Origin of the sequence: Paenibacillus aceris (assembly GCF_017874035.1) — a bacterium.
Taxonomy (GTDB): domain Bacteria; phylum Bacillota; class Bacilli; order Paenibacillales; family NBRC-103111; genus Paenibacillus_E; species Paenibacillus_E aceris.
The window spans coordinates 56,542-171,884 of the sequence record NZ_JAGGKV010000002.1; the positions used below are offsets into that span (position 1 = coordinate 56,542).

General features: G+C 46.1%; 116 protein-coding genes and 1 pseudogene (2 of these 117 only partly in view). 20 read left to right on the forward strand and 97 right to left on the reverse strand.

Features of this window, described 5'->3' with window-relative positions:
- Nucleotides 1-36: the 5' portion of an SDR family NAD(P)-dependent oxidoreductase gene (locus J2Z65_RS04415; RefSeq protein ID WP_167054244.1), read on the reverse strand. 735 nt of this gene lie to the left of the window's left edge; the window shows 36 of its 771 coding nt (coding positions 1-36); its start codon is at nt 34-36; its stop codon lies beyond the left edge, outside the window.
- Nucleotides 37-95: 59 nt separating this feature from the next.
- Between J2Z65_RS04415 and trhA the strand changes: the two genes are divergently transcribed.
- Nucleotides 96-728 carry a PAQR family membrane homeostasis protein TrhA gene (gene trhA, locus J2Z65_RS04420; protein ID WP_167054242.1) on the forward strand — a complete coding sequence of 211 codons (633 nt, stop codon included), beginning with the start codon at nt 96-98 and terminating at the stop codon, nt 726-728.
- Here the strand turns inward: trhA and J2Z65_RS04425 are convergent, their stop codons facing one another.
- Both J2Z65_RS04425 and J2Z65_RS04430 read right to left on the reverse strand, forming a co-directional pair.
- The gene (locus tag J2Z65_RS04425; RefSeq protein WP_167054240.1) at nt 729-1,382 is read right to left on the reverse strand and encodes a GDSL-type esterase/lipase family protein; all 654 of its coding nucleotides are present in this window, start codon (nt 1,380-1,382) and stop codon (nt 729-731) included. It abuts the gene before it with no gap.
- Between the two features lie 92 nt (nt 1,383-1,474).
- Entirely contained in the window at nt 1,475-1,759 is a 285-nt protein-coding gene (locus J2Z65_RS04430) for a hypothetical protein (protein WP_167054238.1), read from the reverse strand.
- A gap of 157 nt (nt 1,760-1,916) precedes the next feature.
- Here J2Z65_RS04430 and J2Z65_RS04435 point away from each other — a divergent pair, with 157 nt between their 5' ends.
- Entirely contained in the window at nt 1,917-3,083 is a 1,167-nt protein-coding gene (locus J2Z65_RS04435; protein WP_167054236.1) for a M20 family metallopeptidase, read from the forward strand.
- An 84-nt stretch (nt 3,084-3,167) separates the two neighbouring features.
- On the opposite strand, the gene J2Z65_RS04440 is transcribed toward J2Z65_RS04435, so the two are convergent.
- The 3 genes from J2Z65_RS04440 to ytxJ all read right to left on the reverse strand — a co-directional run bounded on the left by J2Z65_RS04440 (nt 3,168) and on the right by ytxJ (nt 5,956).
- Nucleotides 3,168-4,478, reverse strand: coding sequence for an MFS transporter (locus J2Z65_RS04440; RefSeq protein WP_167054234.1), 1,311 nt, complete (start codon nt 4,476-4,478; stop codon nt 3,168-3,170).
- A 71-nt stretch (nt 4,479-4,549) separates the two neighbouring features.
- Nucleotides 4,550-5,431 (reverse strand): DMT family transporter, encoded by an 882-nt coding sequence (locus J2Z65_RS04445; RefSeq protein ID WP_167054232.1) that lies wholly within the window; start codon nt 5,429-5,431, stop codon nt 4,550-4,552.
- Between the two features lie 183 nt (nt 5,432-5,614).
- Nucleotides 5,615-5,956, reverse strand: coding sequence for a bacillithiol system redox-active protein YtxJ (gene ytxJ, locus J2Z65_RS04450; protein WP_167054230.1), 342 nt, complete (start codon nt 5,954-5,956; stop codon nt 5,615-5,617).
- Nucleotides 5,957-6,094: 138 nt separating this feature from the next.
- On the opposite strand from ytxJ, the gene J2Z65_RS04455 reads away from it, so the two are divergent.
- Entirely contained in the window at nt 6,095-6,964 is an 870-nt protein-coding gene (locus tag J2Z65_RS04455; RefSeq protein ID WP_167054228.1) for a metallophosphoesterase, read from the forward strand.
- A 30-nt stretch (nt 6,965-6,994) separates the two neighbouring features.
- Here the strand turns inward: J2Z65_RS04455 and J2Z65_RS04460 are convergent, their stop codons facing one another.
- The 7 genes from J2Z65_RS04460 to J2Z65_RS04490 all read right to left on the reverse strand — a co-directional run bounded on the left by J2Z65_RS04460 (nt 6,995) and on the right by J2Z65_RS04490 (nt 18,655).
- On the reverse strand, nt 6,995-8,593 hold the full coding sequence (locus tag J2Z65_RS04460; RefSeq protein ID WP_167054226.1) for a PucR family transcriptional regulator: 1,599 nt from the start codon (nt 8,591-8,593) through the stop codon (nt 6,995-6,997).
- A 195-nt stretch (nt 8,594-8,788) separates the two neighbouring features.
- The gene (locus J2Z65_RS04465) at nt 8,789-9,205 is read right to left on the reverse strand and encodes a PaaI family thioesterase (RefSeq protein WP_167054224.1); all 417 of its coding nucleotides are present in this window, start codon (nt 9,203-9,205) and stop codon (nt 8,789-8,791) included.
- A 63-nt stretch (nt 9,206-9,268) separates the two neighbouring features.
- The gene (locus tag J2Z65_RS04470) at nt 9,269-10,939 is read right to left on the reverse strand and encodes a long-chain-fatty-acid--CoA ligase (protein WP_167054222.1); all 1,671 of its coding nucleotides are present in this window, start codon (nt 10,937-10,939) and stop codon (nt 9,269-9,271) included.
- A 36-nt stretch (nt 10,940-10,975) separates the two neighbouring features.
- Nucleotides 10,976-12,748, reverse strand: coding sequence for an acyl-CoA dehydrogenase family protein (locus J2Z65_RS04475; protein WP_167054220.1), 1,773 nt, complete (start codon nt 12,746-12,748; stop codon nt 10,976-10,978).
- Between the two features lie 198 nt (nt 12,749-12,946).
- Nucleotides 12,947-14,128, reverse strand: coding sequence for an acetyl-CoA C-acyltransferase (locus J2Z65_RS04480; RefSeq protein WP_167054218.1), 1,182 nt, complete (start codon nt 14,126-14,128; stop codon nt 12,947-12,949).
- Nucleotides 14,129-14,190: 62 nt separating this feature from the next.
- Nucleotides 14,191-16,584, reverse strand: coding sequence for a 3-hydroxyacyl-CoA dehydrogenase/enoyl-CoA hydratase family protein (locus J2Z65_RS04485; RefSeq protein ID WP_167054215.1), 2,394 nt, complete (start codon nt 16,582-16,584; stop codon nt 14,191-14,193).
- Nucleotides 16,585-16,621: 37 nt separating this feature from the next.
- Nucleotides 16,622-18,655, reverse strand: coding sequence for a (Fe-S)-binding protein (locus tag J2Z65_RS04490; RefSeq protein ID WP_167054213.1), 2,034 nt, complete (start codon nt 18,653-18,655; stop codon nt 16,622-16,624).
- 247 nt (nt 18,656-18,902) lie between these two features.
- On the opposite strand from J2Z65_RS04490, the gene J2Z65_RS04495 reads away from it, so the two are divergent.
- The 4 genes from J2Z65_RS04495 to J2Z65_RS04510 all read left to right on the forward strand — a co-directional run bounded on the left by J2Z65_RS04495 (nt 18,903) and on the right by J2Z65_RS04510 (nt 22,075).
- Nucleotides 18,903-19,490, forward strand: coding sequence for a fatty acid metabolism transcriptional regulator FadR (locus tag J2Z65_RS04495; RefSeq protein ID WP_167054211.1), 588 nt, complete (start codon nt 18,903-18,905; stop codon nt 19,488-19,490).
- Between the two features lie 39 nt (nt 19,491-19,529).
- On the forward strand, nt 19,530-20,294 hold the full coding sequence (locus J2Z65_RS04500) for an electron transfer flavoprotein subunit beta/FixA family protein (RefSeq protein WP_209855763.1): 765 nt from the start codon (nt 19,530-19,532) through the stop codon (nt 20,292-20,294).
- A gap of 19 nt (nt 20,295-20,313) precedes the next feature.
- Nucleotides 20,314-21,300 carry an electron transfer flavoprotein subunit alpha/FixB family protein gene (locus J2Z65_RS04505; protein WP_167054209.1) on the forward strand — a complete coding sequence of 329 codons (987 nt, stop codon included), beginning with the start codon at nt 20,314-20,316 and terminating at the stop codon, nt 21,298-21,300.
- 349 nt (nt 21,301-21,649) lie between these two features.
- Complete coding sequence (locus tag J2Z65_RS04510) at nt 21,650-22,075, forward strand: ester cyclase (RefSeq protein ID WP_167054206.1); 426 nt, start codon at nt 21,650-21,652, stop codon at nt 22,073-22,075.
- A gap of 112 nt (nt 22,076-22,187) precedes the next feature.
- On the opposite strand, the gene J2Z65_RS04515 is transcribed toward J2Z65_RS04510, so the two are convergent.
- The 9 genes from J2Z65_RS04515 to J2Z65_RS04555 form a co-directional block, all read right to left on the reverse strand.
- Nucleotides 22,188-23,141, reverse strand: coding sequence for an alpha/beta fold hydrolase (locus tag J2Z65_RS04515; RefSeq protein ID WP_167054204.1), 954 nt, complete (start codon nt 23,139-23,141; stop codon nt 22,188-22,190).
- 127 nt (nt 23,142-23,268) lie between these two features.
- Nucleotides 23,269-23,478, reverse strand: coding sequence for a YezD family protein (locus J2Z65_RS04520; protein ID WP_167054202.1), 210 nt, complete (start codon nt 23,476-23,478; stop codon nt 23,269-23,271).
- Nucleotides 23,479-23,499: 21 nt separating this feature from the next.
- Nucleotides 23,500-24,330, reverse strand: a complete 831-nt coding sequence (locus tag J2Z65_RS04525; RefSeq protein WP_167054199.1) for an alpha/beta hydrolase family protein — start codon at nt 24,328-24,330, stop codon at nt 23,500-23,502.
- A 183-nt stretch (nt 24,331-24,513) separates the two neighbouring features.
- The gene (locus tag J2Z65_RS04530) at nt 24,514-24,936 is read right to left on the reverse strand and encodes a DUF4395 domain-containing protein (protein ID WP_209855766.1); all 423 of its coding nucleotides are present in this window, start codon (nt 24,934-24,936) and stop codon (nt 24,514-24,516) included.
- 11 nt (nt 24,937-24,947) lie between these two features.
- Nucleotides 24,948-25,967, reverse strand: coding sequence for an ABC transporter substrate-binding protein (locus tag J2Z65_RS04535; RefSeq protein WP_167054197.1), 1,020 nt, complete (start codon nt 25,965-25,967; stop codon nt 24,948-24,950).
- A gap of 47 nt (nt 25,968-26,014) precedes the next feature.
- Nucleotides 26,015-26,353: a 4Fe-4S binding protein gene (locus J2Z65_RS04540; RefSeq protein WP_167054195.1), complete on the reverse strand. Its 339-nt coding sequence runs from the start codon at nt 26,351-26,353 to the stop codon at nt 26,015-26,017.
- The gene (locus J2Z65_RS04545; RefSeq protein WP_167054193.1) at nt 26,353-27,963 is read right to left on the reverse strand and encodes an FAD-dependent oxidoreductase; all 1,611 of its coding nucleotides are present in this window, start codon (nt 27,961-27,963) and stop codon (nt 26,353-26,355) included. The genes J2Z65_RS04540 and J2Z65_RS04545 overlap by 1 nt, the downstream gene beginning before the upstream one ends.
- A 43-nt stretch (nt 27,964-28,006) precedes the next feature.
- The gene (locus J2Z65_RS04550) at nt 28,007-28,774 is read right to left on the reverse strand and encodes an ATP-binding cassette domain-containing protein (RefSeq protein ID WP_167054191.1); all 768 of its coding nucleotides are present in this window, start codon (nt 28,772-28,774) and stop codon (nt 28,007-28,009) included.
- Nucleotides 28,775-28,790: 16 nt separating this feature from the next.
- The gene (locus J2Z65_RS04555; protein ID WP_167054189.1) at nt 28,791-29,582 is read right to left on the reverse strand and encodes an ABC transporter permease subunit; all 792 of its coding nucleotides are present in this window, start codon (nt 29,580-29,582) and stop codon (nt 28,791-28,793) included.
- Nucleotides 29,583-30,016: 434 nt separating this feature from the next.
- Here J2Z65_RS04555 and cysT point away from each other — a divergent pair, with 434 nt between their 5' ends.
- Genes cysT through J2Z65_RS04575 form a run of 4 tightly spaced genes read left to right on the forward strand, consistent with a single transcriptional unit; the run spans nt 30,017 to nt 33,867 of the window.
- On the forward strand, nt 30,017-30,823 hold the full coding sequence (gene cysT, locus J2Z65_RS04560) for a sulfate ABC transporter permease subunit CysT (protein ID WP_338111578.1): 807 nt from the start codon (nt 30,017-30,019) through the stop codon (nt 30,821-30,823).
- Complete coding sequence (locus J2Z65_RS04565) at nt 30,820-31,626, forward strand: sulfate ABC transporter permease subunit (protein ID WP_167054184.1); 807 nt, start codon at nt 30,820-30,822, stop codon at nt 31,624-31,626. The genes cysT and J2Z65_RS04565 overlap by 4 nt, the downstream gene beginning before the upstream one ends.
- A 13-nt stretch (nt 31,627-31,639) precedes the next feature.
- A complete protein-coding gene (locus J2Z65_RS04570; RefSeq protein WP_167054182.1) occupies nt 31,640-32,725 on the forward strand; it encodes an ABC transporter ATP-binding protein in 1,086 nt (361 codons plus the stop codon).
- Nucleotides 32,726-32,760: 35 nt separating this feature from the next.
- A complete protein-coding gene (locus J2Z65_RS04575; RefSeq protein WP_167054180.1) occupies nt 32,761-33,867 on the forward strand; it encodes a sulfate ABC transporter substrate-binding protein in 1,107 nt (368 codons plus the stop codon).
- A gap of 69 nt (nt 33,868-33,936) precedes the next feature.
- Here the strand turns inward: J2Z65_RS04575 and J2Z65_RS04580 are convergent, their stop codons facing one another.
- The 11 genes from J2Z65_RS04580 to J2Z65_RS04630 form a co-directional block, all read right to left on the reverse strand.
- Nucleotides 33,937-34,731, reverse strand: a complete 795-nt coding sequence (locus tag J2Z65_RS04580) for a TIGR00266 family protein (protein ID WP_167054178.1) — start codon at nt 34,729-34,731, stop codon at nt 33,937-33,939.
- Between the two features lie 407 nt (nt 34,732-35,138).
- The gene (locus J2Z65_RS04585; protein WP_167054176.1) at nt 35,139-35,621 is read right to left on the reverse strand and encodes an acyl-CoA thioesterase; all 483 of its coding nucleotides are present in this window, start codon (nt 35,619-35,621) and stop codon (nt 35,139-35,141) included.
- A gap of 46 nt (nt 35,622-35,667) precedes the next feature.
- The gene (purT, locus tag J2Z65_RS04590; protein WP_167054174.1) at nt 35,668-36,846 is read right to left on the reverse strand and encodes a formate-dependent phosphoribosylglycinamide formyltransferase; all 1,179 of its coding nucleotides are present in this window, start codon (nt 36,844-36,846) and stop codon (nt 35,668-35,670) included.
- Nucleotides 36,847-36,997: 151 nt separating this feature from the next.
- A complete protein-coding gene (locus J2Z65_RS04595; protein WP_167054173.1) occupies nt 36,998-38,911 on the reverse strand; it encodes a nitric oxide reductase activation protein NorD in 1,914 nt (637 codons plus the stop codon).
- A 4-nt stretch (nt 38,912-38,915) separates the two neighbouring features.
- Nucleotides 38,916-39,803 (reverse strand): ATP-binding protein, encoded by an 888-nt coding sequence (locus J2Z65_RS04600; protein WP_167054171.1) that lies wholly within the window; start codon nt 39,801-39,803, stop codon nt 38,916-38,918.
- Between the two features lie 73 nt (nt 39,804-39,876).
- Nucleotides 39,877-40,110 carry a hypothetical protein gene (locus tag J2Z65_RS04605; RefSeq protein ID WP_240159529.1) on the reverse strand — a complete coding sequence of 78 codons (234 nt, stop codon included), beginning with the start codon at nt 40,108-40,110 and terminating at the stop codon, nt 39,877-39,879.
- Between the two features lie 152 nt (nt 40,111-40,262).
- Nucleotides 40,263-40,970 carry a hypothetical protein gene (locus J2Z65_RS04610; RefSeq protein WP_167054169.1) on the reverse strand — a complete coding sequence of 236 codons (708 nt, stop codon included), beginning with the start codon at nt 40,968-40,970 and terminating at the stop codon, nt 40,263-40,265.
- A gap of 31 nt (nt 40,971-41,001) precedes the next feature.
- Nucleotides 41,002-41,157 (reverse strand): hypothetical protein, encoded by a 156-nt coding sequence (locus tag J2Z65_RS04615; protein WP_167054167.1) that lies wholly within the window; start codon nt 41,155-41,157, stop codon nt 41,002-41,004.
- A gap of 420 nt (nt 41,158-41,577) precedes the next feature.
- Complete coding sequence (locus J2Z65_RS04620) at nt 41,578-42,063, reverse strand: hypothetical protein (RefSeq protein ID WP_167054164.1); 486 nt, start codon at nt 42,061-42,063, stop codon at nt 41,578-41,580.
- Between the two features lie 30 nt (nt 42,064-42,093).
- Entirely contained in the window at nt 42,094-42,729 is a 636-nt protein-coding gene (locus J2Z65_RS04625) for a TRIC cation channel family protein (RefSeq protein ID WP_167054162.1), read from the reverse strand.
- A 16-nt stretch (nt 42,730-42,745) separates the two neighbouring features.
- Complete coding sequence (locus J2Z65_RS04630; protein ID WP_167054160.1) at nt 42,746-43,822, reverse strand: Gfo/Idh/MocA family protein; 1,077 nt, start codon at nt 43,820-43,822, stop codon at nt 42,746-42,748.
- A 289-nt stretch (nt 43,823-44,111) separates the two neighbouring features.
- Between J2Z65_RS04630 and J2Z65_RS04635 the strand changes: the two genes are divergently transcribed.
- Nucleotides 44,112-44,333, forward strand: coding sequence for a hypothetical protein (locus J2Z65_RS04635; RefSeq protein WP_167054158.1), 222 nt, complete (start codon nt 44,112-44,114; stop codon nt 44,331-44,333).
- Here J2Z65_RS04635 and kapB read toward each other — a convergent pair.
- Genes kapB through J2Z65_RS04650 form a run of 3 tightly spaced genes read right to left on the reverse strand, consistent with a single transcriptional unit; the run spans nt 44,330 to nt 45,576 of the window.
- Complete coding sequence (kapB, locus tag J2Z65_RS04640; RefSeq protein WP_240159528.1) at nt 44,330-44,719, reverse strand: kinase-associated lipoprotein KapB; 390 nt, start codon at nt 44,717-44,719, stop codon at nt 44,330-44,332. The two genes, J2Z65_RS04635 and kapB, sit on opposite strands and share 4 nt — an antisense overlap.
- Before the next feature lie 19 nt (nt 44,720-44,738).
- A complete protein-coding gene (locus J2Z65_RS04645) occupies nt 44,739-45,056 on the reverse strand; it encodes a thioredoxin family protein (protein WP_167054155.1) in 318 nt (105 codons plus the stop codon).
- Nucleotide 45,057: 1 nt separating this feature from the next.
- The gene (locus tag J2Z65_RS04650; protein WP_167054153.1) at nt 45,058-45,576 is read right to left on the reverse strand and encodes a hypothetical protein; all 519 of its coding nucleotides are present in this window, start codon (nt 45,574-45,576) and stop codon (nt 45,058-45,060) included.
- Between the two features lie 72 nt (nt 45,577-45,648).
- On the opposite strand from J2Z65_RS04650, the gene J2Z65_RS04655 reads away from it, so the two are divergent.
- Nucleotides 45,649-45,861: a hypothetical protein gene (locus J2Z65_RS04655; RefSeq protein WP_145655009.1), complete on the forward strand. Its 213-nt coding sequence runs from the start codon at nt 45,649-45,651 to the stop codon at nt 45,859-45,861.
- 57 nt (nt 45,862-45,918) lie between these two features.
- Here the strand turns inward: J2Z65_RS04655 and J2Z65_RS04660 are convergent, their stop codons facing one another.
- The 17 genes and pseudogenes from J2Z65_RS04660 to J2Z65_RS04735 form a co-directional block, all read right to left on the reverse strand.
- Nucleotides 45,919-47,532, reverse strand: a complete 1,614-nt coding sequence (locus J2Z65_RS04660; protein WP_167054151.1) for an ABC-F family ATP-binding cassette domain-containing protein — start codon at nt 47,530-47,532, stop codon at nt 45,919-45,921.
- Between the two features lie 37 nt (nt 47,533-47,569).
- Nucleotides 47,570-49,528, reverse strand: coding sequence for an ABC-F family ATP-binding cassette domain-containing protein (locus tag J2Z65_RS04665; protein WP_167054148.1), 1,959 nt, complete (start codon nt 49,526-49,528; stop codon nt 47,570-47,572).
- Nucleotides 49,525-50,574 (reverse strand): M42 family metallopeptidase, encoded by a 1,050-nt coding sequence (locus J2Z65_RS04670; protein WP_338111577.1) that lies wholly within the window; start codon nt 50,572-50,574, stop codon nt 49,525-49,527. The genes J2Z65_RS04665 and J2Z65_RS04670 overlap by 4 nt, the downstream gene beginning before the upstream one ends.
- Before the next feature lie 154 nt (nt 50,575-50,728).
- Nucleotides 50,729-51,019, reverse strand: coding sequence for a Dabb family protein (locus J2Z65_RS04675; RefSeq protein ID WP_167054146.1), 291 nt, complete (start codon nt 51,017-51,019; stop codon nt 50,729-50,731).
- Nucleotides 51,020-51,032: 13 nt separating this feature from the next.
- Entirely contained in the window at nt 51,033-52,595 is a 1,563-nt protein-coding gene (locus J2Z65_RS04680) for an ABC-F family ATP-binding cassette domain-containing protein (RefSeq protein WP_167054144.1), read from the reverse strand.
- A gap of 94 nt (nt 52,596-52,689) precedes the next feature.
- Nucleotides 52,690-54,114, reverse strand: coding sequence for a DUF6382 domain-containing protein (locus J2Z65_RS04685; RefSeq protein WP_167054142.1), 1,425 nt, complete (start codon nt 54,112-54,114; stop codon nt 52,690-52,692).
- A gap of 17 nt (nt 54,115-54,131) precedes the next feature.
- Nucleotides 54,132-54,623: an A24 family peptidase gene (locus tag J2Z65_RS04690; RefSeq protein WP_193580786.1), complete on the reverse strand. Its 492-nt coding sequence runs from the start codon at nt 54,621-54,623 to the stop codon at nt 54,132-54,134.
- Between the two features lie 45 nt (nt 54,624-54,668).
- On the reverse strand, nt 54,669-55,334 hold the full coding sequence (locus J2Z65_RS04695) for a TadE/TadG family type IV pilus assembly protein (protein WP_167054140.1): 666 nt from the start codon (nt 55,332-55,334) through the stop codon (nt 54,669-54,671).
- A 15-nt stretch (nt 55,335-55,349) separates the two neighbouring features.
- On the reverse strand, nt 55,350-57,629 hold the full coding sequence (locus J2Z65_RS04700; RefSeq protein WP_209855769.1) for a hypothetical protein: 2,280 nt from the start codon (nt 57,627-57,629) through the stop codon (nt 55,350-55,352).
- A gap of 14 nt (nt 57,630-57,643) precedes the next feature.
- Nucleotides 57,644-58,351, reverse strand: a complete 708-nt coding sequence (locus J2Z65_RS04705) for a hypothetical protein (protein ID WP_244999138.1) — start codon at nt 58,349-58,351, stop codon at nt 57,644-57,646.
- A gap of 141 nt (nt 58,352-58,492) precedes the next feature.
- Nucleotides 58,493-58,714, reverse strand: a pseudogene (locus J2Z65_RS36060) (TadE/TadG family type IV pilus assembly protein); the annotation flags it as partial.
- Nucleotides 58,638-58,865, reverse strand: a complete 228-nt coding sequence (locus J2Z65_RS04710) for a Flp1 family type IVb pilin (RefSeq protein WP_167054132.1) — start codon at nt 58,863-58,865, stop codon at nt 58,638-58,640. The gene J2Z65_RS04710 and the pseudogene J2Z65_RS36060, both read right to left, overlap by 77 nt.
- Before the next feature lie 19 nt (nt 58,866-58,884).
- Nucleotides 58,885-59,412, reverse strand: coding sequence for a type II secretion system F family protein (locus J2Z65_RS04715; RefSeq protein WP_167054130.1), 528 nt, complete (start codon nt 59,410-59,412; stop codon nt 58,885-58,887).
- Between the two features lie 340 nt (nt 59,413-59,752).
- Nucleotides 59,753-60,634: a type II secretion system F family protein gene (locus tag J2Z65_RS04720; RefSeq protein ID WP_167054128.1), complete on the reverse strand. Its 882-nt coding sequence runs from the start codon at nt 60,632-60,634 to the stop codon at nt 59,753-59,755.
- Entirely contained in the window at nt 60,631-61,893 is a 1,263-nt protein-coding gene (locus J2Z65_RS04725; RefSeq protein ID WP_167054126.1) for an ATPase, T2SS/T4P/T4SS family, read from the reverse strand. The genes J2Z65_RS04720 and J2Z65_RS04725 overlap by 4 nt, the downstream gene beginning before the upstream one ends.
- Nucleotides 61,890-63,005 (reverse strand): nucleotide-binding protein, encoded by a 1,116-nt coding sequence (locus J2Z65_RS04730; RefSeq protein ID WP_209855772.1) that lies wholly within the window; start codon nt 63,003-63,005, stop codon nt 61,890-61,892. The genes J2Z65_RS04725 and J2Z65_RS04730 overlap by 4 nt, the downstream gene beginning before the upstream one ends.
- Before the next feature lie 260 nt (nt 63,006-63,265).
- Nucleotides 63,266-63,778: an acyl-CoA thioesterase gene (locus J2Z65_RS04735; RefSeq protein WP_167054121.1), complete on the reverse strand. Its 513-nt coding sequence runs from the start codon at nt 63,776-63,778 to the stop codon at nt 63,266-63,268.
- Between the two features lie 145 nt (nt 63,779-63,923).
- Here J2Z65_RS04735 and J2Z65_RS04740 point away from each other — a divergent pair, with 145 nt between their 5' ends.
- Nucleotides 63,924-64,406, forward strand: coding sequence for a TspO/MBR family protein (locus J2Z65_RS04740; RefSeq protein WP_167054119.1), 483 nt, complete (start codon nt 63,924-63,926; stop codon nt 64,404-64,406).
- Here the strand turns inward: J2Z65_RS04740 and J2Z65_RS04745 are convergent.
- The 9 genes from J2Z65_RS04745 to J2Z65_RS04785 all read right to left on the reverse strand — a co-directional run bounded on the left by J2Z65_RS04745 (nt 64,390) and on the right by J2Z65_RS04785 (nt 74,084).
- Nucleotides 64,390-66,024: a serine/threonine protein kinase gene (locus tag J2Z65_RS04745; RefSeq protein ID WP_205300911.1), complete on the reverse strand. Its 1,635-nt coding sequence runs from the start codon at nt 66,022-66,024 to the stop codon at nt 64,390-64,392. The genes J2Z65_RS04740 and J2Z65_RS04745 overlap by 17 nt on opposite strands.
- 90 nt (nt 66,025-66,114) lie before the next feature.
- Nucleotides 66,115-67,152, reverse strand: a complete 1,038-nt coding sequence (locus J2Z65_RS04750; RefSeq protein WP_167054115.1) for an SAM-dependent methyltransferase — start codon at nt 67,150-67,152, stop codon at nt 66,115-66,117.
- Nucleotides 67,153-67,172: 20 nt separating this feature from the next.
- Entirely contained in the window at nt 67,173-67,940 is a 768-nt protein-coding gene (locus J2Z65_RS04755) for an ABC transporter ATP-binding protein (RefSeq protein ID WP_167054113.1), read from the reverse strand.
- 27 nt (nt 67,941-67,967) lie between these two features.
- A complete protein-coding gene (locus J2Z65_RS04760; protein WP_167054111.1) occupies nt 67,968-68,306 on the reverse strand; it encodes a cyclic-phosphate processing receiver domain-containing protein in 339 nt (112 codons plus the stop codon).
- A 44-nt stretch (nt 68,307-68,350) separates the two neighbouring features.
- Nucleotides 68,351-69,184 carry a deoxyribonuclease IV gene (locus J2Z65_RS04765; protein WP_167054109.1) on the reverse strand — a complete coding sequence of 278 codons (834 nt, stop codon included), beginning with the start codon at nt 69,182-69,184 and terminating at the stop codon, nt 68,351-68,353.
- A gap of 15 nt (nt 69,185-69,199) precedes the next feature.
- Nucleotides 69,200-70,009, reverse strand: a complete 810-nt coding sequence (gene mutM, locus J2Z65_RS04770; RefSeq protein ID WP_167054107.1) for a bifunctional DNA-formamidopyrimidine glycosylase/DNA-(apurinic or apyrimidinic site) lyase — start codon at nt 70,007-70,009, stop codon at nt 69,200-69,202.
- Nucleotides 70,010-70,081: 72 nt separating this feature from the next.
- Entirely contained in the window at nt 70,082-71,524 is a 1,443-nt protein-coding gene (locus tag J2Z65_RS04775) for a ribonuclease H-like domain-containing protein (RefSeq protein ID WP_167054106.1), read from the reverse strand.
- The gene (locus tag J2Z65_RS04780; RefSeq protein ID WP_167054104.1) at nt 71,521-73,809 is read right to left on the reverse strand and encodes a DEAD/DEAH box helicase; all 2,289 of its coding nucleotides are present in this window, start codon (nt 73,807-73,809) and stop codon (nt 71,521-71,523) included. Before J2Z65_RS04780 ends, J2Z65_RS04775 begins: the two co-directional genes overlap by 4 nt.
- 59 nt (nt 73,810-73,868) lie before the next feature.
- Nucleotides 73,869-74,084, reverse strand: a complete 216-nt coding sequence (locus tag J2Z65_RS04785) for a hypothetical protein (protein WP_167054102.1) — start codon at nt 74,082-74,084, stop codon at nt 73,869-73,871.
- A gap of 156 nt (nt 74,085-74,240) precedes the next feature.
- Here J2Z65_RS04785 and J2Z65_RS04790 point away from each other — a divergent pair, with 156 nt between their 5' ends.
- Nucleotides 74,241-74,843, forward strand: coding sequence for a nitroreductase family protein (locus J2Z65_RS04790; RefSeq protein ID WP_167054100.1), 603 nt, complete (start codon nt 74,241-74,243; stop codon nt 74,841-74,843).
- 45 nt (nt 74,844-74,888) lie between these two features.
- Here J2Z65_RS04790 and J2Z65_RS04795 read toward each other — a convergent pair whose 3' ends face one another.
- The 18 genes from J2Z65_RS04795 to J2Z65_RS04880 form a co-directional block, all read right to left on the reverse strand.
- Entirely contained in the window at nt 74,889-75,866 is a 978-nt protein-coding gene (locus J2Z65_RS04795; RefSeq protein WP_167054098.1) for a phosphatase PAP2 family protein, read from the reverse strand.
- Nucleotides 75,867-75,890: 24 nt separating this feature from the next.
- On the reverse strand, nt 75,891-76,595 hold the full coding sequence (locus J2Z65_RS04800) for a glycosyltransferase family 2 protein (protein WP_167054096.1): 705 nt from the start codon (nt 76,593-76,595) through the stop codon (nt 75,891-75,893).
- Between the two features lie 21 nt (nt 76,596-76,616).
- Nucleotides 76,617-77,525, reverse strand: a complete 909-nt coding sequence (locus J2Z65_RS04805) for an XrtA system polysaccharide deacetylase (RefSeq protein WP_167054094.1) — start codon at nt 77,523-77,525, stop codon at nt 76,617-76,619.
- A 12-nt stretch (nt 77,526-77,537) separates the two neighbouring features.
- Nucleotides 77,538-78,716, reverse strand: coding sequence for an ATP-binding protein (locus J2Z65_RS04810; protein WP_167054092.1), 1,179 nt, complete (start codon nt 78,714-78,716; stop codon nt 77,538-77,540).
- A 94-nt stretch (nt 78,717-78,810) separates the two neighbouring features.
- Complete coding sequence (locus tag J2Z65_RS04815; RefSeq protein WP_209855778.1) at nt 78,811-80,661, reverse strand: HD-GYP domain-containing protein; 1,851 nt, start codon at nt 80,659-80,661, stop codon at nt 78,811-78,813.
- A complete protein-coding gene (locus tag J2Z65_RS04820) occupies nt 80,661-81,014 on the reverse strand; it encodes a DUF2304 domain-containing protein (RefSeq protein WP_167054088.1) in 354 nt (117 codons plus the stop codon). The genes J2Z65_RS04815 and J2Z65_RS04820 overlap by 1 nt, the downstream gene beginning before the upstream one ends.
- 1 nt (nt 81,015) lies before the next feature.
- Entirely contained in the window at nt 81,016-82,599 is a 1,584-nt protein-coding gene (gene murJ, locus J2Z65_RS04825; protein WP_167054086.1) for a murein biosynthesis integral membrane protein MurJ, read from the reverse strand.
- A 52-nt stretch (nt 82,600-82,651) separates the two neighbouring features.
- On the reverse strand, nt 82,652-84,643 hold the full coding sequence (locus J2Z65_RS04830; protein WP_167054084.1) for a hypothetical protein: 1,992 nt from the start codon (nt 84,641-84,643) through the stop codon (nt 82,652-82,654).
- Nucleotides 84,644-84,668: 25 nt separating this feature from the next.
- On the reverse strand, nt 84,669-86,282 hold the full coding sequence (pelG, locus tag J2Z65_RS04835; protein ID WP_167054082.1) for an exopolysaccharide Pel transporter PelG: 1,614 nt from the start codon (nt 86,280-86,282) through the stop codon (nt 84,669-84,671).
- A 2-nt stretch (nt 86,283-86,284) separates the two neighbouring features.
- Nucleotides 86,285-87,214: a hypothetical protein gene (locus tag J2Z65_RS04840; protein WP_167054080.1), complete on the reverse strand. Its 930-nt coding sequence runs from the start codon at nt 87,212-87,214 to the stop codon at nt 86,285-86,287.
- Nucleotides 87,215-87,230: 16 nt separating this feature from the next.
- Nucleotides 87,231-87,536, reverse strand: coding sequence for a hypothetical protein (locus J2Z65_RS04845; RefSeq protein WP_167054079.1), 306 nt, complete (start codon nt 87,534-87,536; stop codon nt 87,231-87,233).
- A gap of 23 nt (nt 87,537-87,559) precedes the next feature.
- The gene (gene pelF, locus J2Z65_RS04850; RefSeq protein WP_209855780.1) at nt 87,560-89,374 is read right to left on the reverse strand and encodes a GT4 family glycosyltransferase PelF; all 1,815 of its coding nucleotides are present in this window, start codon (nt 89,372-89,374) and stop codon (nt 87,560-87,562) included.
- A gap of 72 nt (nt 89,375-89,446) precedes the next feature.
- Nucleotides 89,447-90,394 carry an NAD-dependent epimerase/dehydratase family protein gene (locus J2Z65_RS04855; protein WP_167054073.1) on the reverse strand — a complete coding sequence of 316 codons (948 nt, stop codon included), beginning with the start codon at nt 90,392-90,394 and terminating at the stop codon, nt 89,447-89,449.
- Nucleotides 90,395-90,636: 242 nt separating this feature from the next.
- Entirely contained in the window at nt 90,637-91,632 is a 996-nt protein-coding gene (locus J2Z65_RS04860) for a metal-dependent hydrolase (RefSeq protein WP_167054071.1), read from the reverse strand.
- A gap of 34 nt (nt 91,633-91,666) precedes the next feature.
- Nucleotides 91,667-92,614, reverse strand: a complete 948-nt coding sequence (locus J2Z65_RS04865; protein WP_167054069.1) for a lysophospholipid acyltransferase family protein — start codon at nt 92,612-92,614, stop codon at nt 91,667-91,669.
- A gap of 16 nt (nt 92,615-92,630) precedes the next feature.
- The gene (locus J2Z65_RS04870) at nt 92,631-93,401 is read right to left on the reverse strand and encodes a GNAT family N-acetyltransferase (protein WP_167054067.1); all 771 of its coding nucleotides are present in this window, start codon (nt 93,399-93,401) and stop codon (nt 92,631-92,633) included.
- A gap of 204 nt (nt 93,402-93,605) precedes the next feature.
- A complete protein-coding gene (locus J2Z65_RS04875) occupies nt 93,606-94,295 on the reverse strand; it encodes an LrgB family protein (protein ID WP_167054065.1) in 690 nt (229 codons plus the stop codon).
- On the reverse strand, nt 94,285-94,686 hold the full coding sequence (locus J2Z65_RS04880) for a CidA/LrgA family protein (RefSeq protein WP_240159527.1): 402 nt from the start codon (nt 94,684-94,686) through the stop codon (nt 94,285-94,287). Before J2Z65_RS04880 ends, J2Z65_RS04875 begins: the two co-directional genes overlap by 11 nt.
- A 226-nt stretch (nt 94,687-94,912) precedes the next feature.
- Between J2Z65_RS04880 and tlp the strand changes: the two genes are divergently transcribed.
- Nucleotides 94,913-95,128 (forward strand): small acid-soluble spore protein Tlp, encoded by a 216-nt coding sequence (gene tlp, locus J2Z65_RS04885; RefSeq protein WP_167054063.1) that lies wholly within the window; start codon nt 94,913-94,915, stop codon nt 95,126-95,128.
- Between the two features lie 44 nt (nt 95,129-95,172).
- Here tlp and rnz read toward each other — a convergent pair whose 3' ends face one another.
- On the reverse strand, nt 95,173-96,102 hold the full coding sequence (gene rnz, locus J2Z65_RS04890; RefSeq protein WP_167054061.1) for a ribonuclease Z: 930 nt from the start codon (nt 96,100-96,102) through the stop codon (nt 95,173-95,175).
- Nucleotides 96,103-96,210: 108 nt separating this feature from the next.
- Complete coding sequence (gene metH, locus J2Z65_RS04895; RefSeq protein ID WP_167054059.1) at nt 96,211-99,648, reverse strand: methionine synthase; 3,438 nt, start codon at nt 99,646-99,648, stop codon at nt 96,211-96,213.
- A gap of 217 nt (nt 99,649-99,865) precedes the next feature.
- On the opposite strand from metH, the gene J2Z65_RS04900 reads away from it, so the two are divergent.
- Nucleotides 99,866-100,405, forward strand: coding sequence for a 1,2-dihydroxy-3-keto-5-methylthiopentene dioxygenase (locus J2Z65_RS04900; RefSeq protein WP_167054057.1), 540 nt, complete (start codon nt 99,866-99,868; stop codon nt 100,403-100,405).
- A 76-nt stretch (nt 100,406-100,481) separates the two neighbouring features.
- On the opposite strand, the gene J2Z65_RS04905 is transcribed toward J2Z65_RS04900, so the two are convergent.
- The 3 genes from J2Z65_RS04905 to J2Z65_RS04915 all read right to left on the reverse strand — a co-directional run bounded on the left by J2Z65_RS04905 (nt 100,482) and on the right by J2Z65_RS04915 (nt 102,030).
- Nucleotides 100,482-101,273 carry an HAD family hydrolase gene (locus tag J2Z65_RS04905; protein WP_167054451.1) on the reverse strand — a complete coding sequence of 264 codons (792 nt, stop codon included), beginning with the start codon at nt 101,271-101,273 and terminating at the stop codon, nt 100,482-100,484.
- Between the two features lie 43 nt (nt 101,274-101,316).
- A complete protein-coding gene (locus tag J2Z65_RS04910; RefSeq protein WP_145655075.1) occupies nt 101,317-101,499 on the reverse strand; it encodes a DUF896 domain-containing protein in 183 nt (60 codons plus the stop codon).
- Between the two features lie 138 nt (nt 101,500-101,637).
- Nucleotides 101,638-102,030: a LysM peptidoglycan-binding domain-containing protein gene (locus J2Z65_RS04915; protein WP_167054055.1), complete on the reverse strand. Its 393-nt coding sequence runs from the start codon at nt 102,028-102,030 to the stop codon at nt 101,638-101,640.
- 147 nt (nt 102,031-102,177) lie between these two features.
- On the opposite strand from J2Z65_RS04915, the gene lexA reads away from it, so the two are divergent.
- Nucleotides 102,178-102,795 (forward strand): transcriptional repressor LexA, encoded by a 618-nt coding sequence (gene lexA / locus J2Z65_RS04920; protein ID WP_167054053.1) that lies wholly within the window; start codon nt 102,178-102,180, stop codon nt 102,793-102,795.
- An 84-nt stretch (nt 102,796-102,879) separates the two neighbouring features.
- On the opposite strand, the gene J2Z65_RS04925 is transcribed toward lexA, so the two are convergent.
- From J2Z65_RS04925 to J2Z65_RS04970, 10 genes are all read right to left on the reverse strand, one after another.
- On the reverse strand, nt 102,880-104,118 hold the full coding sequence (locus J2Z65_RS04925; RefSeq protein WP_167054051.1) for an aminopeptidase: 1,239 nt from the start codon (nt 104,116-104,118) through the stop codon (nt 102,880-102,882).
- A 102-nt stretch (nt 104,119-104,220) separates the two neighbouring features.
- Nucleotides 104,221-105,561, reverse strand: coding sequence for a type I glutamate--ammonia ligase (gene glnA, locus J2Z65_RS04930; protein WP_240159526.1), 1,341 nt, complete (start codon nt 105,559-105,561; stop codon nt 104,221-104,223).
- A 38-nt stretch (nt 105,562-105,599) separates the two neighbouring features.
- The gene (locus J2Z65_RS04935; protein ID WP_127451665.1) at nt 105,600-106,010 is read right to left on the reverse strand and encodes a MerR family transcriptional regulator; all 411 of its coding nucleotides are present in this window, start codon (nt 106,008-106,010) and stop codon (nt 105,600-105,602) included.
- A gap of 95 nt (nt 106,011-106,105) precedes the next feature.
- Nucleotides 106,106-107,326 carry a methionine gamma-lyase family protein gene (locus J2Z65_RS04940; protein ID WP_420850776.1) on the reverse strand — a complete coding sequence of 407 codons (1,221 nt, stop codon included), beginning with the start codon at nt 107,324-107,326 and terminating at the stop codon, nt 106,106-106,108.
- A gap of 32 nt (nt 107,327-107,358) precedes the next feature.
- A complete protein-coding gene (gene hflX, locus J2Z65_RS04945) occupies nt 107,359-108,684 on the reverse strand; it encodes a GTPase HflX (protein ID WP_167054045.1) in 1,326 nt (441 codons plus the stop codon).
- Nucleotides 108,685-108,881: 197 nt separating this feature from the next.
- Nucleotides 108,882-109,850, reverse strand: a complete 969-nt coding sequence (locus J2Z65_RS04950; RefSeq protein ID WP_167054044.1) for an AAA family ATPase — start codon at nt 109,848-109,850, stop codon at nt 108,882-108,884.
- A gap of 138 nt (nt 109,851-109,988) precedes the next feature.
- Nucleotides 109,989-110,300, reverse strand: a complete 312-nt coding sequence (locus J2Z65_RS04955; RefSeq protein ID WP_167054042.1) for an antibiotic biosynthesis monooxygenase family protein — start codon at nt 110,298-110,300, stop codon at nt 109,989-109,991.
- Nucleotides 110,301-110,327: 27 nt separating this feature from the next.
- Nucleotides 110,328-110,954, reverse strand: a complete 627-nt coding sequence (locus J2Z65_RS04960) for a histidine phosphatase family protein (protein ID WP_240159524.1) — start codon at nt 110,952-110,954, stop codon at nt 110,328-110,330.
- Nucleotides 110,955-110,986: 32 nt separating this feature from the next.
- Nucleotides 110,987-111,988 carry a lipoate--protein ligase gene (gene lplA, locus J2Z65_RS04965; RefSeq protein WP_167054038.1) on the reverse strand — a complete coding sequence of 334 codons (1,002 nt, stop codon included), beginning with the start codon at nt 111,986-111,988 and terminating at the stop codon, nt 110,987-110,989.
- A gap of 16 nt (nt 111,989-112,004) precedes the next feature.
- A complete protein-coding gene (locus tag J2Z65_RS04970; RefSeq protein WP_167054036.1) occupies nt 112,005-112,484 on the reverse strand; it encodes a GNAT family N-acetyltransferase in 480 nt (159 codons plus the stop codon).
- Between the two features lie 155 nt (nt 112,485-112,639).
- Between J2Z65_RS04970 and J2Z65_RS04975 the strand changes: the two genes are divergently transcribed.
- On the forward strand, nt 112,640-113,440 hold the full coding sequence (locus tag J2Z65_RS04975) for a GNAT family N-acetyltransferase (RefSeq protein ID WP_167054034.1): 801 nt from the start codon (nt 112,640-112,642) through the stop codon (nt 113,438-113,440).
- A gap of 36 nt (nt 113,441-113,476) precedes the next feature.
- A complete protein-coding gene (locus tag J2Z65_RS04980) occupies nt 113,477-114,346 on the forward strand; it encodes an SDR family oxidoreductase (protein ID WP_167054032.1) in 870 nt (289 codons plus the stop codon).
- 67 nt (nt 114,347-114,413) lie between these two features.
- Here J2Z65_RS04980 and J2Z65_RS04985 read toward each other — a convergent pair whose 3' ends face one another.
- Together J2Z65_RS04985 and J2Z65_RS04990 are read right to left on the reverse strand one after the other, a co-directional pair.
- Nucleotides 114,414-115,109, reverse strand: coding sequence for a YdcF family protein (locus J2Z65_RS04985; protein WP_240159523.1), 696 nt, complete (start codon nt 115,107-115,109; stop codon nt 114,414-114,416).
- Nucleotides 115,081-115,343, reverse strand: the final stretch of a protein-coding gene (locus tag J2Z65_RS04990) for an alpha/beta fold hydrolase (RefSeq protein WP_167054029.1). 430 nt of this gene lie beyond the right edge of the window; only the last 263 of its 693 coding nucleotides appear in the window; its start codon lies beyond the right edge, outside the window; it ends in the stop codon at nt 115,081-115,083. The genes J2Z65_RS04985 and J2Z65_RS04990 overlap by 29 nt, the downstream gene beginning before the upstream one ends.

Below are 115,343 nucleotides of genomic sequence, written 5' to 3' on the forward strand. Positions count from 1 at the left end.
AACTTTATTATGCAGTAGAAATGAAGGTAAAAACATTTTATCATCGTCCAATCTATAGGTAGGATTGTAATTTAACTATGAAAGAAGGGATCTCTATGGAATATTCGATTCAAGAAGAAAAGGCAAATGCCATCAGCCATGGGATTGGCGTCCTTTTAAGCATCGCAGCGCTTATCCTGCTTGTTGTTCAAGCTTGTCTGCATGGCGATGCGTGGCATATTGTAAGTTTTAGCGTGTTTGGGGCTGCGCTTGTCACCTTATATACTTGTTCCACTCTGCTGCACAGTGTCCGTCATCCCCGTTTGAAGGATGTTTTTGAGATTCTCGATCATTCCGCGATTTATCTCTTAATTGCAGGCACGTATACGCCCTATTTGCTTGTGACGCTGCGCGGGCCTTTGGGCTGGACATTTTTTGGCGTTATTTGGGGGCTTGCCCTAACCGGTATTGTACTCAAACTATTTTACGTGAAACGCTTTATTATCATTTCAACACTTTGTTATATCCTTATGGGCTGGCTCATTGTCATCGCCTTTAAGCCGCTTTACGCGAACCTGCCCTTTGGAGGTATCGTTTGGCTTGTGATAGGCGGACTGCTGTACACATTCGGTTCGATCTTCTATGTATGGAGGCGCATCCCTTATCACCATGCCATTTGGCATATTTTCGTGCTCGCTGGTAGCGCCTGTCATTTCATTTCCATCTTCGGATATGTCATCATGTCATAATTACAGAAGCAGCTGCTGCAGCTGCTCAAATGAGACGACACACTCGAGTTGACGCGTAAGTTCATCGTAACCATCTTCGTTGGGATGAATCGCGTCTTCCGAGAGGTATCGGGTATCCTGCCCAACAAAAGCATCATACACCTGCACAATATGAATATGCGGCTGCTCCAATTTACGTAAAAATATATTAAAACGCTGCACCCAGTAAGCTGATTCCGGCACCTGCGGTAAAGGATTATACAATCCGATAAGGGCAACTAAGTACGGGGTATCAATACCTTGCCGCAGCGTTTCTATTTGTATCATTATTTTTTTGTAATTTGTTTCGTAGGTTTGAAGTGCAGACTTTAAAAATGCAGGATCATTTTGATAAAAGAAAGGAATTGCCGCTTGAATTAAATCGTTACCGCCAGCCGTGATCGTAATGATATCCGCCTCTTGGATATCCTTCTGAATTTGCACATCGGACTCAAGCGTTTGGAGCAATTCGCTCGTCGTGGCGCCGTTCGTGCCAGCTTGAATTAATTGAACCGGAACGTTCAGCAAGTGCTCGACCTTCTGCCGAAAGCTGCACACGAATCCACGGCCGTCCGGAGCTCCAAAACCAACCGTTAGTGAATCGCCAAATGCCAAATATTTGATCGTCTTATTCATGCTATCCTCTCCCTAAAGCCTGACGTAGGATAGTATATGCGTCAGCGCCCAGTTTGGGAAGGGACACTCACACTAGTTGCGCGGCAAGTTTTTTATACGTTTACATGCTCCTGAACAAAATTTTCGATTTGAGCTTTTTCCGCATACGTAAATTGAAATTCACAATCGCATCCCTCGTCATGTAGCACAATTTGAACAATGTCCCCTTGCAAATTACATATCACAAGAATCGATGGATCGGTAAGTTCCTCCGGAAACGCCTCACCGGCCTCGAGATGCATCCTTAAGTAAATATCTCGCCATTGTCCGCGTACCTCAGATTCAATAAAGGATAATGTGAATTTGTGCTCCATGTGCTCGGCTCCATACTTCATCATCTAACAATTCCCCCATTCCTATATTTTCTCAGTATGCTGCTCGCTAACCAAGTGAACTTTCGTCCACTCATTGTAACTCAGCACGCCTTAAAGTGGTAGTTTGACCGCCTTTATACTACAATAAAAGAAGTATCATGATAAAGGAGCCTTTCCACTTATGAAATCCACTATTACACAAACCATTGACAACAACGCGGACAGATTCAAAGCGATTTCCAGCTTTATCGGAGCGAACCCGGAGCTGGGACATGAAGAGTTTCAAGCTTCCTCGCGCTTAACGGAGGAACTGGAATACCACGGCTTCCAAGTTGAGCGCGGCGCGTTAAATATTCCAACTGCTTTTATCGCGACATTCGATTCCGGCAAAGCAGGACCAGTCGTTGGCTTCCTAGCTGAATATGACGCTTTGCCTGAGCTAGGTCATGCCTGTGGACATCACTTGATTTGTATGATGAGCATCGGCGCAGCCATCGGGCTTAAATCTGTAATTGCAGAAACCGGCGGCAGCATACGCGTTTATGGGACTCCGGCCGAGGAAACCAAGGGTGCCAAAGTGCCTATGGCCGAAGCAGGACTCTTCCGCCACGTAGATATTGCCTTAATGGCGCATCCTTATTACACGTATGAAAAATCAGGTGAATCCCTGGCTATGGATGCCATCCAGTATGAGTTTTTCGGCCGTTCCGCTCATGCCGCCGCACAACCGTATGAAGGCATTAACGCGCTGGATGCAGTTCTCCAGCTGTTCAATTCCGTCAACGCGATGCGCCAACAAACCAAGTCGGACGCGCGTATTCATGGCATTATCAGCGAGGGCGGCAAAGCCCCGAATATTATCCCAGACTACGCCGTCGCTCAGTTTTACGTCCGTTCAGCAACTCGTAAGTACACGGATGAACTCGTCCAGAAAGTGCTCCACTGCGCGGAGGGCGCTGCTTTACAAACAGGCTGTACGCTCAAAACATCCTTCTACGAGTATTCGTACGACGAGCTTCGGACCAACGAAACCTTGTCTCAAGTTTTCACGGATCAGCTGGGCGAGATGGGCATTGACCCGCAAGACATTGAAATCGGCAAAGACCACGGCTCGCTTGATTTGGGCAACGTTTCGATTCAATGTCCAACGATTCATCCCTTCGTCAAAGTTGTTGGCGAGAAACACATGCTGCACACCAAGGAATTTCGGGATCTTGCACTTCAAGGACCTGCGCTGGACGCCATGATTTTCACAGCCAAAGCGCTTGCTTACACCGCTTATGAAGTAATAAGCAGCCCAGAGCTGCTGCAGAGAATCAAAGCGGAGTTTGCTGCCGCGAAGAAATAATATAGAACAAGGGGTTGTCACAAAAGGACTTGTAAGTCCTGAGGGACAGCCCCTTGATTTACACATTGAAAGCCATTTTCGAATTTATACCGTAACGCTTGCAGGCGAACCTGTAGCTTTCGAAGCTTTATGGCTCATCTCAGCTTTCACTTTGCGCTCCTCCAGCTGGGCGAGGATGGCGTAAAACATGACCATACCGACAATCCCGCTAAGACCGATAAGCGACGCCATCATCCAAGATGGAACCCAACCCCCAAGGATCACGCCAATACCGCCAAGCAGTGTAGCCCCTTTGTACACCATTCCATATAAAGCCATATACGAGCTTCTTGCATGATCAGGAGCAATGTTGCCCAGATACGCTTGCTTAATAGGCACATAGACAAGCTCGCCAACCGTCGCAATGAACATCGACAGAAGAAGCAACCATGGCTGGTTACTGTAAGCTAAATAGCTATAGCCTATAATATAACAAGCATAGCCGACAAACAGCGCTTTGCTATCTGAAAACCGCCGCATTAACATCCCCATAAAAACGGAAAGAACAACAACAAGAACTGTATTTTCGGTACGTATAAACCCTAACATTTTGAGCCCGTCTACTGTCCAAGATGACTCCATCCATGGGATGAACGGGGCAGCCACCATTTCTTTCTCCAGTCTGACGCCGACATAATTACCCAGATGAAATTCAACAGAAACAAGAAGCAAGGAGGCGAGCGTGAAAATCATAAACGTCTTGTCGCGCAGCACCATCTGGTAATTGGACCACATCGACATCTTCCCCTCACGATGCCCGCTTTCCTCGCAATCAGGCTGTGGCTGATAAACCTCATCAATAAAGAAATAAGTGATAACTAACGTGATCAAGCCAATGAACGATAAGCCAATAAACAGTTCAAACAAGTACGACTTGAATAGAAAAGCCCCCGCTATACCTGCAATTGCAAAAGATAAATTGTTCATCCAGTACATGATGGCATACATGAATTTACGAATATCGGGAGCAGTAACATCGAGCAGCATCGCATCATTCGCAGGACCGTGAATCCCCCAGAACATACTAACGAAAATCATAAGTACAAATGTCAACCAAGGCGACGAAAACCACGGCGAGTTGGACAAGGCCATGCCCATAAAACATATCATCCACCCTATTTCTGCCGTTAGCATCAGCTTCTTACGCCCTATCCGGTCTGCATAGTAGCCGCCAACAAAACCTGCGACAACGCCGGCCAGAATGCCAAGAATGACAACAAGCCCAGCGCTTGTATCGCCTAATTTTCCGGAAAAATAAATCGACATAAAAGGTAGAACCATATTGTTGGCAGTACCGGATAGAAAGGAAAGCCCGATTCTTAATTTGACATTACGGTGAAAATCACGAAATCTCACGTTATCCCTCCAAAGAGAAGCCCTGCTGCAAACCCCCATATTTTACCTTTGTTCAATTAAAGCGCAAAAAATTAATCTTTCTCGTTACTTCGCAAGAACAAGCCGACTCCCACTAACAAAAGACATCCTGCCATAAGCTGGATCGTAGTAATCTTTTCGCCTAATAAAAAATAAGCCAACAAAGACGCGCCCAGCGGCTCACCCAGGACAGTCATCGAAACGGACGATGCTTTCATATACTTGAGCAGCCAATTAAAGACATAGTGACCGAAAACGGTAGGGACGATGGCGAGAAGCAAGAAAACGCCCCATTCCTTAGCGGGATAGGCTGTGAATGAGGTGCCCGTGGCAACGTTGGTGACGGCAAGCACGAGTCCTGCGAACAGGAAGACGAAGAAGCTGTACACGAAAGCGGAGATTCGCTCTCTCAAGCTTTTGCCCCAAAGCATATGGAGCGCAACCGCAACCGTTCCGATGAGGGATAAAAAGTCCCCTTTCAACGCTGCGCCAGAGAATTGAAAATCTCCCCATCCGATACAAATGGCGCCTATAATCGCTACGCACATTGCGAGGAAAGCCTCACGGCTCGTCCGCTGTCCATAAAGCAGAAACGCCCCAAACAGGACAAAGATCGGTTCCAAAGTCAGAATCGCTGTCGAACTTGCAACCGTAGTAAAACGAAGAGAATCCATCCAAAATAAGAAATGCAGGCCAAGTGCGATACCCGACGCCGCAGTTCGCAGCCAGTCTCTTAGACGAATTCTAGTAATCTCGTTCCGATAATTCCATAGAAAAGGAAGCATTAGTGCATTCGTCATCAGCAGCCGGTACATGGCAGTGATTGAGGCTGGCGCATCAGACCATCTCACAAAAATAGCCGAGAACGAGATCGCGATAATGCCAATCAACAAATACACAGGAATCGGAACTTTGGTCTTATTCATTGCATTCATCTTGCAAAACTCCTTACTAAGTAGATACCTTGTTGTTGCCAAATAATTATATAGGAGGATGCCAGGAAAGCCAATCTTTTTTAGACATTGTTCAATTATTGCGAACATACTAAAAAGCCCTTCAGGTCCGCCTAAATTCGCATAGGCAGCCACCAAAGGGCTTTCGAATCATTCGTTGCGCTATTAGTCCAGAACAGCCGTAATATGCTTGGTTGTTACAGACCAGTGAGAGGTGTTCCAAATGGATTCTTTATTTTTAAAATAAAGAATTTGCGGCGATGCGTGTTTGATTGCTAGATCCTCCGCAATTTGGTTCGAAACCGGACGGGATTCGATCACTTTCACTAAGTAATAATCGACATCATTGTTCGGTTTTCCTGATAAATACTCTTCGTATTCTTCAAGCGCGCTAGCGCTTACCGGACATGTAGTGCTGTGCTTCAGAACGACAGTCGGTTTATCGGCGGAGCGATCGAGAACTTCCTGCCATTGTTCAACGGTTGTGAGCTCTTTCCATACTGACATCTAAACATCTCCCTTCCCATTACATTAAAATTATTATAAAGTAACGAATCAGCTTATGCAACTCGCACAATTCGCAAACCTGGCTTCCCTCTTGGTATAATCAATGTAACATCCGACAGAAAGGAATGGGAAGATATTATGCAACCACCACCCCCGATATCACGACGAAATTTTCTTAAAAAGGGCGCTGTGCTTGCTGGCTCTCTTTTGGCTGCCGGAGGTCTAGTTGGCAGTTATTCCAGCTACATAGAACCAAAATGGTACGATTTCACACGAATAACCCTTTCATTTGAACGACTCCCCAATAGTTTCCACGGTCTTAAACTAGTGCAGTTCAGCGACTTACATATCGGGCATCATTTTAATCTTCAGGATTTAGAGCATATCGTGACCCTGATTAATAAAGAAAAACCAGATATCCTGACCTTCACGGGCGATTTATTCGATGCCCAAATTACAGAAGACCCCGCGTTAACGAGTAAACTGCTAGCGAGCCTTGAAGCGCCTTTAGGCAAATGGGCCGTACTCGGAAACCATGATAAATGGGTTGATACGAACCAAACATTGCCGATCCTCCAAGAAGGCGGCTTTCAAACGCTGCTTAACGCCTTTAACAAGATCGCCTATAAAGGACAGTCCATTCAGATTGCAGGGGTTGAAGATAAGCTTACTGGCAAGCCCGATATCACGAAAACTCTCCATGGCGCCAATGCTCAAATGTTTACGCTACTTCTCTCTCATTGTCCGGATTTCGCTAATGAGGCGGCCGCTTTCCCCATTGATTTGCAATTATCAGGGCATTCACACGGGGGACAAGTCCGTTTGCCTGTTGTAGGCGCCCTCTTTACCCCGCTTCAAGGCAAAAATTACGTGATGGGGCTTTATGAAGTGCCCAACTCTAAACTGCTTGTATACACGAATCGCGGCATCGGCACAACATTCCTCCCCTTCCGTTTCCTATGCAGACCCGAAATTACAGTCATCACGCTTGAAAAAAGAAAACCCTGAGCGCTTGCGCAGCGCCACAGGGTTCACGCATTATTGTCTGACATGCAAAAACTGACGGAATAAGAAAACGGCTTTCAACTTCAACAAATCATTAACTTTTTTGAAATCCACTTGCAAAAGATCGCTGATCTTTTCTAAACGGTAAGTCACTGTATTTCTATGAATAAATAATTGCTTCGCCGCCTCGCTGACTTGACCGTCGTTGCGGATAAACACTTCTAAAGTTCGAATCATTTCTTGCGAGTATTCGGCATCCTTTTCCAAGAGCGGACGCAATACTTTGGCGCAATAATCTTCCATCATATTCACAGACATATGCTGGAAAAGATGCGCGAACTCTATCGTTTCGTAGTGGACCACACGATCAGGTAACTCTAGCTTGTGCGCCATTCGCTGTGTCTCCACACATTCCATGTAGGCTTCTCTCAAAGCTGTTGGCCTTACCTTCATTGCGCTGGTATAGAAGGCGATCTCCCCAGCCTCCTCTCTGCATGCGGAATCCCCTGCATATTTGATCAATAGCTGGGACAGCTCTTCTTCAGGGAAATGATCTGCTTGATTCGCAGAGTAAATAGAGAACATCATATCCTTGAGTATGAAGTGGTTTGCACGCAAAAGCGTAGATTTAGGATGAAGCTCCATATACTGTTTGAGACGCTTAATCATCCCTTGACGTTGTTCATCCGTTTGGCTTTCAGGCTTGCTTTTACTAATCACGCATTGGTAAGCGCCCGTAAAGAGTGTTAAGCTTCTGCCTTCCGCCTGCTCCAAGAGTTCCTCGAGCGACGTCCCCTTTTCCAGATACCTCAGCAGCGTGTTTTGCATCTCCCGTTCGGCCGAAGCCTCCACATGCGACCGGAAGGTATAGCTCATATGAAAGGTTAGGATGTCCGCAGCTTGTTGGAACAACCCTTCTTCGACATTGGCAAGAAGAACCGCATCGGGCATAATGAGCAAATGTCCCAGGAGTTCATCGTCCTGTTGGAAGAGTCCTACCCGGTATGCGCGATCCTTATTTGCATATACCCAGCCAGACTTTCTCTTGGGCCAATTCGGTGCCAATTGCTCTTGCGTCCAAGCACTAGTATTATATAAAATTTGCCCTCTGGCAGAAACCACAGCCATCGGATAACCAAGGATATTGCTTAGCAATTGGAACATAGAAGCCATATTGTCTTGTTTCAAACCGAACTGCATAAGCTTTGTCTGCTTTTCCAGTACGGATTGCAGCAGCTTCGTGTTGCGGCGGTATTCGGCATTGAATAAAGCGTTCATCTGATCGGAGAATGTAAATTGGAACGGCATCTCAATAATCGGAAAATGCAGCCGATCCGCTTCCTCTACAACAACCTGTGGAAGTTCCGTCCAAAAGCGTCCCAACTTGATACCTAACCCGGCAGCGCCACGATCATTTAATTTGCGCAATAAATTGACCGTCTCCTGCGGGCTATCCTTCATGGCGAAAGCGGTGGTGAAGAGCATCTCGCCGGATTTCGTCCAATCCGCAATATCTGGCGCGTCCATAACATTGACAGATTTAACGATGCGGGATTCCCCTTGCTTGCCAGCTACAAGCTTCGCTTCCGTTAATGGATAAATGGATAATGCTTCACGAATGGTAAGATGCATCGTGCTTCCCCCCTTATGCCTTTTTACAAAATTATAGGATGACATCACCAAACAGTCAATGGATTTATGTTAAGTTATATAACATCGGTTAAATAATTATGAACATTTTATGTCGAAATCGATATTTTGTGTTAGATTTTATAACACCACCATGAAAAAGAGACATGCTCGCACATGTCCCCCAACATATACAACCTATATAACGCGGAAAGTTCCAGTCCCCATCGTCCCTAAATTTCCATCACGGTCCATCACTCTTCCTTGTGCCGTAATCATTTTACGGGACTGATGAATAAGCTCAGCCGTAACGGTCAATCTCCCCTCATAGAGCGGAGCGACAAAATGAACGTTCAAATTCGTTGTCACAACCTTATCCTCCGGTCTCGCTGTCATAATAACAATGCCCATGGCATTGTCGAGCAAAGAGGAAAGAACACCGCCGTGAACAATCCCGATCGGGTTTAAATGATGGGACTTTGCCTCCAAGGCAATTGTAACTATCCCATCTTTCATCGCTACGAATTCACAGCCAAGAAATCCCCAAAACGTAGGCTCGGCTGCAGCCGCCAACTGCTGCAACCTCCTATTCACACGCTCGTGAGTATCATTCATAGGATCCCCCTCCACTCTCCTTGTAAAGGGCTAACCCTTATGAGAACGAACAAGAAGAGACAGTTAAGTTTTTTTCTCTTCTTCCAGTAATTGCCTGCGCAGCACTTTTCCAATCATTGTTTTCGGCAAAGATTGACGGAATTCCACTTTACGGGGCACTTTAAATGCAGCTAAACGCTCTCGGCACCAGAGCTCAAGCTCCTTTTCCGTTAACGTCATTCCCGGTTTCAGCACGACAAATGCTTTCACGGTCTCCCCCCGGTATTCATCAGGAACACCGGCAACGGTCGCCTCCAATATGGCAGGATGCTCAAAGAGCACCTCCTCGATTTCACGAGGATAAATATTGAAGCCACCGGCAATAATTAAATCCTTCTTACGGTCAACAATGGAAAAGAAACCTTCCTCATCCATGCGCCCCATATCCCCCGTATAGAGCCAACCTTCCCTTATGGTCATGGCGGTTTCATGTTCACGCTGCCAATACCCTTTCATCACCTGCGGACCTTTGATCAACAATTCACCAATTTCACCGATCGGCAATTCTTCGCCCGAATTCACGTCGACAACTTTGGCTGACGTATCCGGTAAAGGGATTCCGATCGATCCAATCTTCCGATAGCCCCAAATGGGGTTGGCATGAGTAACCGGGGAAGTTTCCGTTAACCCGTAGCCTTCAATTAATTTACCGCCAGTTAACTCTTCAAATCGCTCCTGAACTTCTAACGGCAATGGAGCTGAACCGCTTACACAAACATTAATGGAAGAAATATCAACTTCTTTTACACGTTTATGATTAATAATAGCAATATACATTGTCGGCGCGCCGGGGAAAATCGTAGGCTTCATCTTGTTAATCGTATCCAGAATCGTATCAATATCGAACTTCGGTATCAGGATTAACATCCCCGCCTGGAGCATGGCTTGATTCAGCAATACGGTCAAACCGAACACATGAAAACAAGGAATCGCCCCAAGGAATCGCTCGCCACCCTTTTCAATCCGATAGCACCAATTTGACGTCTGGTACGTGTTGGCGATCAGATTGGTATGAGTCAGCATGACCCCTTTCGAAATCCCTGTAGTCCCCCCAGTGTATTGCAGCAAAGCAATATCCGTATCTGCATCTACTTCTACGCAAACGGGTATCCTGGAGGTTTCCCGCAGCAATTTTTTAAATGCGTAAACACCCTCCCCATAGGCAACATCCAGCTTTGCTCCGTCTTTTTTCATTTTAATCGGATATAAGACATTTTTCGGAAAAGGCAAATAATCCTTGATCGACGTCACAATAATATGTCGAATCAGCGTCCTCGTTTTCGCCTTTTGCACACGGTCAAACAATAAATCCAACGTAACAATGACCTCTGCCCCAGAATCGGAGAGCTGGTGGACCAGCTCTCTCTCCATATAGAGCGGATTCGTCATGACGACGATCCCGCCAATCATGAGCGTACCGAAGTAGGCGATAATGGCGGATGGACAATTGGGCAGCATGATCGATACGCGATCCCCCTGGCACACACCTAGTTCCTTTAGAACATTTGCAAAACGATAAGACGCATCAAGTACCTCTCGGTAGCACAGCGTTTTACCCATGAAGTACAAAGCAGGTCGGTCCGGATACCGCTGTGCGGAATCTACCAACAATCGTGCAAGATTGTGCTTAGGGTACTCGTACGTCGGCGCCACTTCCTCCGGATAATGTCGCAGCCAAGGCTTTGTCTCACTCATACAAAACCATCCCCTTCAGGTTCTTCACACCGATGTCTATACGATGAATTTCTCACCCTGAATAACACGTGCGGCGATGTTACGCTTCAGCTGGGTCGTATTTACGGCGCTGCGTCTTGTCAGCTTTTTCAAAATCGATAATTGCGTCCGAAGAACATCTCCTTCTTCCATCGTACTGAGCGCTTCCTTCGCGTATGCCTCAATTTTGTCAAAAGCTTGATGTACGAATACCGTTGTCATTTGAATCGCATTTTTCGATTTGTCTTCCCCGGTTTTAGCGATCAGCTTTTGCGTACGAAGAAGTCCGCTTTCCCCTGCAAAAATCTGAATCATGATGTCGGCCAAATTGCTTAATACTTCCTGATTTTTTTCTAAAGCCATGCCGTACTTCTGCACAGCAAGCCCTCCGACCATAAGAAAAATCTTTTTCGCCATCGAAATGAGATGCGTCTCTTCCGCCAGCGTGCCTTCAAATGTTTGACCCGGGACGATCGACAACAGCTCGCCTTGCAGCGCTTGCGCCTTTTGCAGCAAAGGCAGTTCGCCCTTCATCGCTTTCTTGACTAACGTACCCGGGATGAGCAGCCGGTTGATTTCATTCGTCCCTTCGAAAATACGGTTGATCCGTGAATCACGATAAATACGCTCAACTTTATATTCTTGAATAAAGCCGTAGCCGCCATGAATTTGCAAGCCTTCATCCGCTACAAAATCCAAAACTTCCGATGCAAACACTTTGTTGATCGAGCATTCCAGCGCATACTCAGAAATCCCTTTCGCCGAATGTTTGCCGGCATCCAGACTTGTATGATCAATGTCTTTGAGAATGTCATCGAATAGGCCGGTTGTTCGATAAACCATGCTCTCTAACATGTATGTTTGGATATTCATTTCAGCCAGCTTCTTACCAATTAGCGGAAACTTCGAGATTGGCGTATTGAACTGTTGGCGGGTATTCGCATATTTGGATGCTAATTCAATCGTTTCCTTGGATGCGCCAAGACAGCCAGTAGCCAGCTTGTAACGACCGATGTTCAAAATATTAAATGCAATCAGGTGCCCTTTCCCAATTTCGCCAAGCAAATTCTCCACCGGTACCTTGACATCTTCGAAAAAGAGCGGACGCGTTGAGGAGCCTTTAATCCCCATCTTCTTCTCTTCCGGTCCTAACGTAAAGCCCGGGTCGCCTTTTTCCACAATAAACGCCGTGAAATCCGTTCCGTTGATTTTGGCGTAGACGATGAAAATATCGGCAAATCCGGCATTCGTAATATACAATTTGGAACCATTGAGCAGGTAATATTTCCCATTACTAGAGAGCCGCGCCGTCGTCTTTGCACCCAAAGCATCTGAACCTGATGTTGGCTCGGTCAAACAATAAGCCGCGATTTTTGCGCCTGTAGCGAGATCGGGCAAATACTTTTTCTTCTGCTCCGGTGTCCCGAAAAACACAATCGGCAGCGTGCCAATCCCGACATGCGCGCCAATCGAAAGAGCAAATGCAGACGCACGCGCCAGATTTTCACTAATGACCGTGGAACTCACCTTATCAAGCCCAAGACCGCCATAAATTTCCGGCACATCAGCACCAAGCAAACCAAGCTCCCCAGCGCTTCTCATCAGCTTAACCGTCAAATCATAATCGAGCTTCTCCAGATGCTCATCATTCGGCAGCACTTCGCCCGCTACGAATTCGCGCGTTGTCTCAGCAATCATGCGATGTTCCTCTGTAAAATCTTCCGGGGTCACGATATGGTTATAATCGATATCTGAAATGACAAAGCTGCCGCCTACGATTTTATCTGACATGGTTCATCTCTCCTCAGAATGAATTGGACAAGGGTTAATAAATGGATGCAGGAATGGATGGAATTACTCCCGTTATTTCAGCGGATATCCGCTGAAAATCTTATTTAAATGGAAAAACTCCCGCTAGATCAAATCGATCTGATCGTTTTAAGCGAATGGACAGCCAATAGCGGGAGGGTTTCCCGTTAGACGCTCATTTCAAGCGTACACTTGGAAGACGCCTGCAGCGCCCATCCCGCCCCCGATGCACATCGAGACTACGCCATAGCCGCCACCTCTGCGCTGCAGCTCATGGATTAAGGAAGTCGTCAGCTTCGCGCCGGTACAACCTAGCGGATGCCCTAGTGCAATCGCGCCGCCGTTCACATTCACCAACTCTTCATTCAAACCCAGCTCGCGAATAATATGCACGCACTGCGAAGCAAACGCTTCGTTGATTTCAAACAGATCCACCTGATCCTGAGTGATGCCCGCCATCTGCAAAGCCTTCGGAATCGCCTTCACCGGGCCGACACCCATGATCTCCGGCTCCACCCCGGAAAGCGCGAACGACTTGAACGTCGCCAGCGGCTTCAGCCCGAGCGCCTCCGCGCGCTCGCGGCTCATCAGCACGGCTGCCGCTGCGCCGTCCGACGTCTGTGACGCGTTGCCCGCCGTCACCGTACCGTTCAAGCTGAACGCAGGCTTCAGCTTGGCAAGCCCTTCCACGGATGTATCGGGGCGAACGCCCTCATCCGCTGCAAACACAAACGAACGCTCAAACGCTTTGCCGCGTTCGTCAATACCCTTCACGCTCGTAGCCACCGGCACGATCTCATCCACGAACTTGCCGGCGGCAATCGCCGCCGCCGCCCGCTTATGGCTCCGCGTTGCGAAGCCATCCTGCGCTTCGCGGGAGATGCCGAAGCGCTGCGCCACAGCTTCGGCAGTATGCCCCATGCCCATGTACACCTCGGGCATGGTCTCGACCAGCCCCGGATGCGGCGAGAGCTTGAAGCCCGTCATCGGGACGTGGCTCATGCTCTCTACGCCTCCGGCGATGATCACCTCCGCGTGGCCCAGCATTATGCGCTCCGCCGCATAAGCGATGGCCTGCAGCCCGGAGGAGCAGAAGCGATTGACCGTGATGGCCGGCACGGTCACCGGAAAGCCCGCATAGAGCGCCATCGTGCGGGCGAAGTTGAGCCCTTGCTCGCCCTCCGGCATCGCACAGCCGATGATGATGTCGTCGACATCACCTTTATCGAGGCCGGGAGCCCGCCGCACGGCTTCCTCCAACACCGCTTTGCCGAGATCCTCGGCTCTTGTTTGAGCGAAACTGCCTTTCTTTGCGCGACCGACGGCGGTACGCGTTATCGATACAATGACTGCTTCCTTCATCGTTTCTCACCTCAATCAGAGTAGTAAGGGCACTTCCACTTATTTGTGTTCGCAATCACCGCTTAGTTGCGCAGCGGTTTTCCTTTAGAAAGCATATACTGCATACGCTGCTGCGTTTTCAATTCTCCGCACAGACTCAGGAAAGCTTCCCGCTCCAGATCAAGCAAATATTGTTCAGTGACAAGCGTGCCAGCCGGCACCTTACCGCCAGCAAGCACATGCGCAAGCTTGTTAGCAATAAGGACATCGTGGTCGCTGATGTAGCCGCCCTGTTTCATCGAATACGCGCCCACCTGCATAACCGCTTTGCCGGTTTCGCCGACGACGCGGATTTTCTTTACCGCAGGAGGTGTGTACCCTGCCGCATCCATGCGAAGGACTGCTTGTTTCGCTTCATAAATCCGGTGATCAGGATTAATCACGACCGTATCTTGAGGACGCATGTATCCGAGCCTCTTCGTATCGTGACCGCTCGTCGATACCTTTGCCATGGCCACGGTTTCGAAGCTCGCGTTGATCCAAGGCTGTAGATCCACTTCAGGATCACGTACCAACGAGCTTGCCCTAAGCGCCAATTCCTTGCATCCGCCGCCGGCAGGAATTAAGCCAACACCAACCTCAACGAGTCCATAATACGTCTCCGAAGAGAAAATAATTTGATCCGCCGGCATACAAGCTTCAACGCCGCCGCCGAGCGTCATTTTATGAGGTGCGGCAACAACCGGTTTATCCAGGCTTTTGAGCTTCATCATAGAGTTCTGGAATAAGCGGATAATACCGTCAACTTCATCCCACTCGCCATCCTGCGCCTCCATGAGAAGCAGCATCAGGTTAGCGCCGACACAGAAGTTTTTGCCTTCATTGGCCACGACAAGTCCGCGGTAATTGCTGCGAACTTCATCCACAGACTGTTGAATCATGGTGAGAATATCTCCGCCTATGGCATTGTTCGGCGATTGAAACTCTAAGCACGCAACCCCGTCTCCGATATCGATCAAATTCGCGCCGCTGTTTGAACGAATCACTTTATTTTGCTGTTTTAAAGCAGCAAGTGAAATCATCTCCGGTCTTGCTTCAATTCCGCGATACTCATTCTTCAAATAATAAAAACTTTGCCCATCTTTATTCTTGTAGAAGCTATCATTCCCCGCAGCAATCCAAGCCTTAACCCACTCAGGTACCTCGCTGCCTTCCGCTTCCATTCGCTCCACAGAACGCTTAAGTCCTATCGCATCCCATGTCTCGAACGGGCCCAGATCCCAGTTAAAGCCCCATTTGAGCGCATTATCCATCTCTACGATGGAATCTGCGATTTCATCTAATTTTGCTGCGGAGTACAAAAGCACTGGCTTCAAAATGTTCCACGCCAGCTCAGAATAGCGATCTTTAGCTCCAAGCAATGCTTTGAGCTTTCCGCTCGTCCCTTTCGCCTGCTTCGCTGCCTCCAGAGAGGCCGAACTGATTTTTCGGCTTGCCGCATAGGCCATTGAGTTTAGATCCAAAGCTTGAATCTCTTTCCCAGCATCAGACTTAACTTTTTTATAAAAACCTTGGCCCATCTTCTCCCCGATCCAACCTTTTTCCACCATCGTTTTTAAAATCGCCGGCGTGTCGAAAACTTCCTTCTCACCAGGGTCATCCACAAGTCCAAACACGTTATTCGCCACATGCACAAAAGTATCCAGACCGACCAGATCCAATGTTCGGAACGTTGCGCTCTTCGGACGGCCCATAGCCGGACCTGTGACCGCGTCGACTTCCTCCACGGAATATCCGTTTGCCAGCATTTCGCGCAAAGTAACCAGAAGCCCATAGGTGCCGATCCGATTAGCAATAAAATTCGGCGTATCCTTTGCTTGCACGACCCCTTTCCCCAGCTTCTTCTCACAAAATTCGGTCATTAAAGATACAATCGCCGGGTCTGTGTGTTCACTTGGAATTACTTCCAAAAGCTTCATATAGCGAGGCGGATTAAAGAAATGAGTGCCTAAAAAATGCTTTTTGAATACATCGCTTGCCTGCTCGATCATCGCATGAATTGAAATGCCTGACGTGTTGGATGAAACGATTGTTCCGGGTTTCCAAACCTTTTCGATACGGCTAATTAACTGCTGCTTCGCCTGCAAATTTTCTACGATGACTTCAATAATCCAATCTACATTGCCAAGCTTCGCCAAATCATCTTCCAAGTTACCTGGCATAATTCGATCGATGAAGGCCTCACTGTAGAGGGGGGCTGGGTTTGTCTTTTTGAGCTTATCCATCGCGTTTACCGCTAACCGGTTCCTTACTTTCGGATGTTCCAACGTTAGTCCAGCGGATTCTTCTTGCGGAAGCAGTCCAGTCGGCACCATATCGAGCAATAACACGGGAATGCCTACATTTGCCAAATGGGCAGCAATACCGGAGCCCATCACACCGGAGCCGATAACGGCAGCAGTTCGAATCTTTGTCATATGGAAATATCCTCCTACATAAGATTTTCAGTCAGTCTTACGCTGTTCCAAATACAGACAAGGCTAGAATTTCAGCGATATCTCGCGCTTTAACCTGCTCCTCTACCTCCTTCAGCTTCGTACCATCCTCCACCATCGTTAAACAATAAGGGCAGGCTGAGGTGATCACCGTCGGCTTCACACTCAAAAGCTGCTCCGTGCGCGCTACATTAACGCGGGTGCCTGCGGTTTCTTCCATCCACATCATGCCGCCTCCGGCACCGCAGCACATGCTGTTCTCGCGGGAACGCGGTTGCTCCACCAATATGGCTCCTGGGATCGCGCGAAGAATGCTTCGCGGTTCCTCATACACCTCGTTGTAACGGCCCAAGTAGCATGAATCGTGATACGTGATGCGTTCTTGCACCTCATGTTTAGGATTCAGACGTCCTTCTTTCACCCAAGCATGGAGCAGCTCTGTGTGATGGAAAACAGCGGCTTCCAAGCCAAATTCCGGGTACTCATTTTTGAAAATATGGTATGTGTGCGGGCAGGTCGTTACGATTTTTCGAACCTTATACTTTTGAAAAGTCGCAATATTGTCGGCACACAGCTGCTGGAAAAGAAATTCATTTCCCATACGACGGGGGGTATCGCCGGAATTTTTCTCCTCATTACCCAAAATGGCAAAAGAGATACCAGCTTCATTCATCAGCTTCACAAATGCATGTGTAATTTTACGGCTGCGGTTATCATATGAGCCCATTGAGCCTAGGAAAAATAAAAATTCAAATTCGGGATTATCCTTCACCGTACGAACGTTCAGCTCATTATTCGGATCTACTTCTTTGACCCACTTCACACGGTCATTTCGACTGATTCCCCACGGATTTCCTTGTCGCTCAATGTTTTGCAGGGCACGCTGGCCATCATGCGGCATACTGCCTTGCGTCAGCACCAAATGTCTGCGCAGATCCACTATTTTGTCTACATGCTCATTGCCGACTGGACATTGATCCTCGCAGTTGCGGCAGGTTGTACACGCCCATAATTCCTCTTCCGTGATCACACCGCCGATAAGCTCCACCTCTAGCGGATTATGTTCACTGTGTGTGGCAAATGCGGCAGCAGGAACCCATGGGGATTTGGACGTGATGGCAGCGCCTTTCTCTGTCAAATGATCGCGAAGTTTCGTAATCAAGTGCATCGGTGAAAGCAGCTTGCCCGTCGTATTAGCTGGGCAAACATTCGTACAGCGCCCGCACTCCACACAAGAGTAGAAATCAAGCATCTGCTTTTGCGTAAAATCTTCTATTTTGCCGACTCCGAACGACTCCGCTTCTTCATCCTCTAAATTAAGCGATGCCAGCTTGCCGGTCGGCTCTGTCCGTCTGAGCAGTACATTGATAGGTGCCGTAATAATGTGAAAATGCTTCGATTGCGGAACATAGATCAGAAAAGACAGCAGGATCAGTAAATGCATCCACCAGCTCGCATAAAATCCTATGGTCGCCCCCGTATGCGAAAGACCGTTAAACATGGAAGCGAATATGGATGAGATGGGAGCAAAACCTGAGGCTTCGAGCCCTTCCCGCACCCGTTCAAAACCTCCACTGACCACGACGGACAGCATGAGGAAAAAGATGAAGAAAACAACAATGCTTGGCTTCCACCCGCGTTTTAAACGTTTGAGCTTCTCGATATATCGGCGGTAAGTCGCATACCCCATAGCCAGCAGAATCAGTGCTACCGTCACTTCCTGGATGAAGGTGAAATATTCGTAACCGGGAATCGGTAAACCGCGGCCGATTAATCCTTTTAGAATCAGATCAAGCGCCCCTAATTGTAAAATAAGGAAGCCATAGAAGATCACAATGTGCATAATGCCGCTTTTCCTATCCTTCAGGAGCTTCGTCTGGCCGAACACTTGAATGGCAAATTCCTTTAACCGCGCTTTCGTTTCCTGCTTCAAATTCACCGATTTTCCAAGCTGGATGTACAAATACCGGTGATAGACAACCCTTCCGAATAAGTACAACGCATAACCCGTAACCGCTAAAAATAATAAAAACTGAATGAGTGAACCGATCATAGAGGACCTCCTTGCATTGAAAAGATAGCGCTTACATCGATTGATCGTAAAAAAGCAAGTTCCATATTCCCCTATCTCCAGAGTTGAAAAATGCTTCGTTTCATGCTGTAAGCCGGCTAACTTTCTTACTTGCTTCTTAGGCTGAATAAGTCGTTGACAAGGCGTACTACGTATTTTATGATGAAATTATAAAAATGAATGAGTATTCATTCACCGATAACTGTATCTTAACACCGAGGTGATCTCCTTGACAAGTAGCAAAAAACCAGACAAGTATTACGCTATTCTCGAAGGCGCGCTAAAAGTATTTGCCGAGAACGGCTTTCACAAATCCCAAGTATCCCGGATTGCCAAGGAAGCCGGAGTGGCTGACGGAACCATCTATTTATATTTCAAAAAGAAGGAGGATATTTTGACAAGCTTGTTTCAAGAGAAATTAGGCGAGCTTGTTGAAAAGTTCAACACAGGCGTCACCGAACAGATGACAGCCAAAGAAGCCCTCTATAAGGTTTGTGAAATCCACTTCAGCGAGCTTGAGGGGAATGTCAATCTTGCTTTCCTTACCCAGATCGAGCTGCGACAAAGCGATTTGGAGCTGCGCAAAGAGATTGGCCTTGCCCTTAAGAGATATATTATCCTCATCGAAAATATATTAGAAAGAGGCAAACATGACGGGAGCTTCCACGCTGATTTTGATGTGAAACTCGTAAGGCTCCTCATCTTTGGAGGTATGGATGAAGTGGTGACCTCCTGGCTCATCTCCGGGCAAAAGTATTCCTTAACTGCTCAAGTCAGACCTACGATTAACTTTTTCATGAAAGGCATCGAGGCTTAAGGGTCTGTATTACATGTATATTCAGGAAGGAGCTTGGCTATGGACATTTTTGTATTATTGAAGCAAACGTTTGATACAGAGGAGAAGATCGTTCTGCAAGGGGGCAGCGTGCAAGAGGATGGCGTCAAATTCGTCATTAATCCTTACGACGAATATGCTGTCGAGCAAGCCATACAACTGCGGGATGAATTCGGGGGTAAAGTCACTTTGCTCTCCGTAGGTCCCGACCGGACAGCTGAAGCCCTCCGCACCGCACTCGCTATGGGAGCTGACGAAGCCATTCTCATCACCGATGAGCGTATACAAGGCGATGAATTCGAAGTTGCCGAAATCTTAGCGCACTACTTACGCGCTCAGTCCTTCGACCTTTTGCTAGGCGGAAATTTCTCTGTGGACAATGGTGCCGGGCAAGTTGCCATTCGCCTCGCCTCCCTTCTTGGTATACCGCATGCGGCATCCATAACGAAGCTCGAAATCTCTAGCGGCAAAGCGGTAGCCCACCGAGATGCTGAGGGGGATATTGAGGTCATTGAAGTTCCGCTACCTGCTCTCTTCACGGCACAGCAAGGCTTAAATGAGCCTCGTTACCCTTCATTGCCGGGCATTATGAAAGCAAAGAAAAAACCGTTCCAGCACTTAACGCTGGATGATATTGAGGGCATGAGCACCGTTTCTGCCAAGACGACTCGCATCGAACTGACGCTGCCGCCTGAACGTAAAGCCGGCCGTATTCTTAAAGGCGAAATTGCCCAGCAGGTGACTGAGCTTGTCCAAGCACTACGCAACGAATCCAAAGTGATTTAAGAAAGGGGAGGCTACCATCATGGCTAAAACATTTCTCGTTGTTGCCGAAGCTCGCGGAGGCAAGCTCCGTCAAGTATCTTTTGAAGCCTTGCGTGCTGCGCAGCTCTCCGCTGCGGAAGGTGATACGATACACGCCGTACTGATAGGCGGAAGTGGCTCGAAGGTACTTGCAGGCGAGCTCGCTGCGTATGGCGCAGAATCCATCTATGTCGTTGAAGATTCCGCACTTGAGAGCTATAGCTCGGAAGCCTATTCGAGCGCACTGCTTGAAGTGATTGCCGAGGCTTCGCCTAATGCGATCTACTTCGGCCACACGGCTGCCGGCAGGGATCTAGCGCCGCTGACAGCAGCAAAGCTTGGCGCCGGCCAGCTCTCGGATGTAACGGCGATCTCGCGCAGCGGTGATCGCGTGGAATTCACCCGGCCGCTTTATGCAGGCAAAGCGGTCGAGAAGAAAGCGTTTACCGACCCGGATGGCACGTGGGTCGTTACGATCAGACCGAACAACATCGCGCCGCAAGCGCCAGACGCTTCGCGTCAGGCTTCGGTCATCATCGATGTTGCTTACCCTGCCCCCTCCCTGCGCAGCATCATTCGGGAGGTGGTCAAAAAAACGTCCGGCGCCATCGACTTGGCGGAAGCCAAGATCGTCGTCTCCGGCGGACGTGGGGTGCGCAGCGCCGAAGGCTTCCAGCCGCTCGAAGAGCTGGCTGCCGTCTTAGGCGGCGCTGTGGGAGCATCCCGCGGAGCCTGCGACGCGGGCTACTGCGAATACGCGATGCAAATCGGCCAGACCGGCAAGGTCGTGACGCCGGAGATCTACATCGCGTGCGGCATTAGCGGCGCCATCCAGCACCTTGCGGGGATGAGCTCCTCGCGCGTCATCATCGCCATTAACAAGGATGCGGAGGCGCCGATCTTTAAAGTCGCCGACTATGGCATCGTCGGCGATCTGTTCGAGGTCGTGCCGCTGTTGACCGAGGAATTCCGGCAGCTGCTGAAGTAACTGTAAACATCTTCCTTAGGGAACTGTGATCCGTTATTTATACCGCAAACAGTCATTTCCTTGATCAGAGGGAACTATGATCCGCTAATTCGCCAATTTATGGAGGAACACAGCGTTTCAAGGGCTATCAAGACCCTGCAGTTCCCTTTGGATCCTTTTTATGTCTGTTTCGGCCTAAATAGCGCCCTCTAGTTCCCTTTTGCTTGTTGTATCTAATTCGGACGGGTCACCTCCTCCATACCACATAGTAGGAATCGCTTTACAATCGGATGAAGCCACTCTCACTTGTCATTCGTCCATTGTTCCAGTAAACTCATCGTATAGTTTAAGGAAGTTAGGAGTCATATCGATGTCAAAAACACCAACAGAGGTCGTCCAGGAGTTCTTCCATTACGTTCGTTCAGGTCTAAGGCCCGATGCCGCTCATGATTACATGGCCGAACAAGTGCTAGCTCATCAAATGACGGCAGAGAACGAAACAACTGTTTACCGTACACCTGCCAATTACGCTGATCATGTCAGAGAAATGATCGCCGCCTACGGTAATTTTACGTTGGAAGTTCAAGAGCTAATCGCTCAGAACGATCGCGTCTATGTGCGTTGGAAGCAATCCGGCACGCATATCGGTGAGGTGGATGGATTTGCCCCTACAGGCAAGACCATAATTGAGATTGCGAGTGCTGTTTATCGCGTCGAAAACGAACAAATCGTTGAATATTGGATTCAAATCGACCGTGAAGGCATCCGTTTGCAGCTTCAGCTGAACGTTAATTAGCACTGCTGCTTTTATACACTGGCATCAACTGAATAAGAGCCTCTAAAGGCTCTTATTTCATGTTTTCTCCTTATTGAGCTCAAACAGAAGTCTCCTTCATAGCCCCTTATCCTTAGAGATATCCTTCAACCTGCGTGTCCAGCCACGCCGCCAAATCATCCATTACTTCCTCACGGTTCACTTCGTTCAACATTTCATGCCGGCCTCCCGGATAAAGTTTGCTGCTGACGTTCCGGAGTCCATACGCCTCATACATCCGGATCAACCTGCGCACCCCTTTTCCGTGTCCGCCAACAGGATCTTCCTCTCCCGAAAAGATATATATCGGCAAATCGGCCGGTACACGCCGGACATGGTCAGGACGATGAATTTCCTTCAGTCCTCGGAAGAAATCCCTAAAAAAACCTGAGGTAAACACTACCCCGCAATAGGGATCATCCACGTATTTATCAACTTCCACCGGATCTGTGCTCAACCAGTCGAAAGACGTTCGATTAGGCGTGAATTTTTTATTATATGCACCAAAAGACAACGACGTCAGCAGTGAACTCCGATGATGGTCTCCCCGAATTGCCGCTTCGGCAGTTGCTAAAGCAATTCCAACATTTAGCGCAGCGCCCTCACTCCCATTGGATCCAGACAAAATGATACCTTGCACGTGTTCCGGAAATTGCATCAGGTAAGAACCCATGTAATGCTGTGTTAAGAAGGAACCCATACTATGTCCCATCACGAACAACGGCAAATGTTCCTGATACCGCTTTCGAATGTGCTGCGTAATCTGTCCCATGTTATCCACCATTTGCAGAAAGCTGTTCTTTCCAAATTTACCAACGGCATCCGGGGACCCTGCCGTTCGCCCATGCCCTAGATGATCGTTCGCATAGACGGCATAGCCTTTTTTCGTCAACACCTTAGCGAGCCTTTCATATCTTCCAGCTGTTTCAGCCATGCCGTGTGCAATCTGCACAATCCCTTTAATTGAAATTGCTTCCTCAGGAAGCCATTCATACACAAAGTGGTTGTTGTGTTGAAGATCCTGCCAAATAAAATGCTGCCGTCTCATAAGCGCCCCGCCCTCTCCCTCTCCGCTTCATTCATTTGCCTATATTCTCTTCAGTATACTGCGCTTTCGACATGAAAACAGCCCCTTTCCGTAGAAAGAAGGCTGATTATAAATATCCATATGATGGCTAGGCCTTGCTCGTTTGTTTAACTGATTTTACTGCTTGCAATGGGGACTGAGATTGTGCGGGACTGTCAAATCGTTTTCTCTCTGTTTTATCGATTTGAGCAATTTTCCCATCATGCACGACGATCTGTACCGATCCGTACTCCAACCCGTTTAACATTTGTTTAATTCGGTCCACCCAAATATCATCTAATTCCAATGGTTTCGCCATCACTTTTCCTCCGCTTCTTTATCAAATCGTCCAGTCGTTCCAATCGTTTTTCCGTTTCTGAATAAAGGATAGCCAATTACTTGTTTTCTCAAATAGTTCTTTGGTCGATCCGGATGTCGAATACGTATGATCCGCTTGAAAAACAAGATCAAGCTCGCATTGCCCTTCATTCCGCAGCCAAAACATTTTCTGATATAAAGGGGCATAGTCAACAGGGATAATCTCGTCGGCTGTTCCGTGAATGACGAGAACATCGCCATTAAATTTTCGCAGTTGTTCAAATGGCTGATGCTGTGCTAAAGAATCAAAGAAACGGCTCGTTAGTAAATAACCATGATGATCAATGGCTCCGCCAAACGAAAGTTTCTCATATTCACTCCTGCCAACTATCCGAACGATATCGTTATGCGGGTGAGCCACTGCTGACCAAAGTACAAGTGTTTTGACACGGGAATCTTTCGCTGCTGTCAATACGGCTGCTGCTCCTCCCAAACTATGTCCAACCAAGATCACACGGCTCAAATCTACGCAATCAATGGTTGTCGCATAATCAATGACTCTGCGCGTTTGTTCAATGAGAACATCCAGCCCGCCTGCACCATAATTTCCGGTACTTTCGCCGCAACCGCCATAATCAAATCGCAGTACCAAATATCCTTTGGAGCTAAACTCACGTGCTGCCTTCACAAACAGCCGATCCACGCCGATCCGGCTTCCGATGAAACCATGACAGATGATAATCAGCGGCCAACGCTGACAGTCGGCTTTCGCAGCTCCTGTTTGATTCGTCGGGTAATGCAGCGTTGCGGCCAATTCGATGTCGTCGCTTTGTATAGTGATAGCATGCTCCATGATGTTTACCCCCTTTCGTATAATTCCGATAAGATTAGTATGAATTAGGTATATACCAATATTAGCATCCACTTACGAGGGTGTCAATCCTGTTTTTAACATATTTTCGGTAAAAATAAGTTGATTCGAAAAGACCCTCACCAAAGTATCCCCAAGTGAGAGTCTTTCCATATTTGTCATTCATTAACCGCGCTTGAACCTCTGTCTATTTACAAACTGTTTGTACTGAAAGTAAATCGTGCATCCAACACAATAGCCAAGTAGTGCTGCGCCTGCTGCCAGAAGTAAAAATCCCGCAAACAGATACCCGGCGAAAGCCCAACCAATAGCAAAAGCAGCCAGAGAAAGGGATAAAAATAATACAGCCAAGGCGTTGTTAAACCTGGTCAGCTCTTGCGCTTGCGTTTCTACCGCTGTCTCCTTATGGGAAAAAATCTTAAATGCCACCACAAACACATTCCACTTCGCTCCACCTGCTAATCCAAGCACCTGAATGACCCAAAGTATAGCAACCAACCAAGGCCACTGAAACGCTAGCGCCAGTAGAACAAAAACAACAATGCCTGTTTGATTGGCCTTCACAAAGGAAATGGGGACTTCTCTCATCGTTGTCACTCCTAATCCGTTAACCAGTCCTTAATGGCATAATCTTTCTTAGCCAAACCTTGATCGACCAGAAACTTTTTCGTTTCTTCAATCAGTTTGAGTCCGTCAGGCAGAGCTGCCTCCACAGGCCATTGATCGATTTTGAAGGAAGCTTTCACGACATCCAGCGGATAGCCCGAGGCTTCTGCATAAAACTTGAAATATTCTTCGTTGTTTTCACGAATTTCTTTGACGGCTCTCGTGCGCAGATCATTCCACAGTTTTGGAAATTGCGGGTTTTTAGCCAAATAATCCTCCGTTACAACTGTCAAGCTAGAACCTTGCAGAAGTGGATGATTGGCGGCTTCATCGATCGCCACATATCCCTTTTTCAGCAGCAAAGGTCCGAAGCCAGTTGGGTATGCATATGCGGCAATGTCCCCACGGGAAAGCGCAGCTTCCGCATCTGCAGGCAAAAGATGGAGAATTTTCACATCCTTATCAAGCCCTTTCTCTTTCAAAAGGCTGGTTAAATAACGGCTCATATATGAGCCTTGTGAAGTGGCGACTTTTTTACCTTTGAGATCGTCCAACGATTTCGAACCGTCGGCTTTCGCAACCAGCCAGGCGTTCATATTGACCTGTGTGACGTTGATTAAACGCGTTTTCAAGCCTGCCGCTTTTCCATTGATGGCTGGTGTGTCGCCATATATGCCAACATCAAGCGTACCTGCCGAAATTGCCTCGTTGAGGTTTGGACCGTTCGGGAACGTGAAGTATTTGAACTCTTTCACACCGTATTTCTTTAGTTCACTTTCTAAGTACCCCTTCGATTGCGCCCATCCTTCTGGTCCTGTAATCGTTTTGTTGTTATTCGCCGAAATAAAACCGATACGCAATGTTTCAGGCAGCGAAATGTTTGCATTGGGTGCTGCGTTCGCCCGAGCCGGAGCCGCTGTTTTCTCTGAATTAGCTCCGCAAGCTGCCAGCAGTACAGTGAATAAGGATAGAATGATTACAAGGCTGGCTGCTTTCAAAGTTCTTTGTTTCATATGTCTTTGACCCCCTGAGTTGTAAAATGAATTGAAAAATGAACGAATTAATGCGATGCGTGCATCCGCTGGAAAATGATATAGGAACCGTCAGAGGAGGCTGTAGATACTCTGCCTTTCCCCCAGCCCACGTTCTGTTTGTAGCTGCCCATTAAGCCATCTTGAACTAACTCGCCCTCGTCAACCTTTGTCTTTTCTTCTGCTACCGGTGAAACGTACAGAGCGTCTGTCGGGCAATATAATTCGCACATAAAGCAGCTTTGGCAATCCGATTGTCTGGCGATAACCGGAATATCTCCCTGGACCGCCTCAAAAACATTCGTCGGACAAACGGAAACGCATTGGTTGCAGCTAATGCAGCGATCTTTGCTTAACAATTCTATCATTACACAACAGCCTCCTTAATCTCGGCAGTTTGGGCTCCATCCACCAGAGGCTTCGCCCATGCCCTATCCAAGCCGCCGCTCTTAATGCGGTACTTTTGTGCTTCATCGATACGCGGGAAATCTTCCCGGCGATGCATGCCCCGCGTTTCTTTGCGTTCAAGACCGCTGGTATACATCCATCTGGCCGTCGCTGTCATGGCTGCCGCTTCTCGAACACGTACGACATTGCCGTCACTAGCCTGAACGCCTTGATTCAATTCATCCCATAGTTGATCCAATCGCCCTAAAGAGCTCTGCAGACCTTCTCCTGTACGGAACCAGTTACGATCATACGGGAATACTTCATCCTGAACCGCTTTGATAATTTCATGCGTATCGGGAGCACCCGATTTCGTTGTTGCCTGTTTCGGAACGCCGCTCGCTTCAGATAGGCCTTTCGCTTTGCGATCCGAAGCGGCTACTCCTAATTTCCGTGCATATATGGCGGCTGCTTCGCCCGAGAAATACCCGGATGACATCGCCCAAGCCGCATTGTGGCTGCCGCCGCCGGTAAATCCGCCGCAGATCAATTCTCTTGTCGCGGCATCCCCCGCCGCATAAAGACCAGGCACTTCCGTCGCGCAAGTCTCATCGACAATATGAATGCCCCCGGTTCCTCGCACTGTCCCTTCGAACCTAAGCGTCACGGGAAACTTCTGCGTAAAAGGATCGATGCCCAATCGGTCAAAAGATAAAAAGAAGTTTGGCTGTGCTTGACGCATCGCTTTTTTGACAATGTCATCCGCCTTATCTATTCTTGCGTAAACAGGCTGTGTCAGCAGTGTCTTGGCGATGACAGACCGCCCTCGCTGCGAGCCGGCCCCTTCGATCACCGTGCCATCCTCATAGTAAAACGTTGCCCATGTATAGAACGCTGACTTCGTTACCGGAGAAAAAGCTGGTGCCAATGAGTAGGCGGTAGAGAACTCCATGCCGGATAGGCTTGCACCTGCCTCAGCGGCAAGCAAGTACCCGTCGCCGGTTAAAACATTCGTGCCAAGCGCCTTACTCAGGAACGCGCAGCCACCGGTTGCAATAACGACCGATGCGGCATCCACGCGCCATGTGTCTTTGGTTTGGTTGTTCACACCGGTTGCCCCAGCTACACCATGCTCATCTGCGAGCAGCTCCAGTGCGGGACTATGGTCGAGAATGCGGACACCCGCTTTCTGTACCTGCTTGCGCATTAAACGCATGTATTCGGGTCCTTGCAGACTTTTCCGATGTGAAGTACCTGTTTCATCAAGCGGAAACGGGTATCCCCAAGCCGCTATTTGGTTCGTATTGCTATACGTTTGGTCTAATACCTTTTTCATCCAGCCGCGATCCGCGAGATATCCGCCAAGCGCCTCTCTGCTCTTCATCGCCGCTTCACGTTCTTCGGCCGTTGGATTGACATACCACAAGCCTGTTCCCGATGGCGCCGTAGCACCGCTCGTACCGCAATACCCTTTATCTACAAGTACGACCTTTGCTCCTTGTTTAGCAGCCGTGATCGCCGCCCAAGCCCCGGATGGTCCGCCACCGATAATGAGTACATCTGCGTGTAATTGCAAATCAAATTGAGTCATCTTCAAGCCCTCCCTCGTCTCATCAATCTTAAACTTCACTTCATTAAATGGAAAAAGCCTCTGCAGCTGTTTTCACTGTCTCATAGTGTTGTTTCACGAGCAGCCGGTCCAAAATCATCTTCTCAAAATAAGCAAAACCGCTATCATGCTCCCTTGGTCTGGCCAGCGATATCTTCAAATCCAGCCCAATCTTTCCGTCTTCAATAAGGATGACTCTGTCCGCCAGCGCTACAGCTTCACTTACATCATGAGTGACGAGCAGCACGGTAAATTGCTTCTCCAGCCAAAGCCGTTCGATAAGCTGCTGCATCTCAATGCGAGTCAAAGCATCTAAAGCGCCAAGCGGCTCATCTAAAAGAAGAAGCTTCGGGTTACCGGCAAGCGCCCTAGCCAGTGCTACTCGTTGTCTCTGACCGCCGGACAGAACAGCCGGCCAGTCATCCTTCTTATGTTCAAGACCAACTTGCTGTAGCGCCTTAAAAGCAATCTCCTTGTCGCCGGATTTAACACCAATCCGAACATTGTCTATATTTTTTTTCCAAGGGAGCAGTCGATGTTCCTGAAACAGCACACGAGTATCCTTGTGAACGCCTTGAATGCCCTGTGCATCCAGCAATATGGCTCCGCTCGTCGCTTCATCCAAACCTGCAATGAGACGGAGAAGCGTGCTTTTGCCGCATCCGCTGCGGCCCACAATTGCGACAAATTCCCCTTGCTTAATGTTTAAATCGATGCCCGAAAGCACACGTGTCGTTCCGAAAGATTTGTTCACATTTCGAATGTGGAGCTGAATGCCTCCCGTTTTACTCATAAGAATCCTCCCCTTCTTAAGCTTTTTGAATATAGTTGTGATGCCATTTCAACCAGCGATTTTCAAAAAATTTGGCAATTAAATCCGATAGCTTCCCTAAGACTGCATATAAAATGACACATAACACAACCACATCCATCTGCATGAATTCTCTGGCATGCGTCGCCATATAGCCAATCCCGGAGTCCGCAGCAATCGTTTCAGCTACGATCAAGCTGAGCCACATGATCCCTAAGGAAAAGCGGATACCAAGCAGAATGTTCGCCAGTGCTCCCGGTAAAATTACTTTAGCAAATAACGAGAATCCCCTAAGTCCATAGACCTTGCCCATCTCAATCAAACCCGGATCAACGGACCGTATGCCATGGAACGTATTCAGATAGATCGGGAAAGCAACACCGAGTGAAACCAGAAATAATTTGGAGGTTTCGCCAATGCCAAACCACATAATGACGAGCGGGATCATCGCAAGATGCGGAATGGTTCGAACCATTTGCACCGAAGAATCAATATATCTTTCAGCGATTGGAAAAATCCCATTAAGTAAGCCGATGACAAATGCGATGCTGCCGCCAATGAGGAAGCCTAGAAACGCCCGCTTGGTACTCACCGCAACATATTCAAAAATGGATCCGTCTTTAATCACCCCATATAGAGCTTTCACGACTTCCCATGGCGTTGGTAAAATTCGCTGCGATAACCATCCGGTTAAGCCAAGCACTTGCCACAGCAGTAAAATGAGAATCGGAATGACCCATGGCTGCCAAACCTTAGAATGGGCAATTGGAACGGTGCGATTAGCTAGCATGTGATTCCCTCTTTCTTTGTATAAAGTGAAGAGGCGTTAGAAAACAAAAAGACTCCCAATCCCTGCTAAGCAAGGACGGGAGTCTCCAGTCATCTGGTCGACTCTTTTAAACTTTATAATTCATATTGTTTTACTCGGGTATTAATTGATACATATACTATCACTGGCCTTTAGCCGCGTCAATACTTTTTTTGCAAACAATAGCGTTTGAGTCCCCGTTCACTGTGGTGTTACAACCAATTCATACAGCTATTTTGTATTCTTTCATATAATGGCTGATCACGTATAGGGTACACGTTTGACAATTATAAATTAATTTGAATATTTCCATAAAAAACAGGAATAGATGTATTGACAAATTTGACCACACGCTGTTATAGTCAATTTAATATTCCGAGTAAATCACTATGATTAATAAAAATGGGTGGTGTAATGTGATTAATAAGGTGTTTAAAGCTACGGTTCGATCTGTGCTTATCGGCTATCTGATTGTGCTTCTGCTCATCCCGATTGGTTCCATCTATTTCAAAGGTTTTTCCTTGGGATGGGAGCCATTTTGGCAAGAAGTAACAGGACCTTTAGCCTGGAAGTCCATTTTACTTACAATCAAGCTCAGCATTGTATCGACGATAATTCAAGCCATTGTAGGGACCATTATCGCATATGTGCTAGTGAGATATACATTCCGAGGGAAGAGCATTTTGAACAGTATGGTCGATCTTCCTTTCTCACTCCCGACCTCTGTAGCAGGACTCATGTTTCTAACCCTGCTTGGACCTTCTAGTCCTCTAGGCGTATGGCTCGATCATGCTGGGATTAAACTGCTTTACAATCAAACGGCCATTGTAATCGGCTTGGTCTTCGTTACCTTTCCTTTTGTGATACGAACCGTTCAACCGCTCCTCGAGCAAATTGATCCCGCTGAAGAACAAGCCAGTTTTACACTGGGCGCGAGCCGATTGTATACGTTCTGCCGAATTGTTTTTCCAGCTGTTTTCCCGGGGATTCTTGCCGGCAGCATGCTTGCTTTCTCTCGATCCCTAGCCGAGTTTGGCGCTATCTCGTTAATCTCCGGCAATTTGCCGGGTAAAACGATGGTCGCTTCGGTCTATATATACGGTGAAACGCAAAACTATAATCCCGAAGGCGCAGCCGCTATTTCTCTTGTGCTCCTTACATTGTCACTCCTCATTTTATGGATCATCAATGTATTGACACGCGGAAAGGGGCGCCTCGCATGAGAAGAATATTAATTAGCATTTCGTTTCTCGTCATTTTTCTACTGATTATGCTGCCCTTCCTTGGCATAACCTTCGGTGCTTTTGAAGAAGGTCCGAAAGCCTTTCTCGATGCGCTTGTAAGACCCGAAGCTTTGCATGCCTTGAAAATATCTTTCATTATCGTGCTGATCGTCACTTTGCTGAATACAATCGTCGGTGTTTACCTTTCTTTAGAAATCGTAAGAGGCTCCTGGATCTCCCGTTGGTTGAAACCATTCATCAATGCACTGATCGATTTACCCTTTGCTGTATCGCCTGTCATAGTCGGTTTAATGGTTATTCTTATTTTCGGTCCAAATACAGCGCTCGGCGCTTTCATGGAAGATCATCATATGAAAATCGTTTACGCCATTCCCGGTATGGTTCTAGCTACAATGTTCATTACGTTTCCACTTATGGTTCGGGAAGTCGTTCCTTTGCTCGAAGAGATCGGCACACAATCCGAAGAAGCATCATCTACCCTTGGCGCTGGTCCATGGCGCACCTTTTTCCAGGTCACATGGCCGGGTATCCGCTGGGGCGTTGTATATGGACTCATTTTAACCGTTGCAAGATCGCTTGGTGAATTCGGCTCTATCCTAGTTGTCTCAGGAAATATCATCAACCAAACACAAACAGCAACAACACTCGTGTATCAAGATGCCGAGCAATTTCAGCTCGTTGCAGCGAACAGCGTCGCATTTGTACTCGGTCTCATATCCATTTCTATTTTATTAGCTCTTGAGTGGTTGAAAAGAAGAAGCGAAAAGTTGAAAAGCCATTAAGGAGGAACCCCTTATGCATATCGAAGTAAAGAATCTCAATAAACATTTCGGGTCATTTCATGCCATCAAGGATGTTAATTTCAGTATTACCAAAGGGCATCTCGTTGGTTTGATCGGTCCCAGCGGCGGCGGTAAAACGTCCATCCTGCGCATGTTATCCGGACTTGAGAGTCCGACGACCGGTGACATCTATTTCGATGGGAAACTGGCTACGCATCTCCCTGTACAAGATCGTGGCATCGGCTTCGTTTTTCAAAGCTATGCCCTCTTCAAACATATGACTGTTTTTGACAACGTGGCATACGGACTCAAAGTTTTGAAAAAGCCAAAGGACTTCATCCATGACCGAGTTACCTATCTATTGAACTTAATGGGGCTTGCCGGTAACGAGCGCAAATACCCCCACCAGCTTTCAGGGGGACAGCGCCAACGTGTTGCTTTCGCCAGAGCTTTAGCGCCAGAGCCGCAATTGCTGCTGCTTGATGAGCCTTTTGCCGCGATCGACGCCAAAATCCGCAAAGAGTTGCGCCTGTGGCTGCGAAATCTGATCGATGAATTTAAAGTGACAACCCTTTTCGTCACGCATGATCAAGATGAAGCCATTGAAGTGGCTGATGAAATCATCCTCGTGCAAGGGGGTAAAATCGAACAGCAAGGCAGTCCATGGGAGATTTATACGCAGCCTGCCTCTTCCTTCGTCGCTTCCTTTATCGGTGAATCTAATGTGATCTCCCAATACACACCGCTCATCGGCTTCCCTTACTTGGATGAAATTCAACAAGACGGCAAATGGCTGCAAGATGTGAATGTGCTGATCCGGCCAGAATCCATCGAAGTTCGCCCCCACGACGTTAGTCATCTAGCGACGGCTGGTGAAAAAGGAAAAGTTACTCATGTCCATTTCCGCGGGGATTCCTGGTATCTGGAAATTGATACGGGTGCACTTAAGCTTTTCGCTTATCAATCTGTGAAGGAAAAAATTTATCAACCCGGCGATGAGGTCAATATTCTGATCAATCATATCTCTGTTTTTACCAAAACCGAAAACATCGTCATTGAAAATCAGGCGAAACAAGACCCACTGCCTGTTTTTATATAAAAAATGAGTTTAAAGATGAAGGGGAGTTGTAAACCATGAAAAAATTCAAATCATTAGGCCTACTTACTACTGTATTATTCACAGCAAGTATCGCGCTTACCGCTTGCGGAACAGGCACAAAAACAGCAAGTTCGCCTGCTCCAACAGCCGCATCAACTGCTGCAGCTACGGCAGCTGCCAGCTCTGCTCCAAAAGCAGAAAAAGTAACCATCACCATTGGCGCCTATTCCATCCTCAAAGACTCTTTTGACGTTATTTTGCCTAAATTCAAAGAAGAGTGGAAAAAGAAAACCGGCCAAACCGTAGAATTCCAAGAATCCTATGTGGCTTCCGGTTCACAAGCTACTGCGATTATCCAAGGCTTTGAAGCGGATATCGCGCCTCTTTCCCTAGAAGGCGACATTCAAAAAATCGTGGAAAAAGGTTTAATCACGCACGACTGGAAAAATAACCCATACAAAGGCAATATTACATCTTCCATCGCAGCCATTGGCGTTCGTGAGGGCAATCCAAAAGGCATTAAAGACTGGAGCGACTTGACAAAACCGGGTGTTGAAGTCTTAATCCCGAATCCAAGCACCTCTGGCGGAGCTAAATGGGATATCAATGCGATCTATGGTGCAGGTCTGAAAACTTCCGAAGCTGCTGGCAAAAAAGATCCCGCTTTCGCGAAGGATTACCTCGCTAAAGTATACAAGAACATCAAAGTGCTTGATAAGAGCGGCGCTGACTCCCTAGCGACCTTCGATAAAGGCGTTGGCGATGCCATTGTCACTTACGAAAACGAACTCATTTCCCGCATTCAATCCGGTAAAAAATATGTGGAAGTCATTCCTCAATATACAACATCCATCGAAAACCCTGTTGCACTTATTGATAAAAACGTAGATAAACATGGCAACCGTGAAGCCGTTCAGGCATTCCTTGAATACCTATGGAGCCCTGACGCTCAAAAAGTATTCGCAGATAAGGGCTTCCGCTCCGTACTTCCCGAAATTGCGAAGCAATACGAGAAAAACTACACAACTCCTGCCGGCTTATTCAACATTGAATATCTTGGCGGCTGGGATAAGGTAAACAAAGAACTTTACGGCAAAGGCGCAATCTGGGAAACTATCCTCGCAGAAGGCGGAGCTAAGTAAGGCAATAGTAAAAAAGCCCGGAGCGAATATCAATTCGCTGCCGGGCTTTCCTATTGTGGACGAAGTCGTTTACCTGCCATCCCCATCCAATAAATTGCCTAAACCGCCTAAGATACTGCCCTCTTCCTTCCGACCTCCTGCTTTCGATGCCGAAGCGATACGGTCAGCGAGCCTGCTGAAAGGCAGCGATTGGATCCACACACGCCCTGGTCCGCGCAACGTTGCGAAAAATAAGCCTTCACCGCCAAAAAGCGCTGTTTTCACACCCTTTACCATTTCGATGTCATAATCCACATCTTGGGTCATACCTACAAGACACCCTGTATCTACACGAATGACTTCACCTGGACGAAGCACCCGCTCGCAAATAGAACCGCCTGCATGCACGAATGCCAAGCCATCTCCTTCAATTTTCTGCATAATAAAGCCTTCGCCGCCGAAGAAGCCGGCCCCTAGCTTACGCTGAAAAGCAATTCCTACGGAAACGCCTTTTGCTGCGCAAAGGAAGGAATCTTTTTGACAAATCAATTTGCCTCCGAGAGTAGACAAATCCATTGGAATGATTTTGCCTGGATAAGGGGCTGCAAACGTAACTTGCTCTTTCCCGCCACGACTTTGGTTTGTGAACACCGTCATGAACAAGCTCTCCCCAGTCAATAACCGTTTGCCGGCACCAAGCAGCTTGCCCATGAACCCTTTGTTATCACTGCTGCCATCCCCAAAAACCGTCTCCATCTGAATATTTTGATCCATCATCATCATACTCCCAGCTTCCGCAACGACGCTTTCACCGGGATCAAGCTCAATTTCCACATATTGCATTTCATTGCCCAAAATACGATAATCAATTTCATGTGCATTCATTATGATGTTACCTCCGATTGGCATGAGTAGTAAAAAAGGATCGATTTATTTCAATACGCTATTCAAGAGGGCTGGTTTCAGTGGTTTCTTATTTTCTTCGAGACATAGCTTGTTGAAATATATGTAAATACACCTATTGCCATGATAAACATAATTTCACTAGTCACATCAAACGAACTAGGTTTAACCCCAAACTTAACTTCCCGATTTCCAAAGCTCTCAATTGCAGCATACGAATTGCTAATATCCGGCGCGTATTTAAACGTCATATAGTAGCCCCAGAATACTTGAACAGCATAGTAAAAAATGACTAATGTAATCGCGAATAAAATAGGGAACTACAGTCCTTTGCTGCAGCTCTTATGGACAAAAAAAAGCAGACCCCAAAGGGATCTGCTCGATATGAACTACATATACAAACTCCGTTCCTCTTTTCGAAGCTTGCGCGCGGCAAATCGTGTCTCAGCCGTTTCGAAAAGTCGTTTCTCTTCCTCCGTCTCTGGGATAATGCCCGGCACTGCACAAGGCTGTCCGTTATCATCCAGAGCCACAAAGGTTAAATAGGAATTGGCTGTTCGTTTCTTTTCACCTGTCAACAGGTTTTCCGATTCGATTTTTACGAAGACTTCCATTGAACTTCGATGCGTCCAAGTGACAAATGCTTCCAACTGAATAGCTTCCCCAAGCTTAACTGGTGCATAGAAATCCAAGCTGTCGCTAGAAGCCGTTACTACCCCTCTGCGGGAATGACGCATGGATGCAATGGTCGCCACTTTGTCGATGTACTGCATGACGCGGCCGCCAAACACTGTATTGTGATAATTCGTGTCCGCTGGCAAAATAATTTCGGTCAACACGGTCCGGGAGAGTCTTGCTGGTTTAGCTTCCATGTAGTTTCCTCCTGATGATGACGATGGGCCATGCAAGAATTGCTGCTTATTCGTAGTTCAGTTGAAGCTTGCCTGCTGCTTGCTTCGCTAAGCTTCGAGCTTCCTCTACAGTTTCACCGCTGCTAAGCGCAACCGCCATACGACGGCCTACTTTTGTCTCCGGCTTACCAAATACGCGAACCTGCGTATTCGGAACCGATAACGCTTCTTCCAGCCCGCTGATCGAATACTCCACTTGCTCGCGGTCCGCTTTGAGCGTATAGCTGGCACCAGGCGTTAAGAGACGAATGCCCGTGATTGGCAATCCCAAAATCGCTCTCGCATGAAGGGCGAACTCACTCAAATCCTGTGTCGCCATCGTAACCATGCCAGTATCATGCGGGCGAGGCGAAACTTCACTAAAGTATACGCCATCTTTCGTCAAGAATAGCTCTACACCATAAATACCGTAGCCGCCGAGTGCGTCCGTAATCGTTTTGGCCATATGCTGCGCATCCAGAATTTGCTGCTCTGTCATCGCATGCGGCTGCCAGGATTCGATGTAATCGCCGTCCTTTTGAATATGACCGATTGGCTCACAATACGTTGTTCCCGAAACAGAGCGAACGGTCAACAACGTAATTTCAGACTCGAAATGAATGAATTCCTCAACAATGACGCGAGCGTTCTTAGCACGACCGCCTTCCATCGCAATGTTCCACGATTGTTCCACATTCTCAGGTGTACGGCATACGCTTTGACCTTTGCCGGAAGAGCTCATGATCGGCTTAATGACGCACGGGGTACCAATTTCAGCAACTGCAGCATGCAATTCTTCAAGACTATTGGCAAAAGCATACTTAGCTGTTCTCAGCTCCAGCGTCTCTGAAGCCAGGCGGCGAATGCCCTCTCGGTCCATCGTCAACCTGGAAGCTGTTGCCGTCGGAATGACGCGGTAGCCTTCCTGCTCAAGCTCTACAAGAACAGGCGTCGCAATTGCTTCAATCTCAGGTACGATCAGATCCGGACGCTCTTGCTCAATCAATGCCCGGAGCTGCTCCCCATCCAGCATATTGATCACATGGCTGCGATGCGCGACCTGCATAGCAGGTGCATGCGCGTAACGATCCACGGCAATAGTCTCTATGCCTAGACGCTGCGCTTCGATAACGACTTCTTTCCCAAGTTCTCCTGATCCCAAAAGCATAATTTTCTTGGATTTGTTCGATAATGGTGCTCCGTACATGAAATGATTTCCCCCTTAATGTTTTGCCCAACCTGCGCAGGCTTATAACTCATGGATATGTATGTTAGTAATGATAACAATCATGGCATAATCAGGGTACTTTGCCAGCATCCTTCGCAAATACCCTGATCTATTGTAAAGGATTTCGACATCAAAAGATAGATTTCAACAAAAGTTTGCGCAAGATCGGAACCAGTTGTTCGGTTAACTCCTCTACATGGGGCACGACAATACTGCTGCGTCCGTACATGTTGCGCATCGCGATCCGCTCTGTTTCATGAACGGTACCGCTTGCCAAGAAAATGGAGATAACTTCGATCCCCAGCCTGCGGGCGCGCAGAACTGCCTCGTAGGTATCAAGAATCCCTACGTCGTTATAATTAGCCGCGGATGGCTCGCCATCCGAGAATACGAGAAGGATACGTTGGCGCTCGGCACGCCGAAGCAAGCGCTCTGTCATGCTGCGTATCGCGAAGCCATCTCGGTTATCTTGCTGCGGCTCAAGCTGCATAAGCGCTGCGCCGCTTCCGGAAGCAAGCGAGGAGCCGAAGTCCACCGCAACCTGGAACAGGTTGGGCGCTTCGTCCTCGGTTACGCGATCCGCGTCTTCCCAGAAGCCCACGATTTCGTGGGGGATTCGCAAGGATTGGAGGGTCTCGTGAAACAGCACGAGACCTAGCTTGGTTTCGTCCATTTTGTCATACATGGACGCCGAGCAGTCGACGAGCAGCGCGAACGCCGCATCGAGCTGCGGAACCGGCGCGCGCTTCTTATAGAAGAGGCGCGGCTGCTCTTGTGTAACGGCTCGCGTCAGCCGCTTGTCGAGCCGCCCAAACAAGAGGTCGCCTCGCGGGGCGACCCGTCTCTGCTCCAGCGTGCGCCGTATCGCACGCTGCAAAGGCTTAGCGAGCGGCGCTGCGCGCTCGCTAAGGCGCCTGAAAGCGGCCTGCTGCGCAGCAGTCGGCCGCTCAGGCGCAAGCCACGTCGCCGTCGCATACGCGGCGACAGCGCCTTCCCCGTGCCCTGCGGCAGCAGGCACGGCAGCTTTTCCGCGCCGCTCGCCGGAGGCGGCGCCGGTGCGCTGGGCGCGCTGCGAGCGCCCCTGGACGATGGCGAGCGCCTGATCGGCGGCGTCGCCCTCGCGGGGCGCAGAGCCGAGCGCGGCTGTGCGTGAGCCGCGCTCCAACTCAAACCGCAGCAGCCCAGGGCTGCGGTCGCTGCTTTCACGGTGCCAGGTCGGCATGCGCTCCTGGCCAGGCAGTTGGCGCTCCCCCTCTTGCTCGGGGAGCACATCCAAGTTGACGAGCCGCTTGGCGCGCTTCAGCTCGCCCTTATACCCGGCCGGCAGCGGCTCCGCCACGCCGCTCCCTGGCTGCATCCAGAAATAAGCAGCCCTTACATCGCTATCCAGCCAATGAGCCAGTGCTTCTACCATTTCCTCGCAGCTGGCAGCCACTTCCGCTGTATGCTCGGCTTCCTCAATACGCTCCAAAACGGGATACAACGGCGCAAGGCGCGAAGCCAGCCCTATCCCCTCGGCTGCACTCCATTGTGCCCCCGTAAACCAACCATAAACCGATAACACAACGGCATCTGCGAGCTCGCCTTTGTTCAAATGCGTGCGCAGTTTATGTCCGTAATAAGCCCCGAAAATGCGATGCCGCTCTGCAAAAACACGGGCAGTCCCTGGTCTGCGCGATCGGCAAATACGTTCCAATCGCATATCTTCACACAGCGCAAATAGTGCGTTCGCCAGCTTTGGCATACGCGACCGCTGACAAAATGCCAGATATGACTTCACAGCGTCCGCCCCTGTATACCAAGCGCTCCCGATTCCACGCAAATACACATCGCTTTTCATTCCTGCTGCTTTATCATTCGGCGGATAGTCCCACCAAAACTGGCTAACTGTGATTCGCGCGGCGCTTTCTTCGTAATCTGCGTGAAACGCGGCTTCCACTTCCAGCTCTTTGCGTTTCGTGAACATCCGGGCTAAATCCACCAACTGCATTTGCAGCATGGCATCTATTTTATCATCCAGCATGCTGATCTTTCCTACAAACATCGGCTTAGAATAACGTTTCCGCCGTATTGATCACGGCAGCACGTTCCCTTTCATCCTCCAATTTATCGGCAATGGCTCGCGATACAGCTCTCATCGGCGGAATATATGCGGACAGATCGCAAGCATCCAGCAATGCTCGAATTGAACCTGCTTCATCCGGCAGCTGCCCCATTTCAATCAGCGTTAAAAGATCAGCTGACAGCTGCACATAGGTTCTCAATTGCTTGTCGTCACGCAAGATGGATTTGCTTTTCAAGAGCTGGTATAAGGCTTCCCCCTGCAAATAGGGAACATCCACGGTTACAAACCTGTTTTTCAACGCTTCATTTAGGGGCACTGTCCCCATATACCCTTCGTTGATGGCAGCTACAACTCTGAAATCGGGATGAGCGGTGATCACTTCCCCTGTAAAAGGGTTCGTAATCGATCTTCGATAATCCAATACTCCGTTGATCAGCGACAACGTCTCAGGTTTCGCCATATTAATTTCGTCTATGTATAGAAAATGTCCCTTGGTCATGGCTTTCATGATCGGTCCAGGGATGAAAACAATATGTGAACGCCCCTGCTCATCATGCGTTAACGTCTTAAACCCGAGCAATGCTTCCGCATCAAGATCGGTCGAACAGTTCACGGCATGCATGGGTTGATTAAAAAGCGCAGAGACATGTTCGGCAAGCTTGGTTTTCCCCGAGCCAGTAGGCCCTTTCAGCAGCACATTTTTACCTAAATAAAGCGCAATTATGCTATCAATGAGTATGTCTTCCCGCGGAGCTTCAAAAGCGGCTGATCCGACTAATTTAAGATCTTCCGAATTGGCGCTCCCCTGTCTGTTCACCTTATTATTCTCCATCTTTTCGCGGATTTCTTGCGGTATACCTTCTGGTAACATATGATCTGATGTTCCTCTCCTGATTTCTCTGTTCTCTAACTATTCATCAGGAAAGCTAAGGTTGTCAAGCCTATCAAGGCAGCCAAGGCTCCTCAATGACAGAGTAAGAGTAGAAAGCCATCGCTTCTCCACATTTCGGACAACTTGGCTTAGAAGGTGATTCGTTATAATGGAGTGCTAAAGCATAGGAGGATTCACCATTTATCGCTCGAATGATATCATCCGGATGGACATACTCACATTTACGCGAACTGCAGTACGCTCTGACCTTAAATTTATTGCTCATTTCTGTGATTGGACGTTCCATGACCAGCCAGCTCCAAGGCTATCCATGGCAGCATGTTGTTGACACATCGTCTTTCTCCTTCTTGATCTATTTGAGGCAAGCTCATATCCATATGACAAAACCCCCAGCAGGTAGCTGAGGGGAACTTTAAAACTTTGATGTACAGAGCTATCTTAAGGCAATGTGTTTCTTTGACCCGAAGAATAGCTCGGAAAAGCATACTGAATCATCGTGTTAAATTCATTGAGGTACGTATCCATGTGTTTATTTTTTTGCTGCTGACCATCGTAGTACATCATACGATTCACGAAATGCGGATTCGTGGAAATGAAGATATTTGCTTCCGGATAAATGCGTGTCAGCAAACTCCTAATCGCGTTGGCGCTTTCTGCGGGGAGCGGCTTGGCTGAAAGCCAGTCCATCTGGGCGCCAACCCCTGAACCAAATAAACCTGCTCCTTTTTCAGGGTCGTTTGTTTTACTTAGCATTTTGATGCCGTCATCACCAGTACCCATGGCTTGCATCCCCCCCATATCCACAGCGATATAAATGTTGTTATCTGTAATCGCTACAGCCGTACTCCCAAGGTGAGCCGCTTGAATGATCCCATCCGCTAAATCCCGGTTCATCGACATATGTGTATTTGTATGTGCTTTTATGTTATCACTCGTTGACGGCCGCATGGAAGGCAGCGGTGATTGGTTAACACTTTTAGCCCCAAGCGAAGCATTTTCATTGTTCCTGAGTCCGGTATCCCAAGTACCTGCATTCGGATTGGAAGAGCTGGCCCCCCCATGATTGTTCGGACTTGCCGCCGTGCAGCCGGCTGCTGTGCCCATGAGAACAACCGACATCACAATTTGAATCATTGTTTTTTTCATAAAAAAGCTCCCCCTTCTGTTGCGCTTTTTTTTATTTATTGTTGTTCTCTTTCGCCCCTTGTTCGTAAGCAATCAAAGTGACGTCGGAGCCCAATTCTTCCTTCATGCGGGATTCCAAGCGGCGCAAATCTTCCAGCAAATGCTCGTGCGCGCCTAGATTAGCGAATTGATAAGAATCTAAACTCATGATTTCATCCTCCCTTCTGAAAAATAGCTATTAGCGTTAATATGGACATTTATCCTCATTTTTACTAAATATAAAAAATGTTTGCTCTGCACTCGCTGTGTCTGTACCTTAGCTTTTGTTGAAAATACTCCGAAGGACTAATTTTTCAGTTACCTACTCAGCTCAATACAATGGACTAAAAGTTATGAAATGGGTAGAGCAAGTGGAACTACAGGGTCCTATTTCACCAAAACCAGCATAAGGCGCTTAATTGCGGGAACTGTAGTCCGTTATTTACTCCAAATGCATCCATATTGACATGAAAAACGAAAATAAAATCACTTGGCATCTTCCAATCCTCATTCCAACAGCGCTAATAACCGCCATAAATAACAAAAAAAGCCCGCCGCCAATTCATTGGCAAGCAGGCCTTTTCATCCTTTAGTCTTCTTTTTTTCGTGTTTCATCCAGTTCTTCGAGCAATTTACGAACCGCATCGGGGTCCGCAGATCCGTTTTCCTTAAATGCCCTCAACTTATTCAGTAAATCAGCGGCGATTGCCTCATCCTCTGATTGCTCCGCTTCATGGGAGGGATCAAACCAAATATAGAATCCTTCCGGGCCGTTCCGCAAAAAGGATTTACGCCAAAACTCCGGATACGCATAGCCTTGTTCACCGAAAATCATCCCGAGCACGTCATCGCTGTCAATCGGAAGTAAATAATGAAACGATTCAGGTACGCCGGTATTCGAAAAATCGCGATGCATATAGGCATAATGCAGATAGTGCTCGCCCGTCTCCGCATCCTTGGATACCTCGTATAGATCAAGTTCTGTTTGCAGTAATTCCTTTACCGGAATAATCCGCGAGGCGATCGTTTCAGCGGAAATCTTTTGCTGATTTGTGAATGATGCTTCCTGTTCCAATTGAATTCACCTCTTTCCGACCTCGTTATGCTACGAATCGAGTGTCCGTGTTGATTCCACCATCGAATTGCGTAAAGAACGTTTAGGCAGCTTCCATTTGTAAAAGACCGATAACATTCTCAAAATGACGATAAGAGCAAAAAGCACGGAGATTTGCCAGGCACCCTGTGACCAGCCAAGACCAATCAGCGCACCGGCCAGCATGCCCCATACGGCATAGATTTCATCCTTGAGCACCAGCGGTTTGCGACCGGCCAATACGTCTCGGACCATCCCGCCGCCGATCCCTGTTAAAACAGCAGCCACAATGACGGCACTGAGAGGATGCCCCATATTTGTTGCATAAAAAGCACCTTGAATGGAAAAGGCCGCCAAGCCGATGGCGTCAAAGAAAGCCTCCCAAGTCTTCCAAACCCGAATGTATTTGACCGGCATCAGGAACACCAAGGTCATAGCAAACAAAGCAATTTGAAAATAAAGTCCTTGCTCCCACAATAAGACAACGGGTTTGCCGATCAGCAAGTTACGAATGACACCACCGCCGAAAGCTGTTACAAGTCCAAGAACATAAACCCCTAGAATATCATATTCCTCTTCCATCGCAACAATCGCTCCAGACACTGCGAAAGCGATGGTCCCGATGATACTAAATAACTCCCAATTCACTTGCTGCAGCCCCTGTCTACTCGATGTCCCAGTTCAGTTTTACTTCATTGCCGGTTTGTGAAGATCGGTAAATCGCATCTAGAATTAAATTATTCGTATAGCCCGTCATGACTGAGGTTATCGGTTGTTGACCGCTTTCGATACAAGTTATGAAATGTCTCATCATACGAACGCGCGCCCCTTCATCCTGCTCAGGAATGGTCAGATCCACATCAGCTTCGCGGTCAAACATTTCCGCCAAAAGCTTCCCTTTCGTTCCCCGAATGGAAGCTCCACCTTCGGAACCAAGCAGCTGAACATAAGGCTGATTATCTGTTTCGATAAGTGCGGCCCAGCTTACATCGAGCGATAGGGTTGCGCCATTATCCAGCTTAATTAACGCTGTAGCTAAATCTTCTACATCATATTGACCATCCCAGTTCGGTGTCCCCCAGGAACCAATACCTTTTTTGCGAGGTCCAAATTCGGCATAAGTAGCCCCATAAACCGAAACCGGCTTCGGATTCCCCATCAAATAGAGGGATAAATCTAACATGTGCACCCCAAGGTCAATCAACGGTCCTCCGCCGGATTTCCCCATTTGTGTAAACCAGGTTCCCCAGCCAGGGATTCCTTTCCGTCTCATCCAGCCTGCTTTGGCGTGATAAATATGTCCCAATGCGCCTTTATCTACCTGCTGTTTGACAGCCTGTGAAAGGGTCTCCCAGCGCAACTGATGGGGAATCATCAGCACTTTGCCGGCCTTGCGCTCTGCTTCTACAATTTGTCTGGCAGATTCAAGATTCAGCGCCATCGGCTTTTCAAGCATTACATGCTTGCCTGCCTCTAACGCTTGGATGGCGATAGGCGCGTGCCACTCGTTGGATACAGCAATGACCACTGCATCAATGTTTGGGTCTGCAAGCAGCTTGTCCGTATTCTCATAAACCCGTTCGATGTTATGCTGCTTGGCTCTAGCCTCTGCAAGCGGTAAGTACACGTCTGTTACCGCGGTAATTTCTGCCTCAGGCACTTTCTTTAGCACTTCCATATGTACATTTCCGATATTCCCGGAACCGATAATACCGATACGGACTGGATTTCCTGCTGTCATTTTTATACCCCCGAAACGTGTTAGATTACAATCTTTATTATTATAAATGTGCTTATGTTTCGCCGCAACCGCCAATCTGTCCCTTTTCGAAAGGTTTGGGGACGATTTCCCGATTATTTTGAAAAGATTCTTTAAGGAACTAGCCCTCTATCGCTATTCTTTACATATAATAAGATGCTAAAACTTTTTTAATAGTTAGTCTCAAACATAATTAACATTTGAAATGTATCCTAAATGTGTAGACCAGCTGGTTAGTTTTCCGGGTGGAAAACGTGAAGGAGGGCTTAACATGCAAGCAATTACTATTAAATTCAAAAACAAATCCATCCCCGTGCTTAATTTCACACATCGCAGCTCACATATGGAACTGTTGTCCAGCAAACTTAAGGAGTTTGAACTTCATTTTGAATTTCGCCGAAAATTAAAAATGATCTCGATGATTGAGATCATTGGTGATGTCGCTATTTTCAAATACAACGACGGCACAAAATTGTACCTGGAAGTTTCTTAATTCGAATTCGGAAAATATTCCTTCTGTAGCTGAGTAAGCTCCTGCAGAGAGCGTCGGGCCCATGCTTCCATTTCCGACAGCTTTGAGATTTGCGCCAAAAGCGCTCTCTCCAGTGATTCTCGATACTCCGGAATGGCACCTGCATATGGACGTATGGTTGAAATTGGCATTAAAGCGATCTCCTGAAATGATAAAGCCCGTCTTTGATGAAAAAAAGCAACGCTTGGATCCATCGGATTATGCAAGTCCCCTTGTGTCGGATGCTCTTTCACGGCCAGAATGCGGACTGCTGCTTTCATCGTGTTCGACATCTCCACCACTTCACCAAAGTAAACCCCTGTTTTATACTCAGCAATAACACGATCTCCTATTTGAAAGCTGCTCATTGTCAACATCTCCTATTAGTTACTTGCTGCTCAGCGGCAGCAGTTTGCGATATAGCTCATCCACCGACTGCATGCGGTACATCAACTCTTTTTCTTTTCCTTGTTCGAAAATAACTATACACGGCACACTTGTAATTTGCCATTCACGGCTAATTTGCGGGAGAAAATTAATATTGCTTTTATAGAGCGGCAAATTGGGCTGCATGGTCAGGATAATATCCAACATACGCTCTGTCACTTTGCATGTACCACAGAAAGGTGTAAATAGAAATACAGCAAAGGACGCCTCCTGTTTGTTCACGCACTCTAACAATTGCTGCTGGGTAAGCTCCTTCATGCTAACCTCCTCTTTCATCTAACCAAGCCAAACTGTCAGCCGCATATCCGATGAGATGTGGAAAGTCATCCAAATGGCTCTCATCAATTTTCCGGCCAAAAGAAAGCGTAATTTGATTATGATAAGCAATCGGATGTATGCCGTATTTGTAGGAAAGAAGCTGAGAAATTAGCGGACGGTGCTCCCATATCAAGCTTAGCTGCTCTTCAATATGCTTGCACTCAACTTCCGGATTATTAACCTTCGTAAAAAGTTTAATCGTTAATGTACAGCCTGGCTTGGCGGTAGGATTCTCTAAAATTTCAGCAGCCAAATCGCTTAAATGAACATGCAGGTTAATTTCTGCTTTGCTTGGTTTATCAATTTTTCTTGCAAATTCAATCGCATACGTACGCGACATCGAGGACAGATCCACTAGATCTTCCCGGCGTGTGATTAAAATTTTCCCATCCAAATCCAGGTCATAGACGGCTCCCTCAAGAACCACCTTGATATTGTCATAGATTGTTGGGTCAAACATCGTGTACACCTTCTTTCATCTTTTGTTTGATTCGATTATACTAAAAGCATATCACGTAAAGAAGGTGTTTCGATGTCAGACAAGCCCCAAGATCAATTGGAAGAACAACAAGGTCCAAAAAAAGTAAGTCTAGCCGATGCGATTAAACAAAAGTTAGCTCAGAAGAAAGCGGATCAAGCCGCAGCACGCGCAAACCCTAAACAAGCCGGCAATACGAACCAAAGCGCAAAAAGTCAAATGACGAAAAAAGTGAATAATCAACGCCGTCGTACAGGCGGAAGCTAGAGCTATGTAGGTAAAAGCGCCCTGAGAGTCACACATCAGGGCGCTTTTCATGTTATCTTACGCGTAGTGAACTTCGCGTTGTTTTTTCACATCTTCACTTTCCAGGTATTCATCATACGTAAGCATTTTGTCGATGAGACCTTTCGGTGTGATTTCCATCACGCGATTTGCGATCGTTTGAATAAACTGATGGTCATGAGAAACGAATAGCATTGTACCATCGAAATCAACAAGACCGTTGTTGAGCGCTGTAATCGACTCCAGATCCAAATGGTTCGTTGGCTCATCCAGGATGAGAACGTTAGCACCACTTAGCATCATTTTGGAGAACATGCAGCGTACTTTCTCTCCTCCGGAGAGAACATTAGCCTTCTTCAAAGCTTCTTCGCCAGAGAACAACATACGCCCCAGGAAGCCGCGAAGGAAGGATTCATCCGGATCCTTGGAATACTGACGCAGCCAATCTACCAAGTTCAAATCGGAATTAAAGTAATCTTGGCTGTCTTTCGGGAAATAAGCTTGCGAAGTCGTTACACCCCATGAGAATGTACCTTCATCTGCTTCCATTTCACCCATCAGGATTTTGAATAGTGTCGTTTTGGCAATACCGTCCGGACCGACAAATGCAACTTTGTCCCCTTTGTTAAGCGTAAACGTCACATTATTCAATACTTTAACGCCATCAATCGTTTTGGAGATACTTTCAACAGCAAGCAGCTGTTTACCAGCTTCACGCTCACCTTTAAAGTGAATGAACGGATACTTACGGCTGGAAGGACGAATATCTTCAAGCGTAAGCTTTTCAAGTTGTTTTTTACGGGAAGTGGCTTGCTTGGATTTGGACGCGTTCGCGCTGAAACGTGCGATAAAGGCTTCCAACTCTTTGCGTTTTTCTTCCGTTTTCTTGTTAGCGTCTCTAGCAAGGCGAAGTGCAAGTTGGCTGGACTCGTACCAGAAATCATAGTTACCGACATACATTTGAATTTTACCAAAGTCAATATCCGCAATGTGTGTACACACTTGGTTCAGGAAGTGACGATCATGGGATACAACGATAACTGTGCCTTCGAAACGGGCAAGGAAGTTTTCCAGCCAACGAATCGACTCTAAATTCAAATGGTTGGTAGGCTCATCGAGCAGCAAAATATTCGGATTGCCGAACAAAGCTTGCGCCAAGAGCACACGGACTTTCTCGTTACCGTCAAGGTCCTTCATCTTCGTGTCATGCAGAGAAGTTGGAATACCAAGACCGATCAACAGCTCAGCCGCGTCGGATTCCGCTTGCCAGCCGTCTAAATCCTGGAACTCGCCTTCAAGTTCGGCAGCTCTCATGCCATCTTCTTCAGAGAAATCTGCTTTCGCGTACAAAGCATCCTTCTCTTCCATGATTTTGAACAAACGAGCATGACCCATAACGACGGTTTTCAAAACTTCTATTTCGTCAAACTCGTAATGGTTCTGTTTCAGAACAGCCATTCTTTCGCCCGGAGTGATAGACACTTCACCTGTGTTTGGCTCAATTTCGCCGGAAAGAATTTTTAGAAATGTGGATTTCCCTGCACCGTTCGCGCCGATAAGCCCGTAACAGTTCCCTGGTGTAAATTTAATATTGGCGTCTTCGAAAAGGGCTCTTTTGCCGTAACGAAGCGTCACGTTGTTAACATTAATCATGTGGAATACATACCTGCCTTTATTATAGTTTCTTCTATCATAACTTATTTCGCTCTATTTCTTCTACCAACTCGGATAAATAAGTCCATCTTTCCATCGCTGCTTCCAAATCGGCCGTAGTTTGCTGTTCCTGCTCATACAAATCACGAACACGGTCAAAGTCGCTGCCGGCTGCTTCGATTTGCTGTTTCAAGCTCGCCGACTTATCTTCTAAGCCAGCAATCGTGCTCTCAATTTCGTCCCATTCCTTCTGTTCTTTGAACGTTAGCTTTTTAGGACGGTTTGTGCCTGCTGAGCCGCTTGATGCTTGAGAATCGCCGGGAACTGCTTTGCTCGGGCTAGCGCTGCCGCTTGCTTGCCTCACGAATTCCTTTCGCGCTTGTTCCGCCTCTTCCTGCTGCTGCTTCTCCTCCAAATAATCAGAGTAATTGCCGATGTATGGTTCGATTCTTCCTTGACCGTCAAAAGCAAACAGATGGGAGACGGTTCGATCCAAAAAGTAACGATCATGGGAAACGGTAATGACAGCCCCAGGGAAATGATCCAGATAATCTTCCAGAATGGTCAACGTCTGGATGTCCAAATCGTTCGTTGGCTCATCAAGCAGCAGCACATTCGGCTCTCCCATAAGAGTGCGCAACAAGTACAGTCTGCGGCGCTCACCACCAGAGAGCTTCCCGATAGGCGACCACTGTAGTGTCGGGGAGAACATAAAACGCTCAAGCATCTGTGAAGCGGAAATTGTTTCTCCATCCGAAGTCCGAATTAATTCGGCGGCTTCCTTGATGTACTCGATAACGCGCATCTTTTCATCCATCTCGACGTTTTCTTGCGTGTAATAGGCCAGCTTCACGGTTTGGCCGTGCTCGATCGTCCCGCTGTCGGGCTGAATACGCCCGGCGAGCATGTTGAGCAGCGTGGACTTGCCGCTGCCGTTAGGACCGATGATGCCGAGGCGGTCCTTCGGCATCACAATGTAGCTGAAGCCGCTCAGCAGCGTCTTCCCGCCAGGGAACGCTTTGGTGACGGCTTCCAGCTCCATCACCTTTTTGCCAAGGCGGCTGCCAGCCAGCGCCATGTCAAGCTTCTCACCGGGACCGTCCACCTTGTGGTCCCGCAGTTCCTCGGCGCGCTGCACGCGCGCCTTCTGCTTCGTCGTGCGCGCCTTCGCGCCGCGACGAAGCCAAGCCAATTCGCGGCGCATCAGATTTTGCCGCTTATCTTCGCTGGCGGCTTCGGATTCCATCCGCTCCGCTTTTTTCTCGAGGAACGCCTCATAGTTGCCCTCGTAGCTGTAGATCTTGCCCCGGTCCAGTTCCAGCATGCGGTTCGTCACCCGCTCCAGGAAGTACCGGTCATGCGTAACGAGCAGCAGCGCGCCGCGCCATTTGCCGAGGAACTCCTCGAGCCAGATCGCGGTCTCGTTATCGATATGGTTCGTCGGCTCATCCAGGATGAGCAGATCGGCGGGTTGGATCAGAACGCGCGCCATGGCGACGCGTTTGCGCTGCCCGCCGGACAGCAGGCCGACGGGCTTGTCGAACTCGCTGATGCCTAGCTTCATCAGCACGGTTTTGGCCAAGGTGCTGGCTTCCCAGGCACCTTGCTCATCCATGCGCGACTGGGCTGTGAACAGCCGCGCTTGCTTTTTCTCGCTGGAGGGATCCAGCTCCAGCTCAGCCAGGGCCAGCTCATAGTCGCGCAGCGTCTTCATGAGCGGCGTGTCGCCGTGGAATACTTGCTCAAGAACGGTGGAGTTCGGATCGAACTCCGGGTTCTGCGGCAAGTATTCCACCCGGAAATGGTTCGCGTGCACGAGCTTGCCGCGATCCGCAGTTTCCAGCCCCGCTAACAGCTTCAGCAGCGTGGATTTGCCAGTACCGTTCACGCCAATGAGACCGATGCGCTGCTTTTCGTTCACCGTGAACGAGATGTCATCGAACAATATTTTGTCGCCAAAGGTTTTGGTAATATTGACTGCACTCAAAATATTCATGCTTCCACAGGCTCCATCACGTAGGCTGTCAGAAGTGCTGCGGTATTAACTACAGCATCCATATGCGTCCGCTCCATGCTGTGTGACGCATGAACGCCGGGCCCTACCAGCGCGGCGCGAATATCGCGTCCGCCCCTGAGCGCGGCAGAGGCGTCTGAGCCGTACCTTGGATATATATCAACGGCATAGCCAATTCCCAGCTTCTCGGCAAGCTCAATCATTTTGGAAGTCATGTGATAGTCATAAGGGCCTGATGAATCCTTAGCGCAAATAGAAACATCACGTTCGCTACCGCTCAAATCATCGCCCAGCGCGCCCATATCTACTGCAATAAAATCTGTAATATCTTCTGGAATAAAAGATGACCCGTGCCCAACCTCTTCATAATTGGAAAAAAACAGTTTTATCGTAAAGAGTGGTTTTAGACCCTCTTCTTTGATAAGTCTTAGCAGGCCGAATAACGAAGCCACACTCGCTTTATCATCCAAATGACGGGACTTCACGAAGCCGTTTTCCTTCACTTGGACACGCGGATCAAAAGAAATATAATCCCCTACCCGGATACCAAGATCCTGCACTTCTTTTTTGGACTTTACAAGCTCGTCGATGCGAACTTCCATGTTAGCTTCATCACGTTTAAACTCTCTGGCATCTTCATAGACATGCACAGATGGTCTCGAAGTCAGAATCGTTCCATCATAAACGCGTTCATCGCGCGTATGAATTTGAACGTACTCATTCTCGATAGCGCCCATCATGAAACCGCCTAAAGATGTGATTTTGAGGGTACCGTTATCTTTAATCGAACGAACCATAGCGCCAAGGGTATCCACATGCGCAGAAATCCCAATTACCCGGTCATTACGAATACCTGGAACAGTCACCACACCGCAGCCTTTATTCGTATATGTAAGCTCATAACCAAGCTTATTCACTTCTTGTTCAACCTTTTTCATAATGTGGTGCGTATAACCTGTCGGACTAGGCGTACGCAGCAGCATCTCAAGTACTTCGGTCATATAAGCTTTATTCAATTTCGACTTCACTTGGGATTCCTCCCTTTTCTATAAATTAATAGTTTTCCTATAAACGCACAAAAAACAGTGCAGCCTAGGAATTTTAGCTGCGCAAGCGGCAAAATCCGCTTTGCTAACCCCTTCTAAGGATACTACACTGTTCCCGTGTGTTTTTCAAACGCAATTAGCTTACAAAATCAACGCAAATAGAAGTACCGTCAAGAACTGTCTTCATATGCGCCTTCACTTCTTCATGAATAGGATGCGTGTCATATACCTTTAGATCTTCTAGAGAATCAAATTTAGTAATCAACGCAATATCATACGAACGTTCCAAATGAAGAATATCCGTACCAACTTCGATATGGCGAAGTACCGGGATTTTGCCTTCCATGTTCGTAAGAACCGCTTTTGTTACTTCTACGGCTTCAGGACTACGATCTTTGAGCTTAAAAAACACAACATGAGTTAACATTGGACATTTCCCCCTAATTGGTTACTTTTGCTTTGGCAGACCATTCTTCTACGTTCCAAACTCTTGTTACCCAACCTTCATAAAATTCCGGTTCGTGGCAAACAAGCAAAACAGTTCCTTTATACGCGATCAACGCTCTTTGCAGCTCTTCTTTGGCAACTACGTCCAAATGGTTCGTAGGCTCATCGAACAATAACCAGTTGCTTTCTCTCATCAGCAGCTTGCAAAGCCTAACTTTGGCTTGCTCTCCCCCGCTGAGCATGCTCATGGCGCGGGTGATGTGCTCATTCTTCAAGCCGCACCGTGCGAGAGCTCCTCGGACTTCGTTTTGAGTCATCGAAGAGAACTCATTCCATACATCATCAATCGGCGTCATATTTGGTGCTTTGACCTCTTGTTCAAAGTACGCAGGGCTTAAGTAATCGCCTTGATACGTTTTACCGCTGAAAGGATCAATTTTCCCAAGAATCGTCTTAAGCAGCGTAGATTTCCCTACTCCATTACAGCCGACAATGGCAATTTTCTCACCGCGTTCAATCGTCACATTCATCTTCGGCAATAACGGACGATCGTACCCGATTTCCAAATTTTCTGCCTCAAATACGATTCTACCACTTGTGCGAGATTCCTTGAATACGAACGTTGGCTTCATCGCAGTTTCCGGACGTTCGATTCGCTCAACTTTCTCAAGCTGCTTCTGACGGCTTTTGGCGCGTGTAGAAGTCGAGGCACGGGCTTTATTGCGCGCAATAAAGTCTTCCTGCTTTTTGATGTACTCCTGCTGCTTCTCATAGGCGTCAATATGCTGTGATTTGTTCATTTCCGCCATATCAAGAAATTTCTCATAATTCGCCGTATAACGAGTCAACTTCGTAAACTCCAAATGATAGATCACGTTAACGACTTCATTCATAAATTCCGTGTCATGGGAAATCAGCATAAACGCAAACGGGTAATCTTTGAGATACATTTTCAACCATTCGATATGTTCCACGTCCAAATAGTTCGTAGGCTCGTCCAAGAGCAGTACGGTTGGCTTCTCCAAGAGCAATTTAGCCAGAAGAACTTTCGTCCGTTGTCCACCGCTCAGAGATGTCACGTCACGGTCAAGACCAATTACGCTAAGGCCAAGCCCATTAGCCATCTCTTCGATTTTCACGTCCAGCATATAGAAACCGCCGATGTCCAAACGCTCTTGAATCTCGCCCATCTGCTCAAGGAGTACTTCCAATTCTTCCGGGGTGGCATCCGCCATCTTGTCGGTAATCGCCATCATCTCTTTCTCTTCTTCAAAAAGAGGAAGAAACGCGTCACGTAAAATATCGCGAATCGTTTTGCCTGGCGTTAGCACCGAGTGCTGATCCAAATACCCGTATTTAACTCTAGGCGTCCATTCTACTTTGCCTGTATCTTTCAAAAGTTTGCCGGTCAGTATATTCATTAATGTAGACTTACCTACACCATTTGCTCCAACAATGCCAACACGCTCGCCCGCCAGCAGTCGGAAAGATACATTTTTGAATAATGTACGATCTCCAAAGCTGTGGCTTAAATCCTCTATCGTCAAAAGACTCATTTAAAAATCTGAACTCCTGTCTGTTAAAAAATCGCACTTACTCGTGACTTCTTATTATACCACTGCTAGAGCTAGACAGGAAATAGTTAAATTTTCAATATCGAAATATCATCTCTTGCCGAAGTATCCTGATCTCGTCTCCATCTTTTAACAAATAAGGCTGATAGGTAACGAGCGGCTCTCCATTGAGACAGGTTCCGTTCGTGGAGCCCGCATCCTTCAGCTCATAACCTCCGTCACTTTTTGTGATTTCAGCATGTACTCTGGAAACTCCCGCTTCGTCCAAAACACAATCTACCTTTATATGCGTATCTCCTCTACCAATTGTAAAAGGGTCATTAAGAATTAGCACTGATTTTGAGGTACCTTGAACTTGCAGTTCAAGCCTAGGCCCTTGTGTTTTGTTCTTTAGATTCCCAAGAAAAACAGTGGCATTGTGCTCTTTATTTTGAATTAAAGTTGTATGCATATGTAAATTTTGATAATGGGACTGAATGTCTACAGATTTATCTTGAAGTTCAGGAATAACATCGCTTTTATTTTCACTTTGACTTTCCGCATGATAGGAGGTTGATACTTGCCGTTTGGCTTCGTCGTGTTGATATCGCGGTAACCCAAGAAATTTTGAAACAAACCATATGTCCACTAGCAAAATTGTCATTCCTAATGTTAAATGCAGCTTACTAGTAGAAGGGAAAGAAACATAATTCTGCCATAGAAACGCAGCTGCCAAAATACCACTAGCAAGTACAAGCGTCTGCGATTTTTGAGGAAGCGGTGTAAATGAGATCCTTTGACTAGTGTTTGCTGTATGGACTTCCACAATTGGATTATGTAATAACGAAGTCTCGTCTAACGGACTTTTTAAACTAGTCGATTGGTTCAACGTGTTTTGTTTCCATAGCGGTTTTGGCAAACCTTCCTGAACATTAGACTTCCCATCCATAAGTTCACGCAAATTCGCTTTTAGCTCTTGTAAACTTTGAATGAGCAGCATTGAATCTAAGTACGTTTCCAATTCTTTCTTTTCATCGTCTATAATGTTAACTGCAATCTGCCTGATTAATCCTTTTAGTGAAGTAATAACATCCTCTTCCTCGCAGCTTTCCATCATTGGTACATATGTTAAAAATACATCGGACCAATCAGCGCCGATAAAAATAAAATTATCTCTCAATACGAATCCTGTTTCATGCAGCATGTAATTTTTACTTTCCTCTAATGCGCAAACAATTGCATACATGAGTTTGGCAAAATGCAACTTTGAAAGTCCCTCAACCCTTATCACTTGGGCCAGCATCCGTTTAGCCGCTAAACGATAAAGCAATTTGATTCGAAAATCCACCTCTTGAATCTCCAGTGGCAGCAGTTTGGGGATCGTGTTAGCTTCAAGCATTTTAACTTGTAAAGTCGAAAGAGCTTCTGCTGTCAGCCCTTCCCCCTCGTCTTTAAATAAACTCATATAATGGCCATGGCGGTACACAAATTCATAGCGCAGCCCGAATACTTCTTCCGTCACGGAATTTTCACCTCTTCTCATATAAACGAGTAAAACCAAGTTAATGCAGCACCCGGTATTACCGCGTACATAAAAGGAAACTTAATATTCGTTTGATGCTTCATTCCCATTACGCTTTTCATATCCTGTAAGATCACAATGAAAAAAAGCCATTTAACTAACTTCTGTCCTGTAACCAACATTCGTTTATGCATGATTAGCAAAAGAAGTCCGATTATCCCTGCAATAAGTAAGGAATAAAGCATTAATTGAAACACAAAACTGACCCCCATCATCGCTCCAATCGCCGTAAAAAGCTTTACATCTCCTGCGCCAAGCGCGCCAATGACATAGAGCAAAAAAAACGCGATAAATGCACCGCCTGCTCCCGCAACCGCAAAAACAAGCCCGCTCCAGCCATCTATGAACAAATTGAACATCAGCCCTGTCAAAGCTCCGCAAATTGTTAAGTTGTTAGGGATTATGGCTTTGCGCACATCTGTTACAAAAGCAACAGAAATAAAGATCAAAAAAATATAATAAATCTAAAGTCCCCCCTCATATGAAAGTTGCTGTCAGGCACCAACCCAAGCACGTTCAAATGCCCGCTTTTTTAGAATGATCGTTTGACTAATAAACGGAAGCGGAAGCTTAAAAGAAACTTGCGCCTCGATACCCAAAAAATCATTCCCTCCATTTTCCACGCTCGGAAGTGTTACGGAAATCACCTTAAAGTTATTGCTCGAAATCGTTGAGCGATCGCAAAAAGCATAAACAATCGGAGTAAACGCAGCAAGCAGACGGGGCTCCACTTGCTGCTCATACAGATTTTTTTTCCCATCTGTCACCAGTTCCTCACCAAGCAAACGCTTCTCTCTTTCCCACTTGACAAGTTCCAGCATCGTTTCTGGTATATACGCAGCATACTCGTCTGATAGGTTTTCCGTGTTTGCCACCTGATCTCTGACTGATTGAACGCGGTTGATAGCCGAATTCATTATTTCTGCCGGACGACTTTGATCAAATTTCGATTTAGCTTCTTGCATGAGAAGTCTTACTGGGTACAGTTGGCCAGCGATGGATCTCGTTGCTTCTGCCACTCCGGCTTGCAGAGCCAGTTCTAGACATGCTATCTGAATGCAAATGACAAGACCAACAACAAAGGCAAAGAAAAATGGAAGAACCAGCGCGGCTTCCAACACAATGCCTCCTCTTTGCTCCTGATAAAACTTATACCGCATGCAGCCCCTCCCAATTCAATACGCGACGGCAGCCGATCTTGTAAATTGACATCGATTACCTGTCACCTTACAACCCAACAGCCCACTTCCATCCAACAACTTCATCATTTGCGGAATAAACCACAGCTTTACATCGCTATAGGCATTCCCTTGTATATAGGTCGCTGCTTGCATTAAATCTTTCCCGGTTTCCAGTTCTATTAGCGCCTGCATTCTGGCCATTAGTTTCGTGTTGTTGCTATGCATGAGCAGGAAAATCCGTAAATAATCTTTGTAAGTTAAGCTTAAAGCGGAGATCGTAATCTTCTCAGATAACTCTACCGCTTCACCTTTCACTAGTTTTGTCATGTCTTGAAAAGCAAGATGAGCCCCCTCCGCGGCAGCAGCCAAAAACACTAGCAGCGGTGAGCCAATATTAAGCAGCTCCTTTTTGGTATCTAGCAGCGCTTCGAGTGTACGAATTGCCATACGGAATGCAAACATTTCTGCGTAAGCAGACGAAATATTCGCTGCACACGACGAAAATCCATAGAGCAAATATTCTACTTCTTGATTTGCTAGTGCGTGAGTGCTCGGATCTATCCGTTCATTTGAAGACTTCGGATTTCCGGCTTGATCCTTTTCGAATCCAAGGGTACGGAAATTAAACTTGGTCAAAGCAAATTCATTTACATAGAGTTCATTTCGCATGGATTCCGCCGCGTTATTAAAAACCTCAAGCATATCCATTGCCTTCAAGCTTACTGGCTCTGACTTCTCAAGATCATAAGCAATTTCACTACCAATTGTTGTTTCCTGTGCGTTGGCTTCCCGGTATTTCTGGTAGTAACCTTTTGATGAAGCGGAATGTGCCCCAGACCCTTGAAGCCGGTCATAAAGCAAGTCATCACTGATCTTGCCATTCACGACTCCGCAACCACCGATCGATTGTTTCGCTTGATCCAAGATCGCTTGAATCTTATTTCTTTGCTGATTCTTATTTGTTGTTATGGAGCCGTTCTTTTCTATTCTTAATTTCTCTAACGTGCTCTGCTTCCCATAAAAAGAATTGGACTCTGACCAATAGGCGTCATTAGCTAGATTAGCTTTGCTAGTATTTTCTGCCGTGTACAACTGTACGGAGCCAACCACATCTTGAAAGGCTGCAAATAAAGCAGAAATACCGGCCACAGCTGTTTGATACCTGTAAAAGTAATCGTCCCCCATGACAGGAACATTTTGAAAAACCTCATCCAGACTGGTTGCTCCATTACCTGAGTTGCTGAGGGAAGTACCTTGTACTTTCGTGCGTATTTCTTCGTTTCGCTGCTTTGCGGTACGCAAGGCAGGCTCAATCAACTGCTGTAATCGACCAATTTCTTTAGCATTTGCCTGAGTTTCGAGCTTCGTTGCCGCGAGGAGCGCCACATATTTGATAATTAATTGCAGTAAAGTTTGGAGTTCATTTAACTTCTGGGACAGCGTTTGTACTTGCTCCCCCAAAGCTTGCCGGGATTCCATTATGGACCTTAAGCCAGCTAAATTACTGCCCGCTTGACTTATCGCAGCAATGGACATATCCAGCTCTCTTATAGAGGACTGCACCGATTTCATTTGACTTTCCACCTGTACGATTTCATTGCGTACTTCATCCACCGTATGAATGCCAATTTGAGCGGCTAAATTGTCTAATTCTGCTATCCGTGATTGATAGTAGGTGTGGTACAAACTAGTTTTGCCATGAAACTCTTCCGTCCTCTGCCACGCTTCATCGAGCGCGTTTTCTCTTTGATCTATAAGCTTCTCTAACGCTGCTGCTTCCTTGGAAAACTGGCTTCCAAGCTGGAAAGGCGCCTTCGTCCCTGTTTTCCGAAATTTGTCCGTAATCTCAAGGGTATATTCAATTGGCGCTTTGATTTTCATATCCTCCAGCACTTGGCGTTCAAAAATGACATGGCTGGCTAACGCATATACTGGCGTGACTCGCCCCCCTGGTGCTACAGGTTTTGTATCCACATAATGAAAAGCGCCGGACGATACTTGTCCTGAAAAATTATTTGCAAAGACAGTACGAAAAACTTCCTCCGATTTCTCTTGCGGAATTCCCAACCCATACAAGCCCATTGCCTGAAGATCTGTATCAAATGATGACATCACTGAACGTGCAGCGGCTTTAACCGCTGATTCTGTCTCCTTTTCCGCCAATTTCACTCTGGCAAAATCAATAAGCACCGCTTGGAACAAAAATATCGGAACGATAATCATAATCAGATAGACGGAAACAGCCCCTCTCTCTGAACGAACGAATGTCCTCAAATACTTCCCCCATTCTAATTGTGAATGACAACTACGATTCCCTTGCGCTCTAGCTCTTTGCGAAATGCGCCAGAGGGCATACTTTTATCGTTGGCATCCTTTTTGAAGAAATGCCAGACGACTCCTTTCACTTGTGTGCCTTGATTTAGAAGTTCGATATCCTTGGGCATTTGCTCCGCACGAAGCTGAGATTCCGTCATACTGTAAAAAGCTTGATGAGCGATGCCGCGCGCATCCAAAGCATCTACCGTCCTGTTTTTTCCCGACTCCGTTGTCAAAACGACTTCTGTACCGCTAACTAATGATCGCAAATATGAAGCGGCCTGGCGTTCCGATTTTATCGTTATGCTTGGTCCTGCCAGGTTATCTTGAGTAGGTTCTATCAGTGCTTCCCTTGCTTTTCGGGGTGATATCCGGCCCTTTATTGTTTTAAAATAAGTCCGCGTAATGTCCGTTAAACGAATAAGCTCTACTGGTTCTACTACATGTGAAACCGCTCTACCGCCAGTCTGAGTAGCACTAAACCACCTGCTCATTATCGGAGACAGATGAAAAGCTTTCTGCAGCCTCACCTCTACTTGCTGGTCTAGTAAATAATTTGAGAACTTAGCTGTACCCGTCACTCCTTGCGGCAGTAAAGACGAGATTCTAGCTAGCTTTCTCTCTACAAGCGCCCCAGCTTCCTTGGAAGGAATCTCAATTTCCGTTGCTTCACTTAACATCAACCTACCGAATAAATCTAACACGTTATTTTGTGTTAGACGGAAGTATAGGCCGTCCGTTTCCGCAGGAAGATAATTTCCTGTCACCAAATCTTTATGGCTATTGTCCCATGAAAAAGCTAGTCGCTCGGCCGCTGTTCTAGCGATCTGCTGAAGATATACTTTTTGATAGGCGTACAAACTTACGAAAAGAAGTGTAATTGTACAAAATAACAAGAGAGGAAATACAAGAGAAGCCTCAATCGTAAAGCTTCCCTGCTCTCCCTCTCTAAAGCGGGGTCTGCATCTATGGCGCACAGCTTGTCGTAGGACTTGGTGCGCAAGGTGCCACCGAACTGTTGTCTTTGAGATCAGAATTGGCATCCCCAATCAGTTTCTGGAACCAAGAAACGATCCACTTTCTGAAGATGATCGCAATCGCAACAAGCACAGCAACGATCAATAAAATCTCTAAAGTCCCGAGTCCATCTTCTTCTTTCCAAAATGACTTCAACCGTTCAAATAGGCTACTCATCTCTTCTAACCTCCGTTTATTATTTCATCATTAACATTGCCGGGGTCGCGACAATAACCATGACGACAACAAAAATAACAACCATGGGGAATACCAGCTTAGAGGATGCTTCTTCTCCAAGTGTTCGGGCAACAGATTTTCTGCGCTGCCATAGAACAAGCGAAAGAGAATGAAGTGCCGTTACGAAGTCACTTCCTCCTCTTTTATAGTTCAGCAGGATCGCTGAAGTAAACAAAGATACCTCATGGAGCGCACAGCGCTTGCCGAAGTCTTCCATCACTTTTGAAAATGAGACATTCATTTCAAGCTCATGTACCGCTTGCGCAAGTTCTTTGTACAGCGGCGATTGCGCTTTATGTGGACGAACCTCAACGCAGCGAATCCATGCGCGATTGACGGTTTCACCCGCATTAACAAGCAGCACAATTGTGCTCAATACTTCAGGTAATTCCGTAATCATGAGGAGCTGTTTCTTACGGATTTTCACATCCAAATCACGCACCATCAGCAAGGGAAGCAAGACAGCAACGAACAACCCAAAAACCAATACCGATCCATCCCCACCTGCAAGGACCGATAGGAGAGTCACAATAACGATACAGAGTGTACTTATGGAGATTAGTTCCGCATAAAAATATTTACACCCATAGGCGGATAAGCTTCTGCCATAAAGCTTAATTAGGTTATGGTGAATTTTGGATGTGAAATCAGGCAATTTTTCCATTAAATTAAGCTGATCAACAAGCAGATAACTGAATGGAAATAGGAATTGAAGACGAAAGGGAAAAGGATAGGCATGAATACAATCTGCATACCGACTGCGACCCCATAACAGTATGATGAGAATTGCTGTCAATTCGAAAATAAACATTATCGTGATCCACATGCTACACCTTTATATTCATGATTTTTTGAGTGAGCATATAGCAGCCGCCTAAAATCGATAAGCATCCGCTCATGATGAGAACGCCGCTTCCCGTATACATAGGCTGCATATACTCCGGTGATGAAAATGCAAGCACTGCGACAATTACGATTGGGGCAAACAGCAGCACCCTCGACTCAAACCTTTTTTGGGCAATCATCACGTTAATATCCTGTGTAATTTCAAGCTTTTCTCCGATCACAGCGGAAGTACGCTTCATTACCTCCACGAGATTCCCGCCTGTGCGTTTACAAGTTAAGAAGACATCTGTAAAGCTGATTACATCCTCTAAATGACTTCGATCCGCAAAGTTTTTCAAAGCCGCTTCAATAGGCTCGCCGTTCTCAACCTTCCGGCAAATGATACTAAATTCAATCACAATCAGGCAGGCAGGATCGGGATATAGAAGCTTTAGATCCTCTAGAGTCTCTTGAAATGCGGTTTCAATCGACTTTCCGACTGTCATGGAGGAAGATAGACAGCTAAGCGCTTGTTTGAATTGAACGTACAACTTATTTTTGCGAATCTGAATTAGCTGTTGTTTGCGTATGCGAGGAAATACCAATCCTACCGCCGAAATTACAGCAGCGAGAATGAAGCTTTTATAAAAAATGTAACCTACAATAAAAGCAGGCAAGGCGAGCATAAGAATGGCAGTTGCTTTTTGCTGGGCTGTCAGATGATAGTGTTGGTAATCAATTAATGCGTGGGTTGACCGAGGTGGTAGAACATTAGGAATTTTGACCTTCTTCAATTCTCTGTCTTTACTTTTTCTACGATCTAAGTACAACAACATAAACCAACTCAGCGAACCCGTTATGACGAGAAGTAATAGGATCTTCATCCAGCTTCACGCTCTTCCTCCTTATTTGAGAACCAAACGGGCAGCTTCATGCCAGCCATTCGTATTTTGTGCATATTGTGAAGTAGGTTGCCTGTATAAGTGAGCTCCCCAGTTACTTTAGCCCCTGACACGTCCCCTCTTTCCTGGAATACAAACAGCGGTTGCAGTTGAACCTCACCTTCCTTCATACCGATGACTTCATGAATTTCGGTCACTTTTCGGGTTCGATCGCGCACTCGGCTGATATGGATCATCACATCAAGCGCTGAAGCGATTTGTTTACGAATAACCTCTATCGGCAGAGGAGCACCGCTAAGCACCATTGTCTCCATTCTGCTAAGCATATCAAGCGAAGAATTGCCATGCCCCGTACTTAAGCTGCCGTCATGCCCAGTATTCATTGCAGCTAACATATCTAACGCCTCGGCTCCGCGCACTTCTCCGACTATGATCCGATTGGGACGCATCCGAAGCGAGGCTCGAATGAGGTCTCTAATGGTAATCTCCCCTCTCCCCTCGGTATTGGCATTCCTGGTTTCCATTCTGACCAGATTTGGAACGGTTTGTATCTGAAGCTCAGCTGAATCTTCAATTGTTATAATGCGTTCATGTGCAGGAATCCACGCACTAAGCGCATTTAGAAAGGTTGTTTTACCAGAACCTGTTCCACCTCCAATAAAGATGTTATACCCAGACGCTACCAACACCTGGAGCAATTCCGCAGCCTCCGCAGAAATGCTTCCCATTTGAATCAGATCATCCATAAGCAGCGGCTTTTCCGGAAATTTACGTATTGTTAAAGTAGGTCCGCTCAGAGAGGCTGGGGGAAGCACGATGTTTACCCTTGATCCATCCTGCAGACGCGCATCAACGATTGGGGTGGATTGATTTACAATCCTATTCACTTTTGAAACGATCATCTGAATAAGATCCTCTAGTTTTTCTGCGCTTTCCAAATGGAATGGGTATCGCTCAATCGCCCCCTGACGCTCGAAAAAAATATGCTCATGCCCATTAACCATAATTTCTGTTACAGAAGGATCATCGATCAACGGCTGCAAGAGATCCAATCCCCGAAATGAATCGAAAATACGTTTGACCGAGGCATGTATTTCGCTCGAAGTCCATTTCTCCTCACTTGCCGCATAAAAAACAGCTTCTTCAATGAGCTCCTTTAAACTGGCATCGCTGATCGTGCTTGAAAGATCAAGCTTCTCTTTAATTTGCTGCTTCAACGCCACAAATTGACTCTGCTTCACGAAGCAACAGCTCCTTCTGATCTAGAAGTAGAACGTCCTATACCTATATGAAGTGCTGTGACCATCTGATAGGTCTGTTCTGAAAACAAACTGGATTCCCACATCTGATCTGTAGTTCTTAAGATTTTCCACTCAGGGATATAAGGAAGCTTAAAGGAGATTTCATTGCCGAGACTAGAGAAATCATTCGTTTGCATACCTGTGTACTTATTCAAAACAAAATGGACATTTTGCATGAAGCCCATCTGCTGCACAAGCGCCTGTGTTTTATACACATCATTCAAATCATCCCGAACGAGCCAAATAATGTGGTTGCTGATTTCCAACCCTTTAACTATTCGTGGATGCACTGACGCTTCAAGATCTAAAATAATATAGTCATATTCATTCAAGCAAACGAGGGCGTTAACGAGAACACGAATCTGCTCTCCAGTAATTTCTTGCATTTCCCTGATCTGATCATGTGGAGTCAAATAGTCAAATCGCAGGCGTGGATCATGGGACTTCAACAATTGGAGCTTGGGGCCGAGTAAGTCAGGCGAGCTTTTCATATAGTAAATCAGCTGGGAAAATCGACCTGATTCGCCCTGAAGCCATAGCGACGCTGAACTAACCGATTCCAAACTTAAATAAAAAACGCGTTCACCACGAAAAGAAAGCTGCTTTGCAAGATGAATGGACGTCATCGTCTTACCGCTATTTCCGCTCGAGCTATATACAGAGAGGATACACGCTTTATTCATCCCGTGACTTATCATTTCATTCCGTTTTTCGTCATAAAAAGCTTGGAGTCTCGTGAACAAATGGTGCAGCGATTGAAACCTGTATAAGAACGGCACCTTAGTTTCTGCGTCGATGGAGTTCGCAATCGTTTCACTTAATATCATTTTGCTGAGCCTAGTGGCCCGGTTCATGAGAACCTGATAGTACACCTCCGACATTAGTAATACGCCTTCTGCTTCCTGATTCTCAAGTACTTCCAGGATCAACTCCAGCCTAGAAAACAACTTCACCTGTATTCGCTCTGCGAACTCAGAAGCACGAATGAAGGCGGCAAGTCGCTGCGCATATTCCTCGTCATTATCGAGTACATAAAGTTGAATTTTCTTCATTCAGACCTCCTAATCTCCATAAAAGATCATGAAAATTTGGCATACACCCCACTGCCGATTAATACAAGGCTAATCATCAACAGTACGATCGCTATGCGAATCGTCGTTTGAGCGCTCAATCATCATCCTCCTTTACCCGTTTGAAAAACAAAAAAGCACGCGCCGACTTCAGAGAAGTAATCTCTAAAATCAGCGGTGCTTCCGCTTGTTCAAACAATTTATCCAAATTGTACCACATTTTACCGAAAAATCAATCCTTTTTACTCCCAGGGATATTTCATTGTGAAAAATCCAGCCAGCTTTTTACTTTCAACTCTGCGAATTCGTCTCATTTCTGCCCGTTGTGGTGCCGACTCATGCAGCTTCGTCTCTTCTTCTGTTTCCGGAACTACCTGCGGTACTTCTACCGGCACTTTATTATCGTCTAAAGCAACAAATGTCAGAAAAGAAGTTGCAGCAATTTTTCTTTCTCCTGTTTTCAAATCTTCCGTAACGACTTTCACAAAAACCTCCATCGAGCTTTTCCCTGTCCAAGTCACGAATGACTCTAAACATACGGAATCTGATGTATGAATCGGATACAAAAAGTCAACAGAATCTGTCGATGCCGTTACTACGGATCTTCGGCAGTGTTTATGTGCTGCAATTGAAGCAATGTCATCGATATAGGACATCAGCTTTCCGCCAAAAAGCGTATTGTGATTATTCACGTCAGTTGGAAAAATACGCGATGTTTTGAAGCATCTGGATTCTCTGGCAAACCGTTGTTCCATGTCTAACTCCCCTTTGCATGCTATCTTATTTTATTAAGCAACATCATAGCATACTTCTCTTTACTTCGGTGAAATTTAGTTATAACTTAACAGAGGCGAGTAATATAGTAATACAAACTGGACAAACTCAAATGGAGGTGTCTTCATGTTAACGTTTATTTTTGCATTTCTTATTACGTACGCGCTTTTCTCAATTTCGGGGGTATTATTTCCAGCAGATCTCTCTTATTATGCAAGTCTGAAAAAGCCGAATTGGCAGCCTCCGGCTAAGCTATTTGGCATCGTATGGGGCATTATGTATGCGCTTATCTCAGCATCTGTAGCAATCGTCTACACGAAAACGGATGGATTTCAGGAAGCCGCCATAAGTTATGTCCTTATCCTGCTCATCAACTATATCGTTAATCAAACTTTTACGATTTTTGAATTTAAACTTAAAAACCTACAACTGGCTTTTGTTGATACCGCAGTGGTGGCAATCACTACATGCCTGCTAATCCAAGCGACAATACCATATTCCAAATTCGCTGCCTGGCTGTTAGTACCCTATTTGCTGTGGTCCTGCTTTGCTACGCTGCTCTCCTGGACAATCTTCCAGTTAAACAAGAAATCTAACTATGCTTCATAATTCTTGAAAAGAATGATGGTTTCTCCTTCATTTTTTTGCCGGAAGGCATGCTACTCCTTGGAAGGATTTCTTTTAAAAGCGGAGATAGTGCGTTGTTGATTTGCTCCAATACCTCAGGATGATCCTGAACGCACTCCCCCTTCCAAACGGCTCGCATAATTCCAGCCCGTGGCAGTTCAGGCAAGGCACATATTGGAGGAGTTGGGACCGACTCCATCCATTCCTTCTCGAACATTCCTGGAATGCAGCCGTTGGCGACATAATGCACTCGTTTTCCGCGCTGTTTATAGGAATTAAACCGATCAAAATGCGCACGTGAGCTGGGCCTATTGCATTTACCAGGTGAAGCATCGATAACAACAATAATTTCATCAGCACTATGACAAAGCTCCTCAACCGAAGGATGATCCCAATGCGTCGAAACATCCCAAAAGATGATCGGCTTTTTGATCATGTGCAGAAGTTTAAAGGAATCTGCTGGCTGCCAAGCACTATGATATCCGTCCGGATGAATGGGCACCCAGGTCGTTAAACCGTTATCCCAGGAAACTGAAGGGGTTAAGCTCCTCTCCTGTGCAGTTATTAGATGTGCGGCAAACTTGTACTCCTTCGGCGCTTTCATATCCCCATATAATAGCATGTACAAATCGGGCTCATTGGTTGGCTGTTCAACAAGAGCGTTCGGGATGTGCATCGCGTTCAAAATCCTGGCCAAAGAAATGGCCGTGAATGTCGATCCTACGCCAGCAAAAAGTCCTCCGATCACAATTAGCCTATCATTCGGCAACTGGGAGGCTTGATTGTGATTTATAATGACATTCATTGGTTCGGGATTGATGGAACGAAGTCTCATTTTCACTTCCATGGCGGATTGACAACGGTGCTGAGGATTCTCTTGCAGAAGTAATCGTACAGTCGAGGTTAGAGCTTCAGGCAGCTTAGGATTTATTTGCTCCAAAGGCTGCTGAGTGAGATAGGCAAACTGGCCACCGGACAATAAGTAATACAGCATAGCGCCCAAAGAATATAAGTCAGAACGAGCATCCGTTTGCAAGCCCATAAATTGCTCTGGAGCAGCAAATCCAATGGTTCCCATTTGCATCGTATCGCCCTGTTTACCATATTTAAATTGCCTGGCAACGCCAAAATCAATTAGCCGAACTTGCGACTGCTCGTTGAACATAATATTGGAGGGCTTAAGATCCCGGTAAATAATCGGGCAAGGGAGAAAAGTATGCAAATAATGAAGTAAATCACATAACTGGAAGGCGATTTCGATGATTTTCGTGAAAGGGAAGTCTCGTCCTGTGTTATCAAATAGATCTTGCAAGGTGGGGCCCTGAATGTAATCCATAACCAAGAAGCCTGTCCCTTCATCCGTTGTAAAATAGTCAACTAATTGCGGCAGCTGTGGATGATGAAGTTTTGCGAGCATCTCAGCTTCTTCCATGAAGGACATTGTCCCTTCTTCAACCGGCAAGATTTCTTTGACCGCCCATTTCTTCCCCTTCAGCTTCAGATCCTCCGCTAAATAAACATGACTCATTCCCCCTCGTCCTAGCAGGGATTCAATTTGGTACCTCCCGCCGATATAGGTTCCAATCCAATTCTTTTTCATACTAGCGATAAAAAAGCCCCCTTCATCAAGTTATTAATTACCTTGATTATAAGAGGGATTTTAATTGAAATCTACATTTTTTTCCACAAACTACATCTTCTGCAAATAAAGAGTTAACTCTTCTCGGTTGTGAAAAAGCTGTTTCGCTTTAAGCAAGAAAAGGGATGGTTCCAGAATACGTAATATGTCCCGAACCGTTTGAAACGGCTTTTTATGCATAAGTTTGACCGTAATGATCGCTGTACCGCCACTTTGCAGTGAGTAGAGCAAATCTGCGACCAAACGCCCCATTTGCCGGGGGTCCCAGCTCATGTCACAAACAAGTAAGTCAAACTCGTTATCACGCAGCTTCACATCGCTTGCATTTTTCTTATAAATCTTAAGACTAGAGTTGCCAAGCAGCCTTGGACTCATTGCCGCTGGGTCAATAGCTGTGACTTGTAAGCCGCGTTCTAACAACAAGGACGTCCAACCACCAGGTGCGGCTCCGATATCAAGCGCTGTTCTAGCAATGCTAAAATCAATTCCAAACCGCTGTTCCGCTTCCAAAAGTTTGAATTTGGCGCGTGAAATTTGGTCCTCTTCCTTCATGAAGCGAATGGCTCCGCCCGACCAATCGGACAAATTGTCCGCTGGCTTAGATAGCCCTACAAACAGCTTTTTGGCGTTGATGTAAATGGAAATAATTTGATCGGCATAACGAACTACCGGTTCAGCATGAATCTCCGAAACAAGAATCTCGTCTAACGCGGCCTTGACCGAAAAAGGAGCATAGGGTACATCTGCGCGTTCTTCTTTACGCACTTGGATGGCGATCTTTTCTCCAGAATGAAGGAGACCCGCTGCGTACGCATTGTTCAACCAACTTTTGAGATGTTCAAGATCTACTTCCGTTCCGGTGATTTCCCAGTCTTGTAAAACAGGTTGTATATGTCGCAGAAAAATAGGTTCCTGCTCTTTGATGGTTGTTATTGCATCTTCTGTGCCTTCGGGCACTTCGAATAAAAATACTTCTGTTGGCACAAGCAATGTGAACTTGGTCAGCGGAAATAACTTACGGATTTCATCTTGCGCATACTGCGCGAACCCGTGATTCGAAGTACCAATGTATGTCGTAATTTGTGTCATAGCCGCATCCTTTATCGTCTTTAATCCAAAACCTTAATCCACGGTCGATCCTGAAACCATTCCAATGCAATATCCACGTCGAAAGCTTTCCGGATATTTTCCGGCGTCAGCACCTCTTTCTTAGGTCCTGCAGCAATTAACTCACCCTGTTCAATAATGGCAACATGTGTAATTAACGGAATGATTTCTTCAATATGATGGGTCACATAAACGACTGTAATGTCCTGTTTGCTAAGCTCATTGACATCTCTTAAAAAACGTTCCCGTTCGTATAAATCTAAGCCTGCAGCCGGTTCATCCAACACAAGAAGTGACGGCTTCATCATTAACGACCTGGCCAGCATGACTTTTTTCCTTTCGCCTTGCGACAAACTGCCTAACGTTTGATGAGCCAAATGAGGGATGCGCACACGCTCCAGCATGACCATTGCGCGATCCAGAACATCTTGTGGAATCTCCTGATAAAAGCGAAGATAGGCATACTCACCTGTAGCCACAACTTCAATAACTGGGTCGCTTAGATTTAATTTTTCCATAAGTGACTGAGAAATATAACCAATCTTCTTTCGGACTTCCCTCACATCACACTGCCCATATCGGTTACCCAACACGTCTACGGTTCCCCGACTTGGAAATTCATAACCATTCATCATTTCGAGCAGAGTTGTTTTGCCAGATCCGTTACGACCTAACAATACCCAGTGTTCACCGGGATTAATATGTACATTCACATCATTTAAAATATGTCTTTCTCCTCGAATAAAATGAATATGTGATAAATGAATCATCTTATGCTACATTCCTTTCTTCTTACACTAAGTTCTCTGTGCAATTTGCAGCAGCAAATCGTCCGGTATCGGGTGTGGGTATATATGCACCCCTTCAGGCTTGGCTGTATACAGCATTTGATACATTGCCGTACAAGCCGTCTGGCTTGAAGTATGGATATAAATGCTCTTAGGGAATTTCCGCTTTTGAACCAGCCATATGACTACATCCATGCCTGTTTGCTTCGTCATCCAGCCCATATCATGATCTAACGATAAAATGTCAACGTCGCATTCTTCGAGCAGCAGTAGACACTCCTGTATATTTCTGGCAAGCGTAAAACCTTGGGGACAAGGGCGCAGATCATCTAAGTATACATGAATCATGACTGGATTTCCCTCCCTTCCTGTGCATGCAGTGCAGTGCGTCATTAAGCGTCACGGGATAAAGCTTTAACCAAAGCAATTTCCTCAGCATGGGTGCCGTCGGGCCCTTTTCCCGTTTCGAGAACGACAGGGATATGCTTCAAATAAGATGAGGACAACAGTTCCTCGAAATTATGTTGGCCAATATATCCCATTCCAATGTTCGCATGGCGATCTCTTCGCGAGCCATAAGGATGAAGCGAATCATTCAAATGAACGGCCTTCAAATGGGGAAAGTAATCAAGGTGACTCCCTTTGGCCTCAAGCTCTGACCAACCATGGTTTTGCCATAAACCGCTAGCAAACGCATGGCACGTATCTAAACAGAAACCAACTTTCTCTGGGTTCCGGCACAACTTACGCACCTGGACCATCTCTTCCAAAGTAAGCCCTAGCTGAGATCCTTCGCCGGCTTGATTCTCAAGCAGAATGAAAGACGCCCCCTCATAGCCATGAGTGGCGCTATTCAAACATTGTATTATATTTTTATAGCCTTGTAACGGGTCTTTTCCAACATATTTTCCAAAATGAACCACTAATCCGACGGATCCGCATGCGTTGGTTATTTCGAGTCCGTTCTTTAACAGCTTCACCATTAACTCTCGCTCAGCCTCGTCTGCCGCCGGATTCAGAGGATATGGAGCATGTCCGATCGATAGCATGTCGTGCTCCCGGCAAAATGCAGCACAGGCAGCGGCATCACGCAAATTTACCGTTTTTGTAGAAAGACTCCTTGGATTCATTGGAAAATATTGAAAAGCATTTGCGCCCATGGATAACGCTGTTTTTGCCGATCCAATATATCCTCCCCGCGTACTAACATGAGCGCCAACATACATGACCCCTCAGCCCTTTCACGATTGACAGTTCGCACAGTAAAAGCATTTGCGACTAGAAACTTCTGTCTTCACAAGCGGATGACCACAGCGTAAGCAGGGTTCACCTTCTCGGTCATATACGCGGCATTTCGCGTCAAACTGCCCTGTTAACCGATCTCCGACAAATAAAGGCTCATCGATATAACCGCCGTACTGAATAGCTTCGAGCAAAACTGAACGCATCGCCAAGAAAAGACGGTGCTGCTCCTCTTCAGTTAGCGTTGACAGCTTACGCAGAGGCAGAATCCCCGCAGAAAAACATATCTCATCCGAATAACAATTCCCAATACCTGATAAAAAAGATTGATCGACTAACGTTACTTTCAGATTGCCTTTCTTACCTTTGAGAACATTCTGAAACCGGGCAAATGTAAAGCCAGCATCTAAAGGCTCTGGTCCTAGCTTACTTAATAACGTTGCAACCTCAGGCAAGGCATACATATGCAAATAACCTAGGCGTAATCCAATGAAATATAAGTGTTTGTCACCATAATGAATGACCACTTGCGTCGTCCGGTCCGGCTTCTCCTCCTCCGTTCCGAAGAACATCCATCCACCCAGCATTAAATGCAGCAATAATACTTCGCCTGAACTCAAATGAAAAAGCAAATGCTTTGCACGGCGATCAATATGCACAATCCGATTGCCGGTCAATTTCTGAATAAACCGTTCAGGCTCCACGTTTAAAGATTTCGGACGGGTTACTTCCGCCCCTGTAATAGGCGCGTTTTGAATGAGTCTCGTTAGCTGCTGACGATATGTCTCCATCTCCGGTAGCTCAGGCATGACACTTGCTCCTTGCCGTTTTCTTCCTTGTATATCCAATTGGAAGGGAAAGTAAACGGAATTTAACGCGACTTAAATCAATCCCTCACTCACGTAAATTGGTTTCAACCTGTTTGTTTTGCCTTTTGTGGCTTTTGTTCTTGGCTTGCCGTTTCTAGAGGTGGATGCTTCGCGGACCGGTGAATTCTCGGTCTTTCTCAATTTATCTTTCAATCGGTGAATACGCTTCTCTAACGCTTCCTCGATTTCATTCTGCTTACGATCACCGCGATGCAGGGAGCGCCTACGCCAAAGCTTAGCCCAAGCCTCTTCAGCATAAAAGATGGCCTGATTCAAATTCCGCTCTCGATGCTCATAATACATTGCCAGCTCCAAATAAGGCTCCAATTGCAGCGCTAAACTTGCATTCTTGATGTGAATCCATCGTTTCCACAAATCTACGGCACGAAGATAATCACCTTTCTTCTTATAAAAGGCAGCTAATTGCAGAATGGCTGATTCATGCTGAGAGGTGTTCGAGGGTTTGGGTTCAAGCATGAGCCTGGAAAATAAATGTTCGAGGAACGTCTCCGCTAGCGCAAACCGTTCCATTTTGTCTAACCAGAGACCTGTTCGAAATAGCTCTTCTAATTCGAGTTCGGCACTCTGTGCGGGAATTCTCTCCGAAACAGCTTCGTCATCAAGTTCAGTGCTGGGCACGGTTGGAACAGGTACCATGTCTCCGCTTAACAGCTTGGAAAAATGAATCGCTAAAGCCGCTAATGTGACGATATCATGCTCATTATGCACGAAAACGCCCTGCAGGACAGCCGGATTCTTCTCCGCCAAGTACTGAAAATAAAGGGCCGGTGCCATGGAGCCAGGAACATCGTCCACGCGCTCAAAGCCAAGTCGGCTCTCTTCAACCTTGCTCAATCGGCAGGATGGCAGCGTATTTCGCCACAAGCTTCTGGAAGGATAGAGCAAATCAAGCTGAAGAAGCTTCGAATCATCCAATGTGAGACGGTTGAGAACGTAGCGATTTTTAAGAATCGGCCAATCAAAGGTTCGGCCGTTATAGGAAACAATATGCGTGAAGCGGTCAAGCAGCTCTTGCAAATATACAAGCATAGCTTGCTCCTCCGCCGGATTGCGAATCAAAAGCTGTTCCACCGTGAACAGCTCATCCGTGTAATAGCCGATGCCGACCATAAACGGCACGTTGCCAGCACCGACACCGAGCCCTGTCGTCTCGGTATCAAAGAACAGCAGCGCATCGTGCCGGACGACAGCGGCGCGGTCGTGAAAGCAGGACAGCTGCTGCGCACAATCGGCCAGCTCCCGCAGCCGATACTTGCCATGCACGCTGTCCGTGCCGTACTCGCGGCGCCGCATGACGAACGAGCCTGCCGGGCTCGTCTCAATATGCGCGCCGAGCTGCACCCACTCGTCGTCTGCCACAGGCAAAGTCGGCGGCGCGGTCTGCGCCGCTGCGGGCCCCCGCAGACGGCCGAGCCTTTCGCGGAGCCCGCTCATCGGGCACCGCCATCCAGCTGCGCCAGCAGCTCCAGGGCGAGCTTCTTGCCGAGCAAGCCGACCTCTTCGATCGGCCCGACGCAAGCAGGGCAGCCGCTGATGCAGCCGCAGCTTTGGATGAGGCTGCGCGCTTGATCCATGAGCTGACCGTGCACCTCATACAACCGGTCGCTCAACCCGACGCCTCCGGGGTACCGGTCATAGAAAAACACCGTCGGCAGCTTGTTATGCACCGCCTTAACCTGCGGGACAACTCGAATATCCATCGGATCGCACATTAAATACAGCGGGGCAAGATGCGAAAGGACATTCGCAATGCCGAGCAGCGCATGCTGCATGTCGTTGGCTGAACGGCCTGCCGACATGTCTTCGTCAAAGGTGAACCAGTACGAACTGGTATGCAGCTCTTCTTCCGGCAAACGGATGGGTCCCGAACCTATGTTCTCATGAGTCCTCAGTCGGATTTTCTTGAAAATTGTTGGCTGCGCATTGACCGTCACCTCTCCTAGCTGCCGCAGCAATCCGCCGCTCCGCCCTTCACGGTTCACATGCAGCACCTTCAGCTGCACCGCCAAGCTGGCATCGGTGAAATAGTCCACATCAACTTGACGGACAAACGCCTTCTTCTCTTCATAATCCAGTTTCTCCACCTGAAATTGGACACCCTCATGTATATATATCGCCTCTTCATGAATAAGGGTAGGCGCACTGAAACGATCGCATTCCCCGATCACTCGATTCGCATTGGTCATATCGATAATAATGAAGTTTTCTTGTGCTGCAGACCGCAATGAAATGTTGTGCGCCGGAAATGATTGCTCCATCCAGTACCAGCGGTCATTCACTTGATGCAGCACCTGCTCCTCGGTTAAATATTCCAGGACATCCGTGAGCGACTCGTCACCGAACTTTTCATTCGCTTCAAAAGGAAGCTCATATGCGGCGCATTTCACATGATCGACAAGTATGATCAAGTTATCAGGATGAATACGCGCCTGCTCTGGCGGGCGTTCGAAGAAATAACGCGGATTCTGGATCAAGTACTGATCCAGCGGATTGCTGCTCGCGACGAGAACCGTCAGCGAGGTCTCCTGCCGCCGTCCGGCACGCCCGGACTGCTGCCAAGTGCTGGCTATCGTGCCCGGATAGCCATTGAGCACGCACGCTTGCAGCTGGCCGATGTCGATGCCCAGCTCCAGCGCGTTCGTGCTCACAACGCCGCGGATTTCTCCGCTACGGAGGCCTTTCTCGATCTCCCGGCGCAGCTTCGGGAGATAACCGCCGCGGTAGCCGCGGATCGATTTGCTGCCCAGCTCGTGGGTCACGAGCTCCTGAAGGTAGGTCAGCAAAATCTCCACGCGTACGCGGCTTCTTGCAAACACAATCGTCTGGATTCCGCTTCGCAGCAGCGTGCCTGCCAGCTTGCGCGTCTCCAAGACGGAGCTTCTACGAATCCCCAGCTGCTGATTCACCACTGGCGGGTTATAAAAAACAAAGTGCTTCTCGCCTGCCGGCGCTCCGTTATTGTCTATCAGCGCTACGCTTTCTCCAATAAGCCGCTCCGCATGCTCCTTCGGATTATCGATCGTCGCCGACGCGCAAATAAATTGCGGCTTCGATCCATAAAACCGGCAAATGCGCTTCAGTCTGCGAATGACATTAGCCACATGACTGCCAAAAACACCGCGATAGGAATGCACCTCATCGATCACAATGTAATTCAAGTTTTCAAACAGCTTCACCCATTTGGTATGGTGGGGGAGGATCGCGGAATGCAGCATATCCGGATTCGTCACGACAATATGCCCGGCATTGCGGATCGCTTGTCTAACCGTTGGCGGCGTATCGCCGTCATAGGTATGCGTTTTGATATCTACCTCCATGAAATCTACCATTTCCTGCAGCTCGGCAACCTGATCCTGCGCGAGCGCCTTAGTTGGAAATAAATACAATGCACGTGAAGCATCATTCTCCAGAATTTTTTGCAAAACCGGAAGATTGTAACATAGCGTCTTACCTGATGCCGTCGGTGTCACCGTAACCACATGATGACCGGCCGTTGCCTGACGGAACGACTCCGCTTGATGCGTATATAGCTGCTTAATCTGCTTATGCTTCAGCGCAGCTCGAATACCCTCGTGCAATCCCGCTGGAAAATCAGCCAGCTTCGGATCGCGCGGGGGTATGGTGTGCCAATATGTAACTTGTGACATGATGTCCTGTTGCTTGCGCAGCCAGTCAATCATTTCATTCATAGAAGAAACCTTACCTGTTAAAGGATTCATACGTCGAATCTCCTTACCAATCTCATTTCTTCTATTTTACAGAATATACGTTCGTATGTCTACATGAGATCGGATGAATCATCATAATCATACCGAATCCCTTCGTGATCAGCAGTTGCGGTTGGAGCATTGGCTCTGAAGGCTTGTATCGCACTTTCTTGCATCTTGATCAAAACTTCCTGGTAATCTCTAGAACGGTGCTCTTCCATATCATGTTTCATCGCAGTTCTCAAAGCTCTTTCAATGATCACAACATCATGACTAGTAAAATTCACGGTTCCTCGCACCTCGTCTCGGTACTTTATTTCATAACCTTTAGCTTTTCCATTTTCGGGAAAACACATACAGGTCATGGATATTTTTCAAAACTCGTATTGGACAGCGAAATCAGGTAAAATTAGGTAGAGCACATACATAAGGAGGAATTCATAATGACAACATCTTTACCCGTCGAAGTCGAATCCACTCGCCAACCGGATCACGAAATCAATCCGCAATTCCTGACGCGTTGGTCCCCTCGCTCGTTTACGAATCAAGAGGTAACCGAAGACGTACTCCTTAGCCTGTTCGAAGCGGCTCGCTGGGCACCTTCCGGCAGCAATTTGCAGCCGTGGCGCTTTATTGTTGCTCGTACAGACGAGCAGCGAGCTAAATTTCATAGCTTTATCGCGCCAGCCAACCGGGAATGGTGTGAAAAAGCTCCAGTCCTTGCTCTCGCCATTTCCTATACAAAAGCGACTAACGGGAATAACTCTCCAAGTCATGCTTTCGATACAGGAGCTGCGTGGGGATACCTGGCGTTAGAAGCCAACAATCAAGGTTTAATCACACATGCTATGGGTGGCTTTGATCATAATCAAGCGCGTGAGACGCTTCAGATTCCGGAAGATTACCAAACACATGCTGTCATTGCAATTGGCTATCGTGGTCCAGTAGAAGAATTGCCGGAACGCTTTCAAGAGCGTGAAGCTCCTTCCACTCGGCGTCCGGTAAGCGAGTTTTTGTATGAAGGAACATTTGGTCAAACTCGTTAACCATAAAAGAACACTTCATTCCGTGGCTGGAATGAGGTGTTCTTTTTATGCCGGTCTCGATTTATTGGGATCGGAAAAATTCACTTTTTCTGTGAAAGGTAATGACGATTTAACAACGCGATCTCGTTGCTTAGCCCAAAATGCTAGTATTTTAGGACATATCCATGCAACTAACAGAGATAAAATAACACCTGCGATAACATCTACTCCATAATGTATACGCAAATAGACAGTCGCTAGGATAATCGAAAACATAATAGGGGCATAGAGCCACATCCATTTTCGGCTATATCTCCACACAAGGACAAGCATAACAACGGAAATTCCAGTATGTAAACTTGGGAATACGTCAGCTGCCGGCGTAAAAACTTTATTATCCATCATCATAGCCGTCAATCCCCCGAGCGGGGTTGAGTACGTATATGTAAAGATGGGTCCTATCCCTGGTACAATTATATACAGTAAATAACCTATATAGAAAGTCATTAATGCTATTGTCGTATATTCCAACAATGCTTTACGGCTACACCACCACATGAGAAAAATTGAACCATAAGTAAATATAAACCAAGATAAGTAGGTTGCACTAAACCATAGTGTTAGTGGAGTATTGTTGATCGGTTCAAGCCAAACAGCCGGTTGTTTACCGAAAAATAAAGTTGCATCCCAGTCCTGCAAAGCCGAGTCCAACAGCGGTAATCCGCGGGCTGAAATATAATGAACAACGGCTTCAAATGAAATGAGCATGACTAAGAAAGAAGCCATTACACGGGATAGAAGCTTTGCGTGACCTGCAAACCGTACATTTTTCACAAAAACGGCAGTCATTAGAAATATGATCATGAGCAAAGTGATACTTTTGGTTATGGGACCTGCTGTCGAAGCGATACGAAAGATTTCATCCATCAAGCTTTCAGTTTCCAAGCCCACTTCATAGATGACCGTTAGAGTTAACAACATGGCTAAACTAAGCAGTTCATGAAAATCCAGTTTTAAAACAATCTTTTGTAGCTGCTTCCACATCTCGAATGGACTCCTTTTCTGCACTCACGCATCTCTCATTACTCGAGTTAATCTAGCAACCATTATCGATAATGTCACTTTTAACATATAGTAGACACTTTTGTATGAATAAATGGATGAACTCCCTGACTCACGAGCTCGCATCACAACAGGTACCTCTTTAATTTTCATGCCCAAACGGTGCGCAATAACGATGGATTCCGGCTCCGGGTAATCGTTTGGATAATGCTTGGCAAAATAGGAAATTGCACGTTTACCGAAAGCTCTGAATCCAGAAGTTGGGTCCGTAATTTGCATACCGCTTATCATACGAATTAGATGCTGGATATACAAGATCCCTACCCTTCTCATTTTAGTAGATTGAAAGCCTTCGTAATTGATGAAACGAGATCCGATTACAATATCGTAGCCATCTTGGGTAATTGGAGTGACGACTTTTTCAATAAAATTCGGATCATGCTGACCGTCCCCATCAATTTGAATCGCGATATCATAATTGTGCTGCTCCGCATACTTATATCCGGTCTGGACCGCTCCGCCGATTCCTAGATTACAGGCAAGGTCAATGATTTTGATATTCTTCTGCGTTTTCGCCAAAAGTAAAGTTTGATCGATAGACCTGTCATTAATGACTAGAATATCAAAGTTACCGGCATTTTTAATGCTATTGATTGTTTTCACAATATTCTGTTCTTCATTAAAAGCAGGAACAATAATGAGAATCCTCATAACCAGTCAACCTCCTGTCTGCTATCCGCTAATCGTTCGGCCGCCTGCGCCTGCAGGTCTGTAAACAGCACTTTCATTTAAGCTCCATACGACATCAAACTCTTTTTGCGAATGAAATAAATAGTTTTCAACCGTCGTAAACCGAAACTCTCTCAATAACTTCTCTAACTTTCGTTCACAACTGCCTATTTGATAGTAATGTATAAAATGATCCCTGAAGGAGAGCTTCTCCAGTTTTGGCTGATGCGGATCAATTTCTCTAGGATGCAAATAGAAAATGACAGGCTGACCTGCTTTGTTTAAAACGCGAAACATTCGTCGAATCACCGCGTAAGGGAGAAAACGGAAGTAAAACCCTCCGGAAAAAGGAACATTCTTGGAACCTAACTGAACGGTTGAAGTTGGAAATTCTAACATGCTTCCCTCACGGAAGTTCATTTGAAATGGCATTCTGGGGGCATCAGGAATCCCGTAAAGAAATGTTTTCACTGGAAAAATGCTGGCATCATACTCAATACCATTGCGTTTGAGAACGGAGAATACCCATGGCGTCTCGTGCTTTACAGACCATGACGGAGCCCGAAATCCCTTTGGTCTTTGGCCAATTGCCTTTTCGATGGTTATTATCGATTTTTGCAAATCTTCCTCAAACTCCTGTTCGCTTTGATTATAAATCAATTGATGCCCGTAGCCGTGTGAGGCAATCTCGTGCCCTCTTTTATGAATAAGACGGACGAGTTCCGGATACTTCTCGGCGATCATGCCCAGTGTAAAGAATGTTGCTTTCGCTTGATATCGGTCAAATAAATCGAGCATTTTGTTTGTATTTCCGATTACCCGCTCCTCATAATCCTGACCGGGCTGAAATAAGTTATCTTCATAATTCGCGTGATACCATTCCTCTAGATCAATAGTTAATACATTTTCCAAAGCGATCACCTCTCAACGGCGAATTAAAAATTTCCAAGTTGTTCTAGGATTCAAAGAATATCGAATGGCGGACAAGAAAAATCCAGCCGTTGGCCATGGATCTCTCCTCGATATAATGTCGTCCGGCACTTGTAAGGTCCAATAAGGCGGATCCATTGCTTTGCGATTAGGATTAGTAAGATAATGCAGCGTATCCCCAGGTAATAGAGCGCGGCCTTGTTGTCCCAAAGTGTAATCGTGAACGGGCTCCGATGCGGTCTTGTTCATCCATTGAAAGGTAATCCATGGAAAATCCACCCCACTGCAAATCGCAAGATGCACTGAGCTCCAAAACCGCGGATTGATCTCCATGAATTGGGGCTTCCCGTTGCGCGGATCAATCATAAATTCCACATCAGCAACTCCGACCCATGAGAGCTTATCCATGAGTGCTAGTGAATACGAAATCAATTCAGGGTACTCCACACTTTCGCGAACCGTACTTGGACCTCGATCTGCAGGGAAATTTCTGATCTCTCGCTGCACAAAGGATGCTTGCATCTGATGGCTATCATCGTAATAAACGCATACATCGTATTTAGGGCCGAGCGGAATATACTCTTGAATCAGAGGGTTGGGATATTCCCTATGAACCGCTTGATATTGTTCTAAAAGTTCATTCTCATTGTGCACAAAACGGATGCCGCGAGAGCCGGAGCTTTTTCTTGGTTTAATCGCAAGCGGATAATGCATGGAGCCGGTGAGCCCTAGAAGTTGACTGCCGGTGATTTCCTCTGATGAAAAAAACGGTTCTACTGTTTCTGGGCATGGAACCCCGACTTCCTTAGCCAAACGCGCGGAAAGCCCTTTATCTACAGCGATTCGGTATCCCTCCGTTGGAGGCAGCGTAAGCTGACAAAGAGGCTCTAGGAGATGTCGATGTTCAATAACCGCTTCCATGGTGTCATCATCCATCACGAAGAGCATGTCCACACCTTCACGCTTTACAGTATTGACAACCCAATCAATAAATTGCTTCTTCTTCGTTGCGGGGTCGGGATAAACCATCGATTTATGGCTGAATTTTGAAAACCCGCTTGTATGCCAAGAATGTTTATCTGCAGTTATTACCCGTATTCCTCTAGCACCCAACGAGCGAGTAACCGCAAGCGCTTTGCTAGTAACGCCGTTAGTACATAGCACCGTACTCACCTTACCGCCTCCATCCCGTTCAAATTAAGGCCAGAATCCGATAACAAACGGCACAATTCGACATGATCGTTACAAAAAAAATGTTCCATAAGATCTACTTCACCGATGATCTCGTTACAAATTCCGTACGCACAAAGCAGGTTGCACACGATTTACCATGTGAACTGCATAGATTGCCTTCAACCTCCCAGCAATTAACCCGGCTTCCTTTGTTACTGTTGATATATACAGGGCAATGCTCACAAATACTTGAAGGTGTGCAGCACATCTCCCAGCAATTGCCGAGAGAACGCTCGGCGAAATTAGGATCTCTACGCTTTCTCTGGTACCAACGAACCAGTGCATCAACAACCTGTTTGTCCAATTGAGTCCCAGATGCGGAGATTAGCATTTGAATGGCTTTCTCAAAAGAAAGCGGGTCTCTTTGCTTTCGCCCGTTAATTTTGGCCAAGAACGTTTGTACGACTGCTAAAATACGCGCTCCAACCGGAATTTCGTCCCCTCTCAGACCAGCGGGATACCCAGCTCCATCCATTCGCTCATGATGGTACATAATAAAAGAAGCGAGTCTTTTATTCCCTGTGGTTACGCTCATGATGGAAGCACCAACTTCAGAATGCAGCTTCATCATCTCAAACTCAGCTTCCGTATATTTTCCTTCTTTTTGATAAAGATCAGATGATAATCCCAGGACACCTACATTACTTAGATAGGCAGCTAAAGCAATGTCCCGAATTTCATCCTCGGGAAGTCCCATTTCTTTGGCAATAATAATGGCGTAGCGGCTCATTTGATCTGAATATCCAACTGTGTACGGATTTAAGTTATCCATCATACGAGCCAATTTTTTGAGAATACGGATATAAACCTTCGACAAATGTTGAATTGGGGCCTGCGAATTTATAATATCCAATAGGTCATTAGCAATCATGGCAAATGGGTCTGTTTCTAGTACGGTATTTTTTTGAAACAGGTACACTAGCATCCCTCGATGACCGACTTGAGCTGCCGCAATCGTCTGGGTGCCCTGAGCGGCTAGCACAGATGGGATTTCATTGAACGCTGCTTCGCCTTCTCGAATAACTACGCTCTCTTTGCCTTCGATTTGTGAGCAAATAAATCTGAGAAATGCATCATTTTGTCCCAACTCCCTTTGGATTTCCGCCTCTACACCAATCGAAGTGGAAATTTGCCATGAGGCAGACAATTTTTCAAAGAAAAGAGCACCAAAAGCTCCTACTGATTTGAGACTAGCCATTAACATTAAATTCAAAGTGACTTTAGGATCAATAGCTGCATCGCTTATGTTTTGAAGTGCTTTACCAGATGCTACGACAACGTCAACTTGATTGCGCATACGTTCCGAAAGAATTAATTCCGGTAGGACATATTGGATTTGAGTCGCGAACTCGTCAAGCTTCATTTTCGTGTTTCGGCTGACTTTTTTGACCGGACCAATACGAACAGCCCCAATTCCTCCTAGCGGCATGAACAAAAGAGGAACCTCTCCCTCGTCGACCATTTCTGACTTACTTGGAATAGAAGTCATATTGATTGAAATTGGCGGCATGTAATCTTCCTTTTTGTAAGCAGCTAATCCACTATAAGAAGGCCTGACCTTCCCAAAATCAGTCTCGCTATGTCTAACACCTTTTAAGATATACTGCTTGTTCTTTGTATCGTATATATAGAACGCATAGACTGGAGCCTCAATTACTGTTCCTATCCGCTCCAGCAAATAGTTGATGTTTGACTCAATTCCTTTTGCGGCTCTGACATTTTCCAGGAGAAGATTAGCTCGATCCATCCTCTCCCTCACTAGGGTCATTCGACGGATCTGCCAAATACAAACTAGCAGTGTTACAAGAAACAAAAATCCAAGTGCAACTACTCCATACATGGCGTATTGTTCTATAAATTCATAGATGTCAGGCAAATTACTCATCACTGCCCCTCCTGTTCACCATCAACTTTTTGCAGAGCCACATGCTGAGCTAGTTGCTTTACTTTTTCATTTAATACCGAGATTTGAATCGATTGATGAAGCACAATTACCAACAGGATGAGCGCAGAAAATAAGAAAAGCAGCGCTGGCGGGTAATCCACTCCAATTTTTCTCGCGGTCCAGTTAAGCAGTGACGGAAAAGCGGAAATGATTAATATGCTGAGTGCTCCGGCTAACCAAAGTAATGTATTTCTCTCATTGATTTTTTTCTTAGCCAATAAATACATGACGATGCCGGCAAAACTTCCGCCAACAATCAAGTAAATAATTCTTAATACATTAATGCTGCCCATACTAACGCCCCTTCCAGCCGGAATTCCTGATCAGTTTAATTTTCCGCAAAGTGGCATAATAGATCACTAAGCAAGCTAAAGATCCCGATGCCAAGATAATGATGCCTATCCCTTTACCGTTGTTCCCGTCAAAATAATTCCATGACAGGAATAACAGAAATAGCAATAGGCTTGGGAGTGCATTTGCCATCAGCATTTTTCCAAATATCCTTATTGCTGACTGGATTGAAAGCTGCAGCTCTTTTGAAATAAGCATTGTGAGCAATACTGCGCTTACCGTTGCTCCAATAGCAGCGCCATAACCAAGACTAGCCGCACCCAACGTATCTTTAAGCAAATAATCTGCTGCAATGTTTACGCCCGAAGCGAAAATTGAAACTGCCAGCGGTAAAAGCATTTTCCCGGCAGCAAGAAAATACCGCACGCAAACAGCTGAAATCGATAAACCAATGATCGATAGCGAGTAGCCTTTTAAAATCTCCGCAGTAATGTACACAGAATGCTCATTAAATGCCCCGCGTTGAAATAAGATCGAAATAATCGGAACCCTTAAGAAAAAAAGAAATAACGTTGTGGGCAGAGTAACTAACAGGATGTCCTTAAACGCGTTTGCAATTGTCGACTTTAATTTGACGGTCTGGTTCAGGAATACATCCTGAGACATCGACGGGAGAACAACCGAGTAGATTGCAGCCACAAAAACCCATACAGGAAGCTGAGAAAGACGAAATGCATAGTTCAATCCGGCAACGATACCTGATCCCATACCTGCAGCTAAATTCCTTTCTACGAAATAGCCAATCTGGCTGCTGGCTAAAATCAATAGATAAGGTACGAAAATCTTCCACAACTGGCCTTGGGCTTGCCGGTCCCTTGAAATGTGCTCAATCGCAGCATGATCAATCATTCGACTATCACCCATTGCTCGCAATGGCTTCTTTCGCCATATGACAAACCAGATAAATGCTGTCATGGCAATGGCTCCGAGTAAAAGGCTCCAAGCTACTAGATAAACCATCTGAACTTGATCTAGATGCATGACCATAGAGTAAATTAACACCAAAATAATCAACAAGTGTGATAGTAAAGGCGCACCTGCAGGGACTGAAAATATACCCGTGGTTTGAAGAAGAGCGCTACCGACTGCGAATACCGGGAATATAACAATTGTCGATAGCAGAATTTGAATTAACGAAGCGGTGAGCCGTCCTAGAGTGGATGTACTAGAACCAGCCAGTAGGGCAGTTGCTTCATTGTTGTATAACCAGAGAACTAACCAAACCGCTAAAGCCAAGAGGCAAAAAAAGATTGTCGTAGTTCGTACTAGATTTACGAAATGAGCTTTACTTCCAGAAGCGAACGCTTTGGCGAAAACCGGGACACAAGAAACTCCAATTGCAGAAGCTATGAGATTGTTACCTATTGTATCTGGGAGGAAGTAAGCAAGCGTGAGACTATCCGCTGCGAGGGAAGTGCCAAAATTAGTCGCTGTCAAAACATCTTTAAGAAAGGCTAAGACCGCTACAGTGCCGTTCAAAATAGCAACGACACCAACCGTTCCGAATAAAAAGCCTTTGGCCTCCAATAGCCACCCCTCTGACTTTGACTTCATTAGCAACGTACTCCCCCCATCCTTACTAGCTCCAGATTTTATCTATGATATCTTTTCTTTCATCATCTCGATGTAAATGGTAAACGATAAAATTTTCGTTCTCGAAATAGATAGAGAATGAATTATCGTTTGCGTGAGCTTCCTTGTAGGCCTGTATCCATTCTTTCAATCGCGGATATTGCTCTTCATAATCATCGTAATTCTGTTTCTCGCTTGAAGTATCATTAGTATCTTGTTTATATATATTTTTTTCGTAATAAATGAAAATATCAGAAGCGACCAGATCGTGTTTGGTTTCTCCATAACGCGTAAGAGGCGCTTTCTGCGGATCATATACGCCGAGTAAATGCGGGTCATTTTTATCCAAATACATATGATTTCCTGAACCAAGCACTAGCGCGTACTCCTGAACCCTTGGTGAAATTATCAAATATTGCTTAAACTCACTTGAAATATTCAAGTACTGCTCGACTGCCTCATCGGCCTCCATTTTGTAAGGGATAATCGGTTTGACCGGTACGTAAACTAAGGAAACTATTACAGCCGCTATACTTAACACAAGCTCAATCTTATTTTTAAATTTCACTTTATACAAAACTATAAAAATCGTGTGCCAACTCATGCCGATGATGAAAGGGATGCAAAGCACCCAAACATCGTACGATCTTGCGGCAACTACTTCCAATCGCGTAACAGGTCCGCCATAATAATAAATAAGAAACGTTAATAAAGTGAACAGGCTGCTAAACAGATAGGGTAATTTTGATAAGCGCTCTCCTCTCATGAAAATCCCATGTAGTAAGACGATAGCTGCCGAATAAAGAGCCAATTTTTCCACCGTATCCAAATTCGGACTCAAAACCTCTGGCAACCTGTTTACCAAGTACGTACCTGTAGTCGAGTGAACTTCTATTTTGAATAGTTTTGACATTAGGTAAGGAATGATTGCCATCACCGCAGCACCTAAACCTGCTAATGAAACATATAAAGCTCTTGTGTACTGTTTGCGCCAATTTAAGATCAAGTAAAGAACGAGCATGATACCCATACCCAAGCCGAGCCATGCAAATCCAACCAAGTGAACGAATCCAACTGTCGATGTGCCGGCCAAAGCTGTCCAAAGCGCGTATTTTTTTCCAGTACGTAAATATACCGAGTAAAAATAGAGAGCAGGTAAAACAAAAACAAACGCGAACTCCTGTGAGTTCGTAGCTGCCTGACGAACGTATATGGAATAAGAAAAAAATGGACCGAGCAATCCGTATATGATGAAAGCAGCCATTCCTGAATAAGTGTTACCAGTAAATCTCGATACGACGAAATAAAAACCTACTTGTATGAGCACTATATTCAAAGGACCCATATATTTTAGTATATATATCGCATTAATATCGGCATATTTGAAAACCGAGTCCAAAATGATGTAAAATCCTGCCGGGTAAAATCCATCCGGAAACAATATACGGGCATCGATAAATTTCATAAACTTCAAAGTCACATTTCCATCTGACATACCCGGAGCTGGACTTGTAAAAGCGTCATAAAATCGGATATACCCAGAAATGCCAAGAACAACTAGAAAGAGCACAAGAGTCAATACTCGAAGAATTGAGATATTTTTAAACATTTTAATAAATATCTCTTTGCGTTGCCGCCCCCAATTCGCTCCGATTTGTCTAAGAGAAAATAATCCTTCGAAGTAATCATAAATTCTAGTACTCCATGTATTGGCTGCTTGTTCTTGTTCATCCTTAGACTTTTCAGTTAAAAACTTGTTTATAACGAGCAATATCATAATCGTAGTAATCGACAAAAATTCAAACAGTTTTGTCGCCACAAGCAGATACCCCATCACGATAAACAATTGTATCGCCCTTAGAAAATTACTCGTAAAATTCTCCAACTTATCTGTACTATGCGTCTTAAAGAGAAACTTAGGATATATGACAAAAAGCAATAGATAAGCGAAGAAAAAATGAATCAAATGAAAAATTTGATTCCAAGGTTGCGCATACATGCCAGCATCTCCTTACAAGCTACTTCTAGGAAGCAACATACAAATAATAATCTAGCTTCCTTAGAACGCGAACAACATTTAAGGTTGATATAATCAGAAATGCAATCGCACCAGCCATTAATCCGATGACGGCATATTCATACCCCCACCACCGGGTACAAAGAAAACCTATGACAATATTTAATACCATTGCAGGCCATATCGCTTGAATTGCCAACTTAGGCTGTGAAAGAGAGAACAGAATCACCGCGTTCATTAAAGCTATTGCGACGAATACGTAGGCGATCAATGCCCAGAAGAAAACTGATTTTGTGATGGGATCCTTGATAATAATTCGACCAACGTCAGAAGGAAAAAGAGTCGTTACATAATGGGTGACAAGGTATACTGCAATAGCACTTAGCGTTGAAATGATGCCAACCAAAATAATTCTTTTCCAATATTGCACGACGTACATTCGATTCATTTGCTCAGCTTCATGTCCCCAAAATGCTTTTTGACTCGTCTGGATGTCATTCATCAATTTGTTTAAAATAACTTCGCTCATTCCCATTGGAATAATTAGCACTAGTAACGCAAAATCTAAACCAAGTTCATAATAACCGCGGAATACAATAAAAAATGGCATGCCCGCCGGGTCATGTGTAGACCATGCCATAATTCGATCAACATATAAAAACGTGAAGTACATACCTCCGTAAATGAAATACGGTAAGGTAGAATATATCGTGACAGACATTTTGGGAAGTCTAGGAGCAATCCCTTTCTCCCCTTTTTGTTCGGCTTTTCGAAAGTAATAGATAATCAACCCGAGACTAGCAACGGAAACGATCAACAATGAAACCAACTGGGCTACAATAATTTTGCCTATCCCGAATATTGACGTAAACAGATACACAATTGCGATTCCCGCTACTAGTAAACCGGTGAATGTAAGTTCTTTTTTCAAAATGTACATTACAGTTACGGATAGCCAGATAGCATTCAAGAAAAAATAATACAATATCGCAATCGTTAGCAAATCAAATGGAAGTACTTGAATGACGAAATTGAACAAATACAAAAATACACAAATAATGATGCAGACAATGAATCCTAGCAAAATAAAGTAAAAAGTAACTCGCCGAGCCATTTGATAGTAGCCTTGAATCACATAAAAAAATCCACGTCGGGCAATCGCTTGTGTAAAACCACCCACGGTAATGAAACTAAGAATGGTTCCTATTCCGATACTAGTGGCTAATTCAACTGACAAATTTTCATATGACCAAAGCGAGAAACGCAATGTCAACATTGACAAGATGGAAAGTGCCATCGGTAAAGCAAAAATGACCCCGCGTAAAAAATTCCTTGTTAACTCAACGATTATTTCCGTTAATTTATATTTTTGAACCCTTGCGAAAGGGGTAAATAAAATTTTTTGTTGCATCCTCTGCCACATGATTTGAGACAGTTCAAAAACATCTTCTACTCCAAAACGCTCTGCAACACGCTCGTCATTCCAACCCATAGATTCCAAAAGAGCTGCAATTTCATAAGAGTCTTCGGGTTGTAGATGTTTATTTAGAACTGAATCAAGCAGCTCATTCAGCGCTTGCTCTTTGTCATCAACCGATTTTAAGGATAATGCTGTTTCCACAACTACTCACCTAATCCTGGTATCGTCATATTAACAATCAACTCGGCTAATTTGCCCTCACGTTGAGCGCGTCGAATGACATCTTCAGTTATTACAGCTTGCTTCGCTACGATTAGGCGCCCCTGTCGGTCAATTAGATTTTCACCGGCAAGCTTTCCTACAATATAGTTCTGCTTAATCATTCCGATTTCAGAGTTTTCAGGTTCATCAGCGATATTTTCCTCGAATGATGCTGCTTCTTCCGTTGCTTGTGAGCCTGCCGCAATTTCTTCTTTATAATTCGATTCATTTGGAACAAGAGTGGATTTCTCAGGTTGGGACTTCGGAAGCGGGCTTGTAGTAGAAAGAACTGCAGAAGATACTGAATCATCGTATTCAAGTAAGAACTCGTCCTCAAAATAGTGATCTGTTTCTCCCCAAAATCCGCTAGAAGTACGCTCTACCTCACGATCTTTTAGCGTAGGAGTATAGTTAATCGCGGAGATACGCTCTTCACTAGCGGAAGGCGCTTCTACTTCTACTTCTACTTTTTCTTCTACTTCTACTTCTTCTACTTCATCCTTATCTTCTTCAATTTCCCCTTCATCAACAATGACCTTGTCCACAGACTCTCTATTAGGCAAGGAAATCACTTTCAATGTCGGCTTTACAAAAGTAACTTCAGCTAATGGATTTAAATTAACATTTGAATCCGTTTCATCCGTTTTTTGAACGGCATGCTCTAACAAATCCTTTGTTCTGTTTTGCCGTTGACGATCTCGAAGGATTTTGAGCTGTGCGCTTAATTGCACGTTCTCCCGGCTAGCGTTATTCACTTGCTCCCTTAACTCTTGCAATTCTTTCTCTTGGAGAGCGTGTAGCTTCTTTAGAAAAAGATCAACGGATTTTTTTTGAAGACCCAGAGGCACGGTTTTCCGATATTCTTTTCCCATCCGCTTAACCTCCCCTTTAATTTGCTTTTTTTATTTCCTTTTCAAGCACGGGCTGTTCCCTCGGAAAAATTTGCTTCGATTGCTCCCGAAGCGTCTGGTGGAGCAGCCCTTCAAGCTCCTTTTCCAATTCTGCCTGTTCATCCAATTCTTGCTGTCTAAACGCAATCTCTTCAAACATGCTTTGATTTGATTGCTTTAGTTCCATGAGCTCTTCTTCCAGCTCCATTTTCAACTTTTCATACTGCGTTCTCATTTCAGCAACTTGCTTTTCTACTTCTTTGAGACTATATCCAAACAAAGATCTTCGATGACTTACCCTCATAGCTCCCCCTTCTTTCCGTTTGCTTAGGCAGGCTTAATCAACTCGATATATTGCATAAGCAGTTCATATTTTTCCAATTCGTTTATGGCCTGCTCATGTTCCCCAAGCTGTTTATAGGCAAATGCGATTTCAAGCAGCAAAACAGGTGTGGAAGTTGATTCTTCATGCTCTGCAATCGCGTTTCGGAATTGTTCAATAGCCTCTCTGTAAAATCCATTCAGAAGCAGAGCATAGCCTTTCTCCATAAACAGCTTCATTTTCACTCGATCATTAGATGCTTCCAGTTCAACAACAGGAATAGACTTGACTATTCCTGGCGTCTGATTGGTTACTGCAGCCTCTGCAACTGTCCTCGAGTCCACAATATCTTTAGCTCCAACTGCTAACTTGATATAACTTTTCAAATGTAATTCAAGCACTTTATCCAATGTAAAAAAGTTAAGAGCCCTCTCTTTGCCCTCTTTACCCATCGCTTCTCGCAACTCTGGATTTTGAAGAAGCCTTAATGTGCCTTCAGCAAGTCCCTCTACATCAAATGGCGTGACTAAAATCCCCGTGTTACTCAGTGCTTCCTTAATTCCACCTACATCTGTTGCCACAACCGGTTTGGCTGTCATCATTGCTTCTACGACAGAATAAGGAAATGCCTCAGAAATACTTGATAAAACAATAACATCACCGCTTTGATATGCTGCCGCCATGTTACTCGTATGTCCCGCAAATGTAAAAGTTTGCTGCAGACCGAGTTGATCTCGAAGCTTCAAACACTCTTCATAATACTCAGGTACAGAAACGGAGCCATATACGACGTATTTCACGTCAGGAATTTGTTTGCGAACAATATCAGCCGAACGAATCAGTGACAAAATATCCTTTATCGGATCGATCCTCGCCACAGTCACTACGGTCAAAGATCCATTTTTGACACTTGGAGCTTCCGTAAAAATACGCTGATCAACCCCGTTGTAAATCACTTCGATGTTCTCAGGTTTTACATCAAACTTACGTTCCCAACGTGTATTGTAATGACAAACCGGAGAGACCTGATCCGCATAAGCATAATTCATGCTAGTTACAGTATGAATCATACGTATTAGGAAAGTATTTAGAAAGGAAGAATAATCGCGTTTTGCAAGTGATAAATATTGTTCTCTTAAGTAGACGCCGTGTTCAGTCAATAAAAAAGGAGTGTTGTGTTCCAATTTTGCAATTACACAAGGAATGCCGCAAAAAGCAGCAGCAGACGCATGGCTAACATGCGCTTTTGGCACAGGTGTGTTTACGATATTAAAAAATCGATAAATCCATCCTATACTCTGAATTAAGCAATAAATATCCGGCTGTCCAAAACGATTTTTAGGATTATCTACCGTCTCCCGAATAATTTTTTTATAAGTATCCCAAGTCAGTTCATTTTTGAAGCTTTGTTTAAAATCATATTCCTGAAAATAACGATATAACGCCAGTAAAGTCTGTCCGAACTGTATTGGATTTTTTTCCAGGCTGACAATTTCTTGTATAAGATCCGTAAAGAGCGGGATGAACAATTCCTTAACTGTCTTTGCATTCGTCCGCTTTTTGGCCAAGTAAGCTTTGGAAAATGGGGTTTTTAAGTGTTCACTCGGCTCCTCGGTCCCCCATAAAGGCATTTTGACCAGTTCCGTTTCCCTAGGCAGCTTAAACTTTTGCGTCACAAAAGGATCCATTATAACACTATAGATGACATAGTCAACAGATTTTAATTTATTTATGAGAATATCACACCAAGTGCTAACGCCTCCCTGATGAAAGGGATATGTCCCTTCGGTAGAGAGCATGACGACAAGTTTTTCATCCATTACCTTCACCCAACTATATGATATTGATCTTTATTATTTCTTCATGTTTTTGTCGAAACCTGTTTAAAAAAATTAATAATTTATAGAATTAATAGAAGGTAATGGATAATTCATTTTATAATAACCACATACTTCCTCAAGTCCCTGTAAAAGGGTATACTTTGGCTGCCACCCGAGCATTTTAAAAGCAAGACGGTTGTTTAAACAACTGCGTTCAATATCCCCTGGCCTTGTCTTGTGGTAAGTAGGAACAATTAAATCATCAAATATGATATTCATTATTCGAGAGAGCTCGTTAATGCTGGTCTGACTATCCGTTCCAATGTTAACGATTGCAAGACTTCCTTTATTTAAAGCTAACAGGTTGGCTCTTACAATATCCTTCACATAGATAAAGTCTCTCGTTTGCTCCCCGTCCCCATAAATGACAGGAACATTCTTCCGGAGCCACTTATCTACAAAAATAGAAATAACTCCGCCCTCCCCTTTGGGGTCCTGTCTAATACCATATACATTTGCGTATCGTAAAATCGTATAATCCAACCCAAACAAGTGAGCATAAACATCTATATAGTGTTCTACGGTATGTTTAGAAATTCCGTATCCGGATAGCGGCCGAATCGGATGATCTTCACAAACCCCCAAAGCCATAGGCTTTCCGTACACAGCCGCAGAAGATGCATAAATAATTTTACGAACTCCATAATTTTTACATAACTCGAGTAAATGTATAGATCCAAGAATATTCACATCCGCGTCTAACAACGGATTGCTGATAGAGGAGCGTACATCAATCTGTGCAGCATGATGAATCACGACCTCAGGATGAAAAGCTTCAAAAACAGCGGTTAATTGCGCATCTGCAATATCCAACTTGTGAAACTCAGCATGGGGATGAACATATTCATAATGACCTGTGCACATATTATCAACAATGGCTACTCGATGCCCTAACTCAATACATGCATCTGCAATATGTGAGGCAATAAACCCTGCTCCACCGGTTATTAGAATATTCATGTTTTTTACCCCTTTAATAATAATTCATCGTTCAACATAGGACTTTATACCTAATAATACCATCCATTGCGTTTCTTAATCAAGCATTACTATGAAATTACATTTTATAATCCAACAAATATCGACAATAACATCCTACTTTGAACCTATATCGATCTTTTCACAAACAAAGCCCCTGTTTTGCTGCTTTAAGCAACAAAACAGGGGCTTTTTCTCTTCCTCACATAGGAGGCTTTGTAACCTTATACATACGGCGGGTCCCACGCCTTTTTATCCCAACCCAGCTTGTCGCTGACGACGTTCATTTCACGATCCAGCTGGACGTTTACACCGAAAGGCAGTTTACGTTGATGCCAGAAACGGACGTCGCGCCACTGCACTTCGTAGCCGTCCGTTTTCTCGGTCCAACACACATGGATACGCTGCGCGAAGTGTAAGAAGGCGCGAACGCCATCCGTGGCCATTGTAGCCTTCACAATGGGGTGGGACTGTTCCTGATTATAGTCAATTTTACTATACTCGACTTGGGTCACAACAGCGCCATCCCGAATTTCCCCCAAGTAAAACTGCGTTTCGCTCTCAATGACGAATTGCCAGCGGAACCAGCTAAGACTGGGAATGAGGTGACAGATCCCATCTTCCAATTTCAGCTCTCTTTTGACGAGCTTCATAAATCGTTTGCGTTGTTCGCTTCTGATGGCAATGTAGAGAAAGGTGGCCGCATAAATCAGCGCAAACATTTCACCGATATGAAGTCCCCCGCTGCCGTGCCATACGAATATCCAAATCAGCGCGCCCATCGTATGCAAAGCAAATAAGAAAGGCTCGTAGAGGCAGAGGGTATCGAGATGGTGCCATTTCGTGGAAAAAGGACGGAAGCATTGCACGCCATAAACGTTAAACAAATCCAAAAACACATGGAAAACAACGGCGATAAAAGTCCACACATACAAGCTGAACAAATGATCCCAGACGCCAAAGATGGCGGCAAGCGGCAAACTGAGCAGAATCGGCCAAACGAATAATGCCGGCAAAGAATGAGTAATTCCCCGATGAACACGCAAATAATTCGTATACCCTTTGACTCTTGCTAACGTATCAAAATCAGGGGCATGCGATCCGATGAGCGTCCCGGCTAGAATGGCGTGAGTCAAATTCGGATCTTGCGATACAACAGGCTCCAAGCATGCAAGTCCTGCTAAGGTGACGCCGAACAATAAGTGGCTTCCTGTGTCCATGTGTCAATCACCAGTCCTTTGTCTTATGTGTGTGTTATCCCGCTTCTGATGATGTTGTTTGATCGGCATTTGCCAACTGGGATTCCTCCCACCGTTCATGTACATTGAACCAATAGAACCATGAGTCCGGCTGCTCTCGAATGACCTTCTCCATAAATCCATTTAGCAGCAGATTCGACTCGGCTCTCGCAATACGTCCTGAATGCTCAACGTGAAGATCAACAGGTGAACCAAAAACAAGCCTATGGTTAAACCCGCGGACACGATGCCCGTAGAACGGTACGATAGGAATTCGAAGCTCCAGCGCCAGCATCGCCGCACCTTCCGGCGTGCGAGTCAATCTTCCGAAGAACCGGGACTTAGGAAACGAAGCACGCCAGAAATCTCCGAGCAAAAAGACGACCCCGCCTCCCTGCAAGTGCTTCTTTAATGTCCGATACAGCTCCAGAGGAGGTACGCTGTCATAATCCAGCCCCTTACAACCCATGGCAGCAAATTTCATATAAAGCGGTCTAAGCTCTGGGCTTCCCGCCGAGGCTACCGTCATACAATCAAATTTCCGAGTCAAATACCAATAGTAGTAAAAAAAGTTGCCAACGTGTGGCGAATACACGATAAACCCCTTCTCCTTCGAGCGGTTCTGAGCTTCTTCAAGATGCTCCTCACCTTGCACATCGAATTGATGTGCTTGCAGCTTTTTCAAACGATTGGTTAAGAACAGAATTTCAAAAAGCGTGTAGACGATATTTTTCACATAATTTCTTAATATGGTGTTCATTGCTCGTTTTGGCATGTCTACAAGCAAATCAGCGATATTATGTTCTACACGTCTCAGAAAGCGATTTCGCAAAGCGCCATAACCTGCAAAGGAAACGAAATCACAAACCGCCTTCAGCAGCCAAAGCGGAACAAATCCGAGAGTATGTTCGATACGAGCAAGCTTTTGCTCATTAGAAGTTAGTCGGGCGATCCAATCGTACAAAACAAATCCTCCCTGTCTAGGTTGTTAGGAAATGACGTTTATACCGCCTGGTGACCCGCTCTTTTTCTAAAACAATGAAAAAATCGATGGTCCCGAACAGCTCATCATACGCCGGATCTCCGCCAATTTCTGCCCCTAGCCATTGGTAACCTTTCATCAGTGGGGGAAGCTTGCGAAACACTTCCTTTTCATTGCAGTCCATATCTAATCGGCTAAGGCCGGGTATGCGGTGTGTAGCGAGTGGTTCAATGCCATAGCGGTCCGTTATCACCTGCTTCTGAAGAAGCATCGTATAGATGAGATTTAAATCCTCCAAATTGCTAAAATGCACGCTAGCGCAGCCGATGAGATGGGTATAATTCCGCTCAGTAATATAACCGGCAATTCCTTCCCATAGAAGCTGGATCGCTTTACCGCCGCGATATTCCGGTGCAATGCAGCTGCGCCCTAGTTCAAGCGTCTGTTTTTTATACTCGGCATAAGACGCTAGATTAAATTCGGTTTCTGAGTAAAAGCCAATGCCGCTCAGTGCGCGATCTCCAGGAAGCAAACGATAAGTACCCACGACCTGGTCAGTGTCCAAATCAGTCACAATGAGATGATCACAGTATGCATCATAGACGTCTTTTTCAATTCCATCCTCATTGAGCATTCGCATATTTTTCTCTTCTTGGGCGAACACTTGATACCTGAGTCTCATGGCTTGCTCAATCTCATTTGCGCTGCTTGCAAGCCTGACCGAAAGTTTGGCCGGCTGGGGCGCTGTATTCAGAAGTGGTCCATTCATACTCCTCACGCCTTTCCACTGGATTCTCACAATTTCATGGTAGCAGAGGTTTATTATGGGGCCGTTTTCGTGTTGTTAAGCTTTTGTAATATTTTGATAATGACAAAAAAACAGGCCATGTTCTATACGGCAAATGCCCGTTTTTCGCATTTAGGCACAAAAAAACAGAGTCCATTAATCATGAACTCTGTTCGTCTACGCCTCTTATTTTAGCCAAAAATAGATGGGTATAAATAAAATGGATGTCATAATGCCGCAAAGCGCCATAGATAATCCGGCAAAACCGCCCTGTTGCTCGGAATCTTTAACGACTTTAGCCGTCCCAATCCCATGCGCAGCCGTCCCTAAAGCAATCCCGATAGAGATATTGTCGTTAATCTTCAACCAGTTCAAAATCTGTGTGCCAAACATACTGCCAAACAGCCCTGTCATCGTCGTCAAAACCGCAGTTAGTTCAGGAATCGCACCCAATCGCGTGGCGATTTCAATCGAAATCGGCGAGCTAACCGATTTTGGCAGCATGCTAAGGATAATCGATTGACTTCCGCCTAAAAGTCCCACAATAGCTGCACTCGACGCTATGCCGGTAATAGAACCTGCTAGTACGCTTACCATGACCCTTTTCATATTGGATCGAATTAATGCTCTGTATTTATATAGCGGGACACCTAACGCGACAGTGGCAGGCCCAAGCAAAAGAGTCAGCACATCCGCCCCTCGTTTAAAATCCTCAAAAGGAATCCGGAAACTTACCAAAATAAGAATAATAAGTCCTGTACACACAAATAATGGATGCATGAACCGCCACCGCTGATAGATGACATTGGCAAATGCATAAATCAGAACACTAAGCGTTAAACCAAATATTGGATGCTGCAGCATGCTATCCGCCATATTTTTCCCCTTCCTTACCTAGCTTAGAGGAAATCCAACCTGTTACGATTAGAACGACCGCTGTCGCACCGACAATTCCACCGCAGATCGCTACCAAATTCGCTCCAATGATGGGAAGGAACAAGAGGATACCAACCGTATAAGGAATAAAAAATAGCATCATATGCCTTGTCAGCAGCGACGACGCTTCTTCCACCCATTCCAATTTAACGAGCTTAGCAAACAAAGCTGCTGTAAAAAGCATGAGCCCGATCACGTTGCCAGGTAGCGGCAGGTGCAGGCCCATTTGGATCACGTACCCTATGAAATTAAAACCTAGCAATATAGCAAAACCAAGCATGACTTCTCCTTTTCTGCTCAAAACAGCCTCATCCGGAGTCTTTATAAGCATTTCTTATTTCCTTTAACATAACATAAAAAATTGAAGACATAAACATAGAAAGCAGAATTTCTGCCCACGCTATCCCCATTGCTTCACCTCAGTTTTTACGCACCTTTTTGGATAGTGTATGAGAAAAAATAGCGAAAATGACTGTCTGGAAAGGAATAAAGTTCGTAACAATGTGGAATTGTAAAACAGGATCACCAAGATATTAAAAAGGAGGAGAAACACGACTATGGCAAAACCAGATAATCGGGAAAATAATCCGGCGCGTTTGCAAAATGCTATCGATCATACAATAGCCAACCTGCATGAAGCTGAAGATTATTTAGATGAACACGCAGATGAAATAACTTCTGAAGAAAAACAAAGCATTGAAGCCAAGAATCAACGCCGCAAACAGAGCATCAGCGGTTTCATCGAAGAGAAAAAAGACGAACAAAACAGTTAAACCTAAGAAGCCTCTTCCAATATTGGAAGAGGCTTCTTCTTATATCACCCTTTGCGCGGCACTTCAAAACTCCAGAAATCCTTCGCAATATGGCTATTGCTGTGGTGATGCTGCGCCTCTTGCAGGAGCTCAAGTACAGCGTCCCCTTGATACCGCGAGCTAATGTGCGTCATTATCAGCGCATTCGCGCCTGCTTCCTGCGCAATCCGCGCTGCATCCGTAGATGTCGCATGGTCAAAGGAATAGGCTAGCTCCTGCTTGTCCATAGCAAAAGTCGCCTCATGAACAAGCACATCGGCGCCGCGAGCCAAAAGCTGAGCTCCGCTGCAATAGCGGGTATCGCCTAGAATAACGACAATGCGTCCGGGAATCGGCGCACCCAGGAAATCGGCTCCATGAAGCGTACGTCCATCCTCCAGCACAACCGTTTGCCCTTGTTTTAGCTTCCCATAAATCGGTCCAGCGGGAATGCCAAGCGCCGACAGCTTATCATGCATCAGCTTTCCAGGCTGATCCTTCTCCACGATTCGATATCCGAAACACTCGATACGATGCTCCAGACGCGCCGTTTCGACCAAGAAAGTTTCGTCTTCGAAAATAAGTCCTTCTTCCTCGAGCTCCACAATCTTCAGCGTATAAGTCAAATGTGCGCCGCTAACCTCCAGAGCCGTTTCAACAAATCGTTTAAGTCCTGGTGGTCCAAACATGGTAAGCGGTGTATCGCCACCTAAATAAGAACGGCTTGTCAGCAAGCCTGGCAATCCATACAAATGATCCCCGTGTAAATGTGTGATGAACAACATCTCAGTGCGCCCGAGCTTCACAGGAGAGTTCAGTATTTGCTGCTGGGTACCTTCCCCGCAGTCAAATAACCAGTAAGTTCCCCGTTCATCCAGCAAGTTAAGCGCAATCGATGTCACATTGCGTTGTTTGGAAGGCATACCTGCCCCCGTGCCCAAAAAATAAAGTTCCACGTTCTATACTCCAATCTATCTGAAAATCGCTGGTGGTAGCACGGAAAGCGAGGACGCTGCCGAACATGGTTGTTCGTGCAAGCTCCCTCGCTTTATGCTTAGACTTTCTTAGCCTACGTTGAAATAGCGTGCTTCTTTGTGAGCGAACACAATGGCGGAAACCGATGCTTCAGGTTCCATCATGAACGACTCAGTCAGCTCTACGCCGATATCTTCGGGTTTCAGAAGGCTAAACAACTTCGCTTGATCCTCGAGATTAGGACACGCCGGATAGCCGAAGGAGAAGCGCTGTCCAGTGTATTTGGCTCCGAATCTCTCTTGCATCGTCATATCAACCCGATCCGCGATGCCCCAAACGTCCCGCATAATATGGTGGATGCGTTCCGCGAAACCTTCCGCCACTTCCAAAGCTGTCGCTTGAAGAGCATGAGATTTCAAGTAATCGCCCTTATCGCGCCATTCCCTAGCCAACTCATTAATATCATGCCCTGCAGTTACAAGCAAGAAGCCTACATAATCCATTTGTCCGCTCTCCACGGACTTCAGATAGTCAGCAAGGCACAAATACGGCTCTTTGTCTTGGCGCGGGAATGTGAAGGTCTCAAGAACTTTGCTGTGATCCTGCGGGTCATACACGATAACATCATTTCCGCTTGATTGCGCCGGGAAGAAGCGGTACATGCCATGCGCTTTAATGATTCCGTTATTTTGTGCTGCATAGAGAATGGAGTCAACCGTATCTTTCAGTTGAAGAGCTTTCGGATCCTTATCATTCAGCAATTGCTCAACTTTCCCTTTAAGTCCGAGATGATGACCTAACAGCATCTGCATGTTGACGTACGGCATGAGATGGCTAATCGGGTAATCCCTCATAATATGACGTTCCGTATCCTGAGGCACTTGAACAGGCAGATCTTTGGACACAGCAGACGAACTCACGCGAGTAAGCTGCGGCAGCTTCTCTTCCTTCTTCCCAGTATCCATGACATCGGACTCCAGACTCTCTCGGAGTTCTTGAATGAGACGTTTACGTTGATCTGGATCGCTTAATTTGTTGGCAATATCCAAACCGTCCATTGCGTCCTTCGCATACAGCACTACGCCTTCATACTCGGGTTGAATACGCGTTTTTGTGAACTTGCGTGTCAGCGCGGCGCCGCCCACAAGAATGGGCACATCCACACCTGCCGTACGTAAATCCTGCGCGGTTATAACCATTTGCTGAGCGGATTTAACCAGCAATCCGGATAATCCGATCGCGTCCGCTTTTTCTCTGCGGTAAGCTTCAATAATTTGCTCCGGCGGTACTTTGATCCCAAGGTTGACAATCTTATAGCCATTGTTCGAAAGAATAATTTCGACCAGGTTTTTTCCGATATCGTGCACGTCGCCTTTCACGGTAGCCAAAATGATTTTGCCTTTGACAGCAGTTTCCGACTTCTCCATAAAAGGTTCCAAATAACTTACAGAAGCCTTCATAACCTCGGCACTTTGCAGTACTTCCGCAACAATCAATTCATTGTTATTGAAAAGGCGGCCAACTTCCTCCATCCCTTTCATGAGCGGACCATTAATGACTTCTAGCGGCGAATAGGTTTGTAAGGCAATTTCCAAATCTGGAATCAGCCCTTCCTTCGTCCCTTCGACCACATAAGAGCCCAGTCTTTCTTCTAGAGACAGATTGGAGATCTTCTCTTTCTTCTCAACCTTCTTCTCACGGAAATGAGCGACGAAATTCGCCAGCGTCTCATCAGTCGTATTGTAAATCAGTTCCTCAGCCAGTTGACGCTCTTCCTCCGAAATAGAGGCATAACGCTCCAACTTCTCTGTATTCACAATCGCATAATCGAGACCCGCTTTCGTACAATGGTACAAATAAACCGAGTTCAGCACTTCACGACCGGCATCCGGTAAGCCGAAAGAAATATTACTTAAACCGAGAATGGTTTTAGCTCTTGGATACTTTTCTTTAATCAGCTTAATCCCTTCGATCGTTTCCACAGCGGAACCAATGTACTGAGGATCGCCTGATCCTACAGGGAACATATTCGGGTCAAAAATGATATCCTCAGGATTCATCCCGTACTTCTCCGTAAGCAGTTCGTATGCCCGAGTTGCCACTTCAATCTTCGCTTCACGGGTGACGGCCTGCCCGCGCTCATCAATAAGAATACAAACAACAGCAGCGCCATATCGATGAATAAGAGGCAAAATTCCGGCGAATTTCGTCTCGCCATCCTCCAGGTTGATGGAGTTAATAATCGCTTTACCTTGCGAGTACTTAAGACCAAGCTCAATAATGTGGTCGTACGTAGAGTCAATCATCAAGGGCACTTTCACCTTTTTGACGACCTGCTGCATAAATTCTTCTATCGCGTAAGCTTCATCGATGTCCGTATCCTGCAAATTGATATCGATGACATGCGCACCGTTCTTCACTTGATTACGTGCAATCTCTGAGCCCTCTTCAAATTTGCCTTCTTTAATCAGGCGTTTGAATTTACGCGATCCCGAAATATTCGTTCGTTCACCGACCATGATTGGACGGTTTTCAGGCTCGATAAATAAGGTTTCAATCCCAGAGACAGCAGGTAAATGGGAGCCATATTCCGTTCTAGGTTTAAACTGACTTAGCGTGTCAGCCATGGCACGAATGTGCTCTGGCGTCGTTCCGCAGCAGCCTCCGGCAATATTGAGCCAACCTTGCTCTGCAAATCCGGCCATTTTCTTGGCTAATGATTCAGGCGATTCATGGTAATGACCATTCTCGTCAGGCAAACCGGCATTCGGATAACAACTGATCGCTGTTTCCGCAATATCCGACAGCGTCCGAATATGATCCCTCATGAATTCAGGACCTGTCGCACAGTTCAGTCCCATAGAAATTGGCTTCAAATGTTCAAGTGAAATATAGAACGATTCGATATTTTGCCCTGCAAGGGTTGTTCCCATCGGTTCAATCGTTCCCGAAATCATAATAGGAAGCTCAAAGCCCAACGTCTCAAAGGCTCTGCGAATACCAATGCTTCCGGCTTTCACATTCAGCGTATCTTGGGAAGTTTCTAAAAGGATGGCATCTACCCCTGCTTCACTCAAGGCTAACGCTTGCTGGTAGTAGCTTTCCTCAAGCTGATCGAACGTAACCCCGCCAGTTACCGATAATGTTTTGGTCGTTGGACCCATGGCACCTACGACATATCGCGGCCACTCCGGTGTCGAATATTTGTTAGCTGCTTCGATAGCGAGCTTAGCTGCGGCAAGATTCAATTCCCGATGACGGTCCTGCAAATCATATTCGGCAAGTACGACGCTTGTTGTTCCGAACGTATTCGTTTCTATCATATCCGCGCCTGCGGCGAAATAAGCTTCATGAATCTTACGAATCACATCCGGGCGTGTTACGCATAGAATTTCATTACAGCCATCTAAATCATCGCCTCCGAAATCTTCAGCAGTTAAGTTCTCCTGCTGAATCATCGTGCCCATGGCGCCATCGAGGATCATGATCTTTTTCTTTAGCTGCTCTTGAATCGGTGGTTTAGACATGAAATGACTCCCTTTCAACTTATCCTAAAGCGATACAAAATTAAAAATCGACAAATTATGTTAAGATTTAGTGTAACAGAATAAGGCTTCTATGAAAAGAATATGAATTATCATTAATACCTATAGGCTTTATCGGATAATCTTATGTTCTTCCATCGACAGCGTTAACCATTTCCACTATAATACAAGTATATTTACTTAGAAAGAGGGATGCTGCATGGCTCAAATTAGAATTCGCAACACCAACGAAAGAATTGAAGGCGAAGATCAGGTCAAAGCCTTCTTAGATAGCCAAGAAGTCGTTTATGAACACTGGGATGCGAATAAGCTTCCTGAAGCGCTTCGCGAGAAATTCGTGCTCAATGATGAAGAGAAAGCACAGATTATTAGCACTTATGAATCGGAAATCCGTGATTTAGCAGCTAGACGCGGTTACGAAATTTGGGATGTCATCTCCCTCTCCGACGCAACTCCGAATATTGAAGAACTGCTTAAGAAATTTGAGCAAGTTCATACGCATACGGAAGATGAAATTCGCGCAATTGTTTCCGGCAAAGGCATTTTCATTATTAAATCCGAAGAACTCGGCTACTACGATGTTGAACTTGAGCCAGGCGATGTGATCTCGGTTCCTGAGAACACCAACCACTTCTTCACATTGATGGATAATCGCCAAATCGTCGCCGTTCGTCTTTTCATCGAGAAAGATGGATGGGTAGCTTACAACGTGGAAGACCCTTCTTTCTCCAAAGCTTAAGTAATCCTATTAAACAAAAGCCCAACAGCGCTGGACTACTTGTCCTAACAGCCGTTGGGCTTTTCATTATGCCGTATTAAGCATTTGCGATAATAGGTAAAATTTCTTGCAAGCGAGACACTTCGAAGGCAGGAACAATCTCGTCTCCGCTTTGCAGCCCATGATGATTAATCCAAATATTGCGCATCCCTACACGTCCGGAACCAAGAATATCCGTTGTCAATTTATCACCGATCATGATTCCTTCTTCCGCACGAATTCCCAAAAGTTCTAAAGCATGTTGGAAAATCGAAACATCCGGTTTACCTACACCAAATTCACCAGAAATGACGATATGGTCAAAATAAGACGTGATAGAAGGAACGCCAGCTAATTTTTCTTTTTGCAGATCCGGCGAGCCGTTCGTCAGAAGGAGAAGCTTATAGCTGCCTTTCAAGGTATCTAGAACACGGAACGTTTCTTCATATACGAAAGGACGCTTACGGCGTTCAGCAGGGAAAAGCTCACCAAGCTTGTACCCTAGCTCCGGATTTTCAATTCCAAGCGCGCGAAGTCCGCGAGTCCACGATTCTGTACGGTAGCCAGGCGCTAATTTCTCCAACTTGCGGAAATTCTCATTCTCACCTTGCGTAAAATTGGCCCAAAGTCCTTCAAACGGATTAATGCCAATCATTTTCGTAAACGGAAACGGTTCATAAGATTCGTATAAAGCACGAGCTTCCTTACGTACAGCGGCTTCCAATTCTTCCGGATTCACCGTCACTTGTCGTGCTGCTTCAGCACAAGTCGCCTCAAAAGCTTCTTGTACACTGCGGTCGTCCCAAAGCAGCGTATCGTCTAAATCAAAAAGTACAGCCTTCAACGTCATCATTCATTTCCCCTTTGAATGTTGTTTCTATGTGAATAAGCAACTACTCTTCGTCCGTAAACTTGATGGAATCAAGCTGAACTTTAAGATTGCCTCGGAAAGCCTCAATATATTTTTTTCTTAATTCATTGCGTTCATCGATTTCCGCATCCGTTAAACCAACGGTTTTAGCTTTGCGAGCAAGCTCATTAATACGCTCGATGTTCTTCTCCATACTGTCACTCATAATGATCCTCCAGTTCAAAAATTCAATATGAGTATTACTTTGCCATCCCTCTAGTAGATTGTCAAGAAAACGGCAAAAAGAGGCATAGGAACGTCTCCTAGCCTCACAATGTCTACGTTATTCGGTATGTATGTCGCATTAGGGAAGCAATAAAACCTGTCCTTCTTTTAAGGAACTGGTTGTTAAATGATTCTTCGTCCTAATTTTGTCCACATAAGAACGCGTGTTCTCTCCATTCTTCTTGTGAGCAGCTGCAATGTCCCACAGCGTGTCTCCCGCTTGAATTACGACTTGTTCGTGGACAGCCTTAGAGGCCGTGTGAGCAGACACATTGGTACTCGCTGGAGACGATGAAGCCGCATATGCTTGAACCATCGCACCGAAAAAAAACACGGTTCCTAATATTACAGCTATGATAAGAAATCGGAAAAACGCCTTCGTATAATGCGAATTGGATGTCATCCCTTTGGATGCAGCCGTTGATCTATGAAGTGATCTTGAATTGTTAGTGTGTGAGTAAGTCATGTACATGAATATCATCCCCCAAACATTTGTTCTGTTTTCAGAATAACACGAACACATGTTTGAGTCAACGGTTTTTCTCGAACTTATGTTTGTACGAACTCGGGTTCTATGTTATACTTTGGGTAATGATTCCCAGTATTGGAGTGATAACTATTGAGTAAGATTTCGCAGCGTCAACAAGCTATTTTGGAATACATTAAGAACGAAGTGAAAGATAAGGGTTACCCGCCTTCCGTACGCGAAATCGGCGAGGCAGTTGGACTAGCCTCCAGTTCAACCGTTCACGGGCATTTGGAGCGTCTTGAGAAGAAAGGGTTAATTCGTCGAGACCCTACAAAGCCTCGTGCTATCGAAATTTTAGGCTTGGACGGTGCTGAAACTCATTTCGCAGTCTCCGTTGCGCGCGTTCCGCTCGTAGGTAAAGTAACCGCTGGGGTACCGATTACGGCAACAGAGAACATTGAAGACTACTTCCCTCTTCCTGTCAGTATGGTCGGAGATAACAACGTGTTTATGCTCAGCGTTTTGGGTGACAGTATGATCGAAGCCGGTATTCATAACGGAGATTATGTCATCGTTAAACAGCAGCAAACGGCGAATAACGGAGACATTGTTGTCGCAATGACGGAAGATGATGAAGCTACGGTAAAACGGTTCTATAAAGAGAAGGATCATATCCGTCTGCAACCGGAAAACTCCGCTTTAAAGCCGCTTTTGTTGAAAAACGTAACCATTCTTGGTCGTGTCATTGGTTTGTTCCGGGATATGTAATAGGTAAAACGAAAGAACCGAGAGGACGATCCGTCCTTCGGTTCTTTTTAGTTTACCTATTAAGCTCAATTTTTTCAGCCGGCACTAAAAAGCCAGCGCCCAATTTCCTTTACGGAAAATAGGCTCCAACGTACCATCCTGCAGCACACCGTCAATCTCTAGATCAGCCGTCCCGATCATGAAATCCACATGAATTAAGCTCGTGTTTCCGCCTCGCGCTTTCAACTCTTCGTTGGACAACGAAGCGCCATCTTCAATATTTATCGGGTAGCAGCTGCCTAAAGCAAGATGGCAGGAGGCATTCTCATCAATACCCGTATTATAAAAAATTCGATTCATATTGGAGATCGGCGAATCATAAGGTACTAGCGCGACTTCACCTAAGTAACGTGCACCCTCATCCATTTCCAATAACCTTGCCAAATGCTCATATCCTACTTCAGCCTTATACTCCACCACTTTTCCATCCTCGAACCTGAATGAAAAATTATCAACTAACGCCCCATTCACATTCAGCGGCTTCGTACTGGCCACCGTGCCGTGAACGCCTGTCCGTTTCGGCATCGTAAAGACTTCCTCCGTCGGCATATTCGCAACAAAACGAATCCCACTTGCGTTCGCCTTATCCCCGCCGAGCCAAATATGGCCCTCAGGCAGCTCCACAAGCAAATCGGTGCCCTCCGCCCGATATTGAAGTGCTGCATATTGTTTCTCGTTCAACACTTTGCGTACGCGTTTCAACTGCTCGATATGTACTCTCCATGCGCTCACCGGGTCATTTTCGTACACGCGATTGAACCGGAAAATGACATCCCACATTGCATCTACCCGCTCATCTTCAGGAAGATCCGCGTACACCTTAGAAGCCCAAGCAACGGTCGGAGCCTTGATTAAGCACCAGCTGAATGTGCTCGTTCTAACATATTTCTGATACTTTGAACGTGCAGTTGCCATAGCTTTGGAAGCTCTCGATATGATACTTGCATCAATTCCAGCGTAAAGGTCCGGATCTGGGACTTTAATGTTCAGCAGCGCTCCACCATTCTCAACAAAACGTTCCAGCATATCCGTATGCCATTTTGGATAATAGTCTAGCGCGTCTTCATGAGCCGATTCCAATCGACTCCGTGTAATGACGTCATCCTGCCAATTGACTTGCACAAAGTTAGCCCCTGCCTCATAAGCTTTCTTTACAATGAGCCGGGTCAATTCCAGGCATTCCATCGGTGACTCGATCATAAGGTCTTGACCTTTGGTCAAATTTACCCCGATTTTCACTACCAATTCGGCATACTTTTCCAAGTTCGTTATAAAGTTATCCATGTCGCTTGTCTTCTCCTTCGCATGAAAAAGCCCATCAGTTCAGGAAACACCTGAATAACTGACGGGCTTTCGTATCTAGTTGTTTAAACGCTTCTGATCATCCTAGTACAGGGACAGATATTGATCTCTTTCCCATTGGTGAACTTGCGTGCGGTACATATCCCACTCGATTTCTTTAAGCTCATAGAAGTGAGCTAAAGCGTGTTCCCCAAGTGTATCACAGATCACATCGTCACGCAGCAATTCGTCCAAGGCATTTTTCAAATTCAGAGGCAAGCTTGGTATGCCTTGGCTTTCTCTTTCCTCATCCGTCATAACATAGATGTTGCGATCGGTTGGAGGTGGAAGCTGCATTTTGTTTTTAATGCCATCCAGACCTGCGGCAAGCATGACAGCAAGTGCCAGGTACGGGTTCGCAGCCGGATCAGGGTTACGGACTTCCACACGCGTGCTCAAACCGCGGGAAGCCGGGATACGAATCATCGGGCTGCGGTTGCTCGCGGACCATGCTACGTAACAAGGCGCTTCATAACCTGGAACAAGACGTTTATATGAGTTAACAGTAGGGTTCGTAATTGCCGCGAAGGATCTAGCATGGCGTAATACACCTGCCATATAATGTCTTGCAACATTACTTAAACCTAACTTATCAGACTCTTCGTAGAACGCGTTTACATCACCTTTGAATAAAGATTGGTGACAGTGCATACCGGAACCGTTCATACCAAACAATGGTTTAGGCATAAAGGAAGCATGCAAGCCATGCTGTCTCGCAACGGTTTTGACAACGAGTTTGAACGTTTGGATTTGATCAGCCGCTTTAATCGCATCTGCGTATTTAAAGTCGATTTCATGCTGACCCGGCGCCACTTCATGGTGGGAAGCTTCGATTTCAAAGCCCATTTCCTCAAGTGTTAGCACGATATCGCGACGGCAGTTTTCACCAAGGTCCATAGGTGCCAAATCAAAGTATCCGCCTTGGTCGTTAAGCTCCGTTGTCGGATTGCCTTTTTCATCGGTTTTGAACAGGAAAAACTCAGGTTCAGGACCTACGTTCATCGCCGTATAGCCCATTTCTTCCGCTTGCTTCAAAGCATTTTTCAAGATAGCACGCGGATCTCCGGGGAATGGTCGGCCATCTGGCAAATAGATATCGCAGATCAAGCGGGCTACTTTGCTTTCCGTTACCCATGGGAAGATGACCCATGTATCCAAATCAGGATACAGGTACATGTCTGACTCTTCGATACGGACATACCCTTCAATGGAAGAACCGTCAAACATCATTTTGTTGTCCAACGCTTTTTCAAGCTGGCTGAAAGGAATCTCCACGTTCTTGATGCTTCCCATCAAGTCAGTAAATTGCAAGCGAATGAACCGAACATTTTCTTCTTTTGCAATGCGTAAAATGTCATCTTTGGTATAGTTGTTGTTGTAAGTCAAGTCCATTCTCCTCTCATTTTACAAGCGCTTACGAAACGTTATTTATAGAACCGGGAAAGCTGTCCTTGAATAAGGGAAACCTGATCGGGACGCTTGCCTCCGCCTATCAACTGCTGCTTAAGCATTTTGTGCAGTTGGGAGTCGGTTAATTCTTTACGCTTAACTTCCGTATGCTCGTTCAAAATTGTAGCATCTTCCGAATCTTTATCGACTGGGATGAGCACCTGCTTAATCCCTGCGATGTTCACACCTTTTTCAATTAAATCTTTAATTTCAAGTAGTCGTTCAACATCATTAAAGGAGTAGAGTCGTTGATTACCGCCTGTTCTGGCTGGAATAATAAGCTCATGCTGCTCGTAATATCGAATTTGTCTCGCGGTTAAATCCGTCAGCTTCATGACGATCCCGATTGGGAATAACGCCATATTTCTACGTATTTCATCACTCATGCTAATCACTCCTGCAAAGTTAAGTACCTCTCCCTTATTGTACCTTTGTAACAAATACGTGTCAAGGTGTGTTAGGTTTGTTCACAGTCTTTTTTTCAAAGTAATCCCTTGTCTACCATATGTTGGATTGCCGTGAGCACCCCTAACTTACAGTGTGAGTAGGTGAGTCCGCCCTGCATGTATGCGATGTACGGCTCACGGATCGGAGCATCGGCTGACAGCTCCAGGCTGCCGCCTTGAATGAATGTGCCTGCCGCCATAATGACAGGATGCTCATAGCCCGGCATATCCCACGGTTCCGGCACAACGTGGGAATCCACGGCAGCAGCCTTCTGGATACCCTGCACGAACGTGATCAAATGCTCCGCCGACGTGAAGCGGATCGCTTGGATCAGATCCGTCCGCTCAGCGTCCCAACGCGGGTGGCTCTCAAAGCCCAGCTGTTCGAACACGGCTGCCGCAAACACAGAGCCCTTGACCGCTTGCCCAACCAGATGCGGGGCAAGGAACAGCCCTTGAAACATGGCGCGCGTCGCACCGAGCATAGCGCCAACCTCGCCCCCAATGCCGGGGGCGGTCAACCGGTAGGCGGCGAGCTCAACGAGCTCCTGCCGACCAGCGATATAACCGCCGGACGGGGCAATGCCGCCGCCCGGGTTTTTGATCAGCGAGCCGGCCATCAAATCGACGCCAACCTGCGTCGGCTCTTGCAGCTCGGTGAACTCCCCGTAGCAATTATCGACGAAAACGATAAGGTTTGGGTTCACTTCCTTGACGAACCGGACCATCTCGCCGATTTGCTCGACGGTAAACGACGGCCTCCATGAATAGCCGCGTGAGCGCTGAATGCCGATCACCTTCGTGTTCGGCTGAATGGCTGCAGCGATCGCAGACCAATCGGGCGCGCCTTCTTCCGTCAAGGCAACCTCGCTGTAGCCAATGCCGAAGTCCTGCAGCGAGCCTGTGCCGTCACCCGGTTTCCCAATCACCTTATGCAAGGTGTCATAGGGCTTCCCTGTGATGTAAAGAAGATGTTCACCAGGCCGCAGAACGCCAAACAACGCAATTCCAATCGTATGCGTCCCCGAAACGAAATGAGGACGTACAAGCGCAGCCTCCGCTCCCATTGCATCTGCATACACAAGATCGAGCACCTCTCTGCCGCGATCATTATAGCCATAGCCTGTCGAGGAGGCGAAATGATAATCACTAACTTTATGTTTTTGAAAAGCGCTAATCACTTTCCATTGATTGAGATCAATTGTTTTTTCAATTTGTCGAAAAGCGCTTTCGGCTTGACGCTCCGCGCTTTCCATTAATGTCATGACTTTATCCCCGAATTGCATAATTAATAAATCTCTCCCTCGCCGTCTTGAACCTCTTGCTGTGCCTGTTGGTCATAAGCGACCAATTGATAAGCCACTTTCACATAATCATCCTTGTTTACTCGGACTTTGAACAGCATATCCTCGCCGTCTACATCCGTCGCAAGCACATCCCCGATTCGGTACATCAATGAGATGATGTCTCCTTTGTCAGCTGGAATACGGAACTCTTTGCTTTCGCCCATGAGCTTCTCTTGAATGGCGATTCGCAACCGTTCCAAATCGTCTTGATCAAAAGCACTGATCTTCAGAAATTCTCCTTCCGTTGTCAGCATGTCTCGCTCTTCCAGCGAACAAGCATCGATTTTGTTGAAAATCGTAAGCTGATCCTTCTGGTGGGCTCCCAGCTCTTCCAATACTTCTCCAACGACACGCATTTGCTCGTTTCGCATATCCGTAGAGCTGTCCACAACATGCAGTATGAGATCTGCCTCATTAGCCTCTTCCAACGTAGCACGGAATGAAGCAACAAGATCATGGGGCAAATTTTGAATGAAACCAACGGTATCAGTGAGCACGATCTCCTTGCCGCTTGGCAATTCCATCGTCCGAGATGTCGGATCTAACGTTGCGAATAGTTGATTCTCAATATAGACGTCCGCTTGCGTCAATTGTTTCAATAATGTTGATTTCCCGGCATTCGTATAGCCAACCAAGGCAACCTGGAACACGCCGGTCTTTTTCCTGCGCTCGCGATGCAGAGTACGATGACGAACAACCTCTTCCAGCTGCGCTTTCAATTCGTCTATGCGCCCGCGGATATGCCGGCGGTCCGTCTCCAGCTTCGATTCCCCCGGGCCTCTGGTTCCGATACCGCCACCAAGCCTCGAAAGATTTTTCCCTTGCCCGGAAAGTCTTGGGAGCAAATAGCTGAGCTGCGCCAATTCAACTTGGATAATACCTTCACGCGTTTTGGCGCGCTGTGCGAAAATATCCAGAATTAACTGGGTGCGGTCAATGATCTTAACGTCGAGCGCAGCCTCTAAATTACGGACTTGAGCCCCCGACAGCTCTTGATCGAAAATCGCCGTATTTCCGCCAAGCTCTTCCAGCAATGCTTTTAACTCATCGACTTTGCCCTTGCCGATAAACCATTTGCTATCCTTCGTCTCTTTGTTCTGCGTCATGGTTTCCAATACCTGCACACCTGCAGTTTCAGCCAGCTTCACTAATTCCTGCAGCGAATATTCCGCTATCGCTTCGTTGCGTTTCTGCTTCTGTGTGACCAGGCTGACGAGCACAGCGCGATCATCGATCTCTTTTTCAACCATATGTGAAGTTGTTTTCATAAATTATAGTCTCCTTTGACTCGCCGTCTCACGTTTGAAATCCTTTCAAATCAACGGATTCCTTCATCATTGTGTAGGAAATGCTTGGGAAAGTCAATTTGCCGCGAAGGAAAATTCAATTATAACAGAGATCGCAAAAAAACCGAAAGGCCTGTAGCCTTCCGGTAGCTTTCCACAAATATGAAGCTAATAAACTTTCATTTCAATTTCATATCTTCAGGCCTTATCGACATTAACTCCGATTTGGAAGGAGCATTCACATATTGGCTTAGCAATCTCACCGCTTGATGCCTCATCGCTTTTTCCAAAATATTGCGAACATATCTCGCATTGCTAAAGGCCCGCCAAGTGGCAGCCTTCTCCTCTGTCAGATGCTGCTTTAGTTTTGTTATCGTTTGCGGCAGGAGTACATATTCACGTTCTTTCGCCATAAGTTCCGTAATCTGGATCAGTTGATCGATCGGATAATCTTCAAAATCAATTTGAATCGGAAACCGCGATGGAAGCCCGGGATTTGTTGCAAGGAATTGCTCCATCTCGTCGCTGTAACCGGCAAGAATCAGGATGAAGTCATTCTTCTTATCTTCCATCCCTTTAACAAGCGCATCGATCGACTCCTTGCCGAAGTCCTTATCCCCTCCACGCGCTAAGCTGTAGGCTTCATCGATAAACAGAATGCCGCCCATCGCTTTCTTCATTAAGTCCCTAGTCTTTAAAGCCGTATGTCCAATGTATTCACCTACGAGGTCCGCGCGTTCCACTTCGATAAAATGCCCCTTGCTCAGCACACCCATCGCGTGAAACATGCGCCCCATCAGCCGGGCTACCGTCGTTTTCCCAGTACCGGGGCTCCCTTTGAAAATCATATGGTACACATGCGCATTGCTGATTAAACCGGCTTCAGCGCGGAATTGCGAAATTTGAAGAAGCGCGTAAATTTCATGGACTAATTCTTTGACATTATCAAGGCCTATCAATTGATTTAACTCTTTGAAAATATCCGATAGGGGACCCTCAAGCGGTGTCCTTTTCCCGGTTTGCTGCGCTTCTGCATCGGCCTGCGGCGAAGCATGAATCTGGTCGCCGGCGCCGTCACCTGCGCGCCGATGCTCTGGCTGCCGCAAGACGATATTGATCTGTCTGGATGGCAAGCTCCGACCACTCATGAGGATCACCTCGTTTACAAGTTGGTTTCGATGGATGGTATCTATCCATCCTACGCTCGTTCCTTGCATTTTAGACCGATCACAGCAGCTCGTGCTGACAGAAAAAAAGCCTCCGGAACGAGCCGGAAGCTTCTCTGTTTATTTTGCACTTTCACCATAGGCTTGCGTAATACTGTAATGCTCTACCACCGGAAAAGGATCGTAGAAGTGGTGCAGCAGTTTGCGCCATTCCTGATACTCTGCCGAGCCTCGGAATCCTATCGTGTGGTCCTCTAGTGTCTCCCAATGCACAAGGAGCAAATATTTGTTGCCATCTTCTATACACGTTTGCAGCTCGTGCGAAATGTACCCTTTCATTGATGAAATAATGGTTGAGGCTTGACGAAAAGCAGCTTCGAACTCTGCATTTTTGCCTGCGATAACAGGGAGAATGGCAACTTCTAAGATCATGGGTAATTCCTCCATATGATTCGTATGTTAGAAACCGAATGCTTCATCTTCAAAATGAGACGTGTCAGCATGAAGCCGGATATGCGGCTCTTTATTTACCATTTCCACTACACTTAGACAGGTTGGATGAAAATATGGCGGGTTCCAAAGCTCAGCAAGTGCTCTCTTCTCAAAATAAGCCATAATCACTTTCAATGTGACCGTGTGTGAAACGAGAGCAATTGTTTGTCCCTCATGCACAGCAAGCATTCGTTCTAGAGCTGGAAGGACGCGGGCCTGGAGATCCGGATAAGACTCCCCTTGCACAGGTCGATACTGCTCAGGATTTCGCCAGAAGGCGTGAAAGCTATCCGGCTCTAATGCCTCGATTTCATCCGATATGCGCCCTTCCCAGGCGCCTAAATTCATCTCACGCCAGTCATCAGAAGCTTGAATGGCGATATCGCGATCTCCTTTGATGATGGTAGCCGTTTGTAAAGTCCTTCCACTACTGCTTGCATATAGAGCCTCGAATGGAACTTCCTTCAAAGCATAAGACAACCATAAAGCTTGCTGTTCGCCTAATGATGACAGCGGAGAATCCATATGCCCCTGCATGCGGCGCTCCACGTTCCAAACTGTTTCACCGTGACGGATTAGATAAAGCTTTGTCATAGCCAAATTCCCCTCCCCATGGAATCCATCGTTTAAGTTAACATCAATAACGCAACAAAGGAATCAAGATCCAACGCGCCAAAGTAGCGACGCAGTTCAACTCCCTCTAACCGTTCGCGAACAACGGTTTCTTCATACCGGGAGCCGCGAAGCATATCTTCCAGCTCAGCTACATCGCTGGCTCCGAAGAAGTCTCCATAAATTTTCAACTCCTGTATATGGCCCTCTTCAATCGATAAACGAACATCCAATTTCCCAACGCCCTCGAAACGCTTAAAGTTTTGCACGGTACTCTTCGGCGACTTACCGTAGTTCCAATCCCAATTCCCATAACGGTCATCGGAAATCTGACGGATATGTCGCCAATCCTCCGCTGTGAGCTTGTACGCAGGAACGTCGGAAGCTTCCATACCAAATATGGAGGAGAGCAGCTTTAAGCGGAAGTCTTCTATAGTTAGTGGTTCGTTCAGAAATTCAACAATATTAGCCACTCTGCTGCGAATGGATTTGATACCTTTGGACTGGATTTTGTCTGGGCTCACCTTGAGGGCTGAGACGACATTTTCAATCTCTGAGTTAAATAAAAGGGTGCCATGGCTGAACATTCGGCCTTTCGTTGCAAATTGCGCATTGCCTGATATTTTTCGATCGCCGACTTGAATATCATTGCGCCCAGTTAAGGACGCTTCCACTCCTAGCTTGCGGAGGGCTTCTACGACGGGCTCCGTAAACTTTTGAAAGTTGTGAAACGAATTCCCGTCATCTTTGGTAATGAAGCTGAAATTCAGATTGCCTAAATCGTGATAGACCGCTCCGCCGCCGGAAAGTCTGCGTACGACATGCAGGTTTTGCTCTTTCACATATTCCGGGTTGATTTCTTCCAACGTGTTTTGATTTTTGCCAATAATAATGGACGGTTCATTTATGTAAAAAAGCAAATAACTTTCCTGCTCAGGAAGATGCCTCAACGCGTACTCCTCAATCGCCAAATTTATCCGTGGATCCGTGATTCCTTCGTTATCAATAAATAGCATGATCTTGCTCCTTCAGTTAATAAGTTAAATCGTTCGTCATCGTTCTATTAAGCGTTGTCATCCCCAATGATTGGTAAAATGCGATGGCCCGTTCGTTAAACTCCCATACGTTAAGCTCTAGCGATGCAGCCGACCGTTGCCGTGCCCAATCCACAGAGGCCATATAGAGGGCCCTTCCAATGCCTTGGCGCTGAGCGTCAGGCGACACAGCCAGTTCGTTCAAATAGGCGTAAATGCGCGGAATCAGCGCTTCATATGCGGGGCTTTTCTTCAACTCCAGCATCGCCACGCCAACCACTTGCCCGCCTTTCTCAGCGACCAGAATCACCTTATTCTGCTGATCGGAAAAGCTGCGATACCAGCCCATGGCAACGACTCGGTCCAGCCTTGCAAAACGTTCGGGTAAAGCGGCTGCATGCTCCTCTTGACCGAAACGGATGATAGCATTCACAGCTTCATAGTCTTCGGACCGTGCGCGACGTATGATGAGATCCAAATCTATTCCCTCCCGTTATCCGCTTGCAGTTTCATTCCATTGTTTTATAGCTTACATCAAAGAACAAGTTTTTTCCACTTTTATGATTGAATTTTTATGCATAAATTTGTATATTTATAATATATTATTTAGAACCGAAAGGAGCTTATTCGTCAATGAACGACTCTCTACTCTTTTACAACGCCATCGATACCATTGCTTCCAATACTTGGCCAGCCGAGACTACAGCGTATATCGATAACTGGCAGCTGCGGGCTACCCGAGGCATTACAAAGCGTGCAAATAGCGTACTTGCGATCGGTGAATTTCCCCATTCCGCTAACTGGCTGCCGCTTATCGAACAGTTCTATGCCGACAAAGGCTTACCCGCCATTTTTCATATTAGCGATGCATCCCCTTCAGGCCTGGATGGGCTGCTGCATGCACAAGGATATGCCATCGACCTCCCTTGTCTCATGATGTTTGCTAGCGCTCAGGAAGCGGCGGCGGCAGCGCAGCAAAAGCTGATGTCGCGAGACGTTGCTGCTCTCAGCGTGGAATGGGTCACCGAGGCAGATGAAGAATGGCTGGACGCCTTTCTCATGCTTGAAAAGTATAAGGAGAATTCCAAATCCGATTACAAAGGAATTTGCAATCGAATTTCGGAGACGAAAGGATTTGTAAAAATAAAAAAGGCTGATCGCATCATCGCCGTTGGAACGGCTGTTGTTCAAGACGAGTGGGCAGGCTTTCTGAATGTCGTTGTTAGCGAAGAGCACCGTGGTCAAGGGGTGGCTTATTTTCTTATGCATGCCCTAACTGCCTGGAGTATAAAACATGGCGCTGCTCAGCAGTATTTGCAGGTCGTCTCCACCAATACAGCCGCCGTTTCGTTATACGAAAAGCTTGGCTATCAAACCAAATATGGCTATCACTACCGGATTAAGTATGATTTGCGGCCACTTGCATCATCCTAACAAAGAATTTGTTTGGGATGAAAGGAGCCTTATTACATGGCAACAGCTACACAACCAAAACCAGTATTTCCACCTCAGCATCAAAATGCGCAACCTGGCATTGAGTCGCAGATGAACCCAAGGCCTGAGTTCGACAACACTGCCTACAAAGCAGCCGGTAAGCTGAAGGATAAAGTCGCACTAATTACCGGGGGCGATAGCGGCATTGGCCGTGCGATTGCAGTCGCCTATGCCAAAGAAGGCGCAGATGTCGTAATCGTCTATCTGAACGAGCATGGAGACGCGGAAGAAACACAGCGGCACGTTGAGAAGGCAGGACGTAAATGTCTGCATGTCGCAGGTGATATTGGCGACGAGAGTTTTTGCACAAAGATCATTGAACAGGTTGTTCAACAATTCGGGAAGCTCGATATTCTCGTGAACAATGCCGCCGAGCAGCATCCTCAGCCGAGCATAGAGAATATTACATCTGAGCAGCTGGAACGGACATTTCGCACCAATATCTTTTCGTTCTTTTATTTGACCAAAGCCGCACTCCCCCATCTGAAATCCGGAAGCGCCATTATTAACACAGCCTCCATCACGGCTTATCACGGGCATGAACAGCTGGTCGACTATTCCGCTACAAAAGGAGCGATCGTCTCATTCACACGCTCCCTTTCGCTGCAATTGAACGCCAAAGGCATTCGCGTGAACGCCGTCGCTCCAGGTCCGATCTGGACGCCGCTTATTCCTTCGACCTTCACGGAGCAGGAGGTGGCTACCTTCGGCTCAACGACGCCTATGAAGCGCGCAGGGCAGCCCAGTGAGCTCGCGGCCAGCTACGTCTTCTTAGCCAGCGAGGACTCGTCCTATATGGCTGGGCAGGTGCTGCATGTCAATGGCGGCACGATCGTGAACGGTTAGAAGGTAAACAAAAAAGCATGCTCCCTACATGGCGGTTGTCCACATAGGGCGCATGCTTTTCTTCTGTTTAGACGCCTGCCTTAAGGAGCAGCTTCGTCCATATCCACTTCGTATAAGCAAGCGTTTCTCTCGCTTCATGGTACGGCATGAAAAGCACTTCGGATTTGGTCGAAGAAATAAGCGGATCTTTCAATCCTATCGTTTCGGCAATATCTAAGGATCGCGAGCCGTGATAAGAGTGGGTCACGATGATCGAGCTTACAAGACCTTGCTCGTCCATTATTTGTTTAGAGAATAACAAATTCTCATATGTGCTTGTCGCCCGCGGCTCGATGAGAATACTTTTGGCGGGCAATCCCTTTTTCACTAAATAATTGCGCATGCCTTCCGCTTCGGTCAGCTTGGAACCGTTATGATCCAGGCCGCCGCTAACAATCAGCTGTTTAAATTTGCCCTGTTTATACAAATCAAGAGCCAAATCAAGCCGCTCCTGCAATCCCGGACTTGGAATATCTTGGCGTAAGGAAGCACCCAGCACAATGCCTACATCCACCTGCTTAGGCAGCGTTTGATCCGGTGCTACTTGCACCTTCCACTGAACATACATGATCCAAGCAGCCCCGATTAGGAACACAACGACAATTGTTCGAAACAGATGGATTAGCGTCCGCCGGAGTCTTGACTTCGTAACTGACTTTGGCGCTTTTCTCGGTTTTGGAGAAACCGTTCGTTGGTTACGATTCATGTTTGTTTTGGCTGTCATCCGAATACTCCTTATCCAAAAATGCGCTAACTTGGCGAAACAATGCAGCCGCATCGTCGCTATGACAAATGAGGTGGTTGGATCTCGGATGCCAGTGGATTTCCCGTTGGCCTCTCACTTTACGATAAATATAGCGCGCACTTTGTGGATGAATCACATGATCCTTCTCGGACTGTGCAATCAAAGTTGGAATCCTCACCTGACTTAGCACGGGCTTTAGTTTGCGAACTAACC

What these genes read in the sequence shown, in the direction of transcription:
- J2Z65_RS04750 (WP_167054115.1), bottom strand. Translation starts at nt 67,152, where the DNA reads ATGACACAAATTACGACATACATTGGTACTTCGAATCACGGGTTCGCG.
- J2Z65_RS04475 (WP_167054220.1), bottom strand. Translation starts at nt 12,748, where the DNA reads ATGTCAGATAAAATCGTAGGCGGCAGCTTTGTCATTTCAGATATCGAT.
- metH (WP_167054059.1), bottom strand. Translation starts at nt 99,648, where the DNA reads ATGTCTAAACCACCGATTCAAGAGCAGCTAAAGAAAAAGATCATGATC.
- J2Z65_RS04910 (WP_145655075.1), bottom strand. Translation starts at nt 101,499, where the DNA reads ATGAGTGACAGTATGGAGAAGAACATCGAGCGTATTAATGAGCTTGCT.
- J2Z65_RS04525 (WP_167054199.1), bottom strand. Translation starts at nt 24,330, where the DNA reads ATGGAGCATGCTATCACTATACAAAGCGACGACATCGAATTGGCCGCA.
- J2Z65_RS04905 (WP_167054451.1), bottom strand. Translation starts at nt 101,273, where the DNA reads ATGACGTTGAAGGCTGTACTTTTTGATTTAGACGATACGCTGCTTTGG.
- J2Z65_RS04720 (WP_167054128.1), bottom strand. Translation starts at nt 60,634, where the DNA reads ATGAAGATCCTATTACTTCTCGTCATAACGGGTTCGCTGAGTTGGTTT.
- J2Z65_RS04790 (WP_167054100.1), top strand. Translation starts at nt 74,241, where the DNA reads ATGACAACATCTTTACCCGTCGAAGTCGAATCCACTCGCCAACCGGAT.
- tlp (WP_167054063.1), top strand. Translation starts at nt 94,913, where the DNA reads ATGGCAAAACCAGATAATCGGGAAAATAATCCGGCGCGTTTGCAAAAT.
- J2Z65_RS04940 (WP_420850776.1), bottom strand. Translation starts at nt 107,326, where the DNA reads ATGGAAAGCGCGGAGCGTCAAGCCGAAAGCGCTTTTCGACAAATTGAA.
- J2Z65_RS04460 (WP_167054226.1), bottom strand. Translation starts at nt 8,593, where the DNA reads ATGCATCTTACCATTCGTGAAGCATTATCCATTTATCCATTAACGGAA.
- J2Z65_RS04660 (WP_167054151.1), bottom strand. Translation starts at nt 47,532, where the DNA reads ATGATTAATGTTAACAACGTGACGCTTCGTTACGGCAAAAGAGCCCTT.
- J2Z65_RS04535 (WP_167054197.1), bottom strand. Translation starts at nt 25,967, where the DNA reads ATGAAACAAAGAACTTTGAAAGCAGCCAGCCTTGTAATCATTCTATCC.
- J2Z65_RS04545 (WP_167054193.1), bottom strand. Translation starts at nt 27,963, where the DNA reads ATGACTCAATTTGATTTGCAATTACACGCAGATGTACTCATTATCGGT.
- ytxJ (WP_167054230.1), bottom strand. Translation starts at nt 5,956, where the DNA reads ATGTCAGTATGGAAAGAGCTCACAACCGTTGAACAATGGCAGGAAGTT.
- J2Z65_RS04830 (WP_167054084.1), bottom strand. Translation starts at nt 84,643, where the DNA reads ATGTATGCGCAACCTTGGAATCAAATTTTTCATTTGATTCATTTTTTC.
- J2Z65_RS04520 (WP_167054202.1), bottom strand. Translation starts at nt 23,478, where the DNA reads ATGGCGAAACCATTGGAATTAGATGATATTTGGGTGGACCGAATTAAA.
- J2Z65_RS04820 (WP_167054088.1), bottom strand. Translation starts at nt 81,014, where the DNA reads ATGGGCAGCATTAATGTATTAAGAATTATTTACTTGATTGTTGGCGGA.
- J2Z65_RS04975 (WP_167054034.1), top strand. Translation starts at nt 112,640, where the DNA reads ATGAACGACTCTCTACTCTTTTACAACGCCATCGATACCATTGCTTCC.
- J2Z65_RS04470 (WP_167054222.1), bottom strand. Translation starts at nt 10,939, where the DNA reads ATGAGTGAGACAAAGCCTTGGCTGCGACATTATCCGGAGGAAGTGGCG.
- J2Z65_RS04745 (WP_205300911.1), bottom strand. Translation starts at nt 66,024, where the DNA reads ATGAAAAAGAATTGGATTGGAACCTATATCGGCGGGAGGTACCAAATT.
- trhA (WP_167054242.1), top strand. Translation starts at nt 96, where the DNA reads ATGGAATATTCGATTCAAGAAGAAAAGGCAAATGCCATCAGCCATGGG.
- J2Z65_RS04550 (WP_167054191.1), bottom strand. Translation starts at nt 28,774, where the DNA reads ATGAGTAAAACGGGAGGCATTCAGCTCCACATTCGAAATGTGAACAAA.
- J2Z65_RS04705 (WP_244999138.1), bottom strand. Translation starts at nt 58,351, where the DNA reads ATGTTAAGTGAAGCAACGGAAATTGAGATTCCTTCCAAGGAAGCTGGG.
- J2Z65_RS04445 (WP_167054232.1), bottom strand. Translation starts at nt 5,431, where the DNA reads ATGAATGCAATGAATAAGACCAAAGTTCCGATTCCTGTGTATTTGTTG.
- J2Z65_RS04455 (WP_167054228.1), top strand. Translation starts at nt 6,095, where the DNA reads ATGCAACCACCACCCCCGATATCACGACGAAATTTTCTTAAAAAGGGC.
- J2Z65_RS04500 (WP_209855763.1), top strand. Translation starts at nt 19,530, where the DNA reads ATGGACATTTTTGTATTATTGAAGCAAACGTTTGATACAGAGGAGAAG.
- J2Z65_RS04955 (WP_167054042.1), bottom strand. Translation starts at nt 110,300, where the DNA reads ATGATCTTAGAAGTTGCCATTCTCCCTGTTATCGCAGGCAAAAATGCA.
- J2Z65_RS04580 (WP_167054178.1), bottom strand. Translation starts at nt 34,731, where the DNA reads ATGAATGCACATGAAATTGATTATCGTATTTTGGGCAATGAAATGCAA.
- J2Z65_RS04510 (WP_167054206.1), top strand. Translation starts at nt 21,650, where the DNA reads ATGTCAAAAACACCAACAGAGGTCGTCCAGGAGTTCTTCCATTACGTT.
- purT (WP_167054174.1), bottom strand. Translation starts at nt 36,846, where the DNA reads ATGTACGGAGCACCATTATCGAACAAATCCAAGAAAATTATGCTTTTG.
- mutM (WP_167054107.1), bottom strand. Translation starts at nt 70,009, where the DNA reads ATGCCTGAGCTACCGGAGATGGAGACATATCGTCAGCAGCTAACGAGA.
- J2Z65_RS04435 (WP_167054236.1), top strand. Translation starts at nt 1,917, where the DNA reads ATGAAATCCACTATTACACAAACCATTGACAACAACGCGGACAGATTC.
- J2Z65_RS04680 (WP_167054144.1), bottom strand. Translation starts at nt 52,595, where the DNA reads ATGAGTCTTTTGACGATAGAGGATTTAAGCCACAGCTTTGGAGATCGT.
- J2Z65_RS04710 (WP_167054132.1), bottom strand. Translation starts at nt 58,865, where the DNA reads ATGAGTAGCCTATTTGAACGGTTGAAGTCATTTTGGAAAGAAGAAGAT.
- J2Z65_RS04655 (WP_145655009.1), top strand. Translation starts at nt 45,649, where the DNA reads ATGTCAGACAAGCCCCAAGATCAATTGGAAGAACAACAAGGTCCAAAA.
- J2Z65_RS04430 (WP_167054238.1), bottom strand. Translation starts at nt 1,759, where the DNA reads ATGATGAAGTATGGAGCCGAGCACATGGAGCACAAATTCACATTATCC.
- pelF (WP_209855780.1), bottom strand. Translation starts at nt 89,374, where the DNA reads ATGGATGAAAAACTTGTCGTCATGCTCTCTACCGAAGGGACATATCCC.
- J2Z65_RS04780 (WP_167054104.1), bottom strand. Translation starts at nt 73,809, where the DNA reads ATGAATCCTTTAACAGGTAAGGTTTCTTCTATGAATGAAATGATTGAC.
- J2Z65_RS04630 (WP_167054160.1), bottom strand. Translation starts at nt 43,822, where the DNA reads ATGACAGCAGGAAATCCAGTCCGTATCGGTATTATCGGTTCCGGGAAT.
- J2Z65_RS04665 (WP_167054148.1), bottom strand. Translation starts at nt 49,528, where the DNA reads ATGAATATTTTGAGTGCAGTCAATATTACCAAAACCTTTGGCGACAAA.
- kapB (WP_240159528.1), bottom strand. Translation starts at nt 44,719, where the DNA reads ATGAGCAGCTTTCAAATAGGAGATCGTGTTATTGCTGAGTATAAAACA.
- J2Z65_RS04595 (WP_167054173.1), bottom strand. Translation starts at nt 38,911, where the DNA reads ATGTTTGTAGGAAAGATCAGCATGCTGGATGATAAAATAGATGCCATG.
- J2Z65_RS04735 (WP_167054121.1), bottom strand. Translation starts at nt 63,778, where the DNA reads ATGGAACAACGGTTTGCCAGAGAATCCAGATGCTTCAAAACATCGCGT.
- J2Z65_RS04795 (WP_167054098.1), bottom strand. Translation starts at nt 75,866, where the DNA reads ATGTGGAAGCAGCTACAAAAGATTGTTTTAAAACTGGATTTTCATGAA.
- J2Z65_RS04490 (WP_167054213.1), bottom strand. Translation starts at nt 18,655, where the DNA reads ATGATCGGTTCACTCATTCAGTTTTTATTATTTTTAGCGGTTACGGGT.
- J2Z65_RS04855 (WP_167054073.1), bottom strand. Translation starts at nt 90,394, where the DNA reads ATGAATATTCTAATAACCGGTGGAGCAGGGTTTATTGCCTCACATATT.
- J2Z65_RS04925 (WP_167054051.1), bottom strand. Translation starts at nt 104,118, where the DNA reads ATGGATAACTTTATAACGAACTTGGAAAAGTATGCCGAATTGGTAGTG.
- hflX (WP_167054045.1), bottom strand. Translation starts at nt 108,684, where the DNA reads ATGAAAACAACTTCACATATGGTTGAAAAAGAGATCGATGATCGCGCT.
- J2Z65_RS04740 (WP_167054119.1), top strand. Translation starts at nt 63,924, where the DNA reads ATGTTAACGTTTATTTTTGCATTTCTTATTACGTACGCGCTTTTCTCA.
- J2Z65_RS04755 (WP_167054113.1), bottom strand. Translation starts at nt 67,940, where the DNA reads ATGATTCATTTATCACATATTCATTTTATTCGAGGAGAAAGACATATT.
- J2Z65_RS04870 (WP_167054067.1), bottom strand. Translation starts at nt 93,401, where the DNA reads ATGAATGGACCACTTCTGAATACAGCGCCCCAGCCGGCCAAACTTTCG.
- J2Z65_RS04610 (WP_167054169.1), bottom strand. Translation starts at nt 40,970, where the DNA reads ATGAAAAAAACAATGATTCAAATTGTGATGTCGGTTGTTCTCATGGGC.
- J2Z65_RS04900 (WP_167054057.1), top strand. Translation starts at nt 99,866, where the DNA reads ATGGCTCAAATTAGAATTCGCAACACCAACGAAAGAATTGAAGGCGAA.
- J2Z65_RS04985 (WP_240159523.1), bottom strand. Translation starts at nt 115,109, where the DNA reads ATGACAGCCAAAACAAACATGAATCGTAACCAACGAACGGTTTCTCCA.
- J2Z65_RS04425 (WP_167054240.1), bottom strand. Translation starts at nt 1,382, where the DNA reads ATGAATAAGACGATCAAATATTTGGCATTTGGCGATTCACTAACGGTT.
- J2Z65_RS04465 (WP_167054224.1), bottom strand. Translation starts at nt 9,205, where the DNA reads ATGAATGATACTCACGAGCGTGTGAATAGGAGGTTGCAGCAGTTGGCG.
- J2Z65_RS04645 (WP_167054155.1), bottom strand. Translation starts at nt 45,056, where the DNA reads ATGAAGGAGCTTACCCAGCAGCAATTGTTAGAGTGCGTGAACAAACAG.
- J2Z65_RS04530 (WP_209855766.1), bottom strand. Translation starts at nt 24,936, where the DNA reads ATGAGAGAAGTCCCCATTTCCTTTGTGAAGGCCAATCAAACAGGCATT.
- J2Z65_RS04815 (WP_209855778.1), bottom strand. Translation starts at nt 80,661, where the DNA reads ATGAGTAATTTGCCTGACATCTATGAATTTATAGAACAATACGCCATG.
- J2Z65_RS04635 (WP_167054158.1), top strand. Translation starts at nt 44,112, where the DNA reads ATGCAAGCAATTACTATTAAATTCAAAAACAAATCCATCCCCGTGCTT.
- J2Z65_RS04860 (WP_167054071.1), bottom strand. Translation starts at nt 91,632, where the DNA reads ATGGACACAGGAAGCCACTTATTGTTCGGCGTCACCTTAGCAGGACTT.
- J2Z65_RS04960 (WP_240159524.1), bottom strand. Translation starts at nt 110,954, where the DNA reads ATGACAAAGCTTTATCTAATCCGTCACGGTGAAACAGTTTGGAACGTG.
- J2Z65_RS04515 (WP_167054204.1), bottom strand. Translation starts at nt 23,141, where the DNA reads ATGAGACGGCAGCATTTTATTTGGCAGGATCTTCAACACAACAACCAC.
- J2Z65_RS04540 (WP_167054195.1), bottom strand. Translation starts at nt 26,353, where the DNA reads ATGATAGAATTGTTAAGCAAAGATCGCTGCATTAGCTGCAACCAATGC.
- J2Z65_RS04615 (WP_167054167.1), bottom strand. Translation starts at nt 41,157, where the DNA reads ATGAGTTTAGATTCTTATCAATTCGCTAATCTAGGCGCGCACGAGCAT.
- J2Z65_RS04480 (WP_167054218.1), bottom strand. Translation starts at nt 14,128, where the DNA reads ATGAAGGAAGCAGTCATTGTATCGATAACGCGTACCGCCGTCGGTCGC.
- J2Z65_RS04800 (WP_167054096.1), bottom strand. Translation starts at nt 76,595, where the DNA reads ATGAGGATTCTCATTATTGTTCCTGCTTTTAATGAAGAACAGAATATT.
- J2Z65_RS04875 (WP_167054065.1), bottom strand. Translation starts at nt 94,295, where the DNA reads ATGGCGGATAGCATGCTGCAGCATCCAATATTTGGTTTAACGCTTAGT.
- J2Z65_RS04650 (WP_167054153.1), bottom strand. Translation starts at nt 45,576, where the DNA reads ATGTTTGACCCAACAATCTATGACAATATCAAGGTGGTTCTTGAGGGA.
- J2Z65_RS04695 (WP_167054140.1), bottom strand. Translation starts at nt 55,334, where the DNA reads ATGCGGTATAAGTTTTATCAGGAGCAAAGAGGAGGCATTGTGTTGGAA.
- J2Z65_RS04935 (WP_127451665.1), bottom strand. Translation starts at nt 106,010, where the DNA reads ATGAGTGATGAAATACGTAGAAATATGGCGTTATTCCCAATCGGGATC.
- J2Z65_RS04775 (WP_167054106.1), bottom strand. Translation starts at nt 71,524, where the DNA reads ATGAGCGGGCTCCGCGAAAGGCTCGGCCGTCTGCGGGGGCCCGCAGCG.
- J2Z65_RS04730 (WP_209855772.1), bottom strand. Translation starts at nt 63,005, where the DNA reads ATGAAGAAAATTCAACTTTATGTACTCGATAATGACGAGGAATATGCG.
- J2Z65_RS04840 (WP_167054080.1), bottom strand. Translation starts at nt 87,214, where the DNA reads ATGGGAAAAGAATATCGGAAAACCGTGCCTCTGGGTCTTCAAAAAAAA.
- J2Z65_RS04585 (WP_167054176.1), bottom strand. Translation starts at nt 35,621, where the DNA reads ATGGAAGCTAAACCAGCAAGACTCTCCCGGACCGTGTTGACCGAAATT.
- J2Z65_RS04565 (WP_167054184.1), top strand. Translation starts at nt 30,820, where the DNA reads ATGAGAAGAATATTAATTAGCATTTCGTTTCTCGTCATTTTTCTACTG.
- J2Z65_RS04950 (WP_167054044.1), bottom strand. Translation starts at nt 109,850, where the DNA reads ATGAGTGGTCGGAGCTTGCCATCCAGACAGATCAATATCGTCTTGCGG.
- J2Z65_RS04675 (WP_167054146.1), bottom strand. Translation starts at nt 51,019, where the DNA reads ATGTTAACTCATGTTGTGTTTTTTAAGCTCAAAGATCGTAGTCCTGAA.
- J2Z65_RS04845 (WP_167054079.1), bottom strand. Translation starts at nt 87,536, where the DNA reads ATGAGGGTAAGTCATCGAAGATCTTTGTTTGGATATAGTCTCAAAGAA.
- J2Z65_RS04765 (WP_167054109.1), bottom strand. Translation starts at nt 69,184, where the DNA reads ATGTATGTTGGCGCTCATGTTAGTACGCGGGGAGGATATATTGGATCG.
- J2Z65_RS04880 (WP_240159527.1), bottom strand. Translation starts at nt 94,686, where the DNA reads ATGCTTATAAAGACTCCGGATGAGGCTGTTTTGAGCAGAAAAGGAGAA.
- J2Z65_RS04915 (WP_167054055.1), bottom strand. Translation starts at nt 102,030, where the DNA reads ATGTACATGACTTACTCACACACTAACAATTCAAGATCACTTCATAGA.
- J2Z65_RS04485 (WP_167054215.1), bottom strand. Translation starts at nt 16,584, where the DNA reads ATGACAAAGATTCGAACTGCTGCCGTTATCGGCTCCGGTGTGATGGGC.
- J2Z65_RS04600 (WP_167054171.1), bottom strand. Translation starts at nt 39,803, where the DNA reads ATGTTACCAGAAGGTATACCGCAAGAAATCCGCGAAAAGATGGAGAAT.
- J2Z65_RS04505 (WP_167054209.1), top strand. Translation starts at nt 20,314, where the DNA reads ATGGCTAAAACATTTCTCGTTGTTGCCGAAGCTCGCGGAGGCAAGCTC.
- J2Z65_RS04980 (WP_167054032.1), top strand. Translation starts at nt 113,477, where the DNA reads ATGGCAACAGCTACACAACCAAAACCAGTATTTCCACCTCAGCATCAA.
- lplA (WP_167054038.1), bottom strand. Translation starts at nt 111,988, where the DNA reads ATGCTATTTATTGATAACGAAGGAATCACGGATCCACGGATAAATTTG.
- J2Z65_RS04760 (WP_167054111.1), bottom strand. Translation starts at nt 68,306, where the DNA reads ATGATTCATGTATACTTAGATGATCTGCGCCCTTGTCCCCAAGGTTTT.
- J2Z65_RS04605 (WP_240159529.1), bottom strand. Translation starts at nt 40,110, where the DNA reads ATGGAACGTCCAATCACAGAAATGAGCAATAAATTTAAGGTCAGAGCG.
- J2Z65_RS04575 (WP_167054180.1), top strand. Translation starts at nt 32,761, where the DNA reads ATGAAAAAATTCAAATCATTAGGCCTACTTACTACTGTATTATTCACA.
- J2Z65_RS04555 (WP_167054189.1), bottom strand. Translation starts at nt 29,582, where the DNA reads ATGCTAGCTAATCGCACCGTTCCAATTGCCCATTCTAAGGTTTGGCAG.
- J2Z65_RS04570 (WP_167054182.1), top strand. Translation starts at nt 31,640, where the DNA reads ATGCATATCGAAGTAAAGAATCTCAATAAACATTTCGGGTCATTTCAT.